Below are 112,188 nucleotides of genomic sequence, written 5' to 3' on the forward strand. Positions count from 1 at the left end.
CGTTGGATAGCCAAGCTGGCGAATGGTCAACCCAACGCGCTTGCCCAACTTGATGTAGAGCTGTACGGCTCGCAGCCGATCCTCGTATGAAAACATGAACTACCTCCAGGTAGTCCAAGAAATCGTCCGCACCCCCTTTCGGGCAGTCTTTGGTTGGCGCGCGCACTTCAGAGGGGATATCGGCGCAGTACCCGATGGAGCCCAAATCGAAGAGCGAATGCGCTTCTGCGCACGAGAAGGCAATGCAGTTCTACCGGGCTGAGCACCGGTTGGGTGAAGCAGGCATCCTTCAACGCAAACAGGTGGAGCGAGAACAGATCGCCGAATGCAGCGCTTTAACCGGCCGAGGGAACAACGCCTACTGGCGATGTGTCGAGCCTTACCAAGACCGAGCCAAGGAACTGCACGCTCAAATTTCTGCTCACTTTGCGGAACGCGACCGCATCAAACGCGAGATCGACGCGGCGGACAGAACTTGTGAAGCGACTGTTCGCAATGGTGAAAAGGCTTTTGCCGACTTGGAAAAGGCGGGCAAGCAGGTCAAAGAGCTGTACGAAGCGAGTGGCTCACCTGCTGGTGCGGTGAAGGGCGTTGCAACACATGCGGCTCAAAAAGCGCTCGACGCCACGGCAGCAGAGGTAATCGAGGGGGCCTATGTCAAGCGCAACGATCATCAGGACCCAGCGGTCAGTCGCTTGTACAAAGACGTTGAAAAAACTCGCTCATCTGATGGCAGTCGAAACCCGGTGGCAAAGGCCGTTGCCGACGAGTCGTTCAGGCAACTCGAATCACAGTCGCATCAGACGATGGGTGACTTGGCGTCGGCCACTGCCCAAATCGACGGGTTCACGGCGAACGGAGCCTCCCCGCCCCAGCGTTCAGCGCCGGACGTTGGCCAGGGTTTGCCTCGCAGAGGTGGTTCGGCCGCAGCAGTCGCCATGAAGGGCGCAATCGATCGCTCCAACGACGCGCAGGCCAGGTCTGAATTCGAGCGGGTGCAAAGAGCCAACGATGCGCGAGATGCGGAGGCGCTGAGTCGTGCTTCTGGCTCCTCTCCAATGGGAAATCTTGTCGCCGTGGGTGCGGCCGTGGTGGCGACGCAAGGCAACGCTTCGTTGGCCCGACAAATGCTGGAGATGGCTGATGTGGGGAAAACGGCTGCTCGCACCGAGCCCTCGATTCCGGCGTCGAACAGCAGGTCCGCTTCGATAGCGGCCCCATCTTCAAGCGGGTGTTCATCAGAACGCGCGGCGCTACAAGCCCACATGTCCTGGGCGACCGTTCCAGAGGACTACATGACGGTCAAGCCCATCTACCCCGCCTTTCAGTTGCGAGAGATGATTGCCAGCATCGAATCATCGCTGGCCAAACTGGACAGTTCGGCCAGCGACGTGAAGCGCTCGCTGGAGTTGAAGCTTCAGTTATGCAGTGCGAAGACGCGTCTGGCCGAACGAGAATCTCGTGAACGAATCCGGGCGAAGGGCGCACTGGCCACGTCCAAGCCATGCACAGCAGAGGTTGATCGCTTGAGCCGCATTGCCGGAAGTGCGAGACAAGACAGCATCACTGAGACTGCGCGCGTCGCACATTCATTGGCCGTCAAGGTGATCGAGGCTGTTCGAAAATGCCCCCAGGATCCATACCTTGATCAACTGGCCCTCGATCTCCAGCAAACCGCGTCGTCGGCAAGGGAAACCTGCGAAATGATAGCCAGTGACCGCAGCGTTTGCACACAACCGTGGCCGGGCCTGTGAGAAGCGAAATCAAAACCCATTGATGGAAGGCAAATCATGAGCAGCAGGATCGTCGAATTCAGAGGCGCAATGCGCCGAGTGGGAGTTGTGTCCGCGATATCGATTGCTGTACTGTTGACGGGGTGCGCAGTCGGTAAACCTCGCGTCGATATGTACAACGGCCTTTTGCCCGACGGCGTGACGCCTGCAGCGACGACCCTGGCACCTCGCACGGGCCAGTTCCGCAACCAGACGGTCTACATCGTCCTGGGTGCCAATTACCTCAGCTACAGCGACACATGGGCGGGCTTTCAGAAGATCGCGGACGAGGGTGGCTTCGCCAACCTCGCTTACACGCGTGAAGAGTTGCAGGCCTTCCAGCGGTTTTGGTCACCCGAACGCACGACCTCTCTCGTCGTGGATACCCTCAAAAAACACTTTTCCGATGTCCGTGTTGCCGACGACTTGGCTCAAGCCAAGGAGTTGGGTGCTCGTTGGATCGTGGTTTATGACCATTCTTATCGTCAACCGACAACTGCGACGGCAACTTGGACCAATCACACCGTCATCGACTTGCTCAGTGCCGACCGGTTGCAGTTGATTGCCCGAGCTGAAGTCAATGAAACCCAGTCGAGAGGGATCGCGATGGGTAGCAGCGACGTCCATCGGCTCACGCGCCAGAGAGGCGAAGATTTGGTGGGATGCATCACGCGCGCCGCGCAGCAGTTCGATCGCAAACTGAGTGCGTTGGATGGGTGAAGTGACGTGCTGATCTCGCCCTAAAGGAGTCACTCATCGCTGAGCCAGCGTCATCGCCAATTGGTTGTGCCGCTCCACCACCGCCCCCATCTCTACGGTCGTGACCCGCCCGTGGTCAGCCACCACCCGCCCATTCACAATCGTCCAAGCCGTCGGCTCCCCATGGCACATCAGCAAGGCCGCCACCGGGTCATGCACCGCCGCCCCGGCCATGCCCAGCGTGCGCGTGTCAAAGATCGCCAAGTCAGCCGCGAACCCGGGCGCAATCTGCCCGATGTCCGTGCGCCCCAGCACCTCGGCCCCACCGCGCGTCGCCACACGCAAAGCCGCGCGCGCACTCATGTCCGCCGGCCCATGGTCACACCCGAAGGGCTCCAGGCTGCGCCCCGCGCGCGCCAGCAGCATCGCTTGCCGCGCTTCGGCCAGCATGTGCGCGGCGTCGTTGCTGGCTGAGCCGTCCACGCCCAGGCCCACGGGCACGCCGGCGTTGAGCATGCGGCGCACGGGCGCGATGCCCGAGGCCAGGCGCATGTTGCTGCAGGGGCAGTGCGCCACGCCCGTGCGGGTGGCGGCAAAGCGGCCGATGCCGTGTTCGTCCAGCTTCACGCAGTGGGCGTGCCACACGTCGTCGCCCAGCCAGCCCAGGCTTTCGGCGTATTCGGTGGGCGTCTGGTTGAACTTCTCGCGGCTGTAGGCAATGTCGTGGTCGTTCTCGGCCAGGTGGGTGTGCAGGCGCACGCCGCGCCGGTAGCTGCGCGCCAGGCTTGCTGATTCGCGCATCAAGTCGGGGCTGACCGAAAACGGTGAGCACGGCGCCAGCGCGATGCGCGTCATGCTGAAGTCGCGCTCGTCGTGCCAGGCCTCGATCAGGCGCTGCGAGTCTTTGAGGATGTCGGCCTCGCGCTCGACCAGGCTGTCGGGCGGCAGGCCGCCGTTCGATTCGCCCACGCTCATGCTGCCGCGGCTGGCGTGAAAGCGCATGCCGATTTGCAGCGCCGCTTCGATGCTGTCGTCCAGCCGGCAGCCGTTGGGGTAGAGGTACAGGTGGTCGCTGCTGGTGGTGCAGCCGCTGACCAGCAGCTCGGCCATGGCCACCTGGGTCGACACCCGCACCATCTCGGGCGTCAGGCCCGCCCAGATGGGGTAGAGCGTGCGCAGCCAGGTGAAGAGTTCGGCGTCCTGCGCGGCCGGGATGGCCCGCGTCAGGCTTTGGTACATGTGGTGGTGCGTGTTGACCAGGCCGGGGATGACGACGTGGCCGCGCGCGTCGATCACGTCGGTGGCCTGGGCGAGCAGGGCGGGGTCGAGCTCGGCCGTGGGGCCGCAGGCCACGATGCGCGGGCCCTGGATGAGCACGCTGGCGTGGCGCCATTCGGTGCCGGCGTCGTCCATGGTGGCGACGCAGTCGGCGTCTTTGATGAGCAGGGTGGGCGTGTGCATGGGGCGGGCGTGGGCGTTGGAGGGGGCAAGGCGGCCACCGCGCGGCGTGGTGCGCGAGCCGGCCTCAGGCGGTGCGCTGCAGCAGCTGCGCCACCACCGAGATGGCGATGACGGCGGGCTCTTTTCCCGGCAGATCGGGCAGGCCGATGGGGCAGGTCAGGCGGGCGATGGCGTTGTCGCTCACGCCCATGGCCTGCAGCCGGTGCAGGAACTTGGCGCGCTTGGTTTGCGAGCCGATCAGACCCGCGAAGGCGAAGTCGCCGCGCTTGAGCACGGCGTGGATGATGCGCAGGTCCAGGTCATGCCGGTGGGTGAGCACGAGGTGGTAGGCCAGTGCGGGCGCGTCGGCCACTTCGGCTTCGGCCTGGGCGGTGCTGACGAACTGGATGTGCGGCGGCAAAGCGGCGATGGCTTCGGGCGAGGGCAGACCGGGGGCGTCGGCGCCACAGGTTTCGGCGGTGTCGGCGCGTTCGTCCAACCAGCGCACGGTGCAGTCGATGTCGGCCAGCAGTTTGACGATGGCCTGGCCGACGTGGCCGGCGCCGTGCAGTTCGAGGTGGAAGCGGGGCGCGGGCAAGGTCCAGGCTTGAAGCGTGGTTTCTGTCAGGGGCTCGAAGGCCAGGTCGACAGAACCGCCGCAGCATTGGCCCAGCGTGGGGCCCAGGGCGAAGGTTTGTTGCCAGGCGGCGAGGGGTTTGCTGGCGGTGCGTGCTTCGGCCAGGGCCTTGCGGGCCAGGTCGATGGCTTGCCATTCGAGGTGGCCGCCGCCGATGGTTCCGAGGACCGTGCCCAGCGCATCACCGCTTTGGCCGCCATGTTCTCCCCCGCCCACCAGCATGCGCACACCCGCCTCGCGCGGCGTGGAGCCGCGGATGGTGTGCACGCGCACCACCAGCGCAGGCCGCTCGGCTGCGAGCCACTGCGCGGCGACGTGGCGCAGGTGGCGGGCACTCAGTGCGGTCATGGCGTTGGGTGTGGTCATGGTGTCAACGCAGCGAAGCCGTGTCGTGCGGTAGGCATCAAGCCGCAGCGGGTGCGGCCGCCTTCACCGCCTCGACCGCATCCAGGATGGCTTCGGCCGTGGCGGGCGCGCGCAGCGGCGGCTGCACCTTGTGCTGGCCCACCGCCGACACCGCGTCGCGGATGGCGAAGAACACCGAGAAGGGCAGCAGCAGCGGCGGCTCGCCCACGGCCTTGGAGCGGTAGATGGTGTCTTCCACGTTGCGGTTGTCGAACAGCTTGACGCGGAAGTCGGCCGGGCAGTCGCTGGCGGTGGGGATCTTGTAGGTGGAGGGCGCGTGCGTCAGCAGCTTGCCGCTTTGCGGGTGCCACACCAGCTCTTCGGTGGTCAGCCAGCCCATGCCCTGGATGAAGGCGCCTTCGACCTGGCCGATGTCCAGCGCCGGGTTGATGGACTGGCCCACGTCGTGCAGCACGTCGGCGCGCAGCAGCTTGAACTCGCCGGTGAGCGTGTCCACCAGCACCTCGCTGACGGCGGCGCCATAGGCGAAGTAGTAGAAGGGGCGGCCCTGCATGGCGTCGCGGTCCCAGTGCAGCTTGGGCGTGGCGTAAAAGCCGTCGGACCACAGTTGCACGCGGGCCATGTAGGCGCTCATGGCCACGTCTTCAAAGGGCAGCACCTGGTCGCCCACTTGCACCTGGCTGTCTGCAAAGCGGATGGCTTCGACGCTGACGCCATGCTTGGCGGCCAGGTGCGAGATCAGGCGCGACTTGATCTGCTGCGCAGCGTCGGCGGCGGCCTTGCCGTTCAAGTCAGAGCCGGTGGACGCGGCCGTGGCCGAGGTGTTGGCCACCTTGGTGGTGTCGGTGGCCGTGACGCGCACGCGCTCTGGCAGCAGGCCCAGGGTGTGCGCCACCATCTGCGCCACCTTGGTGTTGAGGCCCTGGCCCATCTCGGTGCCGCCGTGGTTCACCAGCACGCTGCCGTCGGTGTACACATGCACCAGCGCGCCGGCCTGGTTCAGGTGCACCACGTTGAAGGAGATGCCGAACTTCAGCGGCGTGAGCGCCAGGCCCTTCTTGAGCACGGGGCTGCTGGCGTTGAAGGCGTTGATGGCGTCGCGGCGGGCGCGGTAGTCGCTGGTGGTGGCCAGCTCGCCGATCAGCGCGGGCAGCACGTTGTCTTCGACCTGCTGGCCGTAGGGCGTGACGTCGTTGTGGCCGATGCCGTAGAGGTTGGCCAGGCGCACGTCGAGCGCGTCGCGGCCCAGGCTGCGGGCGATGTCGTCGAGGATGTAGTCGACCGCGAAGGCGCCTTGCGGCCCACCGAAGCCGCGAAACGCCGTGTTGCTTTGCGTGTTGGTGCGCGCGCAGAAGCCGTCGATGTGGACGTTGGGCAGCCAGTAGGCGTTGTCGAAGTGGCACAGCGCGCGCGCCATGACGGGGGCCGACAGGTCGGCCGAAAAGCCGCAGCGCGACACCATCTCGACCTGCGCGCCGAGGATGCGGCCTTCGTCGTCGTGGCCGATGGACCAGTCGTGCGTGAAGCAGTGGCGCCGGCCGGTGACCATGAAGTCGTCGTCGCGGTCGGGGCGCAGCTTGACGGGCTTGCGCAGCTTGGCCGCGGCGATGGCGGCGATGCAGGCGAACACGGCGGACTGCGATTCCTTGCCGCCAAAGCCCCCACCCATGCGGCGGCAGGTGACCTGCACGTGGTGGGCATGCAGGCCCAGCGCGTGGGCCACGGCGTGCTGCATTTCAGACGGGTGCTGCGTGGAGCAGTGCACCAGCATGCCGCCTTCTTGCGGGATGGCGTACGAGATCTGGCCTTCGAGGTAGAACTGCTCTTGCCCGCCGAGCTGGATGTGGCCTTGCAGCGTGTGCGGTGCTTGCGCGATGCCAGTGGCCGCGTCGCCCCGCGCCATGCGCATCGGCGGCACGACGTATTGCTTCGCAGCGTGCGCGGCCTCGGGCGTCAGCAGCGCGGGCAGCTCTTCGATGTCGAGGAAGGCCTTGGCCTGCGCGGCGGCGCGGCGGGCCAGTTCACGGTCGTGCGAGAGCACGGCGAAAACGGGCTGCCCGAGGTAGTGCACGGTGCCATCGGCCAGGATGGGGTCGTCGTGCACGATGGCGCCGCAGTCGTTGCGGCCCGGGATGTCGGCGGCGGTGATGACGTCGACCACGCCGGGCAGGGCGCGCAGGGCGGCCAGGTTGATGCCCTTGAGGCGGCCGTGGGCCACGGGCGAGAGGCCGAGGGCGGCGTGCAGGGTGCCGGCCAGCTCGGGCTGGTCGTCGATGTAGGTGGCTTCACCCGCGACGTGCAGGCGGGCGGATTCGTGCGCCAGGGGCTTGCCGGCGGCGGTGGTTGAGGGCGCGGCCACCGTGTCGGGTGGCAGGTGGGTGGCGGGGATGTCCACGGCTTGGTTCATGGCGGGGCTCCGTGGGTTCGTTCAGCAGGTGGCGGGCCAGACTTGCACCTGATCGGCGCGCAGCGGGGTGCCCGCTCGGGTCTCCAGCCAAAAACGTTCCAACAGGTTCTGCGCCACCTTGAGGCGGTAGCTGGCGCTGGCGCGCAGGTCGGTCATCGGTTGGAAGTCTTGTGCCAGGGCGGCTTGGGCGGCGCGCAGGGTGGCTTCGGTCCAGGGCTGGCCGGTGAGGGCGGCTTCGGTGGCGCTGGCGCGGCGGGCGGTGGCGGCCATGCCCCCCCAGCCCAGGCGCGCCTCGGCGATGCGCTCGCCATCCATGCGGATGAAGAAGCCCGCGCACACGGCGGAGATGTCGCTGTCGCGGCGCTTGGAAAGCTTGTACGCGCGCACCACGTCGCCTTCAGCGGCACTGGGCAGCGGCACGCGGATGGCCTGCACGAACTCGCCGGGCTGCAGGTCGTTCTTCATGTAGTCGAGGTAGAAGGCCGACAGCGGCAGCTCGCGCGTGGCGGCGCCCTTGCGCAGCACCAGGGAGGCGCCGAGCGACAGCAGGATGGGCGCGCTGTCGCCAATGGGCGAGCCGTTGGCGACGTTGCCGCCCATGGTGCCGGCGTGGCGCACGGGTGGCGAGGCGAAGCGCAGCCAGATTTCCTTGAGCGCGGGCACGTGCTGCGCGAGCGCCGACCAGGCCGCTTCGAGCGAGGCGCCGGCGCCGATTTCCAGCACAGGCTGGGCGCCGCCGCTGAGCGTGACGCCCTGGAACTCGGCCACCTTGCCGACGTAGATGATCTCGCCCAGGTCGCGGAACTGCTTGTTGACCCACAGCCCGATGTCGGTGGCGCCAGCCAGCAGGCGCGCGTTGGGCAGGGCTTCGCGCAGCGCGGCCAGCTCGGCCAGCGTGGTGGGCGCGTGGAAGCGTTGGGCCTGCGTGGGCGCGGCGCCGTTGGGGCCTTCGTAGACCAGGCTGTCGGGCGCGGCCGCTTGCAAGGCTTCGAGTTGCGCCAGCACCGGGGCGGTGTCCAGCGTCACGCGTGGGGCGGCGTACATCTGCTCGCCGGCATCGAGGATGGGGCGGTAGCCCGTGCAGCGGCACAGGTTGCCGGCCAGCGCGTCGGCCATGGCAGGGCGGGGCAGGGCTTGTTCGTGCTGTTCGTAGCTGTGCCACAGCGACATCACGAAGCCCGGGGTGCAAAAGCCGCATTGCGAGCCGTGGCAGCTGACCAATGCCTCCTGGCAGGGGTGCAGGGCGTCGGGCGCGGCCTGGCGGCCCAGCGCGGTCACGTCTTCGACCGTGAACAGGGCCTGGCCGTCGAGCGTGGGCAGGAACTGGATGCAGCTGTTGACCGTGCGGCGCTTGAGCTCGCCGGTGGCGGCGTCGCGCTCGGCCACGACCACGGTGCAGGCGCCGCAGTCGCCTTCGGCGCAGCCTTCCTTGGTACCGGTGCAATGGGCGTGTTCGCGCAGCCACTGCAGCACGGTCGTGGTCGGCGCAAGGCCTTCAACCTGCTGCACCTCGCCGCGGTGGACAAAACGGATCGGGCGTGGGGTGGGGGAACTCATGGGGACTCCGGGTGGGTGTGCGTGTCAGGTTAGCGTCTGGTGTTTGAGCCGGTATACAAGATTGCGCATATCGGTGATAAAAAGCAACGCATGAATCAGCGCGCGCTTTTCGACAAGATCGACCTGTCACTCATCCGGGTTCTGCACACCGTGATCACCGAGTCCAGCGTCTCACGCGCCGCCGTCAAGCTGCGCAGCAACCAGCCCGCCGTCAGCGCCCAGCTGCGGCGGCTGCGCGAGCTCACGGGCGACCCTTTGCTGGTGCGCAGCGGTCAGGGCATGGCGCCCACCGACGTGGCGCTGAGCCTGGTCGAGCCGGCCGCCACCATCTTGCAGCAGGCGCAATGGATCTTCGGCGACAAGAGCGCGGCGCGGGGCTTTGACCCCGCCACCGCCGAGGTGACCTTCCGCATCGCGGCGACCGACTACCTCGACCCCTGGTTCCTGCCCGAGCTCACGCTGCGCCTGCGCCGCCTGGCGCCGCATTCGCGCCTGGAGGTGCTGCCGCTGGGCACCCAGCTTGATCACCGGCGCAGCCTTGCGCGCGGCGAGGTGGACCTGGTCATCGGCAACTGGCTGGAGCCCTCTGAAGAGCTGCACCTGGGCCGCCTGGTCAGCGACGAGCTGGTCTGCCTGGTGTCCGAAGACCACCCGGCTGCGCGCCTGCCCAAGGAGGGCAAGCGCTCCTGGTCGGTCGAGCAGTACCTGGCGGCCGAACACATCGCGCCGCTGCCGTTTCACCCCGACGGCCCGGGCATCATCGAGCAGCACCTGCAGGCCAAGGGCCTGGAGCGGCGCATCGTCGTGCGGCATCCGCATTTCGCGCAGATCCCGTACATGGTGGCGGGCTCGCTGCTGGTGCTGACCACGGGGCGGCGCTTTTGCGAGCGCTACGTGCGCGACCTGAAGGTCAAGGTCATCCGCTGCCCGGTGCCGCTGCCGTCTTTGAACTACTACCAGCTTTGGCACGACCTGACCCACAAATCCGCCGCCAGCCGTTGGTTGCGTGAGCAGGTTCGCGACGTGGTCCGAGGCTTGCATCAGGTTCAGCCGCCCGTGCGGCATCATTGAGTTTTGGCCTCCCCACTGCGGCCCCCATCTCCACACCCCCACATGACCCTCAGACTCGAGCTCAGGCGCATCACCAAGCAGTACCCCGGTGTCAGGGCCAACGATGCCGTCAGCCTCAACGTGCGCCCGGGCGAGATCCACGCCGTGCTGGGCGAAAACGGCGCGGGCAAGTCCACCTTGATGAAGATCATCTTTGGCGCGGTCAAGCCTGATTCGGGCGAGGTGCTCTTCAACGGCCAGCCGGTGCAGGTGCGCTCGCCGCAAGAGGCGCGGGCGCTGGGCATCAGCATGGTGTTCCAGCACTTCTCGCTGTTCGACACGTTGACCGCCGCCGAGAACGTGTGGCTGGGCCTGGACAAGTCGCTGAGCCTGGCCGAGGTCACCGCGCGCATCCGCGAAGTCTCGGGCGCTTACGGCCTGGAGGTGGACCCCGATCGACACGTGCATTCGCTGACCGTGGGCGAGCGCCAGCGGGTCGAGATCGTGCGGGCGCTGCTGACCAAGCCTCAGCTGCTGATCCTCGACGAGCCGACCTCGGTGCTCACGCCTCAGGCCGTGGGCAAGCTGTTCGTGACGCTGCGCCAGCTGGCGGCCGAAGGCTGCTCCATCCTCTACATCAGCCACAAGCTCGACGAGATCCGCGCGCTGTGCCAGCGCTGCACGGTGTTGCGCGGTGGCAAGGTCACGGGTGAGGTCGACCCGCGTGAAGAAAGCAACGCCAGCCTGTCGCGCCTGATGATCGGCAGCGAGCCGCCCGAGTTGCACCGCAGCGAGGCCGTGTTGGGCGAGGTGGCGCTGTCTGTCAAGCACCTGTCGGTGCCCAGCCTCGACCCTTTTGGCACCGATCTCAAGGACGTCGGTTTCGAGCTGCGCGCGGGCGAGATCCTCGGCATCGCTGGCGTGTCGGGCAACGGGCAACAGGCTTTGATGGCCGTGCTCAGTGGCGAGGACCCGCGTGCCAAGCCGGGCACCGTCCACCTGTTCGGTCATGACGTGGCGCGCTCGTCGCCACGCGCCCGGCGCCACAAGGGCCTGCACAGCGTGCCCGAAGAGCGCCTGGGCCGTGGCGCTGTGCCCACCCTGTCGCTGGCGCAGAACACCCTGCTCACCCGCGACGACGCCATCGGCCCTGGCGGCTGGTTGCGCACCAAGGGCATCACCGGCATGGCGGTGGAGCTGATCGATCGCTTCAGGGTCAAGGCCGCTGGGCCGCATGCGCTGGCCAAGAGCCTGTCGGGCGGCAACCTGCAGAAGTTCATCATGGGCCGCGAGATCGACGCGGCGCCCAAGGTGCTGCTGGTGTCCCAGCCCACCTGGGGCGTGGACGTGGGGGCCGCGGCGCAGATCCGCGGCGAGTTGTTGAAGCTGCGCGATGCCGGCTGCGCCGTGCTCGTGGTCAGCGAGGAGCTGGACGAATTGTTCGAAGTGAGCGACCGCCTGATGGTGATGGCGCAAGGGCGGCTGTCGCCGTCCATCCCGGCCGCCGAGGCCACCGTGGAGCAGATTGGCGCCTGGATGAGCGGCTTGTGGGACGGTGGCGCTGGCGAGGCTTCGGCAGCGGTGCCCGGCCTGGTGACGCAGCAAGGGGGCGCCCATGTTCAAGCTTGAACCGCGTCCGGCGCCGTCGAAGCTGCTGACCTTCACCTCGCCCCTGATCGCGCTGGCGATCACGGTGCTGGTGGGCGTGGCCTTGTTCGTGGCCCTGGGCAAGGACCCCTTGGCCGGTTTGCGCATGTTCTTCGTCGAGCCGCTCAAGAGCGGCTACGCGCTGTCCGAGCTGAGCCTCAAGGCCACGCCGCTGGTGCTGATCGCGCTGGGCTTGTCGGTGTGTTTCAGGGCCAACCTCTGGAACATCGGCGCCGAAGGGCAGTTCATCCTGGGGGCCATTTGCGCCGGTGGGGTGGCCATGCAGGCCACGCCCGAGAGCGGGCCTTTGCTGATGCCCGCCGTGCTGGCGGCCGGTGCCTTGGGCGGCATGGCCTGGGCCGCCATCGTGGCGCTGCTGCGCGACCGCTTCAACGCCAGCGAGATCCTGGTCAGCCTGATGCTGGTCTACGTGGCCGAGATGCTGCTGAGCTACCTCGTCTACGGACCCTGGAAGGACCCCAACGGCTACAACTTCCCGCAGACCATCACCTTCCTGGAAGCCGCGCGCGTGCCCAAGCTCGTGCAGGGCTGGCGCCTGAACATCGGCGTGTTCATCGCGGCCGTGGCGGTGGTGGGTTTTGCGGTGTTCCTGTACCGCACCTTCGCGGGCTTTCAGCTGCAAGTGGGCGGTCTGGCGCCGGCGGCGGCGCGCTATGCGGGCTTCTCGAGCCGCAAGGCTTTGTGGACGGCGCTGCTGCTCTCGGGCGGCATGGCCGGCCTGGCGGGGGCGCTGGATGTGGCCGGGCCACAAGGTCAGCTCACGCCGTACGTGCCGCTGGGCTACGGCTTCGCGGCCATCATCGTGGCCTTTGTGGGGCGCTTGAACCCGTTCGGCATCGTGTTCTCGGCGGTGCTGATGAGCATGTTCTACATCGGCGGTGAACTCGCCCAGTCGCGCCTGGGCCTGCCCAAGGCCCTCACCGGTGTCTTTCAGGGCTTGCTGCTGTTTGCGCTGCTGGCCTGCGACACCTTCATCCACCAACGCCTGCGCTGGGTGAGCAAGAAATGATGACCGCCGAATCCCTGGCCCTCTTGACAGCGGCCACCCTCAACGCCGGCACGGTGGTGGCGCTCGCCTCCCTGGGCCTGCTGATCAACGAACGCGCTGGCGTGCTCAACCTGGGCGCCGAGGGCATGATGCTGGTGGCCGCCATCGCAGGCTACGCGGCCTGCGTGCACACGGGCAGCGACCTGGTCGGCTTTGCGGCGGCGGCCGGTGCAGGCGCGCTGCTGGCGGCGGCATTTGGTGTGCTGGTCATCTGGCTGGGCACCAACCAGTACGCCACGGGGCTGGCGCTCAGCCTCTTCGGGGCGGGCCTCAGCGCCTTCGTGGGCATCACCTACACGCAGTTGCGCCTGCCCGAGCGGGTCAACCATGCCATTCCTTACCTGTCTGACCTGCCATTCGTCGGGCCGGCCTTTTTCAGGCACCACCCACTGGTCTACATCACCATCTTGCTGGCCTTGGGTCTGACGTGGTTCCTGCTGCGCTCGCGTTCGGGCCTGGTGCTGCGCGCGGTGGGCGAGTCGCCCGAGTCGGCGCACGCGCTGGGCTATGCGGTGCGGCCGATTCGCCTGCTGGCGGTGTGCGTTGGCGGCGCGCTGTGCGGTGTGGCCGGCGCCTACATCTCGCTGGTCTACACCCCGCTGTGGGTCGAAGGCATGGTGGCCGGCAAGGGCTGGATCGCCCTGGCCCTGACGACTTTCGCCACCTGGCGGCCGCTGCGCGTGCTGTTGGGTGCTTACCTGTTCGGTGGCGTGACGATGCTGCAGTTCCAACTGCAGGGGCAAGGCGTGCAGGTGCCTTCGCAACTGCTGACGATGCTGCCCTACCTCGCCACCATCGTCGTGCTGGTGCTGATCTCTCGCAACCCGACGTGGATCCGCATCAACATGCCTGCTTCACTCGGCAAGCCCTTCCATCCGGGAGCCTGAGTGGGCATGATCGTTGCTGTTGCAGTTCGTCCTGTGGATAAGAAGTTCCCAACCCTGGAGATGACATGACCTCTGACCTGTCCAAGCGTTCCGTGCTCAAGCTAGCTGGCTTTGCTGCCCTGACCGCCACCGCCGCCCTCGTGGGCTGCGGCAAGAAAGAAGCTGCGCCTGAAGCCGCATCGGCTGCTTCCGAAGCCCCGGCGTCCGCCGCCGCTGTGGCCGCCGCTCCGCTGAAGATCGCTTTCGCCTACGTCGGCCCTGTGGGCGACGCGGGCTGGACCTACGCGCACAACCAGGGTCGCCTGGCGGTCGAGAAGGAATTCGGCGACAAGGTCGTCACCTCCTTCGTGGAGAAGGTGCCCGAGGGCCCCGAGGCCGAGCGCGTGATCCGCGACCTGGTGGCCCAGGGCAACACCCTGATTTTTGGCACCACCTTCGGCTACATGGAGCCCATGCTCAAGGTCGCGGCCGACAACCCCGCCGTCAAGTTCGAGCACGGCACCGGCTACAAGACGGCCGCCAACATGCGCACCTACGACTCGCGCACCTATGAAGGCGCCTACATGGCTGGCGTCATCGCGGGCAGCATGACCAAGACCAACACCGTCGGCGTCGTGGGCTCGATCCCCATCCCCGAGGTGATCCGCAACATCAACTCCTTCACCCTGGGCGCCCAGAGCGTGAACCCCAAGATCAAGACCAAGGTGGTCTGGGTCAACGCCTGGTTCGACCCCCCGAAGGAAAGCGAAGGCGCGCAAAGCCTGCTGAACCAGGGCGCCGACGTGCTGTTCCAGAACACCGACTCGGCCGCCGTGCTGCAGACGGCCGAGAAGGCTGGCAAGTACGCCTTCGGCTGGGACTCGGACATGAGCGCCTTCGGCCCCAAGGCCCACCTGGCATCGGCTGTCATCAACTGGGGCCCGTACTACATCAAGGCCACCAAGGACGCGCTGGAAGGCACTTGGCAAACCGGTGGCGTGTGGTGGGGCGTCAAGGAAGGCGCCATCGACCTGGTGGCGGTTTCTGACGCCGTGCCGGCCGAGGTCAAGGCCAAGGTCGAGACCATCAAGGCCGGCCTCAAGGACGGCAGCTACGTCATCTGGAAGGGCCCGATCGTGGGTCAGGACGGCAAGGAAGTGCTGGCCAAAGACGCCGTGGCCGACGACAAGTTCCTGGGCGGCGTGAATTTCTACGTCAAGGGCGTGGAAGGCTCGATCCCGTCGTCCAAGTGATGGCGGTTTGAGCCCTGGGCGGTTGGGCCGGTTGGCCCGCAGCCAGGGCTGGGGTGGCCTCAAGGCTGCCTGACAAGGGGCGGGGTGTTGCAGTCCGTGAAGGATTGCGCCCCCGCCCTGTTTCATTGCCGACTCAAGCGCGGAACAGGCCGCTTTCGACCCCGTGAAACCACGGGATGGCGCTGGGGGGCGTCGGCCTAAACTGGGGCTCATCAAAGGGTTCCGGCCGCGCGCCGCACCGACGAGCCACGAGCTTTGCCGCCCAGGTCAGCCTGACCGTGCCGCGCGACCGCCACCAGGAGGTCGTCGATGAACGCGCCACTTCCCCCCGAAGTGCTCCAGGCCCTCGCTTCGTTGTCCCTGGAGGACAAGTACACGCTCGAGCGCGGCAGCGCCTTCATGAGCGGCATCCAGGCCCTGGTGCGGCTGCCCATCCTGCAGCACACGCGCGACGCCATGGCCGGCCTGAACACCGCCGGCTTCATCAGCGGCTACCGGGGCTCGCCCCTGGGCGGCTACGACCAGGCGCTGTGGAAGGCCCGCGAGCACCTGAGCAAGCACCACATCGTCTTCCAGCCCGGCGTCAACGAAGAGCTGGGCGCCACGGCCGTGTGGGGCACGCAGCAGCTCGCGCTCACGCCGGGGCCGCAGCGTTTCGACGGCGTCTTCGGCATCTGGTATGGCAAGGGCCCGGGCGTGGACCGCTGCGGCGACGTCTTCAAGCACGCCAACATGGCGGGCACCTCGCAACATGGCGGCGTGGTGGCGGTGGCGGGTGACGACCACGTGGCCAAGAGCTCTTCGTTGGCCCACCAGAGCGACCACATCTTCAAGGCCTGTGGCCTGCCGGTGTTCTTCCCGAGCAATGTGCAGGAGATCCTCGACCTGGGCCTGCACGCCTTCGCGATGAGCCGCTTCTCGGGCCTGTGGACCTCGCTGAAAACCATCCAGGAGGTGGTGGAGTCGTCGACCACGGTGTCGGTGGACCCGGACCGCGTCAACATCGTGTTGCCGGGCGATTTCGACATGCCAGAAGGCGGTCTGCACATCCGCTGGCCCGACGCACCGCTGGCCCAGGAGGCCAGGTTGATGGACCACAAGTGGTACGCCGCGCTGACCTATGTGCGGGCCAACCGGCTCAACCACACGGTGCTCGACAGCGAAGGCGCACGGCTGGGCATCATGGCCAGTGGCAAGGCCTGGAACGACCTGCGCCAGGCCCTGCATGACCTGGGGCTGGACGAGGAGGCCTGCCGTGCCTTGAAGCTGCGCCTGCACAAGGTGGCCGTGGTCTGGCCCCTGGATGCGATGATCACGCGCGAGTTCGCGCAAGGGCTGCAGGAGATCCTGGTCGTCGAAGAAAAGCGCCAGATGATCGAGTACCAGCTCAAGGAAGAGCTCTACAACTGGCGCGAAGACGTGCGCCCCAACGTGCTGGGCAAGTTCACCGAATCCGATGGCGACCAGACCGGTGGCGAGTGGTCGCACCCGCACCCCGCCAGCCGCTGGTTGCTGCGCGCCCAGGCCGACCTCAACCCTGCGCTGATCGCCAAGGCCGTGGCGCAGCGCCTTGAAAAACTCGGCTTGCTGGCCGATGCCCCATCGCACTTGCGCGAGCGCATCGCCGAGCGCCTGCGCGTGATCGAAGACAAGGAGCGCTCGCTGGCGCACACCACGGCCGGCCCCGAGCGCGCGCCCTGGTTCTGCAGCGGCTGCCCGCACAACACCTCCACCCGCGTGCCCGAGGGCTCGCGCGCCATGGCTGGCATCGGCTGCCACTACATGGCGCAGTGGATGGACCGCAACACGGGCCTGGTCTCGCAGATGGGCGGCGAGGGCGTGGCCTGGGTGGGCCAAGCCCCGTTCACCGACGAGAAACACGTCTTCGTCAACCTGGGCGACGGCACCTACTTCCACTCGGGCGTGCTGGCCATTCGCCAGTCGGTGGCCGCCAAGGTCAACATCACCTACAAGATCCTGTACAACGACGCGGTGGCGATGACCGGTGGGCAGCCGCTGGACGGCAACCTGTCCGTGCCCGCCATGACCCGCGAGCTGCACGCCGAAGGCGTGCGCCGCATCGTGGTGGTGACCGACGACCGCAGCCGCTACGCCGATGTGCACGACCTGGCCCCTGGCGTGGACCTGTTCCACCGCGACGACCTGGACCGTGTGCAAAAGGAGTTGCGAGAAACCGAAGGCTGCACGGCCCTGATCTACGACCAGACCTGCGCCACAGAGAAACGCCGCCGCCGCAAGCGCGGCAGCATGCCGGCCGTCACCACCCGCGTCGTGATCAACGAAGAGGTGTGCGAAGGCTGTGGCGATTGCACCGTGCAGTCCAACTGCCTGAGCGTGGAGCCGGTGGACACGCCGCTGGGCCGCAAGCGGCGCATCAACCAGAGCAGCTGCAACCAGGACCTGTCGTGCCTGAAGGGCTTCTGCCCCAGCCTGGTCACCATCGAGGGCGGACAGCTCAAGGGCGCCAAGCCGCAGCCCGGCACGCCCGACGTGCGCAAGCTGCCACCCGTGCCGGATCCACAGCTGCCTGACGCCACACGGGCCTGGGGCATCGTCGTGGCGGGCATCGGTGGCACGGGCGTGATCACCATCGGGCAGCTGCTCGGCATGGCCGCCCACGTCGAAGGGCGCGGCGTGGTCACCCAGGAGGCCGCAGGGCTGGCCCAAAAAGGTGGCGCCACCTGGAGCCATGTGCAGATCGCCAACCGGCCAGAGGCCATCCACACCACCAAAGTCGGCACGGCAGAGGCCGACCTGGTCATGGCGTGTGACCCGATCGTCGCGTCGCTGCCCACGACACTGAGCGTCATGCGCAAGGGGCGCACCCGCATCGCCCTGAACACCCACCACACGCCCACCGCGTCGGTGGTCTCGTCGCCAGACTGGCATTACCCATCGGGCCAGTGCGACCACGTGCTCGCCGATGCCGTGGGCGCCGAGTCCATCAAGCGTTTCGACAGCGTGGCCCTGGCTGAAAAGCTGCTGGGCGACGCCATTTACGCCAACCCGATGATGCTGGGCTTTGCCTGGCAGATGGGCTGGGTGCCGCTGAGTGGGCAGGCGCTGCGCCGGGCCATCGAGCTCAACGGTGTCCAGGTCGAGCGCAACCTGACGGCCTTCGAGTGGGGGCGGCAGGTGGCGCACGACCCGGTGCGCGTGGCGCGGCTGACGATGCCGGCGCAACCGGTGCAGTGGCTGGGCTCCAAGGCCGGTGCTGGTCAGGGTGGCACGGCAGCGGAGCTCGACGCGCTGGTGGCCCATCGCATGGCCTGGTTGACCGACTACCAGGACGAGGCCTTGGCCCTGCGCTACAAGGGCTGGGTCGATCGCTTTCGTTTGGCTGAGGAGATGCTGGATGCGCGGGTCGGCCAGACCAAGCTGCGCCTGAGCATGGCCGTTGCCCGCCAGCTGTTTCGGATGATGGCCATCAAGGACGAATACGAGGTGGCCCGCCTGTTGACCTCAGAGCGCTTCAAGCAACAGCTGGGGGCGCAGTTCGAGGGTGATTGGCGTTTGGTGTTTCACCTGGCACCTCCTGCACTGGGTGAGGGCGGTGGTGCGGTGCGACGCGTTGCCAAGCGGGCGTTCGGTCAGGCGTGGTTGCCCTTGCTGAGCGGCTTGGCCAAGGCACGCCGCTGGCGCAACACCTGGCTCGACCCATTGCGCTGGAGCGCCACCCGCCGTGACGAGCTGGCGACCTTGCGCGAGTACGAGGCGCTGCTGGGGCAGCTGCTGGAAGGCCTGAGCGCCAGCCAGCATGCGCTTGCCTGCGAGCTGGCCGAGTCGGCCGAGGCCATTCGCGGTTTCGGGCCCGTGCGGGCGGCGAACGCGGCCCCCGTGAGGGCCCGCTGGGCTCAGAGGTTCTTGCTGCAGTCCAGGCCGTAGGATTTCTTGAGCGCCTCGACCTCGGCCGCTGGTGCCTTGGCCAGTTGCACGCAGGTGGTGAAGTTGCCATGCATGCGGCGGGCCTTGATCTCGAAGTAGGTCCAGTCGACGATGTCTTCGCGCTTGAAGCTCACCTGGCCACCCACGACCAGCTTCTTGAGGCGGCTGGGCACGCTGTTGGCCTTGCCCTTGTAGCCGTTGCCGTCCTTCTCGAAGGGGTGGATCCAGACGTACTCGGTCACCTTGCCTTCGCTCAGGCGCACGCGCACGGATTCGACATCGACGTTGGGGTCGTTGGCCGCATGGATTTTGAGGAACTCATCGAGCGAGCCCTGCGCTTTCTTGAAGGCCGCTTTCATGGCGGGGTCCTGGTCGTTGAGCTCGACCACTTCCTGCTTCTCCTCGGCTTTTTTGTCGGCCTTCTTCTGGCTGGCTGCGGGCTTGGTGGCCACAGCAGGTTCGGCCCGAGCCGCTCCCATCGACAGGCACAGCAAGCTGGAGATCAGGGCAATCGACGTGGTGTGAACAAGTTTTGGCATGCGTGCAAAAGGCATCTTCGTGACGGCAGAGTCAGACATGTGCGCACCCGAGCGGCCAAGCGCCTGGGCACCGTCCAAGTGTGCGCGAATTTCAAGCGGTGGCCGAGCGCACTTTGTCCCGAAAACCCAGCGGAGCCCCTGCATGCGCGGCAGGGGAGACCCTGTCATCCGGCCAACCAAGGGTTTTCAGGTAAGGTGACGCGATGTCCCTTGCTGGCCTGACTTCCCCCATGTCCGCGCTGACCCGAGACCGCCGAACGCAGGGCCTGCTCTGTGCCTTGGCAGGCGCGGTGGCGTTTTCCGGCAAGGCCATCGTGGCCAAGCTGATGTACCGCCATGGCGCCGACGCGATCTCCGTGGTGGGCTTGCGCATGGCCATGGCCTTGCCGATGTTCCTGTTGATGGCCTGGTGGGCGGGCCGCAGTTCGGGCCCGGATGGGCGACTGCCACTCAGCCGCCGCCAGGTCTGGCAGGTGATCGGCCTGGGGTTCACGGGCTACTACCTCGCCAGCACGCTCGACTTCCTGGGCTTGCAGTACATCAGCGCCAGCCTGGAGCGCGCGATCCTCTACCTCAACCCCAGCCTGGTGCTGTTGTTGTCGGTGTGCTTCCTGGGCGCGCGTTTGCGTGGGGTGCACGTGCTGGCGCTGATGATCAGCTACGCGGGTGTGCTGATGGTGTTCCTCCACGACTGGGACGTGGCCCACATGGTGTCCGACACGACGCAGGGGCTGGATGCCCGCTCTGCCGTGGCCATTGGCAGCGTGCTGGTGTTTTTCAGTGCCTTGTCCTATGCCATTTACCTGATGGGCAGTGGGCAGCTGGTTCAGCAACTGGGCTCCATGCGCCTGGTGGGGTTGGCGTCTTGCGCTGCTTGCGTGATGTGCCTGGCGCAGTGGTGGTCGGTGCACGCATTCAGCGACGGCAGCCTGGGGCGGGTGACGCACTTGCCCTGGCAGGTCTGGGCGCTGTCGGCGCTCAACGCAACGGCCTGCACGGTGTTGCCGGTGTGGCTGGTGATGCGCGGCGTGCAGTTGCTGGGGGCCTCGGCGGCGGCCCAGGTTGGCATGGTCGGGCCGCTGTCGACCATCTGGCTGGCCTCGTGGTTCCTCGATGAGCCCGTGACCGCTCGCTTGATGCTGGGCACCGGCACCGTGCTGCTGGGCATCCTGGTGCTCACGCGCATGAACCAGCCGCCTGCGCCGCAGGTCAAGACGGTGATCGAGTCCAGCGACACGAAGGACTGAGCCGCGGCAACTCAGCGAGCTGTCCGTGGCGGCCCTGGGGCGACGGTCCGCTGGCGCAGGTGGGCTCAGGCCGCTTGAGCCCGCGAGAGCGCTTGCACCAGGCAATCGGCCTGGGCATCGATGGATGCTGGCAGGCGCTGAGGGTCGTGCCGCACCGCATCGATCCAGCTGGCGGTGACGTCGGCCTCCCGGCCTTCGGGGAGCTCAGGCAGCGACACCAGCACGCCCTCGACGGGTGCCCGGCTGAGCGCGTCTTGTCGCTGCCCGCGCAGGAAGACGTCGAAGCGAGGTTGGCGTCGCGCATCGGCGACCGGTTCGCCTTCGGTGCCACGCATCAGCAGCGCATCGGCGCCGCTCAAGGCGATGAAGCCTGCGAGCGATTCACCGTATTCGGGGTGGGTGTGGTTGATGACGCGCAGGCGTGGCGGCGTGGGCGAGGCGTCGCGGTCCGCGTCAACAGGCATGCCCAGTGCGAACGGGTCCAGCAGCTTGACGATGGTGTGCGCAGGGTTGCGCAGGCCCACCGTCCAGCGCACGTCCAGCAGGCGGGCCACGCTGGGGCAAAGGTCTGCCACGTCGATGAAGGCGGGGTGTCCCGCCTGCCAGCACGTGGTCAGTTGCGCGGCGTCCTTGATTTGCGGCCAGCCCCCAGCGGCGATGACTTGCGCCGATGTGACGCGGGTGGGATCCGTGGCCGGGCCGTGCACCAGCACGCCCACACCGCGCCTGGCCAGTGCCCAGGCCAACAGCGGTGTGAGGTTGGGCAGCTTGCGCGAACCGTTGTAGGAGGGCAGCAGCACGACCCCGCCAGGCGCAGCCGCCAGGGCAGGACGCAGGTCGATGCAGCGCTCGGTGGTGGCCTGCAGGAAGCCGATGAGCTCGTCGGGCGTTTCGCCCTTGATGCGCATGGCCAGGCAGAAAGCGCCGATTTCCAGGTCAGTCACCTGGCCATCAAGCACTTGCGACATCAGGTCGTGCGCCTGCTCGCGAGAAAGCGGTCGGGCGCCTTCCTTGCCCCGGCCGATGACCTTGATGTGTGCGGCGATGCCCATGTTGCCTCGGCGTGGTGTCTGGTGGTGATCCTGCGTCAGGGCAGGATTATCCCGTCAGGCGGTGGCCGAGGCGTTTGTCGGGTTGCCCTCCGAGGTGCTTTCTGCGGTGTTGAACGGGGTTTGCTGCACCAGCTTGCGCAGCGCCGGCAGGCAGGAGCCGCAGTTGGTGCCGCAGCGCAGCTCGCCTTGCAGGTTGGCCAGGCGCTGCTCGGCGCTGCCGTTGCAACGCCCCAGCACCTGGGTGATGGCGATGTCGCTGACGTTGAAGCACGTGCACACCTGCTTGCCCCGGCTGGCAGTGGCCACCGGCGGTGTGTCGCCTGGCGCGAGCAGGGCCGTGCCGAGTTCGTCGATGGCCAGGTCGTCCTGGAGCAGGGGGCGCACCCACTTTTCCGAGGCGAGCTCGCCCACCATCAGGAAGGCGCGCAGGCGGCGGCCTTGCTCGGTTTGCGCCACCTGCATGCGGCGCTGCTGACCTTGTTTGGGGTCGTCATAGCGCATGACGCCGGGCCCGACCATGCCGAACAACGCGGCCAGTTCGTCGAGCGTGGTGGCGTCGATGGGCGAGGGCGATGCCGCACGGAACAGCAGCCCCACACGCCCCTGTTCATCGGGCTCTCGGCCGAAGGGCACGCAGGCCGTGAACGGAAAGCGCCGCATCCAAGCCTTGAGCTGCTCGCGCAGGTCCAAGGCGTGGTCGGCGGGCAGCCAGGCCACGGCCAGCAGTTTCCAGGGCAAGTCGACCGGGGTCAGGCGCACGGCCGCGTGCTTGAGTTCGGGCTGCTTGGATGTCGGGCAGAACGCCGGCTGCGTCAGGGCGTTCACGCCGGTCACGCGGCGGCCGTGTGCATCGAAGCCACCCAAGGCCTCCTCACCCCAGTGCATGGCGATGTAGCCCTGCTGGCGCCCCATGCCTTCGTGCGCCATGGCCGGGATCAGCAGCTGACCACGCCGTGACGTGACTTGCACGAGCTGGCCATCGTTCAGGCCCAGCTCGGCCATGTCTGCCGGATGCAGTTCGATGCTGGGCTCGGCCACGTGTCCGAACAGGCGTCCGAGCGTGCCGGTGCGGCTCATGCCGTGCCACTGGTCGCGCAGGCGGCCGGTGTTGAGTGCAAAGGGGAAGCGCTCGTCGGGCACCTCGCGCACGGGCAAGGGGCGCACGGCGGCGAAGCGGGCGCGGCCATCGGGTGTGGCGAAGCGGCCGTCGGTGTAGAGGCGTTTGCGCCCTTCGGTGGCGCCTTCGGGCATGGGCCATTGCTGGGGGCCTTTGGCGTCCAGGAGGGCGTAGCTCAAGCCGGTGATGTCGAGGTCGCGTCCACGGGTGCTTTCGCGGTGCTCGTTCCAGACGGATTCGGGCGTGGTGTAGGGAAAGAGGGTGTCGGTTCCTGGCAGGTAGCGCGAGGTGCGCTCGGGCAGGCGGGCCTCCAGGCGGCGGCCGATGTCGGTGAAGATGGCCCAGTCGTGGCGGGCTTGGCCTGCTGCGGGCACGGCCGAGCGCACGCGGCTGATGCGGCGCTCGCTGTTGGTGACGGTGCCGTCCTTTTCGCCCCAGGTGCTGGCGGGCAGCAGGATGTCGGCGTAGGCGCAGGTGGCGGTGGTGGCAAACGCTTCCTGCACCACAACGAGCTCGGCTCGCTCCAGCGCCTTGCGCACGGTGTGTTGGTCGGGCAGCGACTGGGCGGGGTTGGTGCAGGCGATCCACAGCGCCTTGATCTCACCGCGAGCGGCCGCTTCGAACATCTCGACCGCCGTCTTGCCGGGTTGCGAAGGCACGTCACGCAGCCCCCACAACGCGGCCACCTCGGCGCGGTCGATCTCGCTGCCCAGGTTGCGGTGGGCACTCAGCAGGTTGGCCATGCCGCCCACCTCGCGGCCGCCCATGGCGTTGGGCTGCCCGGTCAGTGAGAAGGGGCCTGCGCCCGGCTTGCCGATCTGGCCGGTGGCCAGGTGCAGGTTGATGAGCGCGGCGTTCTTGTCCGTGCCCTGGCTGCTCTGGTTCAGGCCCTGGCAGTAGAGAGAAAGCGTGGGCGTTTGCTGACCGAACCAGCGCGCGGCCTGCTCCAGGTCTTCGCGGCGGATGCCGCAGACCTCGCTGACGCGCTCGGGCGTGTGTGACTGCACGACCTCCAGCAAGTCGCTGAAACCGCTGGTGTGGTCGCGGATGTAGGCTTGGTCGAGCAGGCCGTCGCGCGCCAGGATGTGCAGCATGCCGTGGTACAGGGCGACGTCGGTGCCGGGCTGGATGGCCAGGTGCAGGTCGGCCATGTCGGCGGTTTCGGTGCGGCGCGGATCGACCACGATCATCTTCATGCCGGGATTGGCCTGGCGCGCGGCCTCGATGCGGCGGAACAGGATGGGGTGGGCCCAGGCCGTGTTCGAGCCGGTGATGAAGAGCGTGCCGGCGTGGTCGAAGTCTTCGTAGCAGGCGGGTGGGGCGTCGCTGCCCAGCGTGACCTTGTAGCCGGCCACCGCGCTGCTCATGCACAGGCGCGAGTTGGTGTCGAGGTTGTTGGTGCCCAGCAGGCCTTTGACCAGCTTGTTGACGACGTAGTAGTCCTCCGTGAGCAACTGGCCCGAGCCGTAGAAGCCCACGGCCTGTGGGCCGTGCTGGCGCACGATGGCAGCCAGGCGATCGGCGGCCTCGTCCATGGCGGTGTCCCAGCCGATGCGCTCGGGCTCCGCATGGCGACTGGCGCGGCGCATGGGGTGCAGCAGGCGAGTCTGCTTCGTCACAGCTTCGGCGGCGGTCAGGTGAAGCGTGCTGCCCTTGGTGCACAGGCGGCCAAAGTTGGCGGGGTGATCCGGGTCGCCCTGAACCTGCACGATCTGGTCTTCGCGCGACTCGATCAGCACGCCACAGCCGGTGCCGCAGTACGGGCAGGTGGCGCGGGTGACCTGGGTGGCAGCGGCGATGGGGATGGTCTTCATGGTGGGGCGGTGGTTCAGGTCAGTCGCGCGCACAGGCCGGTCACCCGGTCCATGATCTGCAGGATGTTTTCGCTGCTGCGCAGGACTTCGGCGCTGTGGCGCGGGGTGCGTGCCTGGCGGTCGAGGCGGCTGAGCGCATTGTCGAAGAAGGCCCACTGCTGGCGGGCCAGAGACAACTCTTCGCGGATGGTGGTGGTGACCTCCGGTGCCGATTCGAGCAGGCTCAGTGCGCTGAGGAACTCGCGTTTGGCGGTTTCAAGCTCGCGCTGCTGAACGGGGTCGGCGTCGCTCCAGGTGAGGCTGAGGTAGCACTTGGCCGAGCGCTGCGAGAGCATGCGCTGGCGCCCTGCCACATTGACCAGCTTCCCCACGGGCTTGCCCGAGAGTTTCTCGAGTTGCATGGTGCCCTGGTGAGCCAGCGCCAGCACCTGGGCGTCCAGGCTCAGCAGCTTGGCGGCTTGTTCACGCTTGGGGGCGGTGCCAACGAGGGCCAGCTTGTAGTCGGCCCAGACACCCTCGAGTTGCTGGTAAGTGGTGCGGACGGCCGGCTGTGGGGCGTATGCCTTGAGTTCAACCAGTTGCCGGTCGAAGAGCGCCATCGACTCGGCCAGGATGCGCTCGGCTTTGGCGGGCTCGACGCCTTGCCCGATGGCCAGCCAGGCCTTGGCCATGCGCTGCGACAGCATGCGCTGGCGGCCTGCCTTGTTGATGGCATCGTTGAGGTCGATCACCTGTGCACTTGCTGTGGCGGGCGCCATGGACATGGGCACGATGAAGGCGGTGAGGGCCACGCCTGTCAGCCCTTTCAGGCAGGTGCGGCGTTGATCGTTGTACAACTGGTACATGCTGAAACCTGACGCGCAGCAGCCTCATGGCCGCTTGCGCATTGCATGGAAGGCGCTGACTCAGGCCGCAGCCTGGAGCGCAGGATCGTTGACCGCACCAAACATCAGGCGGTCACGGTGAGCAGAGATCGACCGGCCTTCGCGGATCAATTGGAAGTACTGGCTGCCGTCTTCGGTGTCGCCATACAGGCAGGCACCGACCAGCTTGTCGCCACGGATCACCAGCTTCTTGTAGGTGCCAGCCATCGGGTCGGACAGCACGATCTCCTCGGTGTCGTCGCCACCCATGAAGTCACCCGCAGAAAACAGGTTGATGCCGGTGACCTTGAGCTTGGTTGAGACCTGCGAGCCCAGGTAGCGCCCAATGCCCAGGCGTGCGAGGTGGTTGGCCACCACCTTGCCCTGCTCGTACAGGGGGGCGACCAGTCCGTAGGCCACGCCCCGGTGCGATGCGCACTCGCCCACGGCGTAGATGCGCGGGTCGGTGACGGTCTGCATGGTGTCGGTGACACTGATGCCGCCACGGCCATCGTTGGCACAGCCGATGCCGGCGTTGCGCGCCAGTTCGGTGTTGGGGCGGATGCCGGCGGCCATCACCACCAGATCGGCCAGCACTTCCTGGCCGTCCTTGAAGCGCACGGCTCGCACACGACCCGCGCCATCGTCCAGCAAGGCTTCGGTTTGCGCGGGCAGCAGGAAGCGGATGCCTCGATCTTCGAGCGCGCGCTGCAGCAGCTTGCCCGCCACCTCGTCAAGTTGGCGCTCGAGCAGCCAGGGCGCCAGGTGCACCACGGTGACCTCCATGCCCCGCTGCCGCAGGCCGTTGGCCGCTTCGAGGCCCAGCAGGCCGCCGCCAATGACCACCGCGTGGCGGTGCGTGGCGGCGGTGGCGATCATGGTCTGCGTGTCGGCGATGTCGCGGTAGGCGATCACGCCTTCGAGCTCCTTGCCCGGCACAGGCAAGATGAAGGGGTTCGAGCCCGTGGCCAGCAGCAGGCGGTCATAAGGCTCTTCCGAGCCATCGTCGGCGATGACGACCCGACGCGCGCGGTCGATGCGCGTGACCTTGCGGCCCATGCGCAGGCGAATGCCGTGCTCCTCGTACCAGCTCACCGGGTTGAGGATGATCTCGTCGATCGTCTGTTCACCGGCCAGGACCGGTGACAACATGATGCGGTTGTAGTTCGGGTGCGGTTCGGCCCCGAACACGGTGATGTCATGCAGGTCGGGGGCGAGCTTGAGCAGCTCTTCCAGGGCCCGAACGCCAGCCATGCCATTGCCCACCATCACCAATTTCTGTTTGGTCATGTGCGTGCTCCATCAGCGGTATCAATCTTTTTGTGCCGTGGATGCAAGCAATTAAAGGGCCAGGGGCGCGCAGACCCGTTGCACCGAATGCGGGCGCAAATCTTGCGAGCTGCATCGAAAACGGGCGTGGCACCATGAGTGTGCGTGAGCGCCATGGGCAAGACCAAAACACGCTCCTGCTGAGGAAGACATGAGTTTCGACGTGGACATCGGCTGGGCCAGCGAACGCGGGCCCCGCACCGACATGGAAGATTTCGCTGCGGTGCGACGCCCGGCCGCTGGCGAAGCCGCCTGGGGCGTCATCGCGGCCGTGGCCGATGGGGTCTCGCAGGGGGGGCTGGGCAAAGAAGCTGCCCAGACCACCGTGATGGGCCTGCTGCGCGACTGGTACGCCACCCCCGCCACTTGGGACCCGACCGTCGCCCTTGAGCGCCTGATTTCGTCGCAGAACGCCTGGCTGGTCGACCACAATCGCCGCCGCCAGTCGGTGCGCAGCGACGATCGAACGGGCGGCGCCGGCATGAGCACGCTCACGGCACTGGTGCTGCGCGCCCATGGCTACACCCTGGCCCACGTGGGCGACACCCGCGCCTGGCTGATCCGCCATGGCGAGTGCACCTTGCTCACGCAGGACCACACCCTGGGGCAATTGACCTTTCAGAATGGCCTGACGCGTGCCATCGGCCTCGACGAGTCCGTGAAGGTGGATTACTTCAGCGGCGACCTGCAGGTGCACGATGTCTTCGTGCTCACCAGCGATGGTGTGCATGGCGTGCTCTCAGCCCGGCAGATCCAGCAGTTTGCCCAGCAAGGCAGCCCGCAGGAGGCCGCCGATGCGATGGTGGCCAAGGCACTGGCCTCGGGCGGGCGCGACAACGCCACCGCGCTCGTGATCCGCGTCACGGGGCTCGATGCCGCCACCCTGGAAGACCACACCCGACGCAGCCATCAACTGCCGGTGCCTCAGCGCCTGAAAGACGGCGAGGTGATCGACGGCATGCAGGTCGAGGCCCTGGTGTTCAACAACGGCGTGCACCGTGTCTACCGCGTCAAGCACCTGGCCAGCGGCCGCGTGCAGGCCCTCAAGACCTTGCACGAAGCGCGCGCCAGCGACCCCGAAGAGCGCCAGATGCTGGCCCACGAGGCCTGGCTGGGCGCGCGGGTGTCCGAGCGCGAAGCGCGCGGCTTCCTGCACGTGGTCGAGCCCGAGCAGCCCACCTTCTTCTACACGCTCTCCGATTGGCTGGCGGGGCAAACGCTCGGCCACATGCTCAACCAGGGGCAGCGATTCCCGGTGCACGAAATCGTGTCGGGCATCACCTCATTGGTGCGCACCCTCGGGCGCTTGCACCAGCATGGCGTCATTCACCGGGACATCAAGCCCGACAACCTGCACCTGGGTGACGATGGTCAGTGGCGCATCCTCGATTTGGGTGTGGCCTTGTCCGGCAAAGAGCCTGAGTCCCTGCGCGTGCTGCACGCGGGCACCCCCAGCTACATGAACCCCGAGCAGTGGGGGGACGACCCAGCGCTGGCCCGCGCCACCTTCCAGTCCGACCTCTACGCGCTGGGCGTGTCGCTCTACGTGTGGCTGACGGGTCGGCTGCCCCATGGCGAGATCGAACCCTACCAGACGGCCCGCTTCCGACGCGACCCGGTGCCGCCCTCGCGCCTGAGACCTGACGTGCCCATCTGGTTGGACCACATTGTCCTCAAGGCCGTGGCACGCGATCACAAGCAGCGCTTCGAGACCGCTGAAGAAATGCTGCTGGCCCTGGAGAGGGGTGCGTCCAGGCCCTTGAGTGCGCCGCCCGTTTCGCCACTGCTTCAGCGCGATCCTGCCGCGGTTTGGAAGATCGCGTTGGGTGTGTCGGTGTTGTTCAACGTGTTACTGGCTTACTGGCTGGCCTTCCTGCCCAGCGGCCGCTGAGGCGTTGGGCAGCACACGATGCAAGGCGCGCCCACAAACGACAAACCCCGCAGGCGGTGGCCTCGCGGGGTGTCCGACGACAGAAACGGATCAACTGCTTTCGGCGATCGGAAGCGGGCCTCGTGAGCCCGCCCCCGTCGTGACGGTGGCCTCGGGGTGAGGTTCAGCGGCTGGAGCTTGCGGTCTGATTGAACGCGGCCGAAGTGCCACCGGAAGTGCGGGCGCGCCCGCCTTTTTCTGCCCAGGTGCGCGTCCAGCGGATCTGCATGACGCGCATCATGGCCAGCACGGCCACGCCGAGGACGGCGAAGGCCAGGAAACCGTAGAAATAGGTGCCCAGGTGCTGCTTGGACAGGCCCATGGCATTGGGGATGAAGCCGCCGCCCAGCGCGCCGAGTTCGCCGATCATGGATCCGGCCACCGCCGTGGTCAGCGGCCAGCGCAGGGGCACCAATTGGAAGAGGGCGCCATTGCCTGCACCCAGGGAGGCAAAGCACAGCATGAACAGCAAGGTGGTCAAGACCAGGCTCTGACCCATCAGGCCGCAGATCACCAGCGTGACGATCACCATCGAAAGCACCGCGGTGAGCGTGTTGATGCCGCCCCAACGGTCGGACAGCCAACCGCCCAGCACGCGGGTGGCCGATCCCATCAGCGTGGCCAGCATGGTGAGCTGACCCGCTTCGATCTTGGTGACCTTGAACTGATCGTAGAAGTAGGTGGGCAGGAAGTTGGCCAGGCCGATGAAGCCGCCGAAGGTGATCACGTAGATCAGGCTGAAGGCCCAGCCGTCCTTTTCGTACAGGCAGGCGGTGTGTTCGCGGAAGGTTTGTTCTTCGCGATCAGGTGGCTCTTTGGCGCAGATCGCCATCACGATCATGGGCACCAGCATGGTGAACGCAGCCAGGCCGTAAACCGCCTGCCAGCCAAACTTCGTGGCCAGTGGTGGGGCAAACAGAACGGCCAGCACGGTGCCGCTGTTGCCAGCGCCCGCGATGCCCATTGCCAAGCCCTTGTACTTGGGCGGGAACCAGCCTGAGCCCAGCGACAGTGCGATGCCGAAGCTGCCGCCGGCGATGCCCAGCAGCACGCCCATGGCCAGCACCTCGTTGTGCGTGTCGACGAAGAAGTAGCCAAACGCCAGGGCCAGCACGATCAACCCCATCTCGACCATCGCGGCGCTCTTGCGCCCGATGTACTGCGCCAGCAGGCCGAGGGGGAAGCGCATCAGCGCGCCGGCCAGGATGGGCACCGAGATCATGAAACCCTTCTCGGCCGCGCTCAAGTTGAACGTCTCGCTGATGAAGGGGGCCATGGCGCCGTTGAGCACCCAGATGGCGAAGGTGAAATCGAAATAGAGGAATGAAGCGAGCAGGGTCGGCATGTGCCCCGATCGCATGAAGGCTTTGTGGTCAGACATGGTTACCTCAGCGGTTACGTGCACCATCGTGGGTGACGCTTGTGTTTGTGCGGTACGGCATGCAATTCGGGTGCCAGCTTGGTGCGCACGCTTGAGGGGCGTTTCGGATCAAGCACAATGTCGACCGACGTCACAGGAGCACACCCATGAGCATCAAGTCCGACCGCTGGATCCGCCGCATGGCCGAAGAGCACGGCATGATCGAACCGTTCGAACCGGGCCAGGTTCGCTACGCCGCCGATGGTCACAAGATCGTCAGCTATGGCACGAGCAGCTACGGCTACGACATCCGCTGCGCGCCGGAATTCAAGGTCTTCACCAACATCCACAGCACGGTGGTTGACCCCAAGAACTTCGATGAAAAGAGCTTCGTCGACATCGAGAGCGACGTCTGCATCATCCCGCCCAACAGCTTCGCGCTGGCGCGCACCGTCGAGTACTTCCGCATCCCGCGCAACGTGCTGACCATCTGCCTGGGCAAGAGCACTTACGCGCGCTGCGGCATCATCGTCAATGTCACGCCGTTCGAGCCGGAGTGGGAGGGCTACGTGACCCTCGAGTTCAGCAACACCACGCCGCTGCCGGCCAAGATCTACGCAGGCGAGGGTTGCGCGCAGGTGCTGTTCTTCGAAAGCGACGAGGTCTGCGAAACCAGCTACAAAGACCGCGGCGGCAAGTACCAGGGCCAGCGTGGCGTGACCTTGCCCAAGACCTGATGGGAACGCGACGGGAGCGTGATTTTCGTCACGTGAAAAGGCCTGGGCTGCGGGCATCCACAATGCACAGGTTTCATTACGCTCCGTTACAATGAGGGCAGACACGAGGCGCCTGCTGCAAACTGGTGGTCGCCCGACTGCGAACAATGGCGAGCCCCTTTGCTGGGGCGTGCCCGATAAACGGCAGAGAGTGACCCCGTCTGGTCTGCGCAAGCACCAAGGTGCCTGCGCCCGATCCGTGGGAGGGGGTGTGGCGGTGCCCGTGTCTGAAGTTGCACCCCTACCTGGCCCCCGACCTCCATGCGCAGACCCCTTCAATCACCTGCACTGGTCAACGCGTTCTACGACAGCCTGCGGCCCGAGCAGCGCGAGACCGCCCAGATCATGCACCGCGCCATCCTGGCCGCTGCGCCTCATCTTCGCCCCGAGGTCAAATGGGGCAATCTGTGTTTCATGAACGAGCACGACAACGTGCTGGCTCTCGTCTTGTTCAAGGCCAATGCCCACCTGCAGGTCTTCAACGGTGTCATGCTGCTGAGCGAGTTCCCTGAGCTGGAAGGCGCGGGCAAGGGCATGCGCCACGTGAAGTTTCGCTATCGCCAACCCGTCAACGAACAACTCATCCGCGAACTGACGCTGGGCAGCCTTCAGGCGCTGGCGGTTCAGCAAGCCCGCCATGCGCGCTCGGCGAGCCGCTGGGGCTCCGAGCGCCCGCAGTGACCCTTCAGTTGGTCGGGCTGCCTGCCGATTGTTAGCATGTGACAACCATGCACTTGATCAACGCCGACCTGCACTGCCACTCCAACGTCTCCGACGGCACCCTGACCCCGGAGGCGGTGGCCGAGCGCGCCGCTGCCAACGGGGTGGCGCTGTGGTCACTCACCGATCACGATGAGGTCGGTGGTCAGCACCGTGCACACGCTGCTGCGGCGAGTCTGGGCATGGCTTACCTGCCTGGCGCAGAGATCTCGGTGACATTCGCCGGCAAGACGGTGCACATCGTCGGGCTGGGGTTCGATCCCGATGACCCGCATCTGCTGCAGGGCCTGGCTGACACACGCAATGGCCGTGAGCGCCGCGCTCGCGACATCGGGGCCGAGTTGGCCAAAGTCGGCATCCCGGACGCCTTCGAAGGTGCGCTGAAGTTTGTCGGCAACCCTGACTTGATCTCTCGCACGCATTTCGCTCGCTACATCGTCGAAATCGGCGTTTGCGCCGATCCCCACGACGTGTTTCGCCGCTACCTTGCCGAAGGCAAACCCGGGTTCGTGCCGCACAGCTGGGCGCGTCTGAGCGACGCCGTGCGCTGGATCACCGGAGCTGGGGGTGTGGCCGTCATCGCGCACCCCGGGCGATACGACTTCACGCCGAACGAAGAGTTCGCCCTGTTCAGCGAGTTCAAAGCTCACGGTGGACGTGGTGTCGAGGTCGTCACCGGCAGCCACACGGTGGCCGAGTACGCGCGTTACGCCGACATGGCCATCGAGTTCGATTTGCTGGCTTCACGTGGCTCCGACTTCCACGACCCTTCCGAGAGCCACACCGACTTGGGTGCGCTGCCAGACTTGCCAGGCAAGGTCACGCCTGTCTGGGCTGCGTTGCAGGATCGCATCCTTCGGCCTTGAGGCCAGGCCTCGTGGGTCCGCTGGGGCTGCTTTGACATTCGACGGTGCGGCATTCGAGATAGGCTCGGGCCATGGCCCAACTTTTTGAAGTTCACCCGGAACACCCCCAGCCTCGATTGCTCAAGCAGGCGGCAGCGTTCCTGCACCAGGGCGGCGTGGTCGCGGTGCCCACCGATTCCAGCTATGCCCTGGTTTGCCACCTCGACGACAAGTCCGCGGTGGATCAGCTGCGGCGCATCCGTGGCGTTGACGAGCGCCATCACCTGACGCTGTTGTGCCGAGACCTCTCCGAGCTGGCCAGCTACGCGCGGGTCGACAACCAGCAATACCGGCTGCTCAAGCTGGCCACGCCAGGGCCATACACCTTCATCCTGGAGGCCACGAAAGAGGTGCCCAGGCGGGTGTCGCACCCCTCGCGGCGCACGATCGGGCTGAGGGTGCCAGACCACCGCGTCACGCAGTCGCTGCTGACCGAAATGGGCCAACCGCTGCTGGCCACCACCCTGATCCTGCCCGATGAGGTCGAGCCTCTCAACGATGCACAACTCATCCGCGAGGCCCTGCAAAAGCGCATTCAGGCGGTTGTGGATGCTGGGGCGTGTCCCATGGCGCCCACCACCGTCATCGACCTGAGCCAGGGTGGCGCGCAGGTGTTGCGTCAAGGGCGCGGGGAGCTCTCTCGGCTGGGCTTGAGCGACTGAGGCGGATCGCCCTTGTCCTGTGCAGCCAGGGCCTCGGCCAGCCAGGGGGCATGAAAACCCAGGTGCCAGAGTTCTCCGGCGCGCACCAGCGGCACGCCCGGCGCGCCTTGTTCGACGTAGGTCTTCTGGCAAGCGGCATCGGTTTCAACGTTGCATTCCCGCCAGCGCACTTCGTGCTGATTCAGCCATGCGATGGCTTTCGCGCAGTAAGGGCACGTCGAGGTCGTGTAGAGCGTGATGTCCACCCGCTGGCTGTGCTCCCGCACGGCCGCAGCAGATCGGGATGCCTGCCAGCTGTCGAGCCCTCGAGCGCCGCCCCAGAAAACGGCCACCAGCGCCATCAGTCCCAGCAGGGATTTCAGGGTGGGGCGTCCTGCTGAGGGCGGGGTCATGCTGTGTGTGCCCAGTTCGTGCCGACCCGTGTCAGCCCTTGGGAGCTTGCTGGTCGGTCGCTGCGGGCGCCTTCTGGCCGAGTTTGCTTTCCTGGCCGGCCAGCAGCTTGCGGATGTTTGCCTCGTGGCGCCAGATCAGCAGCGCGCTCATGACGACGGTGCCAAACGTGGCGGGCCCGACACCCCAGCCCCAGGCCTGGATGACGGGCGCAGCCAGCGAGGCCGTGAGCGCCGCCAGCGACGAGTAGCGAAAGACGATGGCCATGGTGAGCCAGACCAGCAGCACCAAGCCGCCCAGCGCAGGCGCGAAGCCCAGCAGCACGCCGGCTGCCGTCGCCACACCTTTGCCACCTTCGAACTTGAAGAAGATGGGCCACAGGTGCCCGATGAATGCGCCCAGACCCACCGCCGTGACCACCAGCTCGGGCAGCCCGAGTTGCCAGGCCACCACCACCGGCACGTAGCCCTTGAGTGCATCGAACAGCAGGGTCAAGATGGCTGCTGCTTTGTTGCCAGAACGCAGCACATTGGTGGCGCCCGGGTTGCCGGACCCGTAACTGCGGGGGTCGGCCAGGCCGAACACCCGGCTGACGATGACGGCGAAGGACAGCGAGCCAATGAAATACGCAACGACGGCACCCAGGCCGGCGATCGTCAAGGGGTCTAGGGCGGACAGGTTCATGCGCGGTGACCGGGAATGCGATGGGGAGCGGGGAGAAGAGGGCGCCAGTGTAGTGGAGCCCTGGGGCGCCGCTGCGTCAGGCGGCGCTCGCTCGGGGGAGCTCAGGGGGTTTGTCCCATCATCCGTGGCTCTCAGGCGTGCAGACAATCGCCGCAACCCGAAGCCCTCAACCCGTCCATGATTTCCTACAGCCGTCCTCAGTTCTGGCAGCGAACCTGGTTCACGCTCTTGTGCATGGGCGTTGCCGTGGCCGCTGTTGTGGCCTGGTGGGTCTGGCAGGGGCGTTCGGCCGCTGCGGCCGGGGGAGACGCTGCGACCCTGGCGCGTGGCGCTTCAGGCGTGCCCGAGGCGGCGGCCAGAGCCGGGCTGCAAGAGCCCACGTTGCTCTCTGACGGGCGCCCGGAAGACTTTTCTGCACAGGAATGGGCGGCCCTCAAGGACGCGATGAAGCAGTCGTCGCATCCCGAAGCCGAACTCAAGCGCGTGGTGGCCTACCTGCGTTTTCAAAAGCGCTTCGACCAGTGGCAGGGGCTGCGTGACTCCGCCGATGTCGGCTTGCGCCGGCAGGTGGCGGCCTCGCTGGTCGAGCAGGTGCCGGAACGCCTCAAAGAGGGCGAGGTGACCATGGGCGAGGCGCAATTGCTGCTCAGCGCTTTGTGGTCCGACCTGGAGCCCGACGAGGCGCGCCGACGTCAGCGCATCGACGAGGGCATCAAGATCCTGCAGGCGGCTGCGCCACAACCCGATGCCGACCAGGCCCGGCGCGAGGCCGATCGCCTGAGCGAGTACAAGCGCCGGGAGTCGGCCATCGTGCTGGAGTACCAGTCAAGGCCCGAGACTCAACGCGACCCTGCTTGGCTGGAAGCCCAACTCGACGACGCCCGCCGCGCGGTTTACGGCGGCAACTGAGCCCTGCTGGTTCGCTTGCTCGCTGAGCGTTGCGCGGACGCGCCGCTGGGTAGGCGCCATGTCCTGCCCTCGTGCTCGATAGAATGCGTGCCTGATGGTCGCCTCGTCCTCATCCCTTCCGCAGAACATCGTCCGTTGCCTGGTGCTGGCCTTGGTGGCGGCCGTGCTTTGGTGGCACGCCGGTGTCTTGTTGCCTTTTGTGCTCAGCATGGTGCTGGCCTATGTGCTGCGACCCGGCGTCGACCGGCTGGTCGGGGCGCGCGTGCCCCGCGTGCTGGCCGTCGCGCTGTCTTTGCTGATGGTCTTCCTCACGGCTTCGGTGTTGCTGTTGCTGCTGGTGCCGATCGTGTCGCAACTGGTGCCCATGATCCGTTCCCAGTTGCCCGACTTGTTGACCCAGGCCTGGCAGGCGCTGGCGCCCAGGCTGACTGCCCTGGGGGTGGAGGTGCCCAGCTCCATCGACCAGATGAAGGCACAACTCGTCGAGCTGCTGCAAACCCATGGCAGCGAGTGGGGCAGTGCGCTTTGGCGTTCTGCGGTGGCGGGTGGCAGCGGGCTGTTCGCGCTGCTGGGCTATGCCTTCCTGGTGCCCATGCTGGCTTTTTACTGGTTGCTGGACTGGGACCGCCTGACGCAGGCTGCGCGTGGATTGCTTCCCTGGCGGGTGCGTTCCGCCCTGAACGAATTGCTGGACGAGGTCGACTCTCTCATGGGACAGTACCTGCGTGGGCAGGCGCTGGTCATGCTGATCCTTGCCGTTTATTACAGCGTGGGCCTGAGCCTGTTCGGCTTCAATCTGGCCTTGCCCATCGGCGTGTTCACCGGCCTGGCGGTCTGCATCCCTTACCTGGGCTTTGGCTTGGGCCTGTTGCTGGCCCTGTTGGCTGGTGTGCTGCAGTTCGCCGCAGCAGGCGAAGGCGTGCTGCAACCGCTGGTTGGCGTCGCCGTCGTCTATGGTTTGGGTCAGGTGATCGAAAGCGTGGCGCTGACGCCCCGGCTGGTCGGCGAGCGCATCGGCCTGCATCCCCTGGGGGTCATCCTGGCCCTGATGCTGTTCGGCCAGTGGTTGGGCTTTTGGGGCATCGTCGTGGCTTTGCCCTGTGCGGCCTGCCTGACCGTGATCGGGCGTCGCCTGCTGGAACGCTGGCGCGCCAGCGCTGGCTTCCTGCGCACAGAGTGACAGGGCGGTCATGAGCGATGTCTCCCGAGGGGTGGTTGCCCCTGTGCCCATGCGCCAGCTGTTGCTCGACCTCGGGTCGCCAGCCGTGCCGGGCCTGGATGCCTTTGTCACGGGAGGGCAAGCCCAGAATGAGGCGCTGCTGGCCTGGCTGAGCGCATGGCCTGCGGTGGATGGCCCCCTTTCTCCGGCCTACATATGGGGCGCGCCCGGTTGCGGCAAAACCCACCTGCTGCGCGCGATGGTCGAGAGGGCATTGGGCCTGGGCTTTGGCGTGATCTGGCTGAACGCCCAGACCTGCCAGATGTGGGCCGGTTGCGCGCCAGGCGCTCCGACGCTGGCCCTGCTCGATGACTGCGAGCGGCTCAACGCCGAGAGCCAGCACCTGGCCTTCAAGCTGTTCATCGAGTCTGCGGCGGCGTTGGCTGCGCGCGAAGCGGGCACAACACCTGCCGCAGCCGTTGCGGCGGTTTCGGACTTGTCGGACGCGTCTGCCGAGGCAGGCGAGCTGTTCATCCTGGCCGCTGGCCGCCTGCCGGTGGTGGACCTGCCCGTGCGCGATGACCTGCGCACGCGCCTGGGCTGGGGCTTGTCCTTCGCCCTGCAGCCCCTTGACGAGTCGGGGGTGCGCGAGGTGTTGCAACAGGCAGCCCAACGCCGAGGCATGTTCCTGAGCGAAGAGGTGCTGGCCTACCTGCTCAGTCGCCACGAGCGCGACCTCGGCTCCCTGATGGGCCTGCTCGATCGCCTCGACGTTTATGCCTTGTCCGAGCACAGGCTGGTCACCATCCCCTTGCTCAAACAGATGCTGGCCTCAGAATCCCCCTCACCATGAACCTCTGCCTCTTCGACCTCGATCACACCCTCCTGCCTCTGGATTCAGACCACGAATTCGGCGAGTTCATCATCCGGCAGGGGCTGGTCGATGGCGCCGACTACCGTCGCCGCAACGACGCCTTCTACCAGCAGTACTGCGATGGCACCCTGGTGCTGGACGAGTACATCGAGTTCACCACCAGCATCTGGCGCCAGATGTCGGTGGCCGAGCAGTCGGCGCTGCAGCAGGCGTACATGGGCGAGGTGATCCTGCCGGCGCTCAAACCTCAGGCGGTCGAGCTGGTCGAGCGCCACCGCGCCCAAGGCGACCTGCTGGCCATCGTCACCGCCACCAACGAATTCGTCACCCGCCCGATCGCCGACGCCTTTGGTGTGGACGACCTGATCGCCGTGCGCTTGCAGCGCGACGACCAGGGGCGCGTGAATGGACGCATCGACGGCGTGCCCTCGTTCCGCGAAGGCAAGATCACACGTGTGGAACAATGGCTGTCTGATCAGGGCCGCCACCTCGGCCAGTTTGATCGCGTCAGTTTCTACAGCGACTCCCCCAACGACCTGCCCCTGCTTGAGCGGGCCACCGACCCAGTGGCCACCAACCCCAGCCCCGAGCTGGAAGCCGTGGCGCAGTCTCGAGGCTGGCGCATCCTCCGGTTGTTTGCATGATCAAAAGCCTGATTCACAAGTTCCTCGGCAAGGGCGCGCCCCACAAGCGCCCGCACGCCCACGCCGCCAAAGGCGGGGCCAAACCCGCGCGCATTCCCACGGGCAAGCGCGTTGACGTGCCGGCGTCCGAACACGGCATCGACCCCAAGCTCGTTGACGAGCGCGCCCGCAAAGTCGTCGAAACGCTGCAAGACGCGGGCTACGAGGCCTACATCGTCGGTGGCGCCGTGCGCGACCTGCTGCTGGGCCTGCGCCCCAAAGACTTCGACGTGGCCACCAACGCCACCCCCGAGCAGGTCAAGGGCCTGTTCCGCCGAGCCTTCATCATCGGCCGGCGCTTTCGCATCGTGCACGTGGTCTATGGCCGTGGTCGCGAGCACGAGGTGATCGAGGTCTCGACCTTCCGCGCCTACCTCGACAACGACGCCGCCGAGCAGGTCTCCGGCAACGAAAAGACCTCCAAGCGCGAGCTGGCCGACAAGTCCCACGTCGTGGACGCCAGCGGCCGCGTCTTGCGAGACAACGTCTGGGGCCCGCAGGACCAGGACGCCGCCCGCCGCGACTTCACCATCAACGCCATGTACTACGACCCGCGCACGCAGGTCGTGGTCGACTACCACGGCGGTATCCAGGACGCCAAAAAGCGCGTGCTGCGCATGATCGGCCACCCAGAGACCCGCTACCGCGAAGACCCGGTGCGCATCATCCGCGTGGTGCGGTTTGCCGCCAAGCTGGGCTTCGAGATCGAACCCAAGACGCGCGAGCCCATCCGCGAGATGTCCGAGCTGCTTGCCAACGTGCCGCAGTCGCGCCTGTTCGATGAAATGATCAAACTGCTGCAGACCGGGCACGCGCGTGCCTCCATCGAGCAGTTGCGCAAGCAGGGCCTCGATCGAGGCGTCTTCCCCATCCTCGATGCGGTGTTTGACGAGGCTCGTCGGCACCCTGGGCGCGAGCAATTCGTGCAACTGGCGCTGGCCGACACCGACCGGCGCGTGTCCGAAGGCAAGCCCGTGGCGCCCAGCTTCCTGCTGGCCTGCCTGCTCTGGCATGACGTGCTGGACCACTGGCAGCGCAACCAGGCGCAGGGCGAGCCGGTGTTCCCGGCCCTGCAGTCGGCCACCGACGCCGTTTTTGATGCCCGCATCGGCGACATCTCGGGTCGAGGCAAGCTCGCCACCGACATGCGCGAAATCTGGACCATGCAACCCCGTTTCGATCGGCGCACGGGCAATGGCCCGCTGTCGCTGGTCGAGCAGCCCCGTTTCCGCGCCGGCTTCGACTTCCTGCGCTTGCGTGGGCAGTGTGGCGAAGTGGCCGCCGACCTGGCGACCTGGTGGGAGGACTTCTCCCTGGCCGATGATGTCGAGCGCCGCCGCTTGATGGACGCCGCTCGCCAGCAGGCCGGGCAGGGCGGCCCGCGTCGGGTGCCTCGCAACAAGGCCTCGGTGGCATCCGCATCCCAGTCAGTGGAGCCGGATGACAACCAAAGCGATGACGAGGCCGATGAGCTCACCCACGTGGCAGGCGACGGCGGTGCTCCCGCCCGCAAGCGCCGCCGCCGCCGTCGCAAGCCCGCAGGTGGTGCCCAGGTCGGCGCTGCGGAATGACACGTCGGTGAGGCGAACATGATGGCCCCGACGAGCGCCCCGGTGGTGGCTTACGCGGGAGCCGAGGCGTTTTCGCTGGCACCTCGGTTCCGGGCATTCGTGGCAATGGGGGGCAACCTCGGAGATGTGCACCTGCGCCTGCAGGCGGCTGTGACGGCGCTGCGCAAGCTGCCGGGCACGCGGGTGGAGGGTGTTTCGTCCCTTTACCGCACCCGTCCCGTGGATGCTGGCGGCCCAGATTTCCTGAACGCCGTGGTGGCGTTGGACACCGTGCTGGCGCCACACGAGTTGCTGCGGTCCTTGCTCCGAATCGAGCTGGATCACGACCGCGAGCGCCCGCACGTCAACGCGCCTCGCACGCTCGATCTGGATCTTTTGCACCATGGTGGTGCCGTCCTGCAAACGGCGACCCTGACCCTGCCGCATCCCCGCCAACTTTGTCGAGCCTTCGTCATGGTTCCGCTGGCCGAGTTGGTCGAACGCTTGCCAGCCCGCTCGGACAGCCCAGCGCCCGATGTCCTTGACTCGGAAAAGAGGGCCCAGCTGGCCGCAGAGCAGGGCATTGAGGCCATTTCCGGGCCAAACTGCTTGGGTTGAGAAAATTTCCAGGCTATAATCGCAGGCTCTATTGGTGGGCTTGGTAGCATGTTTGCAATGTCAAGTCCTCCTGGCGAGCGCCAAGGGCGTCTGGCAAATGGTTCAAAAGTGCATGGCACCGTTGAATTTTCAGCCGGATCAAAATCAGTGAGTCGTGCATCCGGCCGGCTTGTGCTGGTTCACTGACCGAAGCGCGAAGCAGGGGGCCATGCCGCCAGCCTTTGAATGCATTCAATCTGAAAGCGAATCTCTGATGACGACCATCCGTGTCAAGGAAAACGAGCCGTTCGACGTGGCCCTGCGCCGCTTCAAGCGCACCATCGAAAAGCTGGGTCTGCTGACCGAATTGCGCGCCCGCGAGTTCTACGAAAAGCCCACCTCCGAGCGCAAGCGCAAGAAGGCCGCCGCCGTCAAGCGCCACTACAAGCGCGTGCGCAGCATGCAGCTGCCCAAGAAGCTGTACTGATCAGTTTCTTGCTCGAGGCAAGCCTGTCCGCAGGCTGCCCGAAGGCAAACCAGGCCCGCGCGGGGACGCCCATGCGGGCCTTTGTCTTTTCAACTTCCCTTTGATGATTCACGACCATGAGCCTCAAGCAACGCATCTCCGATGACATGAAAGCCGCCATGCGCGCCAAGGAAGCCGATCGCCTCGGCACCATCCGCATGTTGCTGGCCGCGATGAAGCAAAAGGAAGTCGATGAGCGCATCGAGCTCGACGACACCCTGGTGGTGGTCATCGTCGACAAGCTGATCAAGCAGCGCAAGGATGCCGCCCAGCAGTACGAGGCTGGCAACCGCCAGGACCTGGCCGACAAGGAAAAGTTCGAAATCACCGTGCTGGAGGCCTACCTGCCGCAGCGCCTGAGTGCCGAGGAAGTGGCCTCTGCCGTCAAGGCCATCGTGGTGGAGTTGGGCGCTTCGGGCCCGGGCGACATGGGCAAAGTCATGGGCGTGGTCAAACAGCGCCTGGCTGGCCAGGCCGACATGGGTCAGGTATCCGCAGCGGTCAAGGCTGCGCTGGCAGGCTGATCCTGCCTCCCGTTCAACGAGGCCGTCTGGCTTTACCATCTGGCGTTCCGAACACCGAGGTCCACCATGAGCGATTCCGTGTCCCTGCAGCCCATCGCGCAAGACGTCTACGCCGCGCCCCAGCTGACCCCTGAGGCCATGGCCGCAGCAGCACAAGCCGGCTTCAAGGCCGTGATCAACAACCGCCCCGACATGGAGGGCGGCCCTGATCAGCCCACCAGCGCTGCCATCGAAGCTGCAGCCAAGGCGGCGGGCCTCGAGTACGCCTACCTGCCGGTCAACGGCGGCTACCAGTCGCCCGAAGAAATCGCGCGTTGCGCCGAGCTGCTCAAAAGCCTGCCGCGCCCGTTGCTGATGTTCTGCCGCAGCGGCGCTCGCTCGACCAAGCTGTACATGCAGGCTCAGGCCCTCGACGACTGAGCCTTTTGCCCCCCTGACGCATGCAGACCTACATCCGCTGGATGGACGCCATCTCCCGCGTGGGAGGGTGGCTGGCCGCCGTGGCCTTGTTCGCCGCCTGCCTGATCAGCGCAGGCAACGCCCTCGTGCGCTACTCCTTCAGCATGGGCTCCAACGCCTGGCTGGAGGCGCAGTGGTACCTCTTTGGCATGGCGGTGTTCCTGGGCGCGCCGATGCTGCTCAAGCTCAACGAGCACGTTCGCGTGGATGTGATCTACGGTGGTCGCTCTCCGCGCACGCAGGCCTGGATCGACCTGATCGGCCTGCTGCTGGTGCTGCTGCCTTTGTGCGCCATCGTGGCTTGGTTGTCGTGGCCCTTCGTGGTGCTGTCATGGCAGCAGCAAGAGGTCTCGGCCAGCGCTGGCGGTCTTTTGCGCTGGCCAATCAAGGCGGCCATCCCCTTGGGTTTCGCCTTCCTGGGGCTGCAGGCGGTGGCAGAAGCGTTCCGCCGTGTTGCCTTCCTGCGCGGTGACATTCAGCTCGACACCCACTACGAAAGGCCGCTGCAGTGATCGAGATGTCTCACCTCGCACCGGTCATGTTCGGCTCCTTGGTGGTGGCCATGCTGGCGGGCTTTCCGGTGGCGTTCACGCTGGGGGGGCTGGGCCTGGCTTTCGGCTACTTCGCGATGTCGCAGGGCTTCGTGAACCCGGAGTTCATGGGCAACTTGCCACTGCGGCTTTACGGCATCGTCTCCAACGAGTTGCTGCTGTCGATCCCGTTCTTCACTTTCATGGGGGCCATCCTGGAGCGCTGCGGCCTGGCCGAAGACCTGCTTGAAGGCACGGGCCAGTTGTTCGGCAGCCGGCCAGGCGGCCTGGGTTTTGCCGTCATCATCGTGGGGGCCATCCTGGGCGCCATCACGGGCACGGTGGCCGCCAGCGTGATCGCCATGGGCGTGATCTCGCTGCCCATCATGGTCCGTTACGGCTACGACATGCGTTACGCCACGGGCGTGATCGCGGCCTCGGGCACGATCACGCAGCTGATCCCGCCCTCGCTGGTGCTGGTGGTGCTGGCCGACCAGCTCGGTCGTTCGGTCGGCGACATGTACCTGGGTGCCATCGGCCCCTCGCTGCTGCAAACGGCCATCTTCCTGCTCTACACGGCGGCCATCGTCATGTTCAAGCCGCAGTGGGTGCCACCGCTGCCGCCCGAGGCCCGCACCATGCGGGGCGCCGCGCTGGTCAAGCGGGTGCTGTGGGGCATGCTGCCCTCCGTCGTGCTGATCTTCCTGGTGCTGGGCACGCTGTTCATGGGCCTGGCCACGCCGACCGAGGCCGGTGCGCTCGGTGCCTTTGGTGGCATGCTGCTGGCAGCCATGCACAAGCGCCTGTCGATCAGCCTGATCTGGCAGGCCATGGACACGACCATGCGCGTGACGTCCATGGTGATCTTCATCCTGCTGGGCTCGACGGTGTTCTCGCTGGTCTTCCAGGGCGTCGATGGCCACATCTGGATCGAGGAGATGCTCAGCAACCTGCCGGGTGGTCCGGTGGGCTTCCTCATTGCCGTCAACATCTTCATCTTCTTCCTGGCGTTCTTCCTCGACTTTTTCGAGATCGCCTTCATCGTGGTGCCCCTGCTGGCACCTGTGGCCGAGAAGCTGGGCATCGACCTGATCTGGTTTGGCGTGCTGCTGTGCGTGAACATGCAGACCAGCTTCATGCACCCGCCATTCGGTTTCGCGCTGTTCTACCTGCGTGGGGTGGCAGACCAGATCCACAAGAGCGGGGCGATCAGCAAACCCATTCTTTCGCGTGACATCTACCTGGGTGCGATCCCCTGGGTGGCGATGCAGCTGGTGCTGGTGGCGGTGGTGATCTTCTGGCCGGAGTCGGTGACGGCGTTCCTGGACAAGGAGACGGCGGTCAACACCGATGACGTGCACATCGAGATGCAGATCGAAGACCTGGGCAGCGACCCGGTCACCCCGCCTGCGGCACAAGAGCCAACGGGCTCGGTGTCCGATGTGGTGGGTGGCGAGCCTGACGTGTCGGTGCCGCCTCCCCAAGTGGAAATCGACCCCACTCAGGCGGTCAAGGACGCCCTTTGAGCAGCGGGGCGAGGGGGCAGGTTTTCAACCGGCTTCCACGCGTTGAACGCGCCTTGCAGGCCAGGGCGCGGTGCGGCCGGTGAGCGGAGCGGCCTTGCACTGAGCCCACCAGCCGACCAGGCCAAAGGCGATGCCTGGCAAGGGGTGCAACCAGGCCAGGATCAGGCCGGTGCTCCAGCACAGGATGCTGAACGAGCGCCAGGTCCGCTCCAGGGGCGCCTGGCTCCAGTCGGGTGACGATGGCAGGTCTGTGGGCTTGGAAGGTGGCATGGTGCATGACGCCCGGGGCCAAATCCCGCTGGCGCCTGATTGGCTTCGGAAAAAGCCATGCACATCTTGAGCCTGTCGGCCGCGTTTTGCGTGCGGCCAGACCGAGCAGGTGCGCATTCCGCGCGGAAATGCGATGAAACATGAAAAAAGCGCGACCCTGTGGCCGCGCTTGGAGCTTGTTGACGTCAGGCTCAGAGTTTGACGGACTGCATGTAACGGTCGAATGTCGCCTCGGTGAAGCGGAACCACAGGTTCTGGTCGGCTCGGAACTTGGCGTAGTCGGCGTAGACCTTGCGCCAACTCGGGTTCTTCTCGTTGAGCTCGCTGTAGATGTCCATCGAGTGCTTGAAGGCCGCGTCCATCACCGGCTTGGGGAACTGCACGAGCTCGGTCTTGGCGGCCACCAGTTGCTTGAGCGCCAGCGGATTGCGGGCGTCGTAGCGGGCCTGCATCTCGGTGTGGGCGTGCGCGGCAGCGGCTTCGACCATGGCTTTGTACTCAGGGTTGAGCGCGTCCCAGGCCTTCTGGTTGATGAAGAAGTCGAGCTGCGGGCCGCCTTCCCACCAGCCGGGGAAGTGGTAGTAGGGCGCGACCTTGTAGAAGCCCAGCTTCTGGTCGTCGTACGGGCCGACCCACTCGGCGGCGTCGAGCACGCCTTTTTCAAGCGCCTGGTAGATCTCCCCGCCGGGCAGGGCCTGGGGCACCACGCCCATTCGCTCCATCACCTTGCCGGCGAAGCCTGCGGTGCGCATTTTCAGGCCCTTGAGGTCGGCCAGCGACTTGATCGGCTTGCGGTACCAACCGCCCATTTGCGCGCCGGTGTTGCCGCCAGGGAAGTTGACGATGTTGTACTTGGCGTAGAACTCGCGCATCAGCTTGAGGCCGTTGCCTTCGTACATCCAGGCCGACATCTGGCGGGAATTCAGGCCGAAGGGGATGGAGCAGCCCAGCGCGAAGGTTTCGTCCTTGCCGACGAAGTAATAAGGCGCTGTGTGGGCCATCTCGACCGTGCCGCTTTGCACGCCGTCGACCACGCCGAACGGGGGCATGAGCTCGCCACCGGCGTGCACCGAGATCTGGAACTTGCCGCCAGACATCTCGTGGATCTTCTTGGTGAAGACGTCGGCGGCGCCGAAGATGGTGTCCAGCGACTTGGGGAAGCTGGAGGCCAGGCGCCAGCGCAACTGCGTCTGAGCGTGGACGATGGCGGGGGCGGCACCGGCGGCCAGCACGCCGGCCAGGCCAGCGTGGTTGATGAAGGCACGACGCTCCATGGCGGTCTCCTCGTGGTGGGGTTGTGTTGCCAAATTCTAGGAGCGCTGTTTGTCCGGCAAGGCCATGCCAGGAGAGGGCTTACCCGTGGGTGTCGCGGGCGCGCCTCTGCCGATTGGCCGTGGTCGGTCAGCCGCCGTGGCCGGCGATCTTCATGCGCTCGATCAGCACCGAGCCCACGGTCTTGCTGCCGTAGGTGTAGGCGTCGGCACCGATGCCCACGATCTGCTGGAACATCTCGCCCAGGTGGCCGGCGATGGTGATCTCGTGCACGGGGTGCTGGATGACGCCCTTTTCGACCCAGTAACCGGCTGCGCCACGCGAGTAGTCGCCCGTCACGTAGTTCACGCCCTGGCCCATGAGCTCGGTCACGAACAGGCCGGTGCCCAGCTTCTTGAGCATGGCCTTGAGGTTGTCCTTTGGGTCGGTGAGCTTGCTGCTCATCACCAGGTTCTGCGAGCCGCCGGCGTGGCCGGTGGTCTTCATGCCCAGCTTGCGCGCCGAATAGCTCGAGAGGAAGTAACCCTGCACGACGCCGTTCTTGACGACCTGGCGCTTGCGGGTGAGCACGCCTTCGTCGTCGAAGGGGGCGCTGCCCTTGCCCTTGAGGATGTGCGGATCCTCGTGGACCTGGATGTGCTTGGGGAAGATGGGCTTGCCCAGGCTGTCGAGCAGGAAGGTGGCGCGGCGGTAAAGCGCACCACCGCTGGTGGCCTGAACGTAGGCACCCAGCAGGCCGGCGGCCAGGGTGTTCTCGAACAGCACCGGCACCTCGCAGGTCGCGATCTTGCGCGACTTCAGGCGCGAGAGCGCGCGCTCGGCGGCGTAGCGCCCAATGGCCTCGGGCTTGGCCATGTCTCGGGCGTCGCGTTCGGAGGTGTACCAGAAGTCGCGCTGCATGTCGTTGCCCCGGCCCGCGATGGGCGAGACCGATAGCGAGTGGCGCGACGAGGCGTAGCCACCCCGGAAGCCACGCGAGTTGCCGGCCCAGAAGTGCGATTGCTGCGCCGACACGCCCGCGCCTTCGGAGTTGGTGATGCGGGGGTCGACCACGAGGGCGGCGTCTTCGCAGCGGCGTGCCAGCTCGGCCGCGCCTTCGGCGTCGAAGGCCCAGGGGTGGAAGAGGTCGAGGTCGCGGCGGGCGGCTTTGCCCGTGGCGATGTCGGCTTCGTCCGGCAGGCCGGCGGCCGGGTCTTCGGCGGTGTGGCGGGCGATGTCATACGCCGCCTGCACGGTGCGCTCGAGCGCTTCGGGCGAGAAGTCGGAGGTGGTGGCGTTGCCCCGGCGCTGGCCCAGGTAGACGGTGATGCCGACCGTCTTGTCGCGGTTGCGCTCGACGTTCTCCAGCTTGCCCTTGCGCACCGAGACCGACAGGCCGGCGCCTTCGGAGACTTCTGCGGCGGCGTCGGAGGCGCCTTTCTTGCGCGCCAGGCTCAAGGCGTCTTCGATCAGTTGCTGGAATTGCTCGCGGCTGTAGGCGAACCCGGTCGAGGGGGCGGTCGAGGACGCAAGCGAGGCAGCTTTGTTCTTGGGCATGGAGGGTTTTGTGCTGATGAACGGCAGCCCGCAAGCAGCGGGCCACCCGTATCATAGCGAGGACATGAATCCGAACCATTTTGATCAAGACGATGCTGACGACGACGGCTTTTCCGGCCGTCCCAGCAAGAGCGCGCTCAAGCGCGAGAGCCACGAACTCCAGGAGCTGGGCAAGCAGTTGCTGGAAATGCCCGATTCGCGCCTGGAGAGCATCGAGATGCCCGAGCGCTTGCGCGATGCCCTGGACGCCTACAAGCGCACTCGCTCCTTCGAGGGCAAGCGCCGGCAGATCCAGTTCATTGGCAAGGTGATGCGCGGGGTCGATGCCGAGCCCTTGCGCGAAGCCGTGGCCCAGTTCCAGCTGGGCCACGCCCGCAATGCGCTGGCCCTGCACCAGGCAGAGCGCTGGCGCGCCGAGCTCCTGTCCGACGAGAAAAGCGCGCTCACCAACTGGGCGGCTGACTTCCCGCTGTCTGACCTGCAGCAGTTGCGCAACCTGGTACGCAGCGCCCGCAAGGACGCCGCCGAAGTGCCTGAAAAGCGCAGTGGTCGGGCCTTCCGCGAGCTGTTCCAGTTCATCAAGCAAGCGATGGAGGCACAGGAAGAGGCCGACAAGGACGCCCCAGCAGGGTCTCCGACATGAGCTCCAGCACGAGCGCCGTCGTGTCGGCTCCGCTGCGCACTGTGCGCATCGGCGTGGTCTCGGTCAGCGACCGCGCCAGCACCGGGGTCTACGAAGACAAAGGTCTGCCGGGCTTGAAGGATTGGTTGGGCCGTGCGGTGCGCAACCCGATCGAATGGGTGCCCAGGCTCATCCCCGATGAGCGCGACGTCATCTCTGCTGCGTTGCGCGAGCTGGTCGATGCCGAGCGCTGCGACCTGGTGTTGACCACCGGCGGCACCGGCCCATCGCCCAGAGATGTCACCCCGGAGGCCACGCTCGATGTCGCGGACAAGGAGTTGCCTGGCTTCGGTGAGCAGATGCGTCAGATCAGCCTGCGCTTTGTGCCCACTGCCATCCTGTCGCGTCAGACGGCGGTGGTGCGTGGCCAGGCGCTGGTGATGAACCTGCCTGGTCAGCCCAAGTCGATCGCCGAGACCCTGGAGGGCTTGCGAGACGCAGATGGCAAATCGTTGGTGCCAGGCATTTTTGCGGCGGTGCCGTATTGCGTCGACCTGATCGGCGGTCCCTGGATCGAGACCGATCCGGCGATGTGCGTGGTGTTTCGGCCGAAAACGGCGGTGCGCCGCGAAGGCGCCTGATTTCACATCGGCCGGTAACTGCTTTCGGGTGCCTGTCTGGTGCCGACCGGTCGGCCGAGTGAGCCATTGACCTATTCGTCGGGCTAATGGGTTCGGATTCAAATAATTCATTTGATTCATTGGCTGGCGCTTCCTAAACTGGTGCGGTTTCACGGTGTGCGAACGACCGAGGCGCTCGGCGTCGCGGCACCCCCGACCACGACAAGAGGAGACCGCCGCCCATGAGCGACGCCAAAAACGAACAACTGATCGACCAGGCCGGGCAAGTCCGTGCCGGTGAAGAAGTGGACGTGGCCCAGGTCACGGCTTACCTGCAGGCACAAGGCCTGAAGCTGGAAGGCACGCCCGTGCTCAAGCAGTTCCCTGGCGGGGCCTCCAACCTGACTTACCAGCTCAGCTACGCCAACGTCGACCTGATCCTGCGTCGCCCGCCCTTCGGCCACATCGCCAAGTCGGCCCACGACGTGGTGCGCGAGGCCGAAATCATGCGCAAGCTCAAGCCGGTCTACCCCAAGGTGCCGGTCATCCACGCCATCTGCGAGGACACCAGCGTCATCGGCGCGCCCTTCTACGTGATGGAGCGCCTGGTGGGCAACATCCCGCGTCAGAACCTCTCGCCCGAGCTGGGCCTGGACGAGGCCAAGACCCGTCAGCTGTGCCTGAACGTGCTCGACACCCTGGTCGATCTGCACAAGCTCGACCCCAAGGCCGCCGGTCTGGACACCCTGGGCAAGGGCGAAGGCTACGTGGCCCGCCAGGTCGAGGGCTGGACAAAGCGCTACCGAGCCGCCCGCACCGACGACGTCGGCGACTTCGAGCAGGTCATGGCCTGGCTGGCCGAGAAGATGCCCAAGCAGGAAGTGGCCATCCGCCTCATCCACAACGACTTCCGCTTCGACAACGTCGTGCTGGACGTGAACGACCCGCTCAAAGTCATTGGCGTACTTGACTGGGAAATGGCCACGCTGGGCGACCCGCTGATGGACCTGGGCAGCTCGCTGGCCTACTGGGTGCAGGCCGATGACGACATGTTCATGAAGGGCTCGCGCCGCCAGCCGACCAATGCCAAAGGCATGCTCACGCGCGAAGAGGTGATCCGCTACTACGCCGAGAAAACCGGTTTCAGTGTCGAGAACTTCGACTTCTACACGGTGTACGGCCTGTTCCGCCTGGCCGGCATCGCGCAGCAGATCTACAAGCGCTTCAAGGAAGGCAACGCCCGCAACCCGGCGTTCGCCACCTTCGGCCCGTTTGTGAGCTACCTGGAGCAGCGCTGCCTGGGCATCATCGCCCAGTCCAAGCTGTGACGCGGGCCGCTGCGCGTGCTAGTCCTGTGAGCCGCCATCGCCTGCCTTTTCACCCCTGACACGCCTGCGAACCCATGAGCACTCCCCTGAACCTGAAGAACCCCTTCGACCTGACCGGCAAGGTCGCCCTCGTGACCGGCTCCAGTCGCGGTATTGGCGAGGCCATCGCGCGCCTGCTGGCCGCGCATGGCGCGCACGTCATCGTCTCCAGCCGCAAGGCCGAGCCCTGTGAAGCTGTGGCCGCGTCCATCCGCGAAGCCGGTGGCAAGGCCTCGGTGCTGGCCTGCCACATCGGCGAGATGGAGCAGATCGACGCCACGTTCGCAGCCATCGAGAAAGAGTTCGGCCGCCTCGACATCCTGGTCAACAACGCGGCCACCAATCCGTACTTCGGTCACATCACCGACACCGACCTGGGCGCGTTCCAGAAGACCGTGGACGTCAACATCCGCGGCTACTTCTTCATGTGCTCGCGCGGCGCCAAGATGATGACCAAGCAAGGTGGCGGCTCGATCGTCAACATCGCCTCGGTCAACGGCGTGATCCCCGGCATGGCCCAGGGCATCTACTCCATCACCAAGGCCGCCGTGATCTCGATGACGCACGCCTTCGCCAAGGAGTGTGCGACGCAGAAGGTGCGCGTCAACGCCATCCTGCCGGGCGCAACCGACACCAAGTTCGCCTCGGCACTGACCAGCAACGAGATGATCCTCAAGTCGGTGCTGGCCCACGTGCCCATGAATCGCGTGGCCGACCCGTCGGAGATGGCGGGTGCTGCGCTGTACCTGGCGTCCGACGCGGCCAGCTACACCACGGGCACTTGCCTGAACGTGGACGGCGGCTACCTGCTGGCCTGACGGGCTCGAGGCGCCTGAGCTGAGTGGCTCAGTCAGGCGCCGCCCATCGCGCTCACTTGACGAGGCGGTTGAGCTCGTCGGCGTCGAAGGCCTCGGTCTTCTTGGCGTCCTCGGGCATGCAGTCGCGGCCCAGCTGGCTCTGGGCGCAGGCCGCGAGCTTCTCGACCGCCTGCCACAGCAGCGCGATCTGGTGCTCGTGGCCGGATGCGTGGTCAATGAGGCCGCGCAGCGCCTGCGACAGCGGGTCGTCGCCTTCGGTCACGCCGTAGGCCGAGAAACCCATGCGGGCGGCCACGGCCTCGCGCTCGGCCTGCTTTTCGTCGAGCACCTGCTGCTTGGCCACGATGATGCGAGCCGGGTTGCCCACGGCGGTGGCACCGTTCGGCACGGGCTTGGTGACGACGGCGTTCGAGCCCACGCGGGCACCGTCGCCCACGGTGAAACCGCCCAGCACCTGGGCGTTGGCCCCCACGATCACGCCACGGCCCAGTGTCGGGTGGCGCTTGGCCCCGCGGGACAGCGATGTGCCACCCAGGGTCACGCCCTGGTAGATGGTGCAGTCGTCGCCGATCTCGGCGGTTTCGCCCACCACCACGCCCATGCCGTGGTCGATGAAGACGCGGCGGCCCACGCGGGCACCCGGGTGGATCTCGATGCCCGTGAAGAAGCGAGCCCAGTGCGAAATCCAGCGTCCCAGCCATTTCAGGCCGTGTGTCCAGCACCAGTGCGCACAGCGGTGCATGGCCAGGGCGTGGAGACCGGGGTAACAGGTCAGGACCTCCCAGGCCGTTCGGGCGGCGGGGTCACGCTCCAGGATGCAGGCGATGTCTTCGCGCAGGCGGGCAAACAACATGAAAGGAATGAGCTTTTGCGTTTTTTGGACTTGAGCCGGGAAGTGTAGCGGCCGGGTCAAACCCCGGCACGGTGTCGGGGTGGAGGTGGCGGGCTCGCGCGCAGGCTGCGTGTGCGCGTGGGCGAGCAACCAGTTGCCTGGTGATCAGCGCTGACAGCGCTCGATGATGGCTTTGGCGATGCCTCGAAGGATGTGAATGTCTTCCTGGCGCAGTTCGGCCCGGTTGAAAAGCTGGTTCAGTCGGGGCATGAGCTTTTTGGGGGCGGCCGGGTCAAGGAAACCCAGCTGCACCAGCGCACGCTCGAAGTGCCCCAGCATGCCTTGCACCGCCTCGCCACTGGCCAGGTCGGCATCGGGTGTGCGGGCCTCTACGGGGAAGCATCCCAGCGCCATGCGCCACTCGTAGCTCAGCAGTTGCACGGCTTGCGACAGGTTGAGCGAGCCGTAGTCGGGGTTGGTGGGGATGCTGATCACGGCGTGGCAGCGGTAGACATCTTCATTGGACATGCCGTGCCGCTCGCACCCGAAAACGAATCCGACCTTGTGACCGATGGCGATGTGTCTGCGGGCCAGGTTCGCCAGGCCCTCGCGGGGCGTGATGGTGGGCGGGCCGAAGTCACGGGGCGTCATGGCTGTGCCGATGGCGAAGGTGACGCCTTCGAGTGCATCGGCCAGGGTGTCGACGACGCGGGCACGCACAAGGATGTCTGCCGCGCCACTCGCCATGGCCACGGTCTCCTCCTGGATCAGCACGTCTGCAAACCGTGGCTGCACCAGCACCAGCTCGGAAAAGCCCATGACCTTCATCGCCCGCGCTGTGGCCCCGACGTTGCCGGGGTGGCTGGTGCCGATCAGGATGAAGCGGGTGGGATCGGTGGGCTGTGACGCAGTGGACATGTGGATGCCTGGAAAGGCCGGGGTGGCGAGGGCGGGGGGTGCAAAAAACGGCGCACTTCGATAGAATCGCAGATTCTCTTCGTTCTTTGATCATCGCTGCGCCCATTTTGTCGACCGGGCCCTCGCCATGTGGCGGGGGATCGTTGCCGGTCGTCTTTGACTTTTTCAGACGGTCCAATCCATGTCTCAAGCCCTGCATCCCATGCTCAACATCGCCATCAAAGCTGCGCGCGCAGCCGGGGCGATCATCAACCGGGCGTCGCTCGACATCGAGCGCTTGCAGGTGACCGCAAAGTCTCACAACGACTTCGTCACCGAGGTCGACCAGGCAGCAGAACAGGCGATCATCGACATCATCCGCGAGGCGTACCCCGGCCACGGCATCTTGGCCGAAGAGTCCGGCCGCACGCAGGGCGCCAAGCACTCCGACTTCGTCTGGATCATCGATCCGCTGGACGGCACCACCAACTTCATCCACGGCTTTCCGGTCTACGCGGTCTCCATCGCGCTGGCCTGGCGCGGCCAGGTGCAACAGGCCGTGGTCTACGACCCGACCCGCAACGACCTGTTCTACGCTTCGCGCGGCAAGGGCGCCTACCTCAATGACCGCCGCATCCGCGTCTCCAAGCGCACGCGCATGCTCGACGCCCTCATCGGCACGGGCTTTCCTTTCCGCAAGGGCGACAACTTCCAGCGCTACATGAAGATGTTCGAGGACGTCATGGTGCAGTGCGCTGGCCTGCGCCGCCCGGGCGCCGCCTCGCTCGACCTGTGCTACGTGGCCGCTGGCTACTACGACGGTTTCTTCGAGACCGGTCTGAGCCCCTGGGATGTGGCCGCAGGCTCTTTGATGATCACCGAGGCCGGCGGCCTGGTGGGCAACTTCACGGGTGAGCCCGACTTCCTGTACCAGCGCGAGATCGTGGCCGGCACGCCTCGCATCTATGGCCAACTGGTCAAGACCCTGGCGCCTTACACCCGCGTGATCACCGAGCCAGCTGCCGAAGAAGGCGCGGACGGTGAAGCCGCCCCGGCCGACGAGGTGCTCGGTGCGCTGCAGGCTGCGCAAGCCGCTGATGGCGCTGAGCCAGAAGCCCAGGCGGCCGAGGCGCCCAAGCGCCGTCGCATCACCGCTGCCGTCAAAGCAGCCGAGGACCGTGGCGATCGCCCAGTGGGTCGCGACGACGCGCCCTTCTGATTCAACAACGAAATTCGCCTTGGGGTGCGGTGTCAGGCCCCTTTGAACGGTGCCCTCGCCATGACCCATGCTCGCGCTTGTCTCGCCTCCTGGTTTGCCTTGGTCGCTGGGGGGGCTCCTGCCATCTCGCTGGCGCAATCGGCGATGACGCCCGTTGCAACGGTGCAGTCGACCTTGCCTCGCGTGGTGCGTGAGGCTGCGGCCTGTGCCCGCATCGCCGATGCCACCGAGCGATTGGCTTGCTACGACGATTGGGCGGCTTCCCAGCCTGCTGCAGCCGCGGTGGCCGTCAAGCCTGACGACGCGAGCAACGTGCCTGCCCTGCCTGCAACGCCCAACGACAGCACGCCAGCAGGGCAGGGGCTCAAGTTGGCCAAAGAGGTGCAGGCCGAATCGGTTGATGGCTGCCACAACCCCGCTCGCACGGAGTTGTCCCGCTTCTGGGAGTTGGAGGACGGCAGCGACTGCGGCACCTTTCGCATGCGTGGCTATCGCCCTTTGACCGCCTCGTTCGCGATGGCCGATTACGTGAATCGACAGCCCACTTCGAGCTCGGAGGGGCGCTCGGCGTCTTCCCCCACGGCCTACCGTCAGGCCGAGAACCGCATCCAGCTCTCGGTGCGCACCAAGCTGGCGCAAGGGCTGCTGGTGCACGGTGAGGGCGAGCGGCGTGACTCGCTCTGGTTCGCCTATTCCCAACAGTCCTACTGGCAGCTGTTCACGGGGCGCATCTCCAGGCCATTTCGCACGACCGACCACGAACCCGAGGTCATCTACGTCTACCCCAATGACATCCGGCTGCCCGGTGGCTGGCGCTGGCGCATGACGGGTGTGGGCCTGGTGCACCAGTCCAACGGGCAGTCCTTGCCACTCTCCCGCAGCTGGAACCGGATTTACGCCTTGGCCGCCATCGAGTTGGGCAACCGCTGGCAGTTGCAGGCCAAGGTCTGGCGCCGCGTGCGCGAGTCGCACGAGAACGACGACAACCCGGGCATCGCCAACCACATCGGACGGGCCGAGTTCAAGGCTGCGTGGAACGTGAATTCCGATCACACGCTTGCGCTCACCGTTCGTCACAGCCTGACAGACACCGCACGGGGGTCGTACCGGCTGGAGTGGCTGCGGACCTTGGGCGACTACCGCTTTGGCCACAAAAGCAACTTGCGCCTGCACACCCAGGTCTTCAGCGGCTATGGCGACAGCCTGATCGATTTCAACCGTCGGCGCACGGTGTTCAGCGTCGGTTTCTCGCTGCTCGATTTCTGACGGACTCGCCAGCGCGTGTCAACGCACGGTTTTGACCCGCTGACCGGCCGTCGGCGCGGAGCTCACACCGCCTGAGCCCTTCTCGCCATAAGCGCTGTTCATCAGCTTGAGCCGGGCTTCTGCCTGCGGGTCCATGCCCTCGAGGGCAGATTGGCGGACCAGTTCGGCGAAGCCACCCTTGGGCATGGCCACGGTGCGGATCACCCAGGGTTGGGCGGCTTTGCGATCGGCCGGGGTGAGCTCGCGAAAGCTGTTCTCGGCCTCCTGCAGGCCGGGCAGGGCGCGCTGCAGCGCCTGGGCGCTCTGGCCAGCGTAGCGCAGCAGGTAGCGTTTGCCGGCGGGGCCATCGGCCACGGTCAGCATCACGTTGGCGGACTGGCCCTGGGCGTTGCGCAGGGTGCCGGCGAAATGCGTGGCCTGCAGACCGTGCAACTGGCGTTTTTCGGTGCGCCCCTCGATGCGGTTCTGGTCGGCCTTGAGCAACTGGCGGATCAGCGTTTCGTGGCCCATGCCCTTGGCCTGCTCGGGCAGCAGTTTGACGATCAGCCCGGCGTCACCCGCCTCGTTGATCACGCTGATGGCGTCCGATCCGTTGGCGATGCGCCAACCCTGTGGGGCGCTCAGGGCCAGGCCCAGGGGCTCGTGGTAGAAGTTGCGGCCTCGCACCACGCCTTGCTCGCGGCTATCGCCGAAGGTCATGCCGTCGATGGCCTGCAGGTAGCGCTCGCGGCCGTCGTCGACGTAGCGGCCCTGATAGAGCGTCGCGTTGGCGCGGATCTCGGCCAGGCGCTGCTCGTTGCTGGGGTGCGAGGCCAGCCAATTGCCACCGCTTTGCACGGGCTTGCCGGCCGCGCGCGCGGCCTCTGCGGCCAGTTGCTCCTGATTCTTGAGCAGAGCGATCACGTCGATCATGTTGCGCGGGTCGTACTGTGTGCGCGAGAGGTACTCGGCGCCCAGGCGGTCGGCTTGCGACTCCTGCTCGCGGCTGTAGGACGCCACGTAGCCCGCCGCCGCCGTTTGCGACATTTGGCCCGCGATGTCGGTGGCGCCACGCAGCCCCTGGCTTTCGAGCACCGCCCCCAATATGGTGGCAGCCAGCACCCCGAAGCCGGCGTTTTGCTGTCGGGTGGCGCGCTGGGCGCCATGGCGGGCCGTCACGTGGCCGATCTCGTGCCCGATGACGCCCGCGAGTTCGGCCTCGCTGTCGAGGTAGGCCATGATGCCGCGCGTGACGTAGATGTAGCCTCCTGGCAGCGCGAAGGCATTGATCTCGGGGCTGTCGAGCACGGTGAAGGTCCACTGCAGGTGGGCGCGGTGAGACTCGGCCGCCAGCTTTTGCCCCACGCCGTTGACGTAGGCCTGCAACTTGGGGTTGTCGTAGATGCCTTCGTCCTGGATCACCTGCTTGTGCGCCTTGGCGCCTTCGGCGATCTCGGTGGGCTCGTCCATCACGGAGCGCTCGGCTTCACCCGTGACGGGGTTGACGACGGTGGTGCCGCAGGCGCTCAGGCCCAGCAGGGCGGCGATCGCGAGGCCGCCGAGCAGGTGGCGGGCAAGGGTGTGGGTGGTTGGTGTCATGTCTGGTCGGGGCTGCCAGGGTGATTTTGCCTGGGTCTGGCCGGCGCACGTGGTCCCGGCGGTGGTCGAGCCCGACCGGTACACTCTCGCCCCTGGGCTGCCCAGGCGCCCCCGCAACACCCATGGACACCGCACGCACCCCATCCGCTCCGAGTGACTACGCCGGCCACACGCCGATGATGCAGCAGTACCTGCGCATCAAAGCGGAGCACCCTGAAACGCTCGTCTTCTACCGGATGGGCGATTTTTACGAGCTCTTTTTCGACGACGCCCGCAAGGCCAACCGCCTCATCGACATCACCCTGACCGTGCGTGGTCAGTCCAACGGCGAGCCCGTGGTGATGGCCGGGGTGCCGGTGCACGCGGTCGAGACCTACCTGGCCAAGCTGATCCGCCTGGGCGAGTCGGTTGCCATCTGCGAACAGGTCGGAGAGGTTGGCGCCAGCAAGGGGCCGGTCGAGCGCAAGGTGGTGCGCGTGGTCACCCCGGGCACGCTGATCGACACCGAGCTGCTGTCCGAGCGCGCCGACGCGCTGCTGCTGGCCGTGGTCATGGACAAGCGTGGCCGCCATGCCGAAGACAAGGTGCCTTGCGCCCTGGCCTGGCTGGGCCTGTCCAGCGGCAAGCTGGGCCTGACCGAGTGCAGCACGGCAGAACTCGCTGGCTGGCTGGCCCGCCTGCAGCCCGCCGAGATCCTCTACGACCGCGAACGCGTGCCGCCGGCCATCGCCGCCATGCTGAGCGCTTCGCAACGCGGCATCGCCCTGACCAGCCGCCCGACCTGGCAGTTCGACCCCGGCCTGGGCCTGCGCAAGCTGTGCGAGCAGCTGAAGGTGCAGCACCTGCAGAGCTGGGACGCGCAAGAGATGTCGCTGGCGCACGCGGCTGGCGCCGCGCTGCTGAGCTACGCCGAGCACACGCAGGGCAGGGCGCTGGCCCACGTGGCCTCGCTGGAGGTGCCGCGCAGCTCCGAGCTGCTCGACCTGCCGCCCGCCACCTTGCGCAACCTGGAGTTGGTGCAGACCCTGCGTGGCGAAGACTCGCCCACGCTGCTCTCGCTGATCGACACCTGCCGCACCGGCATGGGCAGCCGCGGCCTGCGCCAGTGGCTGACCCAGCCGCTGCGAGATCGCGCCGTCGCCCGCGCCCGCCACGACGCCATCGCCACGCTGCTGTCGCCTGCCGAAACCTCGCAAGGCTTCGACGCCATCCGCGAGGCGCTGCGCCAGATGAGCGATGTCGAGCGCATCAACGCCCGCATCGCGCTGCGCCAGGTGCGCCCGCGTGAACTCGCCGGCCTGCGCGACACCCTTCTGGGCCTGCCCGCGCTGCTGAGCAACGTGCCCGATGAAGGCGTGCTGCTGCAACAGGTGCGCTCGGCCCTGTCGCCCGATGCGGCCGTGGCCCGGCGCCTGCAGGCCACGCTGCTGGAAACACCGGCCGTGCTGCTGCGCGACGGCGGTGTCATCGCGGATGGCTTCGACGCCGACCTGGACGAGTTGCGCGCCATCTCGCTGAACTGCGACGCCTTCCTGCTCGACCTCGAAGCCCGCGAGCGCGCCCGCACCAACATCTCGAACCTGCGCGTGCAGTTCAACAAGGTGCATGGCTTCTACATCGAGGTCACCCAATCGCACGCCGACAAGGTGCCGCTTGATTACCAGCGCCGTCAGACGCTGAAAAACGCCGAGCGCTACATCACGCCCGAGCTCAAAGCCTTCGAGGACAAGGCCCTGTCGGCGCAAGAGCGCGCCCTGGCCCGTGAAAAAGCCATCTTCGAAGGCCTGATCGACTTCCTGCAGGACCACATCGCCACGCTCGGCGCCCTGGCCCGCGCCCTGTCCACGCTGGACGCCCTGGCCGCGCTGGCCGAGCGCGCGTCCACGCTGCGCTGGAGCCGTCCTGAGTTCGTGCCCCACCCGTGCATCGAGATCGAGCAGGGGCGCCACCCGGTGGTCGAGGCCCGCCTGATGGAGACCAGCGGCGCTGCCTTCATCCCCAACGATTGCCGGCTGGACACCAAGCGCCGCATGATGGTCGTCACCGGCCCGAACATGGGCGGTAAATCGACCTTCATGCGCCAGGTGGCGCTGATCGCCTTGCTGGCGGCCATGGGCTCCTACGTGCCGGCCACCGCCTGCCGCCTGGGCCCGATGGACGCCATCCACACCCGCATCGGCGCGGCCGACGACCTGGCCAACGCCCAGTCGACCTTCATGCTGGAGATGACCGAGGCCGCCGCCATCATCCACGCCGCCACCGAGCATTCGCTGGTGCTGATGGACGAGATCGGGCGGGGCACTTCCACCTTCGACGGCCTGGCCCTGGCCGGCGCCATCGCCGGGCACCTGCACGACCGCAACCAGGCTTTCACGCTGTTCGCCACCCACTACTTCGAGCTGACCCGCCTGCCCGAGCGCCACCCGCGCGCGCTCAATGTGCACGTGGGCGTGGCCGAATCGGGCGACGACATCGTCTTCCTGCACGAGTTGCAGCACGGCCCGGCCAGCCGCAGCTATGGGGTGCAGGTGGCGCGGCTTGCGGGCATGCCCCATTCGCTGATTCGCCAGGCCCGTGCCACACTGGAATCGTTGGAGGCCCAGCAGCGCGACTCTGAACAGCAGATCGATCTCTTTGCCGACGTGGGTGCCCCGGCCGGTGGCGTTGACCTCGAGCAGTTGGCCGAAGGTGCCCGCCAGTCTGCCGGGGCCACCTGCGTCGAAGCCCTGACCCCGACCGAAGCCCAGGCACTGAACCTGCTTGCCGCCATCGACCCCGACGCGCTCACCCCGCGCGAGGCCCTGGACGCCCTGTACAAACTCAAATCGGTGATTTCGTCATGACCTACTGCGTTGCCATGCGCCTGGAAGCGGGCCTGGTTTTTCTGTCCGACTCCCGCACCAACGCGGGCATGGACCAGATCAGCACCTTCCGCAAGATGACCGTCTACGAGAAGGCTGGCGATCGCGTCATCGTCATGCTCTCGGCTGGCAACTTGGCCATCACGCAGGCGGTCAAGCAGCTGGTGGCCAACGAGACCATCGAAGGCTCGGACGGCGAGCCCTGCACCATCTGGACAGCGACGTGCCTGTTCGACGTGGCCCGCATCGTCGGCAGTTGCGTGCGCAAGGTGCATGCGCGTGACGCAGCCGCGCTCAAGCAGCATGGCATCGACTTCAACTGCAGCCTCATCGTCGGTGGCCAGATCGGCAACGAGACCATGCGCCTGTTCAACGTCTACGCTGCCGGCAACTTCGTCGAAGCTGGCATCGATGGCGTGTGCTATTTCCAGATCGGCGAGTCCAAGTACGGCAAGCCCGTGATCGACCGTGTCATCACGCCTCAGACACCGCTGGAAGAAGCTGCCAAGTGCGCCTTGATCTCGATGGACTCGACGCTCAAGTCCAACCTGTCGGTCGGACTGCCTTTGGACATGCTGGTGTACGAAGCTGGCGCGCTCAAGGTGGACAAGCTCATCCACATCGACGAGTCGAATCCGTACTTCCGCATGATTCGCTCGACCTGGGGACAGCGCCTTCGCCAGGTGTTCGACTCCATCCCGGAGCCCAGCTGGAACGCCGACCAGGCCGATCTGCACCTGCCGTCTGCGGCCAGTCAGGCTCAGGCCATGAACCCCTTGAGCAAGATCAGCGCGCCGAACGGCTGATGGCGGCTGGCTGAGTGCGGGCGCGCTGGTGCGTTCTGACGCGCAGCCCGGCGCTCAACCTTGCTTTAGCAGCGCCTCGGCTTCGCGGTCGAGCTGCTCGATGCACTCGGCCATGGCGGCGTGGCAACGCTGCATGAGTTCAGGCACGTCGTCGGCCGTCATGCCCGTGGTCGGGATCGGGGGCAAGGTGCGCATCACCACGGCGCCGCCCACCCAGCGGTTCAGGTTCATGGTGCGGGTGTAGTTGTTGGCACACACCGGCACGACGGGCACCCCGGCGTTGATCGCCATCAAGAAGGCCCCCTTCTTGAACGGGCCCAGGCCCTTGCCGTGGCCGCGCGTGCCTTCGGCAAACACCCACAGCGACATGTCCTTGTGCTGAAGCGTGTCGGTGGTGGTTTCCATGGCGCGGCGGGCCTGCACGGCGTTGCCGCGGTCAACCAGCACGTTGCCGGCCAGCCAGTACAGTTGGCCGAACAGAGGCAGCCACTTCAGGCTGGTCTTGCCCAGGCTCACCGTGCGAACGGGCACCACCTGGCCGAAGACGAACAGGTCGTGGTTGGAGATGTGGTTGGCGACAATGATGGCTGGGCGCTGGTGGTTCAGCACGCCGTCGGCTTCGATGCGCTGGCGCAATCCCATGATGCGCAAGGCCGGTATACCGTAGACCCGCGCACACAGGCGGCTGTTGTCCGGGTTGAAGGGGCGACACAGGCCGATCAGCAGGCCGATCACGCTGGCGATCACGAAGTGCACGGCCAGCAGGAGAATGCGCAGCAGGGACAGCAAGGGGGCTCCCGGGCAGGTCAGGGCGCTCTCGCGCCCGTCAACGGTGACAAAGCGCCGGATCATACGCCCGCATGAGGGTTGGCTCGCGCAAAACCTGAGGCGGCCAGAGCCCGGTCCGCCTATAATGCCGCTTTACCACCGCAGCGATCCCATCAGAGGATCGCACCTGCGCAAATGACCAAGTTTGTCTTCGTCACCGGCGGTGTGGTGTCCTCGCTTGGCAAGGGCATCGCCGCTGCGTCTTTGGCTGCCATCCTCGAATCCCGAGGACTCAAAGTCACCCTCATCAAGCTCGACCCGTACATCAACGTGGACCCGGGCACGATGTCGCCCTTCCAGCATGGCGAGGTCTTCGTGACCGACGACGGTGCCGAGACCGACCTCGACCTGGGTCACTACGAGCGCTTCATCACCACGCGGATGAAGAAGGCCAACAACTTCACCACCGGCCAGATCTACAAGTCGGTGCTGGAGAAGGAACGCCGTGGCGACTACCTGGGCAAGACCGTCCAGGTCATCCCCCACATCACCAACGAGATCCAGGACTATGTGCGCCGTGGTGCCGGCGTCGGCACGCCCGATGCGGTCGACGTGGCCATCGTTGAAATCGGTGGCACCGTGGGCGACATCGAGTCGCTGCCCTTCATGGAAGCCGCGCGTCAGCTGTGCCTCAAGGCCGGCCCGACCAACGCCGCCTTCGTGCACCTGACCTACGTGCCCTTCATCGCGGCTGCGGGTGAGCTGAAAACCAAGCCCACCCAGCACACCGTGCAGAAGCTGCGCGAAATCGGCATCCAGCCTGACGCGCTGCTGTGCCGCGCCGACCGCGCCATCCCGGCCGACGAGCGCGAGAAGATTTCGCTGTTCACCAACGTGCCCGAGTCCGGCGTGATCTCGGTCTGGGACGCCGACACCATCTACAAGGTGCCGCGCATGCTGCACGAGCAGCACCTCGACGACCTCATCTGCAACAAGCTGCAGCTGAGCACCAAGCCGGCCGATCTGTCGCGCTGGGACAAGCTGGTCCACGAGGTCGAGAACCCCAAGGGCGCGGTCACCATCGCCATGTGCGGCAAGTACACCGAGCTGTCGGATTCGTACAAGTCGCTCAACGAGGCCCTGCGCCACGCCGGTATCCACAACCACGCCCGCGTCAACATCGAGTACGTCGACTCCGAGTCGCTCACGCCTGATACGGCGGGCACGCTCTCGAAGTTCGACGCCATCCTCGTGCCTGGCGGCTTCGGCAAGCGCGGTGTGGAAGGCAAGATCATCGCGGCGCAATACGCCCGTGAGCACGGCATTCCCTACCTGGGCATCTGCCTGGGCATGCAGGTCGCCACCATCGAATACGCCCGCCACAAGGCAGGTCTGGAAGGCGCCAACTCCACCGAGTTCGAGCCGCAAGGCCCGCATCCCGTCATCGCCCTGATCGACGAGTGGCTGGATGCCGACGGCACCGTGCAAAAGCGCGACGCCTCGTCCGACCTTGGCGGCACCATGCGCCTGGGCGCCCAGAGCTCCGACGTCAAGCCCGGCACCATCGCCCACGAGATCTACGGCGACGTGGTCACCGAGCGCCACCGTCACCGCTACGAAGCCAACGAGCGCTACCTCGACAAGCTGCAAGCCGCTGGCCTGGTTATCTCGGCCATCACGCAGCGCGAAAAGCTCACCGAGATGGTCGAACTGCCCAAGGCCGTGCACCCCTGGTACGTCGGCGTGCAGTTCCACCCCGAGTTCAAGTCCACCCCCTGGGATGGCCACCCGCTGTTCAAGGCCTACATCAAGGCCGCCCTGGACCACCAGGCCGCGGCCAAGAAGTGACCTGATCGAGAACCAAGGATTGAAGCCATGAAGCTCTGCGGATTCGACGTCGGCCTTGAGCACCCCTTCTTCCTGATCGCCGGCACCTGCTCCATCGAGAGCCTGGAGTTGTCGCTCGAGGTGGCGGGGCGCCTTCAGGAGGCTTGCAAGCCCCTGGGCATCCCGCTGATCTACAAGGGCTCCTTCGACAAGGCCAACCGGTCCTCGGGCACCACCGCCCGTGGCCTGGGGCTCGACAAGGGCCTGCAGATCCTCGACGAGGTGCGCCGCCAGACCGGCCTGCCGGTGCTGACCGATGTGCACGACGAATCGCAGGTGGCCGAGGTCTCCAGCGTGGTCGACGTGCTGCAGACCCCGGCCTTCCTGTGCCGCCAGACCGACTTCATCCGTGCGGTGGCCAAGTCGGGCAAGCCGGTCAACATCAAGAAGGGCCAGTTCCTCGCGCCCTGGGACATGAAGAACGTCATCGACAAGGCCCGCGCTGCCGCGCAGGAGGCCGGCCTGTCGCCTGACCGATTCCTGGCCTGCGAGCGCGGTGTGAGCTTCGGCTACAACAACCTCGTGGCCGACATGACCAGCCTGGCCGAGATGCGCAAGTCCGGCGCGCCGGTGGTCTTTGACGTGACCCACTCGGTGCAAAAGCCCGGTGGCCTGGGCGGCGCCAGCGGTGGTGCCCGCGAGATGGTGCCGGTGCTGGCGCGTGCCGGCGTGGCAGCCGGCGTGGCCGGCCTCTTCATGGAGACCCACCCCGACCCGGCCAAGGCCTGGAGCGATGGCCCCAACGCCGTGCCGCTCAAGCACATGAAGGCCTTGCTCGAAACCCTGGTCGAACTCGACCGCATCACCAAGAAGAACGGTTTCCTGGAAACCGACTTCAACTGAAGTCCTAAAATCCACGGTTTGCCTGCAGCCCAGGCAGGCCGTTTTTGCTTTCCAACCATCCATCCATTTGAGGAACCCCTGATGAGCGCCATCGTTGACATCATCGGCCGCGAAGTGATCGACAGCCGCGGCAACCCCACCGTCGAATGCGACGTCCTGCTGGAAAGCGGCGTCATGGGCCGTGCGGCCGTGCCGTCGGGCGCTTCGACCGGTTCGCGCGAAGCCATCGAGCTGCGCGATGGCGACAAGTCGCGTTACCTGGGCAAGGGCGTTCTGAAGGCCGTCGAGCACATCAACACCGAAATCGCCGAAGCCGTTCTGGGCCTGGACGCTTCCGAGCAAGCCTTCCTGGACAAGACCCTGATCGACCTGGACGGCACCGAGAACAAGGGCCGCCTGGGCGCCAACGCCATGCTGGCCGTGTCGATGGCCGTGGCCCGCGCCGCCGCCGAAGAAGCCGGCCTGCCCCTGTACCGCTACTTCGGCGGCATGGGCGCCGTGCAACTGCCCGTGCCGATGATGAACGTCATCAACGGCGGCGCGCACGCCAACAACAACCTCGACCTGCAGGAGTTCATGATCCTGCCGGTGGGCGCCCCGACCTTCCGCGAAGCCCTGCGCTACGGCGCCGAGGTCTTCCACGCCCTCAAGAAGATCCTGCACGACAAGCACATCAGCACCGCCGTGGGCGACGAAGGTGGTTTCGCGCCTTCCGTGGCCAGCCACGAAGAAGCCATCCAGCTGATCCTGCAAGCCATCGAAGCCGCAGGCTACACCGCTGGCGAGCAGATTGCCCTGGGCCTGGACTGCGCTGCCTCCGAGTTCTACAAGGACGGCAAGTACCACCTGGAAGGTGAAGGCCTCGTGCTGACCGCTCAGCAATGGACCGACATGCTGGCCACCTGGTGCGACAAGTACCCGATCATCTCGATCGAAGACGGCATGCACGAAGGCGACTGGGAAGGCTGGAAGATCCTGACCGAACGCCTGGGCAAGAAGGTGCAGTTGGTGGGCGACGACCTGTACGTCACCAACACCAAGATCCTCAAGGAAGGCATCGAGAAGGGCATCGCCAACTCCATCCTCATCAAGATCAACCAGATCGGCACCCTGACCGAAACGTTTGCCGCCATCGAGATGGCCAAGCGCGCCGGCTACACCGCCGTGATCTCGCACCGCTCGGGCGAGACCGAAGACAACACCATCGCCGACATCGCCGTGGGCCTGAATGCTGGCCAGATCAAGACCGGTTCGATGAGCCGCTCGGACCGCATGAGCAAGTACAACCAGCTCCTGCGCATCGAAGAAGACCTGGGCAACGTGGCCGTCTACCCTGGCCGCAGCGCTTTCTACAACCTGCGCTGATCGCGGGAGCCCTGAGCCAGGCGTCTGATGCCAGGACAGGGTGAAACACAGCGGGGCCTGGTGTTGAACCAGGCCCCGTTTTTCATGGTCGCTCGTGGATAATCTGCGCATGCGCGTGGCTTTTTTCGTCCTCATCGCCTTGCTGGCGGCCATCCACGCCGAACTCTGGTTCGGCAAGGGGGGCGTCCCCCGCGTCATGACCCTGCGTGCCGAGGTCGATGCGCAGCAAAAAGCCAATGCACAAGCCCAGGCCCGCAACGACCAGCTTGCGGCCGAAGTGCGAGACCTCCAGGAAGGCCTGGAGATGGTCGAGGAAAAGGCCCGCACCGAACTGGGCATGGTCAAGCCCGACGAGATTTACGTGCAGCTCACCACCAAGGCTCCGCCAGTTTTGAGTGCGCCGTCTTCTTCGGCCTCTTCTGGCGGCTCTCCTGCCGTGCCCGTCACGCGTTGACCCAAGGTCCATGAGCGCCTCCTGGAGTGGCCTGGCGGAACACCTGGCCTGGCTCGATCCTTGGCTTTTGCCGCTGGTGGCGGACTGGGCATTGCCCATCAGCCGTCTCGAAGCCGTCGCGTCGCTCCTGGCCCTGGCCATGGTGGGTTTCAACCTTCGCGTCAATCCGCTGGGCTGGCCGCTGGCCATCGCCAGTTCGGCCTTGTATGCGCTGCTGTTTGCGCGCAGCCGCCTGTACGGTGAGGCCGCCTTGCAACTTGTTTTCATTGCCTTGTCCGCATGGGGCTGGGCTCAGTGGGTGCGTGGGCGAGATGGCTCGGGCCAAGCGCTGCAGGTGCGCCAGCTCAAGCCCGTCAAGCGCTGGCAATTGCTGGGCGTCACAGCCCTGTTGTGGGGTGTGATCGGTGCCTTGCTCGATGCCTGGACCGATTCAGACGTGCCTTATGGCGATGCCTTGCCCACCGCAGGCAGCCTGGTCGGGCAATGGCTGTTGGCCCGCAAGTGGGTCGACAACTGGCCCTGCTGGCTGGCGGTGAACCTGCTGAGCATGGCGTTGTTCGCGCACAAGGGGCTTTGGCTCACGGTGGGGCTTTATGGGGTCTTTGCCGTGCTGTCTTGCGTGGGCTGGGTCGCGTGGACCCGGCGCGTTGGCGCAGAGCGGTGGAGGGGCCTGCCTTGAGTGCGGCGATCGGTGAAGACAAGCATGAGTCCACCCGGGCGCTGGTGATCGGCATCGTCGGAGCCGAGAGCACCGGCAAGACCTTGCTGGTCAAGGAATTGGGCCGCACCTTGCGTGAACGTGGGCTGCAGGTGGTCACGGTGCCCGAAGCCCTGCGTCTGTTTTGTGATCGCGAGGGTCGCACACCTCGGGTCGATGAGCAGCGAGCCATCGCCGAGGAGCAAACGCGTTGCATCGCTGCCGCTGCGCAGCGTGGGGCCATCGTGCTGGCAGACACGACCGCGCTCATGACGGCGGTCTACAGCGAGGTGATGTTTTCAGACACCAGCCTGCACGATCAAGCGCTTGCCCAGCACGCGCGCTGCGACCTCACGCTGTTGACCGCGCTCGACCTGCCCTGGGTGCCGGACGGCATCCACCGCGATGGCCCCAAGGTGCGCGAGGCGGTGGACGCCTGCCTGCGCCGCCTGCTGCAACAAGGTGGCGTGCCGCACGCGCTGGTCATGGGCAAGGGACTGCGTCGCCAAGCCAATGCGTTGAGCAGCATCGAGCACCTGCTCAGCGCGCCGACTCGCAGCCAGCGGCAGGCGGGGGGCTCGCGCTGGCGCTGGTTCTGCGACAACTGCGATGACGGCGAATGCGAGCAGCACTGGCTGACGCGCGCGGTGGCAAGCGGGACGCGAGATCCTTCGGCCCCTGATGACACGCAAGGTGGAGCCGATGTCGGCTGACGTGCCGGCGATGCCGGTGCTGCCCGTGCTCTGGCACGAGGGCGACTGCATCGCCATCCACAAGCCGGCAGGCTGGCTGGTGCACCGCACCGGCCTGGACGCAGGAGAGACGCGCTTCGTGGTCCAGACGCTGCGGGATCAGCTGGGTGTGCCCGTGCACCCGATCCATCGCCTGGACAAGGGCACCTCGGGCGTGCTGCTGATGGCGCTGTCGCCCGATTCGGCCCGGCGCCTGTCGGCTTGTTTCGAGCGTCGGGAGGTTCACAAACGTTATGTGGCCATGGTGCGCGGCTGGCCGCCGCTCGAGGCTCACGTGGACCACGCCTTGCGTCCGGATGACGCGCCGCCCGATGCGCCGCCACAAAGCGCCATCACCGATTTCCGCCTGTTGGCGCGATGCAGCCTGGACGTGCCGGTGGATCGCTACCCGCAGACCCGCGTGGCGCTGGTCGAAGCGATGCCGATCACCGGTCGCCGACACCAGATTCGGCGCCACCTCAAGCACCTGGCGCATCCCATCATCGGCGATGCCACCCACGGCAAGGGAGCGCACAACCGCTGGTGGGCAGAGCACCTTGGCATTCAGCGCTTGTGGTTGCACGCGGCCTCGCTGAGCCTGCCGCACCCGCATCGACCGGGAGAGAGCCTCCACATCGTTTCACCGCCTTCATCGGCGACGTTGAACGCAGACTGGCAGCGACTGCTCGGTCAGCCTTGGCAATGGGCCCAAGCCGATGCCCGCGATCGGTTTCTGGCCGGTCTCGTGCCCGCCCACTGAGCCGCAGGTCACTGTCGGCTCACTGCCGTCTCACTGGAGGCTGCTCGAGCCTGGCGGCGTGTTGGCCTCACCGGTGAACAGCCCCGCCGCATCGACGGGGTCAAAGTGGTAGTGCTCGCCACAGAAGTCACAGCCGATCTCGACCTGGCCCTGTTCGGCGATGATGCTGTCGATCTCTTGCTGACCCAGGCTGCGCAGCATATCGGCCACTCGCTCGCGTGAGCACGTGCAGACGAAGCGCGGGCCGGTGGGCCCAACCTTGGGCTCGAAGTAGCGCAGGTCTTCTTCCCAGAACAGGCGACGAAGGATGGTCTCGGCATCCAGCGTCAGCAGCTCTTCGCGCTTGAGGCTGGCCGCCAGCGTGGCAATGCGGTTGTAGGCCTCTTCGAGCTCTTCTTCCGTGGTGGCCACGCGGTCGGTGCCAGCCAGGTTGGCCTCGCCTTCGATGGGCATGCGCTGGATCAGCAGGCCTGCGGCAATCTCGTCGTTCGCCGCGAGGATCAGCTTCGCATCAAGCTGCTCCGACTTGCGCATGTACTGCTCCAGCACCTCGCCGAGGTCGTTGAGCAAGCCGCCATCGACGTGGTTGAGCGAGACCACGCCCTGGTAAGGCTGCTGGCCGGGCTGGCGGTCTTTCGGGTCGAGCGTGATCGCGCAGCGGCCCTTGCCATGGTTGTTGACCAGCACCTCCAGCGGCAGGCTGCCACTGTCTGTTGACGGGATGTCACCGACCACCTTGGCCGTGCTGCGGAAAGACAGGTCGGGCTGAGCCTCCGTGACGGCGAGCTTGACGGGCCCGTCGCCGAAGATCTGCAGCACCACCGCGCCGTTGAACTTGATGTTGGACTGCAGCAGCACCGTGGCCGCGCTCATCTCGCCCAGCAGGCGGCGCACCGGCTCTTCGAAGCCGCCACCGGCTTCGCGTCGGCGCAGCAGCTCCTGCCAGGACTCGGTCAGTCGCACCAGGACGCCACGCACGGGCAGGCCCTCGAACAGGAATGTGTGCAGTTCGCTCATGAAAGCTCGATTCAACTCAGTTGGATGGCGCGTCGATGCGCACCATCGCGGTCTTGTATTCGGCCGATTTGGCCACGTAGAGGCCCGTGCCCAGGCGCATGCGCAGCAGGTCGGCCTCGGTCAGCGGGCGCACGGCCTTGGCGGGCGAGCCCATGATCAGCATGCCGTCTTCAAAAACCTTGCCTTCGGTGACCAGCGCACCCGCGGCGACCAGGCAGTTCTTGCCGATCACGGCGCCATTGAGCACCACGGCCTGGATGCCGATCAGCGAACCGGCACCGATGGTGCAGCCGTGCAGCATGGCCTGGTGGCCCACCGTCACGTCTTCGGCGATGTTCAAGGGAAAGCCGATGTCCGTGTGCAGCACCGACGATTCCTGGACGTTGGAGCGCGCACCGATGACGATGGGTTCGTTGTCGCCGCGCAGCGTCACGTGTGACCACACGCTGGCGCCCTCTGACAGGGTCACGTCGCCGATGACATCAGCCGATTCGGCCACGTAGGCGCTCGGGTGCACGGTCGGGGCCTTGTCGTGAATGCGGTAAAGCGCCATGGTGGTCTCGTTGGGAGTGGGATGGTGATTCTAAAAGCCCGAGCGATGGTGTGCATGCCACCGCCTCAGGGCAAAATCAGGGGCATCCGAACCACCGAAACCGTTCACCGCGCCCCTGGGCGCAGGGAGTCCCCATGAAAACCGTTGGCGACAAACTGACATCGTTCAAAGTTGTGGGCGTCAAGCCCGGTTTCAAGCACCCCGAAGAGCACGGCCAGTCTGCGTTCGAGGAGCTGACCGAGCAGAGCTTTCCCGGCAAGTGGAAGGTCATTTACTTCTACCCGAAAGATTTCACCTCGGTGTGCGGCAGTGAGGTCGAGGCCTTTGCCCGCCTGGCCAAGGATTTTGCCGATCGCAACGCGGTGCTGATGGGCGGCTCGACCGACAACGAGCATGCCAAGCTGGGCTGGCGCCGCGAGGCTCCCCAGATCGATCAGCCTGGCCACCACGCCTTCGCAGACGAGTCCGGCCAACTGGTCGACCAACTGGGCGTGCGCGACCGAGCCGCGGGCATCGCCCTGCGCGCCACCTTCATCGTGGACCCCGACAACGTCATCCGCCACGTATCGGTCAACAGCCTGATGGTGGGACGCAACCCCGACGAGGTGCTGCGTGTCCTCGATGCCCTGCAAACCGATGCCGCCTGCGCCTGCAACCGCCCTGTGGGTGGCGTCACGCTCTGACGGATTGCCCAAGTCGCACTGAGCCCATCGCCTGCCCTTGCCAGACCTTGCCAGACCTTGCTGTCGCCCCCCGAAGATGCTGATCCTGCTGTCCCCGGCCAAGAGCCTCGATTACGACACGGCCCCCACCACCGATCGACACACCCTGCCGCAGTTCGTGGCCGAGTCGTCGGCGCTCATCGAGGTGCTGCGCCCCTACACACCCGCACAACTGTCGTCCCTCATGGACCTCAGCGACGCGCTGGCCACGCTCAACGTGGCCCGCTACGCCGCCTGGTCACCTCGCTTTTCCGCGCGCAACAGCAAGCAGGCGGTGCTGGCGTTCAATGGCGATGTCTACGAAGGCCTGGACGCCGGCAGCCTCAAGCAAAAAGACCTGGACTGGGCCCAGGAGCACGTTGCGATCCTCAGCGGCCTGTACGGCATCTTGCGGCCGCTGGACTGGATGCAGCCCTACCGGCTCGAGATGGGCACCAAGCTCGCCAACCCACGTGGCAAGGACCTCTACGCCTGGTGGGGTGATCAGCTCGCCGAGCACCTCAACCAGCAACTTGCCGAGCAGGGCAGCGATGTGGTCATCAACCTGGCCTCGCAGGAATACTTCAAGTCGGTCAAGCGCAAGGCCCTGAAGGCGAGGGTGATCGAGTGCGTTTTCGAAGACTGGAAAGCCGGGCAATGGAAGGTCATCAGCTTCCATGCCAAACGCGCTCGCGGCCTGATGGCCCGCCACGCCATCCTTCATCGCGCCAAGGGTCCCAAAGACCTGCTGAGCTTCGATGCCGAGGGCTATGCACACGACGCCGCAACGTCCACACCTGAGCGCCTGGTTTTTCGGCGCCGCATCGAGGGCTGACAGGGCGAGACATGAACAGCCGCCAGACCATCACCCCTGAGTTGCGAGAGTGGCTCCTCGCACAGGTGGCGGCCGGCCACAGCGCGGACAGGGTGCTCGCCTCCATGCAGGCCAGTGGCTGGGACAGCAGCGTCGCCATGGAGGCCATTCGCGAAGTCATGCCCGATGCGCTGCATGACCTGGCTTCGGTCGCGCTCGAGATGCCCGACTTGCCAAACGGCGCTGGGCACCGTGTTCAGGCGCACGATCGATGGGTGGATGTCCTGGTCTGCATGCGCCAGCCGCGCATCGTGGTGTTTCGTGGCCTGCTTGCCGACGCCGAATGCGACGCACTGATCGAGCTGGCTCGCCCGAGGCTCTCGCGCTCCGAAACCGTGGTCAACCGCACCGGCGGCAGCGAGGTCAACGCCGCGCGCACCAGCCAGGGCATGTTTTTCTCGCGAGGCGAGGGCGCGCTGGTAGGTGCCGTCGAGGCCCGCATCGCAGCCTTGCTGAACTGGCCTGTGGACAGGGGCGAAGGCCTGCAGGTGCTGCGCTACGGCGTGGGGGCCGAGTACCGGCCCCACTTTGATTACTTTGATCCTGCGCAGCCGGGCAGCCCGGCCATCCTCAAACGGGGAGGGCAGCGTGTGGGCACGGTGCTGATGTACCTGAACACGCCCGAATCAGGTGGCGCCACCACCTTTCCGGATGCGGGCATCGAGGTGCATGCGCAGCGTGGCAGCGCCGTGTTCTTCTCGTACGAGCAACCCAGCCCACTCACGCGCACCCTGCACGGCGGAGCGCCCGTGCTGGCAGGTGAAAAATGGGTGGCCACCAAGTGGCTGCGGGCTGGCCGTTTCGACTGACTCGGCGAGCAGGTGCCCGCCATCACCCCAGGCTGAAGTCAGGCGCTTCGGCGGCGGCGAACCATCACGGCTGCGCCACCATCGCCAGCGTCTTGCCGACCACCACCCTGGCGAGACGAAGCTTGTTGGCGTCCACCGCCGCCTTGTCCACCGCGCGAGCCAGCGCCTTGGCCGGACCCCGATGAACCGCGGTTGCCGCCGCCGCCACCTGACCGCTGACCACCGCCGCCGCCAGCCCCACCGTGAAGCACCCGTCGACCCAGCTGAATGGGCTCAGGCCGAGCATTCGGGTCGGGTGCAAAACCGGGGATCACTTCGCGCGGAATCTGCCGCTTGATGAGTTTCTCGATCGAGGCCAGGAAGCCATCCTCGTCAACGCAGACCAGGGACACGGCTTCGCCCTCGGCCCCTGCGCGGCCCGTGCGGCCAATGCGGTGCACGTAGTCTTCAGGCACGTTGGGCAGTTCGTAGTTCACGACGTGTGGCAGCTGATCGATGTCGATGCCACGCGCGGCGATGTCTGTGGCGACCAGCACGCGCAGGTCGCCCGTCTTGAAGTCGGCCAGTGCCCGGGTGCGGGCGCTCTGGCTCTTGTTGCCGTGGATCGCCATGGCCGTGATGCCCTGCTTGTCGAGGTACTCGACCAAGCGGTTGGCGCCGTGCTTCATGCGCGTGAACACCAGCACCTGGTGCCAGTCCTGGCTGAGGATCAGGTGGCTCAGGAGCTCCTTTTTGCGATCGCGGTCCACCGGGTGCACCTTCTGCGCGATGGTGTCGGCGGTGGCGTTGCGGCGGGCCACTTCGATCACACGAGGCGAGTTGAGCAGGCGCTCGGCCAGCGCCTTGATTTCGTCGGAAAAAGTGGCGGAAAAAAGCAGGCTCTGTTTTTTCGGCGGGAGGATATTCAGCACACGACGGATATCGTGGATGAAACCCATGTCCAACATGCGATCCGCTTCATCAAGGACGAAAATCTCGACGTCATCGAGTTTCAGGTTTCCTTGCTGGTGGTGATCGAGCAAACGACCGGGTGTGGCAACCAGGATATCGACGCCTTGGCGCAAGGCGTCAATCTGGGGATTCATGCCGACCCCACCAAACATGACCATCGATTTCAGAGACAGGTATTTGCCATAATTTCGGACGCTTTCCTCGACCTGAGCTGCCAACTCACGCGTCGGGGTCAGGACCAGCGCTCGGATGGTGCGCTTGCGGGCACCCTCTGGCGCGGACGCAGACAGCTTTTGCAGCATGGGCAGCGTGAAGCCTGCCGTTTTGCCGGTTCCGGTTTGTGCGCCAGCCAACAAATCTCCGCCAGCGAGCACGGCCGGAATGGCTTGCGACTGGATGGGTGTGGGGTGGTCATAACCCGATTCTTGGATGGCACGCAAAATCGGTGCAGACAAACCCAGGTTTTCAAAAGACATACAGCGAGCCCGCTTGGTGCGACGCGGCGACTGCACTCACGTCGGCCGGGCTCGGTCTGCATGAGTCAACCGGCGTCCGCCAGTTAAATGGAATCATCGAACCTGACGGAAGTGTCCGGTCGATCCCTCGTCAAATTGTATGGGTGCCCCCACATCCGGGTGGGGATGATTTGACGAAATGAGGGGTGACTTTCTGAATATGAATGTTACCAGATGTGGCGAATGTTGTGGGCGCCACATCAAGCTTTTGACTTCCATTGCGACCCGGGGGCCAGGCGCGGCAGCCCCTAGAATCCGTGCATGACATCGACGGTTCTCGCGCGCAAGCACCGGCCAGGCAGCTTTGAGGCCATGGTCGGCCAGGGGCATGTGGTCCAGGCCCTCTCCAATGCGCTGACGCAGCAGCGACTGCATCACGCCTACCTTTTCACGGGCACCCGCGGTGTCGGCAAGACCACGGTTTCGCGCATCCTGGCGAAATCGCTCAATTGCATCGGCGCAGACGGCTTGGGGGGCATCACCGCTCACCCCTGCGGTCAGTGCCAACCTTGCCGCGACATCGACAGCGGTCGCTTTGTCGACTACGTCGAGCTGGATGCTGCTTCGAACCGTGGCGTCGAAGAGATTTCCCAGTTGCTGGAGCAAGCGGTCTACAAGCCGGTGGTCGGGCGCTTCAAGGTCTACATGATCGACGAAGTGCACATGCTGTCCACGCACGCCTTCAACGCCATGCTCAAGACGCTGGAGGAGCCGCCCGACTACCTGAAATTCGTGCTGGCCACGACCGACCCACAGAAAGTGCCGGTCACGGTGCTGTCGCGCTGCCTCCAGTTCAACCTTCGCCCGATGGCGGCGCAAACGGTGCAGAGTCACCTGGCAGAGGTGCTGGACAAGGAAGCCGTACCCCACGACGCCGCCTCATTGCGTCTGATCTCGCGTGCGGCCCGTGGCTCGATGCGTGACGCCATGTCCCTGACCGACCAGGCCATTGCCTTTGGCGGCGGTGGCCTGCAGGAAGACGTGGTGCGGCAGATGTTGGGTGCGGTCGATCGCAGCCATGTGCAACGCCTGATCGAGGCCGTTGCCGACGGCGATGGAGCGGCGCTGGTGGCCGCGGTGGATGCCTTGCGCGATAGAGGTCTGTCTGCTGCGGGCACGCTGGAAGAGATGGCGGCTGCTTTGCAGCGCATGGCGGTGGTGCAGGCGGTTCCGTCGCTGTCCAGCGACGCGGACGACCCCGATGCAGAAACCTGGGCCAGCCTGGCGCCAAGGCTGGCACCTGACGAAACCCAGCTGTTCTACAGCCTTTGCCTGCAGGGGCGAGCCGAGCTGGCTTTGGCGCCTGACGAACACAGCGGGCTGCTCATGCTGATGTTGAGGCTGCTGGCCTTCAAGCCAGGCGGCGCTCACAACCGGGGGCCCGGCGACCCAAAAGCTGAGGGCTCGGCGGTCGCTCAGTCCGCCGAGCCGGTCTCTCGCGCCACCAGCACCGCTGCCCCGGCTGCGCCGTTGGCGCCTTCGCGCCAGCCTCAGTCCCAGCCCCATGCACGGCTCGCTCCGCGGCCAGGCCCGGCGGCTCCGCAGCCAGGTGCGCAGTCGCCTGTCCGAGCCGGCGTTGACCCTGGGGGCCTGGCCACATCGGCATCTCAGGTCGGCAGCGCGCCCACGCCTTCGCCTGCAGGGCCGCCTTGGGATGACGAGCCTCCGCTGGCCGAGCCTGACGCCGCGCTAGCTTCAGACTGGTCGGACGATGGGGCGCCGCCTGAGTTGAGCACTGAGGCCCTGGGTGCCGAGCAGACGCCCGCCCCATCGCTGGGGGCGCAGTCCGCTGACCCCGATCCCTTGGCCGACACCTGGGCCGATGTGGTGGCCCAGTTGCAAAGCCGAGGCCTGATCACGGCCCTGGTGCGCGAGCTGGCAGTTCAATCCCAATGCCTGGCGCACCGGGTCGAGGGCAATTCGGAGCACTGGAAGCTGCGTGTGGAGCGTGTCAGCCTGATGGGCGAGATGCACCAGGAGCGACTGAATCAGGCTTTGGCTGCGCTGTCGGGACGCGAGGTGCGCATCGAGCTGGAGCAGGGCGCCGCCTCCAACACACCGGCTCAGCGCGACCTGGCCGCCAGGGAGGCGCGTCAGCGTGCGGCCGAGGCCTTGATCGCGGCCGACCCGCTGGTTCGCCGCTTGATGACCGAGCACGCTGGCGCACGCATCCTGCCCGGCTCGGTGCGCCCTTTGTGAGCTCAGTGGCCTTGGCCTTGAGCGACAATCCCATCCGTTTTCTCTCCACCGATCGAAAGGACGAGCCATGCTCAAAGGACAACTCGCCGGGCTGATGAAGCAAGCCCAGCAGATGCAGGACAACCTCAAGAAGGCCCAGGATGAACTGGCGCTGGTCGAGGTCGAAGGGCAGTCTGGCTCAGGCTTGGTCAAGGTCCTCATGACCTGCAAGAACGAGGTCAAGCGCGTCACGATCGACCCCAGCTTGCTGGCGGAAGACAAAGACATGCTGGAAGACCTGGTGGCCGCAGCGTTCAACGACGCCGCCCGTCGTGCCGAGGCAACCAGTTCTGAAAAAATGTCTCGCCTGACGGCTGGCATGCCCATGCCCCCCGGCATGAAGCTGCCGTTCTGAGCGCACCCGTTCCCCGCATCCATCCATGGCCGATTCCGCCCTCGAGGCCCTGATCGAAGGCTTGCGCTGTTTGCCGGGTGTCGGACAGAAGTCGGCCCAGCGGATGGCCTATCACCTGCTTCAGCACGATCGCTCAGGCGCGGTGAGGTTGGCGCGAGCCCTGGACGTGGCGGTCTCCGAGATCGGGCATTGCACGCGTTGCCACACCTTCAGCCGCGAGCCGGTCTGCGAGGTTTGTCAGGACGAGACGCGAGACCGCTTGTCCCTGTGTGTGGTCGAGACGCCTGCCGACCAGGCTGCGATGGAGCGCACCGGCAGCTACAAAGGCCTTTACTTCGTGTTGATGGGGCGCCTGAGCCCATTGGATGGCTTGGGTGTGCGGGACATCGGCGTGGGCCCTTTGCTTGAGCGCGCCAGCGACGGGGTGGTGCAGGAGGTGATCCTGGCCACGAACTTCACTGCCGAGGGCGAAGCAACGGCCCACATCCTGGCCGATCAGCTGCGCAGCCGTGGCTTGAGGGTCACCCGCCTGGCCCGTGGCGTGCCGGTTGGCAGCGAGTTGGAGTACGTTGACCTGGGCACCATCGCCCATGCGTTCATGGACCGCCGCTGAGTCTGCTGGCTCAGCGCGCGCTGGCCATGCGAACCTTGCTGTTGGCGCGACCGTTGGCCTTGCCTTTTGCAGAGCTGGCTCGCGCGCTGCTCGCCACCTTGACCTTGCGAGCGTTGGCTTGTTTGCTGGCTTGTTTGCCTGACGACCTGCTCGCGGAAGCGAGCTGACGCTTCGAGGTCGATGGCACGTACACCACGATGCTTTGACCGCGAGCGAACGTGGCCCGAGTCTGGGTGCGATTCCATTGCGCGACTTGCTCGGCCGAGACCTTGTAGCGTCGAGCGATGCTGGCGACCGTGTCCCGCTTGCCGGCCTTGATGACGGTGCGCCGCAGCGGTGGCACATCCGGGGCCAGGGCCATCATGGCGTTGTCGGCCAGGCGCTCGGAGACATCCTGCTCGCGGTGCTCTGAGCGCGGCACCAGCAAGGTCGAGCCGGCTTTGACGAGCATCTTGGGCGGGATGTGATTGACCTCGCGAAGCGAGGCCTCGCTCATGCCCACCGACTTGGCGGCTTCGGCCGGTCGCATGGTGCGCGGCACTTGCCAGGCCGTCCAGGTGGCCAAAGGCCCTTTGTGTCGCGACAGGTTGTGAACGAACAGGTTGGCGTTGTCGTAGGGCAGCAGCAACTGCGGTGTGCCGGCAGCCAGGATGACGGGCTTGTTCTGTGAGGGGTTCAGGGCCTTGAACTCGTCGGCAGAAAGGCCGGCCAACCTCGTGGCGAGTGCCACGTCCATGTCCCGCTGGATGGGCACGCTCACGAAGTAGGGGTGGTTCTCGATGGGCGGCAAGGCCAGGCCGAAACGCTCGGGCTGCATCACGATGTTGCGCACGGCGTGCAGCTTGGGCACGTAGTGGCGCGTCTCGGCCGGCATGTTCAGGCTGAGGTAGTCGGTTGGCAGGCCCTGGCGCTGGTTGCGCTGGATGGCTTTTTGCACGTTGCCTTCGCCCCAGTTGTAGGCAGCCAGCGCGAGGTGCCAGTCGCCGAACATGCGGTGCAGGCGCTGCAGGTAGTCAAGCGCTGCGCGGGTCGAGGCCAGCACGTCGCGGCGGTCGTCGCGAAAGAGGTTCTGCTTGAGTTCGAAGTCCTTGCCGGTGGCGGGCATGAACTGCCACATGCCTGAAGCCCGAGCCGATGACATGGCCTGCGGGTTGAAAGCGCTTTCGATGAAGGGCAGCAGCGCCAGCTCGGTGGGCATCTTGCGGCGGTTGATTTCCTCGACCACGTGGTAGAGGTAGCGGCTGCCGCGCGAGGTCATGCGCTGAACGTAATCTGGCCGGCTGGTGTACCAGCGCTCGTGGTCGCTCACCAGCGACGTCTCCAGCGCGGGCAGGGCATAGCCACGGCGGATGCGGCCCCAGAGGTCTTGGGTGGCGCTGGCATCGTCGAGGTTGACCGTGGCATCCGGCTCGAGCGGATCGGTCGGCTTGCCGATGGCCTCCAGGCTGTCCGGGCGCGCCTCGGGGCTGTCGCTGCGCAAGGCGCCTGGACCCAGGTCGACCCTCAGGCCCGATGTGGGGTCTTGGCGGGTGCCGGCTGCAACACGCTGGTCACCCCAGTTCGACAGGGCCGATGCGGCCTGACGTTGGCGACTCAGCCCTTCGGATTGACGCGTCGAGGCGTCGTTGTAAAGCGTTCCGCAAGCCGAGAGCAGCAAGGTGGCGATGGCGGCAAACGGCAGGGTGAGGGCTCTTGAGAGACTCATCGGGAAGGTCTTGGCAGACATCGTCAGAACTGGTTTTTCCATTGGCGCAGGGCGACGAAGACGGACCGCGGGTCGGCATCCTGGGCGCCGTGTGCGAGGGCACTGGCCACCACGTCGGATTGGGTGCAGCGCAGGAACGGGTTGATGAGCCGCTCTGTGCGCAAGGTGCTGGGCAGCGTGGGCAAATGCTGGGCCCTGAGGGCTTCGCAGTGTGCCTGGTGCCGACCCATGTCGGGGTTGCGGGGTTCGACCGCCTGCGCAAATCGCAGGTTCGAGAGGGTGTATTCGTGGGTCGCGCAGATGCGCGTGTCGTCCGGCAGCGAGGCCAGCCGCATCAGGCTATCGTACAGCTGATCCAGGGTGCCATCGAAGACGCGGCCGCACCCGGCCGAAAAAAGCGTGTCACCGCAGAACAGATGGGGGTGATGAGGCGCTTGGCCTGTGCCCTGAGGCAGCAGGTAGGCAATGTGCTCTCGCGTGTGCCCCGGGGTGTCCAGCACGGAGAACTCGAGCCCGCCCCAATGCACGCGATCACCCTCTGCCACAACGCGTGTCAGACCCTGGATGCGCTCGTGTGCTGGGCCGTGGATGGGGATGCCGCTGTCACGCCACGCGGACAGACCCCCGATGTGATCCGCGTGGTGGTGGGTCACTAGAATGGCGGTCAGCTCCAGGCCGAGTGCCTCCAAAGCCTGTTTCACGGGCGCGGCTTCGCCTGGATCCACCACGAGGGCTTGATGGCCGTCGTGCAGCATCCAGATGTAGTTGTCGGTGAAGGCGGGCAGGGCAATCAGTTTCATGACCAAAGTCGACCCGATTATAGATTTGCACCCCTGGCTGGCCCTGGCGCCAGGCCAGTCCCTGCTCGAATGGGAGCAGCAGCAGATGGATCGGCTGGTGGCCGACGTGTTCGGCTTTCACGCGCTGCAGTTGGGCCTGCCCGAGCTCGATGCTTTGCGCGCCAACCGCATGCAGCATCGGTGGCTGGCCGTGGACGCGGCCTACCAGCGCTGGTCGCCCCCTGCTGACCTGGCGCCCCTGGTGCACGAGCCGGTGCAGGCCGAGACGGGTTTGCTCACCGGCGCCCCGCTGAGCCTGCGGTGCGATTTCGAGGCTTTGCCTTTTCCTTCGTCGAGCCTGGACCTGGTGGTGCTGCCGCACGCACTCGAGTTGGCTCGCGACCCGCACCACACGCTCAGAGAGGTCGAGCGGGTGCTGGTGCCCGAAGGCAGGGTGGTGATCGCTGGCTTCAACCCGGCCAGCCTTTGGGGTCTGTGGCAGCGCATGGGGCGCTGGGGTGCGGCATCTGCGCCCGTGTTGCCCCAAGGTGAGTTCATCGCCTACTGGCGTCTGCGCGACTGGCTGCGTCTGTTGGACCTTGAGGTCGAGGCGGGGTGCTTTGGTTGCTACCGACCCATGTTGCGTCAGCAGCGCAGCTGGGATCGCCTCGCCTGGATGGAAAATGCAGGTGACCGCTGGTGGCCGGTATTGGGCGCTGTCTATTTTGTGGTGGCCGTCAAGCGAGCGCGCGGCATGCACCTGGTGGGCAAGGTGCGTCGCACACGCATGAGCCCTGCAGCGGCGCCTGCTGTCGTGGCTCAACGCAACCAGCGCAACGAAACCTGATCAACAAACCGCGTGACTGCTAACAAGCGAGATTCGATGAGCGAGAACAACAACCCTGCGGTGGTCGTCTACACCGACGGGGCCTGCAAGGGCAACCCTGGCCGAGGTGGCTGGGGCGTCTGGATGGTCAGTGGTCAGCATCAGAAAGAGATGTGGGGCGGCGAGCGCCTGACCACCAACAACCGCATGGAGCTGACTGCCGTCATCCAGGCCCTGACCGCGCTCAAGAAGCGCTGCAAGGTCGATGTCTACACAGACAGCGAATACGTCCGCAAGGGCATCACGGAGTGGATCACCGGCTGGAAACGCCGTGGATGGAAGACCGCAGACAACAAACCCGTCAAGAACGCCGAGTTGTGGGTGGAGCTTGAAACCCAGACCCACCGGCACGACGTGGCCTGGCATTGGGTCAAGGGGCACGCGGGTGACCCTGGCAACGAAAAGGCCGATGCGCTGGCCAACCGCGGTGCAGCCGAAGCCTGAGGCCAGGGCCTGGTTTCGGGCCTCAGAGGATGAGGACCATGGTCAGCTTGTCGTGGTAGCGGACCTGGCCAGGCCCCTCGACCAGCTTGATGGCATGCGGCAACACGCCGCAGCCTTGAAAGCCCACTCGCTCGTAGAGGCGGATGGCTGAGTTGCTGGACGTGCTCACGCGCAAGGTGATCTGCTCCAGGCCGATGGCTTGCCTGGCTTCGGCGATGGCCGCCTGCACAAGCCGGATGCCAATGCCGCGCCCGGTGTGGCTCGGGTGCACCATCATGCTGTTGAACTCGGCGCTGTGGCGCAGCTTGGCCTGGGTTTGCCGCTCCAGGCCGATCATGCCGATCAGCTCCCTGCCGTCCCAGGCGCCCAGCAGGAAGGTGCCGCCCAGCGTTTCACCCATGCCGAGCCGCCACAAGTAGCTCTCCGGTGGGCGAGACTGTTCGCTGTCGATGTCGGCGTCGAAAGCATCTGGGTGCAGGCGCAAGGCTTCGTCCCTCAAGCGCTTGTAGGCGCCGAGGTCCGCCGCGGTGATGCGGCCAACGCGCACCTGGGCGTCAGCGTCGCTCATCTGCAGCCTCCAGTGTCTCCAGGGTGTTCATGTTCTCGAAGTCGCATGCTGGCGCGAAGGATACCGCCACCCAGCGCTGAGAGCGGATCCATTGTCCGACTTTGCGTTCACCCTTCACGAAGGCCGCCGCCAGATCAGGGGTCACCCTCTTGTGGATGAGGGCGCAGGTCCAGTGGAGTCTTTCTTCCAGCGCGTCCTCTCCGGGCTCCTCCGTGCGTGGGACTGCGATGTCGGCCCCCGCATGGCGGGCGGCCGCCAGCAAGCGTTCAACCAGGTGAACGGGCAGGTTCGGGGTGTCGCAGGCGGCCAGTTGCAGCCAATCGCTCGGGCAGTGTTGCAGGGCGGTCAAGATGCCGGCCAGGGGGCCGCTGCGGGGGGGCAGCTCGGGTGAGTCAGGATGGACGCCTGCGTTGCCTGGGCCGCTTGCACTGGGCTCGAGAGATTTGACGCTGGCTTGGCAGGCGCGCTGAAGCAGCTGCGCGTAGTTGGCTTGGTTGCGGTTGGCGCCCACCCCCAGCTTGTCTGCCTGTGTCCGCAAGGCCTCCAGCACCCACTGAGCCAACGGTTGTCCTCGCCAGGGCTGCAGTCCTTTGTCGACGCCGCCCATGCGCAGACCTTCCCCGCCCGCCAACACCCATGCGGTCACCTGGACCTTGGGTTCTGGCGCGGCTGCATCCGCGCATGGAGTGGGCAATCGCTCAGCCACCGATGTAGCTCATTTCCACCCGGTCCCCGAGCCCTGTGGGTGGGCTGGACTGGCGCAGTTCGGAGTAGCGGTCATCGCGGGCCTGCCACAGGGCGGCGATGCGGCGCCTGAGTTCGTCGTCGCCGATGTGGGGGTTGCGCAGCAGGGCGCGCAAGTCATGGCCACGTGTGCCGAACAGGCAGGTGTAGAGGCGACCATCGGTGGACAAACGCAGTCTGGTGCAGTCGCCGCAGAAGGCCTGGGTGACGCTGGAGATGAAGCCGACGCCTCCAGCGCCGTCGGCATAGAGCCATCGCTCGGCGGTGTCGGCGGCATGGACCGGGCTGGCGGGCAAGAGTGGCCACTGTGCTGCGATGCGCTGACGCACCTCGCTGGAGGGCACCACCTGGTCAAGTTGCCATCGGTTGGTCTTGCCCACGTCCATGTATTCGATGAAGCGCAGCTCGACCCCAGTGCCTCGGAAGTGGCGAGCCAGCGGCAGGATCTGGTCGTCATTGGCGCCTCTTTGCACCACCATGTTGACCTTGATGGGGCCCAGTCCCGCATGCTGGGCTGCCTCGATGCCGGCCAGCACGTCGTCCACGTGCAGGCCGCTGTCGCTCATGCGAGCGAAAACAGCCTGGTCCAGGCCGTCGAGGCTGATGGTCACTCGCTGCAGGCCGGCCTCTTTCAAGGCACGTGCTTGCCGCGTGAGCAAAACGCCATTGGTCGTCAGCGCGATTTCGGGCGCGACCCCTTGGGGTGTTTTCAAGGCGGCGAGTTGGCTCACGAGCGCCGGCAGGTCTTTGCGCAGCAGGGGTTCGCCGCCCGTCAGTCGCAGTTTGCGAACCCCCAGTGCCAGGGCGGCGCGGGCCGTGCGGGTGATCTCTTCGAAGCTCAGCAGGTCTTTGTGGGGCAGGAAGCGGTGTTGCGTGCCGAAGGTGGCGCGCGGCATGCAATACGGGCAGCGGAAGTTGCACCGGTCGGTGACCGAGATGCGCAGGTCCTGCAATGCGCGCTGCCGCTGGTCTCGAAGGGTTGCGGGCAGTTCATCCAGCGCAGGCGGCATGGCGCGAAGCTGGCTGAGTTTTTCTGCTGCGATGGGGATGATGGCTACCCGCGGGGCGGCGTCTGGCGTCATGGCGTCATTGTGCCGCCAATGTCGGCACCCCATCGCGCCTGGGGGCTCCCGAGGGGTCAGTTGTTGGTGCCTGCCGCAGGGGTTGCCTGGGCCGAAACCGATGGGGCTCGGCGCGCACCGTTGTAGCGTTGCTGCCAGTAGGCCTGGCGCATGTCTTCGACGCGAACGTGACCACCGGCGCGTGGCGAGTGGATGAACTTGTTGTCGCCGATGTAGATGCCGACGTGGGAGAAGGTTTGGCGCAAGGTGTTGAAGAACACCAGGTCACCCGGCTTGAGTTCGGCCTGTTGCTGGACCGGGATCAGCTGGGGCGAACGGGCTTGTTCCGACGCGCGACGCGGCAGGATGAGGCCGACGCTGTTCTCGAACACATGGCGGGTGAACCCGCTGCAGTCGAAACCTGTTTCTTCGGAGTTGCCCCCTCGGCGGTAGGGCACGCCCAGGAAGTTCATCGCCGACAGCACCAGTTCGGAGGCGAGGTCGGTCGCGGTGTTGCGAACCTGCTGTGCCAGTTCGGCGACCGGTCGTGTGGAGGGGATCAGGCCCTTGTCTGAGAGGAACCTTGCCACCGGGTCTTCGCTGGACGTGGCGGCGGAAGCGCCCACGGCAGGCGGCACGCTGGCTTGCTGCGCCAGCGCGGTGTGTGGCAGGAGATGGCAACTCAGCAGCAAGGCACCAGCGAGAACAGCTCGATGGGCTCTCAGCAGGCGGCTGGGTTGCGATCCGTGCCCGGCAGGGAAGACGGTGGCTCGGGGCCGCCGGCTGGCGTGTCGGGTCGTCAAAGGCATGGGTCGCAAGGGTAGGCGGCGCAAGCCGCCCCGTCAACCTCGGTATCTAATGGATTACGTGAGGTTAACACCCTTTCTTGGGCCTATTGCGGAGGCCGTCGGTTGCGGCTCCGCGCCCCTGGAAGCTCCGTCAGACCAGCTCGAGGTTGACGGTGATGTTGCCCCGCGTGGCGTTGGAGTAGGGGCAGACCTGGTGGGCGGCATCGACAAGTGCCTGGGCTGCCTCACGTTGCATGCCTGGCAGCGTGATCCGCAGTGTCACGGTGATGCCGAACCCCTGCGGGATGGGGCCGATGCCGACGTCTGAAGAAATCTGGGTGCCGGCGGGCAGGAATTGCTTGTTCTGGGCCGCAACAAAACCCATGGCGCCGAGGAAACAGGCGCTGTAGCCAGCTGCGAAAAGTTGTTCCGGGTTGGTGCCGGCGCCGTTGCCGCCCATCTCCTTGGGGCGGGCCAGGGCCACGTCCAGCTTGCCGTCGTCGCTGGTCGCGCGACCGTCTCGGCCACCGGTGGCTGTGGCATGGGCTGTGTAGACGATTTGGGTGGGAGATGCCATGTCGGGGTCCTCTTGAGAAAGATTGCGTGCAATCGATTTGTGGATTTTGCGCCCGGGCAGCTGAAAAGGCGGAGTCGACCGCCAAAGACCTCAGTTGGATCGAGGTTGTCCTTGCAGGCGTTGACGCAGGTCGTGCAAGCGCAGGCGAAGCTCGACCACGGCGTCCAGCTCGCCCCCAACCTGGCACATCACCGAGGCAGGGATGCTGCTGGCCGCGAGTTTGAGCTGGCTGCCAGCGTCGGTCAGGCGGATGCGCACGCGTCGCTCATCCGTGTGGTCGCGCTGACGCGAGACCAGCCCAGAGCCCTCAAGGCGCTTGAGCAGCGGGGTCAGGGTGCCGGAGTCCAGTTGCAACAGCTCTCCGAGTTCATGCACGGCGCGGTCGTCGCGCTCCCAGAGCACGAGCATCACCAGGTACTGAGGATAGGTCAGCCCCAATGGCGCCAGCAGAGGCTTGTACAGCTTGGTCATGGCCAGCGAACTGGCGTACAGGGCGAAGCACAGTTGCTGGTCGAGCCTGAGCAACTGGTCCGGGCCTGGTGGCGAGGGCGCGTGGTTGGGATCGGACATGGCGTGATGTTAGGCCCATGGCGCCGCAGCGGGTGCTTGATGCGGAGCAAGGCCCTGATTCTGGCTGGCTCCTAAGCTTGACCCGTGAACAAATGCGCATTGAGCGCGAGCAGGAGCATCGATGTCGGCCATCCTCCGTCCCGGGTCAGTCCCGGTTGATCCGGGAGTCATCCAACTTGATGGCCTCAAAGCCAGGCTGGAAGAACGAGCCCTTGAGTTGTCTGCCCAGGACGTGGCCCTGCGCGAGCGCCTGGCCAGCGAGCAGGCTGTGACGGCCAACACGTTCGTTGCTGGCACCGAAGCCGCTTGCGCGGCGGAGGCCGACGACGAGGTGATCGCGATGCTGCACCATGAGCAGGAAGAGCTGAGGGCCATCCAGGGGGCCTTGGCGCGGATGGCGGAGGGCAGTTATGGCTTGTGCCTTGAATGCGGCGAACCCATCGGGGCTTTGCGCTTGAGCGTGTTGCCCGAAGCTGCCCTATGCGTGGGTTGTCAGGCCATGGCTGAGCACCGAGCGGCGCACCAAGCGGTGCGCTGAGCTTGGTCGGTGCTCAGCTCCCGAGTTGCTCGATCTCTTCGGTGAGTTCCAGCCACCGGGACTCGAGCGCCTCGATTTCGTCGCCCAGGGCCTTGAGGCGTTTGCCCAGTTCGGCCCGTTCGGCTCCGTTCAGGGCGCCTTGACCCAGTTGGGCCGTGATCTGCTCCGACTCGGCCTGTGCGGCCGCCAGTCGGGTGTCGATGCGCTTGAGTTCCGCTTTGAGGGGCTTGGCTTGCTCGGTGGCACGTTGGCGAGCTTGGGCGTTCGCCTTGCGGTCTTCCTTGCGGTTGCCAGCCGATGCATCTGTTGCAGTCGCTTGGGTGGGCGATGGCGCGGGTGAGGGGACGGGGGCTTCGTTCGTCCCCCGCTGATCTCGTGCGGCGCGGGCCGCAGCCGCCACCGCGCGGGACTGATCCTGCAACCACTTCTGGTAATCGTCGAGGTCGCCGTCAAAGGTGCTGACGCCGCCTCGCGTGACCAGCCAGAATTCGTCGCAGACCTCGCGCAGCAAGGCCCGGTCGTGGCTGACCAGCATGACCGTGCCTTCGAACTCGTTGAGCGCGATGCTGAGCGCTTCGCGGGTGGTGAGGTCGAGGTGGTTGGTGGGCTCGTCGAGCAGCAGCAGGTTGGGGCGTTGCCACACGACCAGCGCCAGCACCAGGCGGGCCTTTTCGCCGCCGCTGAACTGGCCGACGGGTTGCGAGACCATGTCGCCAGTGAAGCGAAAGCGCCCCAGGAAATCGCGCAGTTCCTGCTCGCGTGCCTGCGGGCCCACTTCCCTGGCCAGGCGGATCATGTGCGCCAGCGGGCCTTCGTCGGTGCGCAGCACGTCGAGCTCTTGCTGAGCGAAGTAGCCGATGCTCAGGCCCTTGCCTTCGGTGACGTCGCCAGCGATGGCGGGCAGCATGTGGGCCAGGGTCTTGACCAGGGTGGATTTGCCCTGGCCGTTGGCGCCCAGGATGCCGATGCGCTGGCCTGGCAGCACCGAGCGGTTGACGCCGCGCACGATGGTGATCGGCTCGGCATCTTCGCTGGCGGGCAGGTAGCCGCATTGCAGGTCTTGCATGACCAGCATGGGGTTGGGCAGGCTGGCGGGCTCGGGGAAGCTGAATTCGAAGTCGCTGGCCGTGAGCACGGGTGCGAGCTTTTCCATGCGCTCCAGGGCCTTGACGCGGCTTTGGGCCTGGCGGGCCTTGCTGGCCTTGGCCTTGAAGCGGTCGATGAACTTTTGCAGGTGGGCGATGCGCTCTTGCTGCTTGCCGTAAGCGGCCTGGTGCTGGCTCAGGCGTTCGGCGCGCATGGCCTCAAAAGCCGTGTAGCCACCGGTGTAACGCGTCAGCTTGCCTTCGTCGAGGTGCAGGGTGACACGGGTGATGGCGTCGAGGAACTCGCGGTCGTGGCTGATGATGATCAGCGTGCCCTCGTAGCGTTGCAGCCAGCTTTCCAGCCAGACCAGGGCATCGAGGTCCAGGTGGTTGGTGGGCTCGTCGAGCAGGAGCAGTTGAGCCGGGCACATCAGGGCGCGGGCGAGCTGCAGGCGCATGCGCCAGCCACCCGAGAAGCTGTTGACGGGTGCGGTGGTCTGCTCAAGCTGGAAGCCCAGGCCGAGCAGCAGGGCCTGCGCGCGGGCGTGGGCGTCGAAGTCGCCGGCATCGGCCAGGGACATGTAGGCCTCTGCGATGGCGTTGCCGTCGTCTGCGGCCTCGGCGTTGGCGAGCGCCTGGCGGGCTGCCATCAGGCGCGTGTCACCTTGCAGCACGAACTCGGTGGCGGGCTCGTCGGTTTCAGGCATGTTCTGCGCGACCTCGGCCATGCCGCCGGGTTGCAGCCAGCTGGGCGGGATCTCGACGTCGCCTGCGTCGGCTTGCAGGCGGCCGGCCAGCAGCGAGAACAGCGAAGACTTGCCGGCGCCGTTGCGGCCGATCAGGCCGACCTTCTCACCGGGGTGCAGGGTGGCGCTGGCGCCGGCGAGCACGGGCTTCGTGCCCCGCAACAGGGAAACGTTCTTGAGGTTGATCATGGGAGGCTCAGGCCAGGTGCGTGCCGGGGGTGTCGCCCAGCAGCAGCGCGTCGCGCGTGACGAGCAGCAGTTGGTCGTCGCCCGCAGAAGTGGGCAGCCAGGTCACTGCAAGGTCGGGAAAGGCGCGCTCGAAGTTCGCCCTCTCGTTGCCGATTTCCAGCACCAGCACGGCGTCTTCGCTCATGAATTGGTCGGGCTCGGCGCGCAGGGCAGCGAACAGGGCGCGCGTGAAGTCCATGCCGTCGGTGCCGGAGGCCAGGGCCAGCTCGGGTTCGGCGCGGTACTCGGCAGGCAGCTTGGCCATCGAGTCGGCGTTGACGTAGGGCGGGTTGCAGAGGATCAGGTCGTAGGGGCCGTTGACCTGACTCAGGGCATCGCTTTGCAGCAGGGTGATGCGGTCTTGCAGGCCGTGCTGCTCGACGTTGATGCGGGCCACGGCCAGTGCGTCGGGGCTGATGTCTGCGCCATCGACGCTGACGTCGGGGTAGGCCATGGCGGCGAGCACGGCCAGGCTGCCGTTGCCGGTGCACAAATCGAGCACGCGCTGGGTGTGGTCGCTCAGCCAGGCGTCGATGCTGCCGTCGGCGAGCACCTCGGCGATGAAGGAGCGCGGCACGATGGCGCGTTCATCGACGTAGAAGGGCACGCCTTGCAGCCAGGCCTGCTTGGTGAGGTAAGCGGCGGGCTTGCGGGTGGCGATGCGCTCTTCGATCAGGGCGTCGGCCTGCTGGCGTTCTTCGTTGCTCACGGCGCGCTGCTCGTTCTCATCGAGCGCGTCGAGGGGCAGCCCCAGGCGCCACATCACCAGCCAGGCGGCCTCGTCGAACGCATTGGTGGTGCCGTGGCCGTAGCCGACTTGCGCGGCGTCCAGGCGAGCGGCGGCTTGTTCGATCAATTCGACGAGGGTCACGCCAGCAGCCTTTCCAGGGTGCCGAGGTAGATGTCCTTCAAAGGCTCGATGTCGGCGACGCGCACGTGTTCGTCGATTTGGTGGATGCTGGCGTTGACAGGCCCGAACTCGACGACTTGCGGGCAGATCTGAGCGATGAAACGACCGTCGGAAGTGCCGCCGGTGGTGGACAGCTCGGTGGTGACGCCTGTGACCTGCTTGATGGCGGCCGAAATGGCGTCAACGAGTGGTCCTTTGCGGGTCAGGAAGGGGCGTCCGCCCAGCGTCCAGTCGATGTGGAAGTCCAGGCCATGCTGGCGCAGCACGTCTTCAAGGCGCTGCTGCAGCGATTCGGGCGTGGACTCGGTCGAGAAGCGGAAGTTGAAATCAACGACCACCTCGCCGGGGATGACGTTGTTGGCGCCCGTGCCTGCATGGACGTTGGAGCACTGCCAGGTTGTGGGCGGGAAGTGGTCGTTGCCCTGGTCCCAGGCGATGGTGACCAGCTCGGCCAGGGCGGGGGCGAGCTGGTGGATCGGGTTTTTGGCCAGGTGCGGGTAGGCGATGTGGCCCTGCACGCCCTTGACGCGCAGCTTGCCCGAGAGCGAGCCGCGGCGGCCATTCTTGATCATGTCGCCCACCTGCTTGACCGAGGTGGGCTCGCCGACGATGCAGGCGTCCAGGCGCTGGCCTTGTTGCTGCAGCCATTCGCAGACCTTGACCGTGCCGTCCACAGACGGGCCTTCTTCGTCACTGGTGATGAGGAAGGCGACGCTGCCGGCGTGATCAGGGTGGCGGGCCACAAAGGCCTCGGTGGCCACGACCATGGCGGCCAGCGAGGTCTTCATGTCGGCGGCGCCACGGCCGAAGAGCAGGCCATCGCGATGCGTGGGCACGAAGGGTGGCGAGGACCATTGATCGAGCGGGCCGGTGGGCACGACGTCGGTGTGGCCGGCAAAAGCCAACACCGGTGCGGAGGCATCGCGGCCGCGTTTGATCGCCCACAGGTTGGTCACCGGCGCGTTGGGCGGGCCGAAGACCAGGGTGTGGCACTCGAAACCCAGGGGCCTCAGGCGCTCGACCATCAGTTGCTGGCAGTCGAGGTCTTCGGGGGTGACGGAAGGGCGGGCGATCAGCGCCTCGGTCAGGCGCAGGGTGTCGGTCATGATGCTTGGTGTCGGCGCCTTGGGCGTCTCAGTGTCGGATGCCGCCGAAGTTGGAGGCGGGGTCTTCGGCGTGCACGTCCAGGGTGATTTCGGTGAACGAGGGGCCGTGTTCTTCTTCGGCCGGCTTGGCGATCAGCTTGGACTGGGTGGCCGTGCTGTTTTGCAGGCGCCACATCAGGTTGGTCGGCGAGTCGGAGTTGATCAGGCCTTCGTCGCGGCTGACGATGCCTTCGTTGATCAGTCGGGCGATGTCTTGCTCGTAAGTCTGCGAGCCTTCTGCCATCGACTTCTCCATCGCTTCCTTGACGCCATTGAAGTCGCCTCGGTCGATCATCTCGGAGACCAGCGTGGTGTTGAGCAGGACCTCGACCGCTGGCACCCGGCCGCCGGCGCTGGGGCCGGCTTCGGCTTTGAGCAAGCGCTGAGAGATGATGGCTTTGAGGCCCGAAGCCAGGTCGGAGAGCAAGGCTGGCCGGGCTTCCGGCGTGTAGAAGGACAGGATCCGGCCGAGCGCGTGGTAGCTGTTGTTGGCGTGCAGGGTCGACAGCACCAGGTGGCCCGACAGCGCGTACGAGATGGCGGCCGTCATGGTCTCCCGGTCGCGGATTTCGCCGATCAGGATGCAGTCAGGGGCCTGGCGCAAGGCGTTCTTCAAGCCGACTTGCAGCGATTGCGTGTCGCGGCCGACCTCGCGCTGGTTGACGATGGACTTCTTGTTTGAAAACAGGAACTCGAGCGGGTCTTCGATGGTGAGGATGTGGCCAGTCATGCGCTGGTTGCGATGCTCCAGCATCGAGGCCAGCGTGGTGCTTTTGCCAGTGCCGGTGGCCCCGGCCAGGATGATCAGACCGCGCTTTTGCAGCACCAGTTCGCTGAGCACGGGCGGCACGTTGAGCGTGTCCAGCGCCGGGATGTCGGAGGGGATGTAGCGGAACACCGCAGCCACCGAGCCGCGCTGCTTGAACGCGCTCAAGCGGAAGATGGCCACACCAGGGATGGTGATGCCCATGTTGAGCTCGCCGGTCTCGTCGAGCTCTTCCATCTGTGTGGGAGAGATCATCTCAGCCAGCAGTTGCCGAGGCTGAGAGGGCGTGAGGACCTGGTCGGTCAGCTGCATGATCTGACCGTTGATCTTGATGAGGATCGGCGTCTTGGCCGACAGGAAGACGTCCGACGCCTTCTTCTCGGCCATCAGACGCAGCACGCGTTCGAGGTTGCCTCCACTCATCGATCTCTCCTCAGCTGTTTTTGCAAGGGTTCAGACAAGAAGGGCCTGCATGCTGCAGGCCCGGGTCCAGCGCATCAGGCGCCGCGCAGCAGGTCGTTGATGCTGGTCTTCGAGCGCGTCTGGGCGTCCACGCGCTTGACGATGACCGCGCAGTACAGCGAGTACTTGCCGTCGGCCGAAGGCAGGTTGCCCGAGACCACCACCGAGCCAGCGGGGATGCGGCCGTAGCTGACTTCGCCCGTGGCGCGGTCGTAGATCTTGGTCGACTGGCCGATGTACACGCCCATCGAGATCACCGAGTTCTCTTCCACGATCACGCCTTCGACCACTTCGGAGCGCGCGCCGATGAAGCAGTTGTCTTCGATGATGGTGGGGTTGGCTTGCAGGGGCTCCAGCACGCCACCGATGCCGACACCACCCGACAGGTGGACGTTCTTGCCGATCTGGGCGCAAGAGCCGACGGTGGCCCAGGTGTCGACCATGGTGCCTTCGTCGACGTAGGCGCCGATGTTCACGTAGGACGGCATCAGGATCACGTTCTTGGCCTGGAAGGAGCCGCGACGGGCCACGGCCGGCGGCACCACGCGCACGCCGGTGGCCTTGAGTTGCTCGGCCGACATGCCGGCGTACTTGGTGGGCACCTTGTCGTAGAACTGCAGGGCGCCGTCGCCCATGGGCACGTTGTCGTTGAGGCGGAAGCTCAGCAGCACGGCCTTCTTGACCCACTGGTGGGTTTCCCAGGCGCCGTTGATTTTCTCGGCCACGCGCAGCTTGCCGGTGTCCAGGGCGTCGATGATGTGGTTGACTGCGTCACGAACTTCGGCGGGGGCGCTGGCAGCGGACAGCTCGGCGCGGTTTTCCCAGGCCTGGTCGATGGTGTTTTGCAGGGCTTGGCTCATGTTTTGGCTTTCTATCGGAGAGCGTATCGGAGGGGGTGTCCGCGAGCGGCTGGGGGCTGCTCGAGGGAGATGAGGGGTTTGTGTGCCCGCTTGCGATCAACGCGGGAATGAGCGGATGAAGGCGCGGATGCGCTCGGCGGCTTCCACACATTCGTCGACGCCGGCCACCAGCGCCATGCGCACCCGACCGCGACCGGGGTTGATCCCATGGGCTTCGCGGGCGAGGTAGCTGCCGGGCAGCACCGCCACATTGTATTGAGCCAGCAGCTCGCGCGTGAAAACCTCGTCGCTGCCGCCACAGACGTGGGCGGGCACCTCGGCCCAGAGGTAGAAGCCGGCGTCGGGCAAGGCCACGTGCATGACCTCGGCCAGCAGGGGCGTGACGCGCTCGAACTTCTGGCGGTAGAGGGCGCGATTTTCGACCACGTGGCCCTCGTCGTTCCAGGCGGCGATGCTGGCCTTCTGCACGGAGGGGCTCATGGCGCTGCCGTGGTAGGTGCGGTAGAGCAGGAAGGCCTTCATCAGGGTGGCGTCACCCATGACAAATCCAGAGCGCAGGCCGGGCACGTTGGAGCGCTTGGACAAGCTGGTCAGCGCGATCAGGTTCTTGAAATCGACACGGCCCAGTTGAGCGGCGGCCTCAAGCCCACCCAGAGGGGCGGCGCCTTCGCCTTCGCGGAAGTAGATTTCCGAGTAGCACTCGTCCGAGGCGATGACAAAGCCGAAGCGGTCGCTCAGCTCGAAGAGCTTGCGCCATTCGTCGAGCGGCATGACCGCACCTGTCGGGTTGCCAGGGGAGCAAACGTAGAGCAACTGCGTGGTGGCCCAGGTCGATTCGGGGATGCTGCCCCAGTCGGCGGCGAAGTTGCGCGCCGGGTCGGAGTTGGCAAAGACCACGCGAGCCCCCGCCAGCAGGGCCGCGCCTTCGTAGATTTGGTAGAAAGGGTTGGGGCAGACCACGGCCGGGCCACCGACATCGCGGTGCTGCGTCGGGTCGATGACGGCTTGGGCCAGGGCAAACAGCGCTTCGCGCGAGCCGTTGACGGGCAGGATCTGCGTGGCAGCATTGAGCTTGAGGCCGTAACGGCGTTGCACCCAGGCGGCGCAGGCTTCGCGCAGGGCGGGCTCACCGGCGGTGGCGGGGTAGGCGGCCAGGCCGTCCAGCGCGTCGGTCAAGGCCTGCTTGATGAAGGCGGGCGTGGGGTGCTTGGGCTCGCCGATGCCCAGGCTGATGGCGCGCAGGGCAGGGTTCGGGGTCACGCCGGCGGTCAGGCCGCGCAGGCGCTCGAAGGGGTAGGGCTGAAGACGCTGCAGCAGGGGGTTCATGCGCGGCATTATCCCAGGGCTGGCATGGCCCTGACGCGACATGGCCGCGGGGTCTGTGCGCGGGCGAGCAGATCCGTGCAGTGCTGCCCGGCTTCAGCGGGGGTCGCTGGGCGACACCAGGCTGCGGTTGCGCCCGGCCGTCTTGGCCTGGTAGAGCGCGTGGTCGGCTCGCTCCAGGGTGCGGTGGACCGGTGCGGCCACGTCGTGCTGGGCGATCCCCGCCGAGAAGGCGACCCTCAGGCCAGGCACGCGAGACGAGATGCTGCAGTGCTGCAGTGCGGCACGCAAGCGATCCAGGGCCACGAGGGCCTTGGTCGGGCTGGTGTTGGGCAAGATGAAAAGGAACTCTTCGCCGCCCCATCGGCCCACGGTGTCCGACTCTCGCAGGGCCAGGGTGGCCGCCGATGCAAAGGCCATCAGCGCTTCGTCGCCCACGCGGTGGCCGTGCACGTCGTTGATGCGTTTGAAGTGATCCAGGTCCACCAGCACGACGGTGAAGCGCTCGCCGTAGCGTTCGTGGCGTTTGGCGCTGTCGACCAGGCGATCCTGCATGTGACGGCGGTTGTACAGGCCCGTCAGCGCGTCGCGGCTGGCCAGCGTTTGCACCTTCTCCAACGTGTCGCGAAGCTCGCGGCGTTGCTGAGCCAGGCGGTTGCGCCAGGCCGAGATCTGGTAGGCCGCCAGGATCAGCGGCGGCAGCGTGCCGATCATCAATTCGAAGCGCAGCAGCTCCAGCGTGGGCGGGTAATACACGGGGTCGATGTGCGACAGCACGCCCATGCACATGGCCAGCAGCACCATCGCCAGCACGCCGGCAAAGGCGGCCTGTCGTGGCTGGTGCGTGTACATGCCGAACACCATCACCAGGGCGATCAGCACCAGCACCAGTCCCCGGTCGTGGGGGCCGATGGCGGTGTAGGCGAAGGCGATGGCCAGCAGCGAGAAACTCTGCTGCGGGATCATCAGGTTCGGGTCGCGCAAGGTGCGCGTGCGACCGGTGCGCACCAGCACGTAGAAGGCCGTGTAGCAGGGGATGGTGGTGAGCAGCAGCAGCTTGGGCGCGAAGTCGCGCATCATGCCGACCTCGGCGGCGTAGAAGGCCGCGCTGCAGCAGATGGCGTACATCAGCGCGCACAACAAGATGACGCCAGTGCGTGCTCGCGTGGCCCGGTCCGGCCCAAAGATGAGTTTGACCAGCCGCCCCATCGAATCGATGATGGGGTCGTGCTGCGGCATGTTGCTCAGGGTCTCGCTCATGCGTGGCCCCCCGTCAGCGGTGCAAGGCCCACCGCCACGTCGGCTTCGGCCTCTTCATCGGCCACGTGGCTTCGGTTGCGACCTTGGCGTTTGGCCAGGTAGAGCGCCTGGTCTGCCCGCTCGATCAGGTGTTCGAGGCTTTCGCCCTGGCGGGCCTGCGCCAGGCCCACGGAGAAGGTGGCGTTCACGCTTGGGTGCCCTGGGAACGTCAGGCTGCCCATCGACAGGCGCAGCCGCTCCAGTGCGGTGAAGGCTTCGCTGGCCTTGACTTGAGGCAGCATGATGAGGAACTCCTCGCCGCCCCAGCGGGCCACCTTGTCGACCTGCCTGAGCTGGGTCTGGGCCAGGTTGGCGAAGCCGATCAACACCGCGTCACCCGCCTGGTGGCCGAATCGGTCGTTGATCGATTTGAAGTGGTCCAGGTCGACCAGGGCCACGGTCATGGGGTGCCCGTGGCGCTCGACCAGCTTGAGCTCGGTCTCGACCAGGTCGACCATGATGCGGCGATTGAGCAGCCCTGTCAGGCTGTCCTGGGTGGCCATGTGCTGCAAGGTGTTGAGCGCTTGCGAGAGCTCCTTGGACTGCAGGCCGATGCGAACCCGGATGTCGGTGACCCACTTGGCCACCAGCGACAGGATCAGCAGCGTCGAGCCCCCGATGACGAAGTGCATCAGTCCGGTGGAGGCCGGGTAGCGAACGGGGTCTGCCCAGGTCAGGGCGATCACGCACATCAGCAACATGCCCACCGAGCTCATGCCCAGCACCACCATCTGCGTGGGGCGAAGCCGGAACATGCACATCACGATGGCTTCGGCCACCAGGATGAGGACGCTGGCACGGTGCTCGCCCACCCGCAGGTAAGCCATGAAGCACAGTGCGATGCTGATCAAGGCATGCGGCAGGGTGACCACGGGGTCGCTCAGGCGCTGACTCCACCCGCTGCGCACGAGAAGGAACACGATCGACAGGGTCAGGATGCTGCCCCAGGTCAGGTCGCGGGCGATCTGCGGCTGCAGCAGGCCCAGGTGGACCGAGTGCCAGATGATGCCCAGGTTCACGATGTACAGCTGCGTGGACGCAAGGACAAAAAGCACGTGCCTGGCCCGCTGGGGATCGGATCCCCCCAGAGGGCGGGCGACGGCGTTCAACCAAGGTGGCAGGTTCATCGGCTCGGGCGAAGTGTTGCAACGGTTATCGGCGCCGTGGGGGGGCACCTTTAACCACCGGAGCAGTCAGGCCCTTGCGCTTGAGCGGCGCAGGGGCGATCTGCTGACGAACCAGGCTTTCGCGTCAGGCGTCTTGCCGGTTGGGGCGCCTGGGCAGGTAACGCTCGTCCGAGTAGGTCAGGACCCATTCGGGTTTGAATGCCACGAAGATGGCAATCAGCATGCCGGTGCTGAAGCCTTCGCCCCAGGCCACCAGGGTGTAGCCGAGCATCCATTCCAGCGTGCTGAACACCTCCGGCTTGCGACCGGCCAGCCAGGCGAGCGCGCCGGTCAGCACCACGGCGGCGATGCTGGTCATGAAGGCGCGCCCCAGGATGAAAACGAAGATGTGGTGCGGCAGCAAGCGCCGCACGGCCAGCCCGATCAGCAGGCCGAGTGTGCCGGGCACCAGACCCAGCCACGCCAGGTGAGACGCCACCTCGCCGAGGGGCGGCAGCTGGCCGTGCCCGAACCAGCCTGCCAAAAAAGCGACAGGCACCAGGCTCCACATGGCCAGTGGCCAGCCAAACATCAGCGTCATCAGGCAGGCCGACGAGACGTGCATGGTCATGCCGGACGGCAGCAGGCGATCGGTGCACCAGAGCAGGGGCAGCAAGACCATGGCGCCCAGCCAGGGGTGCACGAGGGGTCCGTGGCGCAGTGGCAGCCACGGACGAAAAGGCAATGCTGCAGCCAGGATGACTGCACACAAAGCCCAGTCCAGCATGGGAGCGTCAGCCCAGCAGGCCGGTTTCTGCGTTGTGCTGGGGCAGCTCGACCTTGGGGGCGGGCTTCCAGCCCTTCTTGCGGTGCTCGACGACGACGTTGGTGTAGATGCCGCCGCGCACATACCACTTGGCCGTGATGCGCAGGAAACGCGGGTTGATGGCCTTGACCATGTCCGACAGGATGTCGTTGGTGACCTTCTCGTGGAAGGCGCCCTGGTCGCGGTAGCTCCACATGTACATCTTCAGGCTCTTGAGCTCGATGCACAGCTTGTCGGCGATGCAGTCGATGGTGAAGTGCGCGAAGTCCGGCTGCTTGGTCAGCGGGCAAAAGCAGGTGAACTCGGGCACCTGGAACTGGATGACGTAGTCGCGCTCGGGGGCGGGGTTGGGGAAGACGTCCAGGTGACGCGAAGGCGTCGAGGGCGCGACGGCGGGTTTGGCGCGCGTGCCGACCTCCAGCTTGGCCGCGGCCGACTTCCTGGCTGCACGGGGTTGGCTTGCCGGCTTGGCGGCGGGGGTCTTGGTGTTCTTGGCCATGGTCTTCACAACGTGGGATGAGCAGGAATTCGTCGAATCCCGGATGGTATCATCCTGAGCTTGAAAAGGCCAGGGATTTCCTGAAATTCATCAGGAAAATCAACGACTTAGATGCGTCTTAACTCAATCAAGCTCTCAGGGTTCAAGTCCTTTGCCGAGCCGACCCATTTCCAGCTGCCTGGCCAGCTGGTCGGCGTGGTGGGGCCCAATGGCTGCGGCAAGTCCAACATCATGGACGCCGTGCGCTGGGTGCTGGGCGAGTCCAAGGCGTCCGAGTTGCGTGGCGAGTCCATGCAGGACGTCATCTTCAATGGTTCGGGCAACCGCAAGCCGGCCAGCCGAGCCAGCGTCGAACTCGTTTTCAGCAACGAGTCGGGACGGGCCGGCGGGCAGTGGAACCAGTTCTCCGAGATCGCGGTCAAGCGCGTGCTCACGCGTGACGGCACCTCCAGCTACTTCATCAACAACCAGCCGGTGCGCCGCCGCGACGTGCAGGACGTCTTCCTGGGCACGGGCCTGGGGCCGCGCGCTTACGCCATCATCGGCCAGGGCACCATCAGTCGGATCATCGAGTCCAAGCCTGAAGAGCTGCGCTTGTTCCTGGAAGAGGCCGCAGGTGTCTCCAAGTACAAGGAGCGCCGCCGCGAGACCGAGAGTCGCCTGAAGGACACGCGTGAAAACCTCACGCGGGTGGAGGACATCCTGCGCGAGCTCAACAGCAACCTCGACAAGCTGGAAAAGCAGGCCGAGGTGGCTTCTCGGTATCACACGCTGCAGGAACAGGGCGCCACCAAACTGCACCAGCTGTGGTTCCTCAAGCACCGCGATGCCTCGTCTGAAGAGACGCGCATCCACGCTGCGGTCAGTGAAGCGACCAATGCGCTGGAAGCCCGCATGGCCGAGCTGCGATCGGTCGAGGCCGAGCTGGAACACGTGCGGCAAGACCACTACGCCGCCAGCGATTCACTGCACGAGGCCCAGGGCGCCCTGGCCGAGGCCAGCCTAGAGGTCAGCCGCCTGGAAGAGCGCATCCGCTACGTGGTCGAAGGCCGCCAGAAGGTCGAGCAGCGCCTGGCTGAAATCAAGGCCCAGAACGAGCAATGGGGCATGCGCGCCGAGTCGGCGCAGGTCGAGCTCGAAGAGCTGGCCGAGAAGATGGCCGCCTGCGAAGAGCAGGCCGAGATTCTGGCTGCTCAGGCCGAGGAGCTGGCGGGCAACGTGCCGTCTCTGGAGGACGCCGTGCGTGCCGCCACGCAGCGCGCCAACGACCAGCGCCAGGTGGCTGGCCAGGTGCAGCAGCAGATCCAGCTGCTGGCTGCCGAATCGCGCAACTTGGACGAACAATCGCGCCAGATTCAGCAACGCCGCGAACGCCTGCGTGTGGAAGTGCAGGGCCTGGCCGCGCCCGACGAGCTGCGCCTGAGCGACCTGCGTCGCCAGCACGAGGCGGGTCAGGAAGAGCAGGGCGTCATCGAGGCCCGGCTGGAGGAGCTGTCCGAGTCGGTGCCCGCGCTCGATGAAGGCCGCAAAGCCGTGCAGTCAGACAGCCAGTTCCAGTCGGCCAAGCTGGCCGAACTCAGCGCCCGCCTCGAAGCCCTTCGCGCGCTCCAAGACAAGGTGCAGACCGAAGGCAAGCTCAAGCCCTGGCTGGCCAAGCACGGTCTGGACAGCCTGCAAGGCCTGTGGACCCGCGTTCACATCGAATCGGGTTGGGAGAACGCGCTCGAATCGGCCCTGCGCGAACGTCTGGCAGCGCTCGAGGTGGGGCGCGTCGAAACCGTGCGCGCCTTTGAACTCGACGCCCCGCCCGCCAAGCTGGCCTTCTACAGCTTGCCGCAGCCCGGCATCCAGAACACGCACCAGACCCTGCCGCGCCTGAGCGACCTGCTGCGCCTGAGCGATGGTGGGCTCAAGGCCCTGATGAACGACTGGCTGGAAGGCGTCTACACCGCCGCCCACCTGGAAGAGGCTCTGGCAAACCGAGGCAAGCTCACGCATGGTGAGGTCATCATGACCCCTGCCGGGCACGCGGTCAGCCAGTTCGCCGTCACCTTTTATGCACCCGATTCCGAGCAGGCTGGCATGCTGGCCCGCGCCCAGGAAATCGAGAACCTGGAAAAGCAGGTGAGGGCGCAGAGCCTGATCGCGGACGACGCCCGTGCAGCCTTGATCCGCGCAGAAGCTGCCTACACCGACGCCTCCCAGCGCCTGGGCGCCGTTCGGCGCGAAGCCAGCGAGGTGCAGCAGCGTGTGCACCAGTGGCAGGTGGAGCTGTTGCGCCTGAGCCAGCAGGCCGAGCAGGCCAACAGCCGCCGCGGCCAGATCGACGAGGAGCTGGCCGAACTCGACGCGCAGCTCGAGGGCCTGCAGGAGCGCCGCGCAGAAGGCGAGGCCCGATTCGAAGAGCTCGACATCCACCTGGGTGAAACACAAGAGAAGCACGCCGAACTCGAAGAGCATGTCATCGAGGCCGAACGCAAACTCAACCAAGCCCGCGAACAATCTCGTGCGCTGGAGCGCCAAGCCCAGGAGGCCACCTTCAGTGTGCGCAGCATGGGCGCGCGGCGCGGTGAGCTGCAACGCAGCATCGAGACCGCCTCGCAGCAGATCCAGGCCAATGAATCGTCGGTGGCGCAGTTGCTGGAAGAGCAGGCCCGCCTGAACGACGCCTCGGCGCAGACGGGCCTTGACGAAGCGCTGGCCGTGCGCCTGCAGCGCGAAGGCGCGCTCAGCCAGGCCCGCCAGCGCTACGACGACCTGTCAGCCCAACTGCGCCGCTTCGACGAGCAGCGCATGCAGTTCGAGCACAGCCTGCAGCCCCTGCGTGACCAGATCACCAAGCTGCAACTGGAACTGCAGGCTGCCTCCTTGGGCGGTGCGCAGTTCATGGAGCAGCTCACCGCCGCGGGCGTTGACCTGGTGGCCCTGGCCGAGGTCATCGAGCGCGACGGCGTCAAGCTCTTCGGCCTGCAGGCCGAGATCGACCGCATCCAGCGCGAGATCAACGCCCTGGGCGCCGTCAACCTGGCCGCACTCGACGAGCTCACCGCCGCGCGCGAACGCAAAGGCTTCCTCGATTCGCAGATGGCAGACCTGCTCGACGCCATCGGCACCCTGGAGGACGCCATCCACAAGATCGACCTCGAAACCCGAGACCTGCTGGGCGCCACCTTCAACACCGTCAACGAGCACTTCGGGCGCATGTTCCCCAGCCTCTTTGGTGGCGGCAGCGCCAAGCTGGTCATGACCGGCGACGAGATCCTCGACGCGGGCGTGCAGGTCATGGCCCACCCGCCCGGCAAGAAGAACAGCACCATCCACCTGCTCTCGGGCGGCGAGAAGGCGCTCACCGCCATCGCCTTGGTGTTCGCCATCTTCCAGCTCAACCCGGCGCCGTTCTGCCTGCTCGACGAGGTCGACGCGCCGCTGGACGACGCCAACACCGAACGCTACGCCCGCCTGGTCAAGAACATGTCCAGCGGCACCCAGTTCCTCTTCATCTCGCACAACAAGATCGCGATGGAGATGGCCGAACAGCTTGTCGGCGTGACCATGCAGGAGCAAGGCGTCTCTCGCATCGTTGCGGTCGACATGGAAGCCGCGCTCGGCATGGCCCATGCAGCCTGAGGCCCGCCGTCTCGCCCCACAGATTCCCCATGAACCACTCCCTGACCCTTTACCTCGCCATCCTCGGCGGCATCGTTCTGGCGGCCGTCGTGGCCCACGGTGCCTGGACGGCGCGCCGTGCTGCAGCCAACCAACCTCGGCGGGCCACACTCGAGCCTGTTGACAGCAGCGTCCAGTCGGGCTTGTCGCTCGACAGCGTGCCCACCGAGCCGATGGTGGATGCAGGCGGTCCTGTTTCGCTGGAGTTTGCCCCCAACGCCGTCGCCACAAGCCTGCCGCCAGTTCGCCGAGGTGGGCCTCGCCTCGATGCCCTGGTCGACGCCATCGCCACCTTGACGATCGAGTCGCCGCTCAGCGGTGACCACATCCTGCTGCACCTGCCGCCCACCAGGCGTGCGGGCAGCAAGCCTGTGTTGGTCGAGGCCCTGCGTGCCGATTGCGGCGAGTGGGAGTTGCCCCAAGCAGGCGTGCTCTACACCGAGCTGCAAGGCGGCGTGCTGCTGGCCAACCGCACGGGCAGCCTCAACGAAATCGAGTACTCCGAGTTCGTGCAGAAGCTGCAGACGATGGCCGATGTGCTGGGCGCAGCCGTGGAGTTCCCAGACATGCTGGACGTCGTCGCCCGCGCCCGCGAGCTCGACGCCTTCGCCAGCGCCCACGACGCGCAACTGGCGATGCGCCTGGCGGCCAAGGGCAGTGCCTGGTCACTGGGTTACGTGCAGCAGCAGGCAGCGCGGCACGGCTTCGTTCCCGGCGTGCTGCCTGGCCGGTTCGTTTTGCCCGGAGCGGAAGACGGAGCTCCGCCCGTGCTGACCCTGCAGTTCGACGCCCAAGCCGCTTTCGCGGAAGACGCCGACCAGGCCACGCTGCGCGAGTTGCTGCTGTGCTTCGACGTGCCTCAAACGGCCTCTGAGCTTGCGCCGTTCAAAGCCTGGTGCGCCGCTGGTGAGGCCCTTTGCCTGACCATGGACGCGGTCATGCTCGATGACCAGGGACAGCCTTTCTCGCCGGCAGCCTTCGCGATGATCGAGGGCGAGCTGGACAAGCTGTACGTGGCCTTGGCCGCGCGAGACCTGGCCGCCGGGGCTCCCTCCACCCGCCGCCTGTTCAGCTGATGTCTCAGAACGACCTGTTTGCTCCCACCGAGCCTCGGGGTCCGGCGGCATCCGAGCCCCTGCCGGCGGCCACTGAAGCAGCGCGCCTGCGGGCCTTGCTCAATGAGCACGCCCACCGCTACTACGTGCTCGACGAGCCCACCATCCCCGACGCCGAGTACGACCGCCTGTTCCAGGCCCTGCAAGCCCTCGAGGCTGAACACCCAGAGCTGCGCACGCCCGATTCGCCCACGCAGCGGGTCATTGGCCAGGTGCTGGATGGCTTCGAGCCCGTTCGTCATGCCGTGCCCATGCTCTCGATCCGCACCGAGACCGACACCGAAGCGAGTGGCGCTGAGGCCTTTGATGCCCGTGTTCGACGCGAGCTTGCGCTGGGTGACGAGGCCCCATTGGTGGAATACGCCGCCGAGCTCAAGTTCGACGGGCTCGCCATCAACCTGCGATACGAACATGGCGTGCTGGTTCAGGCCGCCACACGCGGCGACGGTGAAACCGGCGAGAACGTGACCCAGAACATTCGCACCATCGGTCAGATCCCGCTGCGGCTGCAAGGCGTGCAAGCGCCAGTGATCGAGGTGCGCGGTGAGGTGTTCATGCGCCGCGATTCGTTCGAGGCCCTCAACGAACGCCAGCGCGAGCAGGGCGCCAAGACCTTTGTCAACCCGCGCAACGCCGCCGCAGGTGCCGTGCGCCAGCTCGACCCAGCCATCGCCGCCCAAAGGCCTTTGAGCTTTTTTGCCTACGGCCTGGGTGAGGTGCAAGGCTGGGACACGCCTGAGACGCACAGCGGTGTGCTCGACGCGCTGGCCGCTTTTGGCTTGCCTGTGTGCGCAGAGCGCTGTGTCACCGAGGGGGCAGCCGGTTTGGTTGCATTTCACCGTGAGATGGGTGCGCGCCGCGACCAGCTGCCATTCGACATCGATGGCATCGTCTACAAGGTCAACCGCCGCGACCTGCAAGAGCGACTGGGCTTCGTCACACGCGAGCCCCGTTGGGCCGTGGCACACAAGTACCCCGCGCAAGAGCAGCTCACGCAGGTCGAAGGCATCGACATCCAGGTGGGCCGCACCGGCAAGCTCACGCCTGTGGCGCGCCTCAAGCCGGTGTTCGTGGGCGGTGTGACCGTCACCAACGCCACGCTGCACAACCTGTTCGAGTTGCGTCGCAAGCGCGTGCGCGTCGGCGACACCGTGATCGTGCGCCGTGCGGGCGATGTGATCCCCGAAGTCGTCGGCGTGGTGCCAGGCGAGCGGCCTGCCTACGTGCCCAACTTCCGCATGCCCTCGCAATGCCCGGTCTGCGGCAGCACCGTGGTGCGCGAGCCGGGCGAGGTCAACCACCGTTGCTCCGGCGGCCTGTTCTGCGCCGCGCAGCGCAAGCAGGCGCTGCTGCACTTCGCCCAGCGCCGCGCCATGGACATCGAAGGCCTGGGTGAAAAGCTGGTCGACCAGTTGGTGGAAGGCGGCATCGTTCGCACGCTGCCTGAGTTGTACAAACTGGGCCTGGCCAAGTTGGCCGGGCTCGACCGCATGGCCGAGAAGAGCGCGCAGAACCTGATCGACGCGCTGGAGCAGAGCAAGCAAAAGGCCACGCTGCCGCGCTTCCTCTTCGGTCTGGGCATCCGCCACGTTGGCGAAACAACCGCCAAGGACCTGGCCCGCCACTTCGGCAAGATGGGTCACAAGGACGACGAGAACAAGGAAGGCATCATGAACGCCAGCTTCGAGCAGTTGCTGGCCGTGCGAGATGTCGGCCCGATCGTGGCGCAAAGCATCCGCACCTTTTTCGACCAGCCGCACAACTGCGAGGTGGTCGAGCAACTCCGGGCGGCCGGCGTGAACTGGCCCGAGCACGAGCCTTCGGCCGAGGCCGATGCCGCCACATTGCCGCTGTTCGGCAAGACCGTGGTGCTCACCGGCACGCTGCCCACGTTGGGTCGCGAGGAGGCCAAGGCCATGCTGGAAGCCGCCGGTGCCAAGGTGGCCGGGTCGGTCTCCAAGAAGACGCACTACGTGGTGGCCGGTGCCGAAGCGGGCAGCAAGCTCGACAAGGCCCAGGACCTGGGCATCACCATCCTGGACGAGCAGGGGCTTCGTGACCTGCTGGCCGCACCGCCTTCCTCAGGCCTCGCCTGAGCCTTCGATTCGCCCCGCCTGGATGGCGTGCGCCTGCAGCAGCGCCAGCGGGATCACCTCCAGCGCCGATTCATGCGTGGCCTCAAGCGAGACAGGTGGTGCCACGCCAGCGCGCTCTGCTTGCAGCCAGCGCTCGGCGCACACGCACCAGCGGTCCCCCGGCTTGAGCCCTGGAAAGCGCCACTCCGGGCGCGGCGTGATGAGGTCGTTGCCGCGTTCGAGCGAGTCGTTGAGGAAGGCCGCCGTCATGCGGGCGCAGACCACGTGCCTGCCGCTGTCGTCTGCTCGGGTGCGGCAGCAGCCGTCGCGAAAATAGCCCGTCACAGGCGCATACGAGCAGGCAAGCAGCGGCCCACCCAGCACGTTGCGACCGGGCGTCAGCAGCACGCTCATGGCTTGCCCGTCGGCGTGGACTTGATCAGGGCCATGGCCGTGCCGATGAGCGATGAGACTTCGCTCATGTTGCCGGGCACGATCATGGTGTTGTTCTTCTGGGCCAGCTGCGCATAGGCCTCAACTGCCTTTTCCGCGACCTTCAATTGCACGGCCTGTTGCCCGCCTGGCTCGTTGATCGCGGCCGCGATCTTGCGGATGGCATCGGCCGTGGCATCGGCCACCGACGCAATGGCAGCAGCCTCGCCCTCAGCGCGGTTGATCTCGGCCTGCTTTTCGCCCTCGGATTTGGCGATGTGCGATTCGCGCTCACCCGTGGCCAGGTTGATCTGCTCGAGCTTGCGGCCCTCGGATTCGGCGATGCGCGCGCGCTTGTCTCGCTCGGCCGTGATCTGCTGCTGCATCGAGCGCAGGATCTCTGCGGGCGGTGTCAGGTCCTTGATTTCGTATCGCAGAACCTTCACGCCCCAGTTCAGCGCTGCTTCGTCCAGCGAAGTGACCACCGAGGCATTGATCGCGTCGCGCTCTTCGAAGGTCTTGTCCAGCTCCATGCGGCCGATGACCGAGCGCAGGGTCGTTTGCGCCAGCTGCGTGATGGCGATGATGTAGTTGGACGAGCCGTAGCTGGCGCGCATCGGGTCGGTCACCTGAAAGTACAGGATGCCGTCGACGTGCAGCTGGGTGTTGTCTTTGGTGATGCAGACCTGGCTGGGCACGTCCAGCGGGATCTCTTTGAGCGAGTGCTCGTAGGCCACCTTGTCGATGAAGGGCATCAGCACGTTCAAACCCGGTTTGAGCGTGGTGTGGAACTTGCCCAGCCGCTCGACCACCCACGCGCTTTGCTGGGGCACGACCTTGACCGACTTGGCGATGAAGATGACGGCGATGACGAGCAGGACGACGGCAAATTCCATGGTGGGTCAGGCCTTTTCGAGGACGAGGTAGTTGCTTTCGATGGCGCGGATGCGGTGCAGGCCTGCGGCGGGAACGTGAGCACCGTGGTACCTGGCCTTCCATTCGCTGCCACGGTAGTGGACGTGCGTGGTGCCGTCGGGGCCCCACTGGGAGACGGAAACCTGTTCACCGACGTCCAGGCTTCCCAGCCCGGTGGTCGTGTAGTCCTCAACGCCCAGCATGCCGCGCTGCAGCAGCCGCCTGTGCCAAAGGTAAACGGCCCCGCTGCCCACAACAGCCGCACAGACCAACTGGGCGGACTGGCTCGCTCCCCCCATCGCAGCCAAGGCTGCTGCACTCGCGCCCAGCGCCAGCATCAACAGGTAAAACGAGCCCGTCAGCAACTCCAGGCTGACGAAAAAACCCGCCACGATCCACCACAGCGTCGAGTCACTCATGTGTCCGACATCCCCATATCTGATTCACGGATGTGGGCAACAGTTTATGCCGGCGCCAGACGTTTTCCCCAGGCGGGCTTGCCTGTCGGCGGTATTTGAAGCGAGTGGACGCAAAAACCCGGCTTCGTCAAACAAATCCGGGGCTTGAGACCCTACACTTCGCCATTTTTCCGACCCGTCACCTTTGATTCAGGAATGGCCATGCTGCGCTTCCGTTTCCCCATCGTCATCATCGACGAAGACTTCCGCTCCGAGAACACCTCGGGCCTGGGCATCCGTGCGCTGGCCGACGCCATCCAGAAGGAAGGCTTCGAGGTGCTGGGTGTGACGAGTTACGGTGACCTGGCGCAGTTCGCGCAGCAGCAAAGCCGCGCCAGCGCCTTCATCCTGTCGATCGACGACGAGGAGTTCACCCCCGGCCCCGAGCTCGACCCGGCCGTGCTGAACCTGCGCAAGTTCATCGAAGAAATCCGTTTCAAGAACGCCGACATCCCCATCTACCTGTACGGCGAGACGCGCACGTCCGAGCACATCCCCAACGACATCCTGCGTGAGCTGCATGGCTTCATCCACATGTTCGAGGACACGCCGGAGTTCGTGGCGCGTCACATCATCCGCGAAGCCAAGGGCTACCTCGATGGGCTGGCGCCACCGTTCTTCAAGGCGCTGATGGACTACGCCCAGGACGGCTCGTACTCCTGGCACTGCCCGGGTCACTCAGGTGGCGTGGCGTTCCTGAAGAGCCCGGTGGGCCAGATGTTCCACCAGTTCTTCGGCGAGAACATGCTGCGCGCCGACGTGTGCAATGCCGTGGAAGAGCTGGGCCAGCTGCTCGACCACACCGGCCCCGTGGCCGAGTCGGAGAAGAACGCCGCGCGCATCTTCAACGCCGACCACTGCTTCTTCGTCACCAACGGCACGTCCACCTCCAACAAGATGGTGTGGCACCACACCGTGGCGCCGGGCGACGTGGTGGTGGTGGACCGCAACTGCCACAAGTCGATCCTGCACAGCATCATCATGACCGGGGCCATCCCCGTGTTCCTGACGCCCACGCGCAACCACTTCGGCATCATCGGCCCGATCCCGCAAAGCGAGTTCGAGCCGGCCAACATCCGCAAGAAGATCGCCAAGCACCCGCTGCTGCAGGGCGTCGATGTCAAGAAGGTCAAGCCGCGCATCCTGACGATCACGCAGAGCACCTACGACGGCGTGCTCTACAACACCGAGACCATCAAGGGCATGCTCGACGGCTGGATCGACAACCTGCACTTCGACGAGGCCTGGCTGCCGCATGCCGCCTTCCACAAGTTCTACGGCATGTACCACGCCATGGGCAAGGGCCGCGCGCGCCCCAAGAAGGCGGTGGTGTACGCCACGCAGTCCACGCACAAGCTGCTGGCCGGCATCTCGCAGGCCTCGCACGTGCTGGTTCAGGACTCGCAGACCGTGCCGCTGGACCGCCACCTCTTCAACGAGGCCTACCTGATGCACACCTCCACCTCGCCGCAGTACGCGATCATCGCGTCGTGCGACGTGGCCGCGGCCATGATGGAGCCGCCGGGTGGCACCGCCCTGGTCGAGGAGTCGATCAAGGAAGCGCTCGACTTCCGCCGCGCCATGCGCAAGGTCTCCAAGGAGTACGACAAGGACTGGTGGTTCAAGGTCTGGGGCCCTGAAAAGCTCGTGGCCGACGACATCGGCAAGCCCACCGACTGGGTGCTCAAGGCCAACGAGAAGTGGCACGGCTTCGGCAACCTGGCCGACGGCTTCAACATGCTCGACCCGATCAAGTCGACCATCATCACCCCGGGCATGGACGTCTCGGGCAAGTTCGCCAAGACCGGCATCCCGGCGTCCATCGTCACCAAGTACCTGGCCGAACACGGCGTGGTGGTCGAGAAGACGGGTCTCTACAGCTTCTTCATCATGTTCACCATCGGCATCACCAAGGGCCGCTGGAACACCATGCTGACGGCGCTGCAGCAGTTCAAGGACGACTACGACAAGAACCAGCCTCTGTGGCGTGTGGTGCCCGAGTTCTGCCAGAAGTACCCGATGTACGAGCGCATGGGCCTGCGTGACTTGTGCCAGTCGGTGCACGAGGCCTACGCCAAGGGCGACATCGCGCGCCTGACGACCGAGGTCTACCTGTCGGGCCTGGAGCCGGCCATGAAGCCGTCGGATGCGTACGCGTACATCGCCCGCCGCCAGACCGAGCGCGTCGAGATCGACCAGCTCGAAGGCCGCATCACCACCGCGCTGCTGACGCCTTACCCGCCCGGCATCCCGCTGCTGATCCCGGGGGAGCGTTTCAACAAGAAGATCGTCGACTTCCTGAAGTTCACGCGCGACTTCAACGACGCCTTCCCGGGCTTTGCCACCGACGTGCACGGCCTGGTGGCCGAAGAGCTGCCCAACAAGGGCGGCAAGCGCTACTACGTCGACTGCGTCAAGTCAGCGTGACGCCTTGATGGGGGCAGGCTTGCGAACGTAGCGGGCCTGCAGTTCCTCGAGCTTTTGCAGCAGGTCGGCGTCCAGGCCTTGCTCTTGGTAGCGCTGACGCAGCATGTCGGCCAGCTCGATCATGCGGGTGTTGCCCGTGGTGGTGCCCTGGCTGACCAGCTCGGCGATGGCGCCATTGGCCTGGCCGGCCTTGGCCTTGGACAGCGAGGTCTCTGCCAGCGTCACCAGTCGCTTGTAGCTTTCGCGAACCAGTGCTTCATAAGGTTCATGGGCGTGCACCATCATGGCCAGCATGTCCGTCATGCCCTTGTTGATGCAGAAGCGGCGCGCCAGCTTTTCGATCCACAACTCGGCATCGGGCAACTCCAGCTCGCTGGCGCGAAGCTTGAGCAACAGGCTCATCATGTTGCCGGCGGTCTCGAAGTCGTAGTCGGGCTGGGCGAACTCCCTCGTCATGTTTTTCACGCGGCGCACCACGTCGGCCACCTGGCGCTGCAGCATCAGGCTCAGGACGTTCACCATCTCGTGCATGCGGCGCAAGCGCGCGCTGCGAGGTGCCTTTTCGTGGGCCTGCATGATCTGGTTGAGCGACTTCTGAAGAGACTTGCCGTCCTGCTTCTCGAAGTAGCTCAGCGACAGCATCACCAGGGTCTGAAAGTCGAACATGCGCGAGGTCACGCCCAGGGCCGTGGCACGCTCGAGCACTTGCGTTGCCTCATCGGTCTTGCCCAGGTGAAAGGCCAGCAGGCCCATTTTCTGCAGGCGTGACAGGGAAGATGGCGTCAAGGAGACAGCGTGGCGATAGGTCTCGTAAGCCGCATCGAAGTCGCCACTCTGGAAGTTGGCGCGCCCCATCACGTCGTAAGCATCGGCGTACGTCGGGTTGTCAACGATGAGGCTTTCAAGGATGCGTTTGGCGGGCGCCATCTGACCGGAGTCGAGCTGAGCCCGGGCCACACCCAGCCGCGCCCAGGGCATGGCTTTGGTGGCGTCGATGGCTTCGAAAAGCTCTTTGGCCTCGTCGTGCCTGTTCAGCCGAAGCAGCAGTTCACCGCCGATGCGGGCGGCGTAGATCCAGTACTCAACCTTGGCTTCAAAGCGAGCCTGGCACAGGCCTGCTGCGAGCTGAAAATCCTCTTCCTGCATGGCCTGGAAGATGTCCGCCAAAGACTGCTTTCGATGCCTGGCGACCCTCAGGCGAGCGGCGAGGTCGTTGTGCGTGTGGGGCTTGAGCAGGTAGCAGTCGAGGGCCGACTCGGCCGCTTCGGCCACGCGTGAGTAGCTCGCCTCGGAGGTCACCATGATGAACACGGTGGCGTAAGGCAGGTTGTTGCCCTGCCTGAGCTCTTCGATGAGGTCTGCGCCCGTTTGCTGGGTGTCGTTGAAGTGGTAGTCGCACAGCACCACGTCGTACTGGGTGGTTTCCAGCTCGCTGCGGGCCTCGTTGTAGCGGCCCACTTGCTTGACGCGATCGCTGGGCACGCCCAGGTCAACCAGCATGCCTTTGAGGATGCTGCGCGATGTTGGGTTGACGTCGATCACCAGGGCGCGTGCGTTGCGCAGGTCGTGCAGCGGCGAGTTCTCCGCATCGTCGTTCTTGTCTCGGGCCTTGAGGACTTCGTGCATGGCCTTCTCGTTGTGGGGTGAGGGGGGCTGACCCGTTGATCAGGGCAGCTGCAAGGTGAACCGAACGCCTCCGGCAGGGCCAGTGTCGAGCGTGACGCTGCCTCGGCGGTTGGCATGGCGGTGGGCCTGTGCCACGGCTTCTGCCAGGGCGTGTCCAAGTCCGGTGGCACTTTCTTGTCCTGGGTCGTCGGCGCCCAGGCCAGCACCGTCGTCGTCGACGGTCCAGCACAGCTGGCCATCCTGCTCGTGCACCCCGATCCACACGTGTCCGTTGGCGAACCGGGTGGCGTTGTGGATGGCGGAGTCGAGTGCCAGTTGAACCAGCCGACGGTCGAAATACCAGAACGGCGGTGGCGAAGATGTCTGCCTGAGGTGGATGGAGATGGGGTGGTCGTCCAGTTTGAGCTTCAAGGTCCATTGCCGAAGCAGTGCTTCGAGCAGCTCAATGGGGGACTCGTCCTCGCAAAGCACACGCAGGCCATCTTGCCCGGCGCTGTAGAGCGTCAGGAACTGCACGAATTGCCGCCGCAGGTCGGTGCAATGCAGGTGTGCCCGCTGCGCCAGCACCGGGGCTGGGTCATCGATCAGTTGCGACAACTCCGTCTCGAGGTCGCCCAGCGCGTTCTTCAAGTCGTGCGCGATGAGGGCGAGGGCGGCGCTGTGGTCCATGGCTCAGTGTTGCAGGCTGTGGGCATCCAGCGTGCCCAGTGTTTCCCTGAAGTAGCGACGCATCATCACCACCCGGTCTTGACCGGGCATCAGGCGTTCGAGCTCTCCCAGATAGCCCTGGATCTTTTCGATCCGTTCGGCGTTGGCTTCCTTCTTCAAGCGCAGTGCCATGCAGTTGATCTGGCAAGCCTGCAGCAACACACCGGTGTTCTCGGGGTATTCGTGCGCCGCCGCCTCGATCAGGCCGACTGCTTCGTCGATGCGGCTGTCGCGCAGCAGCTTGCGGGCGTCCGAGACCTTGCTCTGCAAGCCAGCCGTGGCCGACTCGATGACGGCGTCGAGCTTGTCTTCGTGACCGGTGTCGCTGAGCGTGCGCGTGATCATCTGCTTGATGCGCAGGTTCTCGTGGTCCGCGCTGATGGCGTCTTTGAGCAAAGCCATGCCGGCTTCCTCGTGCCCGCAGACGATCTCTGCCTTGGCCAGCGCCACGGTCGCGAAGTCGGCCTTGCCTTTGCTCTGGCCGGCGCGCGCCAGCTCCAGCGTCGCTTGAGCCTTGTCGGCCTCTCCCGCTGCCAACTCCGCCTGCGCCTTGATCGCCAAAGAAACCTGGCTGAAGGTGGGGTGCGTGCGGTAGGACTTGTTGCCGTCCCGGATGAGGTTCATGGCCTCAGCGGGTTGGCCCAGGTCCACCAAGGTCTGAGCCAGCAAGAGGGTGTCTTGTGGGTTGTCCACCACCGAGCCGCGGCTGGCCTTGGTGGCTTTCATCAGCGAGGCCTTGGCCATGTCCAGGTCGCCATTGCGGTAGGCGCATTCGCCAGAGATGCGGTGCCGTTTGGCCGATGGCACCACCAGCGCCGCATCGCGCAGCGCCCACATGGCGCCCTCGGCGTCACCCGCAGCCTCCATCGACTCGGCGATCACGTCGTAGGCGGCGACGTTGCGCGAGCCTTCTTCGGAGTCGACGATGTCCTGCGCCAGCTGTCGAGCTTGTTCGAACTGCCCGGCGGCTTTGTGCGCGCGCGCCAGGCCCAGTCGAGCCCAGATCAGCTCGGGCCTGACCTCCAGGGCCTGTTGGTAGACCTGTTTGGCTTCTTCGTGGCGACCGAGCTTGAGCAGGGTCTGCCCCTTGATCTGCAGCACGGGCATGAACCAGCGGTTGCGCACCTGCAGCAGCTGGTCACATTGGGTCACCGCACCGGCCAGGTCACCTTTGGCCAACAGCGAATTCACCGGCAACAGGGCGTGACGCTTTTCGAGCAGGCTTTTGAGCCGGTCTTCGATGTCCGATGCGGTGATGGGTTTGAGCAGGTAGGCGTCCGGGTGGTGCTCGGTGGCCGATGCCACGGAAATGTAAGAGCTCTCGGCCGTGACCATGAAAAACAGGCAGTCGGCGGGCAGCAGACCCTGTTCACGGATGAGCTCGAAGAACTGTTGCCCGTCCGTGCGCTGGTTCAGGTTGAAGTCGCAGATGATCAAACCATAGCGCCTGGACTTGACCAGTCGGTAGGCATCGTCGGCGTTGGCCGTGGCGTCGACCCGGGTGATGCCCAACAGCGCAAGCTGGCCGCGCAGCGTGGTCTGCTGGACGGCCATGTCTTCGACGATCAGTGCCTGAATCTGGGGCAGGGAGCTCAGGTAGGTCATGGGTCGACGCAATCGAAACGAGAGGTGCGTCGCCAGGACGGGGTCCAGGGCGACCGCGACGTGTGAACACGCGCTGTGGGATTTTCGGCATGTGGGCTGGCTTCTTGAGTCGCGGTGGCGCGGGCATGAAAAAAGCGCCCCGCAGGGCGCTTGGTGTACATCCTGGTGTGACGAATGTCACTTGAAGATGTTCTTGACGCGGTCGGTCCAGCTCTTGGAGTTGGGCGAATGCTTCTCGCCACCCTTCTTGAAGGACTCGTCGAGCTCCTTGAGCAGCTTGCGCTGGTGCTCGGTGAGCTTGACCGGCGTTTCCACGTTGATGTGGCAGTACAGGTCACCCGGGTAGCTCGAGCGAATGCCCTTGATCCCCTTGCCGCGCAGACGGAAGGTTTTGCCGTGCTGCGTGCCTTCGGGGATGTCGATCTCGGCCTTGCCGCCCAGCGTTGGCACCTCGATGCTGCCGCCCAGGGCCGCGGCCGTCAGGGGCACGGGCACCGAGCAGTGCAGGTCGTCGCCATCGCGCTCGAAGATGTCGTGCGGCTTGATCCGGATCTCGATGTAGAGGTCGCCCGCGGGGCCGCCATTGGTGCCTGGCTCGCCGTTGCCGGCCGAGCGGATGCGCATGCCTTCGTTGATGCCAGCCGGGATTTTGACTTCCAGCGTCTTGGTCTTCTTGACCTTGCCCTGGCCATGGCAGGCGGTGCAGGGCTCGGGGATGACCTTGCCGGTGCCGTGACAGTGGGGGCAGCTTTGCTGCACGCTGAAGAAGCCCTGGCGCATGTGGACGGTGCCCGAGCCGTTGCAGGTCGGGCAGGTCTTGGCGCTGGTGCCAGGCTTGGCGCCGGTGCCGCTGCACACGCCGCACTCGTCCCAGGCGGGGATGCGGATTTGCGTGTCCTTGCCGGCGGCGGCTTCTTCCAGCGTGATCTCCATGGCGTACGACAGGTCGCTGCCACGGTAAACCTGCGGGCCACCGCCGCGACGACCGCCACCACCGCCTTGGCCGAAGATGTCGCCAAAGATGTCGCCGAAGGCGTCGGCGAAGCCGCCAAAGCCTTCGGGGCCGCCCCGGCCGCCGCCCATGTTGGGGTCGACACCCGCGTGGCCGAACTGGTCGTAAGCCGCGCGCTTCTTGGCGTCCGAAAGCATTTCGTAGGCCTCTTTGACCTCCTTGAACTGCTCTTCGGCTTCCTTGGCCTTCTCTCCCTGGTTGCGGTCAGGGTGGTACTTCATGGCCAGCTTGCGGTAGGCCTTCTTGATCTCGTCCTCGGAGGCCCCTTTGGAGAGCCCCAGGACTTCGTAGTAATCGCGTTTTGCCATGATGGTGGTGTTCAGATCCGACAAAGGCACAGGGCGTGAGCGCGATGCTCACACGGCCTGTGCCCTGGGCGGACGGGGGTGAGCCCGATCAGTCCTTCTTGACTTCCTTGAACTCGGCGTCGACCACGTTGTCGTCGGCGGGCTTGGCATCAGCGCCCGGGGCAGCACCAGCGCCTTCGGCACCAGCGGCGCCTTGAGCGGCCTGCATGTCGGCGTACATCTTCTCACCCAGCTTCTGCGAGGCGGTCATCAGGGCGTTGGTCTTGGCCTCGATGTCGTCCTTCGATTCACCCTTGAGGGCTTCTTCGACGTCCTTGATCGCGGCTTCGATCTTGTCCTTCTCGCCAGCGTCGAGCTTGTCGCCGTACTCGGTCAGCGACTTGCGCACGCTGTGAACCAGGGCGTCGCCTTGGTTCTTGGCCTGCACCAGCTCGAGC

At 66.0% G+C, this 112,188-nt stretch carries 100 protein-coding genes and 1 pseudogene (1 of these 101 only partly in view); 53 read left to right on the forward strand and 48 right to left on the reverse strand.

What is annotated here, in order from left to right; translation table 11 throughout:
* The first annotated feature begins 242 nt into the window (after positions 1 to 242).
* On the forward strand, positions 243 to 1,754 hold the full coding sequence (locus ABG80_RS00780) for a hypothetical protein (RefSeq protein ID WP_160322395.1): 1,512 nt from the start codon (positions 243 to 245) through the stop codon (positions 1,752 to 1,754).
* A gap of 36 nt (positions 1,755 to 1,790) precedes the next feature.
* Positions 1,791 to 2,492 (forward strand): hypothetical protein, encoded by a 702-nt coding sequence (locus ABG80_RS00785; protein ID WP_152987396.1) that lies wholly within the window; start codon positions 1,791 to 1,793, stop codon positions 2,490 to 2,492.
* A gap of 33 nt (positions 2,493 to 2,525) precedes the next feature.
* Here the strand turns inward: ABG80_RS00785 and ABG80_RS00790 are convergent, their stop codons facing one another.
* The 4 genes from ABG80_RS00790 to xdhA form a co-directional block, all read right to left on the reverse strand.
* Positions 2,526 to 3,932, reverse strand: coding sequence for an 8-oxoguanine deaminase (locus ABG80_RS00790; RefSeq protein WP_058085897.1), 1,407 nt, complete (start codon positions 3,930 to 3,932; stop codon positions 2,526 to 2,528).
* Between the two features lie 64 nt (positions 3,933 to 3,996).
* Entirely contained in the window at positions 3,997 to 4,914 is a 918-nt protein-coding gene (gene xdhC, locus ABG80_RS00795) for a xanthine dehydrogenase accessory protein XdhC (RefSeq protein WP_235513702.1), read from the reverse strand.
* Between the two features lie 37 nt (positions 4,915 to 4,951).
* Complete coding sequence (gene xdhB, locus ABG80_RS00800) at positions 4,952 to 7,321, reverse strand: xanthine dehydrogenase molybdopterin binding subunit (RefSeq protein ID WP_058085898.1); 2,370 nt, start codon at positions 7,319 to 7,321, stop codon at positions 4,952 to 4,954.
* Between the two features lie 21 nt (positions 7,322 to 7,342).
* Positions 7,343 to 8,878, reverse strand: coding sequence for a xanthine dehydrogenase small subunit (gene xdhA / locus ABG80_RS00805; protein ID WP_058085899.1), 1,536 nt, complete (start codon positions 8,876 to 8,878; stop codon positions 7,343 to 7,345).
* Between the two features lie 90 nt (positions 8,879 to 8,968).
* Here xdhA and ABG80_RS00810 point away from each other — a divergent pair, with 90 nt between their 5' ends.
* From ABG80_RS00810 to ABG80_RS00835, 6 genes are all read left to right on the forward strand, one after another.
* Entirely contained in the window at positions 8,969 to 9,949 is a 981-nt protein-coding gene (locus ABG80_RS00810) for a LysR family transcriptional regulator (protein WP_058085900.1), read from the forward strand.
* A 42-nt stretch (positions 9,950 to 9,991) separates the two neighbouring features.
* Positions 9,992 to 11,557: an ABC transporter ATP-binding protein gene (locus ABG80_RS00815; RefSeq protein ID WP_058085901.1), complete on the forward strand. Its 1,566-nt coding sequence runs from the start codon at positions 9,992 to 9,994 to the stop codon at positions 11,555 to 11,557.
* A complete protein-coding gene (locus ABG80_RS00820; RefSeq protein WP_058085902.1) occupies positions 11,544 to 12,605 on the forward strand; it encodes an ABC transporter permease in 1,062 nt (353 codons plus the stop codon). Before ABG80_RS00815 ends, ABG80_RS00820 begins: the two co-directional genes overlap by 14 nt.
* Positions 12,605 to 13,531, forward strand: a complete 927-nt coding sequence (locus tag ABG80_RS00825) for an ABC transporter permease (protein ID WP_058086028.1) — start codon at positions 12,605 to 12,607, stop codon at positions 13,529 to 13,531. The genes ABG80_RS00820 and ABG80_RS00825 overlap by 1 nt, the downstream gene beginning before the upstream one ends.
* A gap of 65 nt (positions 13,532 to 13,596) precedes the next feature.
* Entirely contained in the window at positions 13,597 to 14,763 is a 1,167-nt protein-coding gene (locus ABG80_RS00830; RefSeq protein WP_058085903.1) for a BMP family ABC transporter substrate-binding protein, read from the forward strand.
* Between the two features lie 309 nt (positions 14,764 to 15,072).
* The gene (locus tag ABG80_RS00835) at positions 15,073 to 18,669 is read left to right on the forward strand and encodes an indolepyruvate ferredoxin oxidoreductase family protein (protein ID WP_058085904.1); all 3,597 of its coding nucleotides are present in this window, start codon (positions 15,073 to 15,075) and stop codon (positions 18,667 to 18,669) included.
* Here ABG80_RS00835 and ABG80_RS00840 read toward each other — a convergent pair.
* Positions 18,639 to 19,208 carry a DUF2314 domain-containing protein gene (locus tag ABG80_RS00840; protein WP_160322396.1) on the reverse strand — a complete coding sequence of 190 codons (570 nt, stop codon included), beginning with the start codon at positions 19,206 to 19,208 and terminating at the stop codon, positions 18,639 to 18,641. The two genes, ABG80_RS00835 and ABG80_RS00840, sit on opposite strands and share 31 nt — an antisense overlap.
* A 230-nt stretch (positions 19,209 to 19,438) precedes the next feature.
* On the opposite strand from ABG80_RS00840, the gene ABG80_RS00845 reads away from it, so the two are divergent.
* Entirely contained in the window at positions 19,439 to 20,455 is a 1,017-nt protein-coding gene (locus tag ABG80_RS00845; RefSeq protein WP_058085906.1) for a DMT family transporter, read from the forward strand.
* Between the two features lie 65 nt (positions 20,456 to 20,520).
* Here the strand turns inward: ABG80_RS00845 and ybiB are convergent, their stop codons facing one another.
* From ybiB to ABG80_RS00865, 4 genes and pseudogenes are all read right to left on the reverse strand, one after another.
* Positions 20,521 to 21,507, reverse strand: a complete 987-nt coding sequence (ybiB, locus tag ABG80_RS00850) for a DNA-binding protein YbiB (protein WP_058085907.1) — start codon at positions 21,505 to 21,507, stop codon at positions 20,521 to 20,523.
* Between the two features lie 54 nt (positions 21,508 to 21,561).
* Complete coding sequence (locus ABG80_RS00855) at positions 21,562 to 24,438, reverse strand: nitrate reductase (protein WP_058086029.1); 2,877 nt, start codon at positions 24,436 to 24,438, stop codon at positions 21,562 to 21,564.
* 14 nt (positions 24,439 to 24,452) lie between these two features.
* On the reverse strand, positions 24,453 to 25,283 hold the full coding sequence (locus tag ABG80_RS00860) for a type IV pili methyl-accepting chemotaxis transducer N-terminal domain-containing protein (protein WP_058085908.1): 831 nt from the start codon (positions 25,281 to 25,283) through the stop codon (positions 24,453 to 24,455).
* Between the two features lie 87 nt (positions 25,284 to 25,370).
* Positions 25,371 to 26,591, reverse strand: a pseudogene (locus ABG80_RS00865) (NAD(P)/FAD-dependent oxidoreductase); the annotation flags it as partial.
* Positions 26,592 to 26,781: 190 nt separating this feature from the next.
* Here ABG80_RS00865 and ABG80_RS00870 point away from each other — a divergent pair.
* On the forward strand, positions 26,782 to 28,521 hold the full coding sequence (locus tag ABG80_RS00870; RefSeq protein WP_058085909.1) for a bifunctional protein-serine/threonine kinase/phosphatase: 1,740 nt from the start codon (positions 26,782 to 26,784) through the stop codon (positions 28,519 to 28,521).
* Positions 28,522 to 28,684: 163 nt separating this feature from the next.
* On the opposite strand, the gene ABG80_RS00875 is transcribed toward ABG80_RS00870, so the two are convergent.
* The gene (locus tag ABG80_RS00875) at positions 28,685 to 29,941 is read right to left on the reverse strand and encodes an MFS transporter (protein WP_058085910.1); all 1,257 of its coding nucleotides are present in this window, start codon (positions 29,939 to 29,941) and stop codon (positions 28,685 to 28,687) included.
* Positions 29,942 to 30,087: 146 nt separating this feature from the next.
* On the opposite strand from ABG80_RS00875, the gene dcd reads away from it, so the two are divergent.
* The 4 genes from dcd to ABG80_RS00895 all read left to right on the forward strand — a co-directional run bounded on the left by dcd (position 30,088) and on the right by ABG80_RS00895 (position 32,983).
* Positions 30,088 to 30,657, forward strand: a complete 570-nt coding sequence (gene dcd / locus ABG80_RS00880) for a dCTP deaminase (protein WP_058085911.1) — start codon at positions 30,088 to 30,090, stop codon at positions 30,655 to 30,657.
* Between the two features lie 300 nt (positions 30,658 to 30,957).
* Positions 30,958 to 31,377, forward strand: coding sequence for a DUF1801 domain-containing protein (locus ABG80_RS00885; protein ID WP_058085912.1), 420 nt, complete (start codon positions 30,958 to 30,960; stop codon positions 31,375 to 31,377).
* 47 nt (positions 31,378 to 31,424) lie between these two features.
* Complete coding sequence (locus ABG80_RS00890) at positions 31,425 to 32,282, forward strand: 3',5'-nucleoside bisphosphate phosphatase (protein ID WP_058085913.1); 858 nt, start codon at positions 31,425 to 31,427, stop codon at positions 32,280 to 32,282.
* A 71-nt stretch (positions 32,283 to 32,353) separates the two neighbouring features.
* Positions 32,354 to 32,983 carry an L-threonylcarbamoyladenylate synthase gene (locus ABG80_RS00895; RefSeq protein WP_058085914.1) on the forward strand — a complete coding sequence of 210 codons (630 nt, stop codon included), beginning with the start codon at positions 32,354 to 32,356 and terminating at the stop codon, positions 32,981 to 32,983.
* On the opposite strand, the gene ABG80_RS00900 is transcribed toward ABG80_RS00895, so the two are convergent.
* Together ABG80_RS00900 and plsY are read right to left on the reverse strand one after the other, a co-directional pair.
* The gene (locus tag ABG80_RS00900; protein ID WP_083505693.1) at positions 32,941 to 33,375 is read right to left on the reverse strand and encodes a glutaredoxin family protein; all 435 of its coding nucleotides are present in this window, start codon (positions 33,373 to 33,375) and stop codon (positions 32,941 to 32,943) included. The two genes, ABG80_RS00895 and ABG80_RS00900, sit on opposite strands and share 43 nt — an antisense overlap.
* A gap of 31 nt (positions 33,376 to 33,406) precedes the next feature.
* Positions 33,407 to 34,057: a glycerol-3-phosphate 1-O-acyltransferase PlsY gene (gene plsY, locus ABG80_RS00905; RefSeq protein ID WP_152987397.1), complete on the reverse strand. Its 651-nt coding sequence runs from the start codon at positions 34,055 to 34,057 to the stop codon at positions 33,407 to 33,409.
* Positions 34,058 to 34,234: 177 nt separating this feature from the next.
* Between plsY and ABG80_RS00910 the strand changes: the two genes are divergently transcribed.
* The 11 genes from ABG80_RS00910 to ABG80_RS00960 all read left to right on the forward strand — a co-directional run bounded on the left by ABG80_RS00910 (position 34,235) and on the right by ABG80_RS00960 (position 43,394).
* On the forward strand, positions 34,235 to 34,966 hold the full coding sequence (locus tag ABG80_RS00910; protein WP_058085916.1) for a hypothetical protein: 732 nt from the start codon (positions 34,235 to 34,237) through the stop codon (positions 34,964 to 34,966).
* Positions 34,967 to 35,060: 94 nt separating this feature from the next.
* Entirely contained in the window at positions 35,061 to 36,146 is a 1,086-nt protein-coding gene (locus tag ABG80_RS00915) for an AI-2E family transporter (RefSeq protein ID WP_058085917.1), read from the forward strand.
* A 10-nt stretch (positions 36,147 to 36,156) separates the two neighbouring features.
* Positions 36,157 to 36,978, forward strand: a complete 822-nt coding sequence (locus ABG80_RS00920) for an HdaA/DnaA family protein (RefSeq protein ID WP_235513703.1) — start codon at positions 36,157 to 36,159, stop codon at positions 36,976 to 36,978.
* Positions 36,975 to 37,643 (forward strand): histidinol-phosphatase, encoded by a 669-nt coding sequence (locus ABG80_RS00925; RefSeq protein WP_058085919.1) that lies wholly within the window; start codon positions 36,975 to 36,977, stop codon positions 37,641 to 37,643. Before ABG80_RS00920 ends, ABG80_RS00925 begins: the two co-directional genes overlap by 4 nt.
* Positions 37,640 to 39,253: a polynucleotide adenylyltransferase PcnB gene (gene pcnB / locus ABG80_RS00930; protein WP_058085920.1), complete on the forward strand. Its 1,614-nt coding sequence runs from the start codon at positions 37,640 to 37,642 to the stop codon at positions 39,251 to 39,253. Before ABG80_RS00925 ends, pcnB begins: the two co-directional genes overlap by 4 nt.
* 18 nt (positions 39,254 to 39,271) lie before the next feature.
* Complete coding sequence (gene folK, locus ABG80_RS00935; RefSeq protein ID WP_235513704.1) at positions 39,272 to 39,850, forward strand: 2-amino-4-hydroxy-6-hydroxymethyldihydropteridine diphosphokinase; 579 nt, start codon at positions 39,272 to 39,274, stop codon at positions 39,848 to 39,850.
* Between the two features lie 253 nt (positions 39,851 to 40,103).
* The gene (gene rpsU / locus ABG80_RS00940) at positions 40,104 to 40,316 is read left to right on the forward strand and encodes a 30S ribosomal protein S21 (protein ID WP_009551973.1); all 213 of its coding nucleotides are present in this window, start codon (positions 40,104 to 40,106) and stop codon (positions 40,314 to 40,316) included.
* Between the two features lie 116 nt (positions 40,317 to 40,432).
* Positions 40,433 to 40,879 carry a GatB/YqeY domain-containing protein gene (locus ABG80_RS00945; protein WP_058085921.1) on the forward strand — a complete coding sequence of 149 codons (447 nt, stop codon included), beginning with the start codon at positions 40,433 to 40,435 and terminating at the stop codon, positions 40,877 to 40,879.
* A 66-nt stretch (positions 40,880 to 40,945) separates the two neighbouring features.
* Entirely contained in the window at positions 40,946 to 41,299 is a 354-nt protein-coding gene (locus tag ABG80_RS00950) for a TIGR01244 family sulfur transferase (RefSeq protein WP_058085922.1), read from the forward strand.
* 20 nt (positions 41,300 to 41,319) lie between these two features.
* A complete protein-coding gene (locus ABG80_RS00955; RefSeq protein ID WP_058085923.1) occupies positions 41,320 to 41,850 on the forward strand; it encodes a TRAP transporter small permease subunit in 531 nt (176 codons plus the stop codon).
* Positions 41,850 to 43,394 (forward strand): TRAP transporter large permease, encoded by a 1,545-nt coding sequence (locus ABG80_RS00960; RefSeq protein ID WP_200964232.1) that lies wholly within the window; start codon positions 41,850 to 41,852, stop codon positions 43,392 to 43,394. Before ABG80_RS00955 ends, ABG80_RS00960 begins: the two co-directional genes overlap by 1 nt.
* Before the next feature lie 24 nt (positions 43,395 to 43,418).
* Here the strand turns inward: ABG80_RS00960 and ABG80_RS00965 are convergent, their stop codons facing one another.
* The 3 genes from ABG80_RS00965 to pmbA all read right to left on the reverse strand — a co-directional run bounded on the left by ABG80_RS00965 (position 43,419) and on the right by pmbA (position 46,472).
* Positions 43,419 to 43,664 carry a hypothetical protein gene (locus ABG80_RS00965; RefSeq protein WP_058085924.1) on the reverse strand — a complete coding sequence of 82 codons (246 nt, stop codon included), beginning with the start codon at positions 43,662 to 43,664 and terminating at the stop codon, positions 43,419 to 43,421.
* 191 nt (positions 43,665 to 43,855) lie between these two features.
* Entirely contained in the window at positions 43,856 to 44,938 is a 1,083-nt protein-coding gene (locus ABG80_RS00970) for a TRAP transporter substrate-binding protein (protein WP_058085925.1), read from the reverse strand.
* Between the two features lie 127 nt (positions 44,939 to 45,065).
* Positions 45,066 to 46,472, reverse strand: coding sequence for a metalloprotease PmbA (pmbA, locus tag ABG80_RS00975; protein WP_058085926.1), 1,407 nt, complete (start codon positions 46,470 to 46,472; stop codon positions 45,066 to 45,068).
* 64 nt (positions 46,473 to 46,536) lie between these two features.
* Here pmbA and yjgA point away from each other — a divergent pair, with 64 nt between their 5' ends.
* From yjgA to ABG80_RS00995, 4 genes are all read left to right on the forward strand, one after another.
* Positions 46,537 to 47,115 carry a ribosome biogenesis factor YjgA gene (yjgA, locus tag ABG80_RS00980; RefSeq protein WP_058085927.1) on the forward strand — a complete coding sequence of 193 codons (579 nt, stop codon included), beginning with the start codon at positions 46,537 to 46,539 and terminating at the stop codon, positions 47,113 to 47,115.
* Positions 47,112 to 47,735, forward strand: coding sequence for a molybdopterin adenylyltransferase (gene mog / locus ABG80_RS00985; RefSeq protein WP_083505694.1), 624 nt, complete (start codon positions 47,112 to 47,114; stop codon positions 47,733 to 47,735). Before yjgA ends, mog begins: the two co-directional genes overlap by 4 nt.
* A 221-nt stretch (positions 47,736 to 47,956) precedes the next feature.
* Positions 47,957 to 49,042, forward strand: a complete 1,086-nt coding sequence (locus ABG80_RS00990; RefSeq protein WP_058085928.1) for a phosphotransferase family protein — start codon at positions 47,957 to 47,959, stop codon at positions 49,040 to 49,042.
* Positions 49,043 to 49,116: 74 nt separating this feature from the next.
* A complete protein-coding gene (locus tag ABG80_RS00995; RefSeq protein WP_200964230.1) occupies positions 49,117 to 49,899 on the forward strand; it encodes an SDR family oxidoreductase in 783 nt (260 codons plus the stop codon).
* A gap of 52 nt (positions 49,900 to 49,951) precedes the next feature.
* Here the strand turns inward: ABG80_RS00995 and cysE are convergent, their stop codons facing one another.
* Positions 49,952 to 50,749, reverse strand: coding sequence for a serine O-acetyltransferase (cysE, locus tag ABG80_RS01000; RefSeq protein WP_058086034.1), 798 nt, complete (start codon positions 50,747 to 50,749; stop codon positions 49,952 to 49,954).
* A gap of 147 nt (positions 50,750 to 50,896) precedes the next feature.
* Entirely contained in the window at positions 50,897 to 51,649 is a 753-nt protein-coding gene (locus ABG80_RS01005) for an RNA methyltransferase (RefSeq protein WP_058085929.1), read from the reverse strand.
* Between the two features lie 181 nt (positions 51,650 to 51,830).
* On the opposite strand from ABG80_RS01005, the gene ABG80_RS01010 reads away from it, so the two are divergent.
* Both ABG80_RS01010 and ABG80_RS01015 read left to right on the forward strand, forming a co-directional pair.
* Positions 51,831 to 52,847, forward strand: a complete 1,017-nt coding sequence (locus ABG80_RS01010) for an inositol monophosphatase family protein (RefSeq protein WP_058085930.1) — start codon at positions 51,831 to 51,833, stop codon at positions 52,845 to 52,847.
* Positions 52,848 to 52,907: 60 nt separating this feature from the next.
* Positions 52,908 to 54,113: a phospholipase A gene (locus tag ABG80_RS01015; protein ID WP_058085931.1), complete on the forward strand. Its 1,206-nt coding sequence runs from the start codon at positions 52,908 to 52,910 to the stop codon at positions 54,111 to 54,113.
* Positions 54,114 to 54,131: 18 nt separating this feature from the next.
* On the opposite strand, the gene ABG80_RS01020 is transcribed toward ABG80_RS01015, so the two are convergent.
* Entirely contained in the window at positions 54,132 to 55,691 is a 1,560-nt protein-coding gene (locus ABG80_RS01020; protein WP_058085932.1) for a M48 family metalloprotease, read from the reverse strand.
* 122 nt (positions 55,692 to 55,813) lie between these two features.
* Here ABG80_RS01020 and mutS point away from each other — a divergent pair, with 122 nt between their 5' ends.
* Together mutS and ABG80_RS01030 are read left to right on the forward strand one after the other, a co-directional pair.
* Entirely contained in the window at positions 55,814 to 58,534 is a 2,721-nt protein-coding gene (gene mutS, locus ABG80_RS01025) for a DNA mismatch repair protein MutS (protein WP_058085933.1), read from the forward strand.
* Entirely contained in the window at positions 58,531 to 59,358 is an 828-nt protein-coding gene (locus ABG80_RS01030) for a proteasome-type protease (protein ID WP_058085934.1), read from the forward strand. Before mutS ends, ABG80_RS01030 begins: the two co-directional genes overlap by 4 nt.
* Before the next feature lie 54 nt (positions 59,359 to 59,412).
* Here ABG80_RS01030 and ABG80_RS01035 read toward each other — a convergent pair whose 3' ends face one another.
* Positions 59,413 to 60,210 (reverse strand): lysophospholipid acyltransferase family protein, encoded by a 798-nt coding sequence (locus ABG80_RS01035; protein ID WP_235513705.1) that lies wholly within the window; start codon positions 60,208 to 60,210, stop codon positions 59,413 to 59,415.
* Between the two features lie 111 nt (positions 60,211 to 60,321).
* On the opposite strand from ABG80_RS01035, the gene ABG80_RS01040 reads away from it, so the two are divergent.
* From ABG80_RS01040 to ABG80_RS01070, 7 genes are all read left to right on the forward strand, one after another.
* On the forward strand, positions 60,322 to 61,974 hold the full coding sequence (locus tag ABG80_RS01040; protein WP_058085935.1) for a CTP synthase: 1,653 nt from the start codon (positions 60,322 to 60,324) through the stop codon (positions 61,972 to 61,974).
* A 27-nt stretch (positions 61,975 to 62,001) separates the two neighbouring features.
* A complete protein-coding gene (kdsA, locus tag ABG80_RS01045; protein ID WP_058085936.1) occupies positions 62,002 to 62,856 on the forward strand; it encodes a 3-deoxy-8-phosphooctulonate synthase in 855 nt (284 codons plus the stop codon).
* Positions 62,857 to 62,937: 81 nt separating this feature from the next.
* Entirely contained in the window at positions 62,938 to 64,221 is a 1,284-nt protein-coding gene (gene eno / locus ABG80_RS01050; protein WP_058085937.1) for a phosphopyruvate hydratase, read from the forward strand.
* Between the two features lie 109 nt (positions 64,222 to 64,330).
* Positions 64,331 to 64,675 carry a cell division protein FtsB gene (gene ftsB, locus ABG80_RS01055; RefSeq protein ID WP_083505696.1) on the forward strand — a complete coding sequence of 115 codons (345 nt, stop codon included), beginning with the start codon at positions 64,331 to 64,333 and terminating at the stop codon, positions 64,673 to 64,675.
* A gap of 10 nt (positions 64,676 to 64,685) precedes the next feature.
* Positions 64,686 to 65,354 carry a nicotinamide riboside transporter PnuC gene (gene pnuC, locus ABG80_RS01060; protein ID WP_083505697.1) on the forward strand — a complete coding sequence of 223 codons (669 nt, stop codon included), beginning with the start codon at positions 64,686 to 64,688 and terminating at the stop codon, positions 65,352 to 65,354.
* Positions 65,351 to 66,085 (forward strand): AAA family ATPase, encoded by a 735-nt coding sequence (locus tag ABG80_RS01065; protein ID WP_235513706.1) that lies wholly within the window; start codon positions 65,351 to 65,353, stop codon positions 66,083 to 66,085. Before pnuC ends, ABG80_RS01065 begins: the two co-directional genes overlap by 4 nt.
* Positions 66,054 to 66,863 carry a pseudouridine synthase gene (locus tag ABG80_RS01070; protein ID WP_058085938.1) on the forward strand — a complete coding sequence of 270 codons (810 nt, stop codon included), beginning with the start codon at positions 66,054 to 66,056 and terminating at the stop codon, positions 66,861 to 66,863. Before ABG80_RS01065 ends, ABG80_RS01070 begins: the two co-directional genes overlap by 32 nt.
* A 30-nt stretch (positions 66,864 to 66,893) precedes the next feature.
* Here the strand turns inward: ABG80_RS01070 and hslO are convergent, their stop codons facing one another.
* Both hslO and ABG80_RS01080 read right to left on the reverse strand, forming a co-directional pair.
* The gene (gene hslO, locus ABG80_RS01075) at positions 66,894 to 67,880 is read right to left on the reverse strand and encodes an Hsp33 family molecular chaperone HslO (protein ID WP_058085939.1); all 987 of its coding nucleotides are present in this window, start codon (positions 67,878 to 67,880) and stop codon (positions 66,894 to 66,896) included.
* A 16-nt stretch (positions 67,881 to 67,896) separates the two neighbouring features.
* A complete protein-coding gene (locus ABG80_RS01080; protein ID WP_058085940.1) occupies positions 67,897 to 68,433 on the reverse strand; it encodes a gamma carbonic anhydrase family protein in 537 nt (178 codons plus the stop codon).
* A gap of 134 nt (positions 68,434 to 68,567) precedes the next feature.
* On the opposite strand from ABG80_RS01080, the gene ABG80_RS01085 reads away from it, so the two are divergent.
* From ABG80_RS01085 to ABG80_RS01095, 3 genes are all read left to right on the forward strand, one after another.
* The gene (locus ABG80_RS01085) at positions 68,568 to 69,116 is read left to right on the forward strand and encodes a peroxiredoxin (protein WP_058085941.1); all 549 of its coding nucleotides are present in this window, start codon (positions 68,568 to 68,570) and stop codon (positions 69,114 to 69,116) included.
* Positions 69,117 to 69,192: 76 nt separating this feature from the next.
* Entirely contained in the window at positions 69,193 to 69,969 is a 777-nt protein-coding gene (gene yaaA / locus ABG80_RS01090; protein WP_058085942.1) for a peroxide stress protein YaaA, read from the forward strand.
* An 11-nt stretch (positions 69,970 to 69,980) separates the two neighbouring features.
* On the forward strand, positions 69,981 to 70,817 hold the full coding sequence (locus ABG80_RS01095) for a 2OG-Fe(II) oxygenase (protein ID WP_058085943.1): 837 nt from the start codon (positions 69,981 to 69,983) through the stop codon (positions 70,815 to 70,817).
* 38 nt (positions 70,818 to 70,855) lie between these two features.
* Here ABG80_RS01095 and ABG80_RS01100 read toward each other — a convergent pair whose 3' ends face one another.
* Positions 70,856 to 72,244 carry a DEAD/DEAH box helicase gene (locus ABG80_RS01100; protein ID WP_058085944.1) on the reverse strand — a complete coding sequence of 463 codons (1,389 nt, stop codon included), beginning with the start codon at positions 72,242 to 72,244 and terminating at the stop codon, positions 70,856 to 70,858.
* Positions 72,245 to 72,544: 300 nt separating this feature from the next.
* On the opposite strand from ABG80_RS01100, the gene dnaX reads away from it, so the two are divergent.
* The 3 genes from dnaX to recR all read left to right on the forward strand — a co-directional run bounded on the left by dnaX (position 72,545) and on the right by recR (position 75,489).
* Positions 72,545 to 74,482 carry a DNA polymerase III subunit gamma/tau gene (gene dnaX / locus ABG80_RS01105; RefSeq protein WP_058085945.1) on the forward strand — a complete coding sequence of 646 codons (1,938 nt, stop codon included), beginning with the start codon at positions 72,545 to 72,547 and terminating at the stop codon, positions 74,480 to 74,482.
* 67 nt (positions 74,483 to 74,549) lie between these two features.
* Positions 74,550 to 74,876: a YbaB/EbfC family nucleoid-associated protein gene (locus tag ABG80_RS01110; RefSeq protein ID WP_058085946.1), complete on the forward strand. Its 327-nt coding sequence runs from the start codon at positions 74,550 to 74,552 to the stop codon at positions 74,874 to 74,876.
* A gap of 25 nt (positions 74,877 to 74,901) precedes the next feature.
* Complete coding sequence (gene recR / locus ABG80_RS01115; RefSeq protein ID WP_058085947.1) at positions 74,902 to 75,489, forward strand: recombination mediator RecR; 588 nt, start codon at positions 74,902 to 74,904, stop codon at positions 75,487 to 75,489.
* Positions 75,490 to 75,499: 10 nt separating this feature from the next.
* Here the strand turns inward: recR and ABG80_RS01120 are convergent, their stop codons facing one another.
* Together ABG80_RS01120 and gloB are read right to left on the reverse strand one after the other, a co-directional pair.
* A complete protein-coding gene (locus tag ABG80_RS01120) occupies positions 75,500 to 77,194 on the reverse strand; it encodes a transglycosylase SLT domain-containing protein (RefSeq protein ID WP_083505714.1) in 1,695 nt (564 codons plus the stop codon).
* Between the two features lie 23 nt (positions 77,195 to 77,217).
* Positions 77,218 to 77,994: a hydroxyacylglutathione hydrolase gene (gene gloB, locus ABG80_RS01125; RefSeq protein WP_058085948.1), complete on the reverse strand. Its 777-nt coding sequence runs from the start codon at positions 77,992 to 77,994 to the stop codon at positions 77,218 to 77,220.
* Here gloB and ABG80_RS01130 point away from each other — a divergent pair.
* Both ABG80_RS01130 and rnhA read left to right on the forward strand, forming a co-directional pair.
* Positions 77,993 to 78,820: a class I SAM-dependent methyltransferase gene (locus ABG80_RS01130; protein ID WP_058085949.1), complete on the forward strand. Its 828-nt coding sequence runs from the start codon at positions 77,993 to 77,995 to the stop codon at positions 78,818 to 78,820. The two genes, gloB and ABG80_RS01130, sit on opposite strands and share 2 nt — an antisense overlap.
* A gap of 36 nt (positions 78,821 to 78,856) precedes the next feature.
* Entirely contained in the window at positions 78,857 to 79,303 is a 447-nt protein-coding gene (gene rnhA / locus ABG80_RS01135; protein WP_058085950.1) for a ribonuclease HI, read from the forward strand.
* Between the two features lie 22 nt (positions 79,304 to 79,325).
* Here the strand turns inward: rnhA and ABG80_RS01140 are convergent, their stop codons facing one another.
* The 6 genes from ABG80_RS01140 to ABG80_RS01165 form a co-directional block, all read right to left on the reverse strand.
* Positions 79,326 to 79,871 carry a GNAT family N-acetyltransferase gene (locus tag ABG80_RS01140; protein WP_058085951.1) on the reverse strand — a complete coding sequence of 182 codons (546 nt, stop codon included), beginning with the start codon at positions 79,869 to 79,871 and terminating at the stop codon, positions 79,326 to 79,328.
* Entirely contained in the window at positions 79,858 to 80,577 is a 720-nt protein-coding gene (mobA, locus tag ABG80_RS01145) for a molybdenum cofactor guanylyltransferase (protein ID WP_321166023.1), read from the reverse strand. Before mobA ends, ABG80_RS01140 begins: the two co-directional genes overlap by 14 nt.
* Complete coding sequence (gene moaA, locus ABG80_RS01150) at positions 80,570 to 81,697, reverse strand: GTP 3',8-cyclase MoaA (protein ID WP_058085952.1); 1,128 nt, start codon at positions 81,695 to 81,697, stop codon at positions 80,570 to 80,572. Before moaA ends, mobA begins: the two co-directional genes overlap by 8 nt.
* Positions 81,698 to 81,753: 56 nt before the next feature.
* Positions 81,754 to 82,485 carry a C40 family peptidase gene (locus tag ABG80_RS01155; protein ID WP_083505699.1) on the reverse strand — a complete coding sequence of 244 codons (732 nt, stop codon included), beginning with the start codon at positions 82,483 to 82,485 and terminating at the stop codon, positions 81,754 to 81,756.
* 130 nt (positions 82,486 to 82,615) lie between these two features.
* Positions 82,616 to 83,041 (reverse strand): organic hydroperoxide resistance protein, encoded by a 426-nt coding sequence (locus ABG80_RS01160; protein WP_058085953.1) that lies wholly within the window; start codon positions 83,039 to 83,041, stop codon positions 82,616 to 82,618.
* Between the two features lie 90 nt (positions 83,042 to 83,131).
* Complete coding sequence (locus ABG80_RS01165; protein WP_058085954.1) at positions 83,132 to 83,611, reverse strand: MarR family winged helix-turn-helix transcriptional regulator; 480 nt, start codon at positions 83,609 to 83,611, stop codon at positions 83,132 to 83,134.
* A 121-nt stretch (positions 83,612 to 83,732) separates the two neighbouring features.
* Here ABG80_RS01165 and ABG80_RS23335 point away from each other — a divergent pair, with 121 nt between their 5' ends.
* Positions 83,733 to 84,149: a TraR/DksA family transcriptional regulator gene (locus tag ABG80_RS23335; protein ID WP_058085955.1), complete on the forward strand. Its 417-nt coding sequence runs from the start codon at positions 83,733 to 83,735 to the stop codon at positions 84,147 to 84,149.
* A 13-nt stretch (positions 84,150 to 84,162) separates the two neighbouring features.
* Here ABG80_RS23335 and ABG80_RS01175 read toward each other — a convergent pair whose 3' ends face one another.
* From ABG80_RS01175 to queF, 10 genes are all read right to left on the reverse strand, one after another.
* Positions 84,163 to 86,169, reverse strand: coding sequence for an ABC-F family ATP-binding cassette domain-containing protein (locus tag ABG80_RS01175; RefSeq protein WP_058085956.1), 2,007 nt, complete (start codon positions 86,167 to 86,169; stop codon positions 84,163 to 84,165).
* Positions 86,170 to 86,176: 7 nt separating this feature from the next.
* Complete coding sequence (gene prmB / locus ABG80_RS01180; RefSeq protein ID WP_058085957.1) at positions 86,177 to 87,079, reverse strand: 50S ribosomal protein L3 N(5)-glutamine methyltransferase; 903 nt, start codon at positions 87,077 to 87,079, stop codon at positions 86,177 to 86,179.
* Positions 87,076 to 88,224, reverse strand: coding sequence for a succinyl-diaminopimelate desuccinylase (dapE, locus tag ABG80_RS01185; protein ID WP_058085958.1), 1,149 nt, complete (start codon positions 88,222 to 88,224; stop codon positions 87,076 to 87,078). The genes prmB and dapE overlap by 4 nt, the downstream gene beginning before the upstream one ends.
* A gap of 28 nt (positions 88,225 to 88,252) precedes the next feature.
* Positions 88,253 to 89,452, reverse strand: coding sequence for a PilT/PilU family type 4a pilus ATPase (locus ABG80_RS01190; RefSeq protein WP_058085959.1), 1,200 nt, complete (start codon positions 89,450 to 89,452; stop codon positions 88,253 to 88,255).
* 74 nt (positions 89,453 to 89,526) lie between these two features.
* A complete protein-coding gene (gene dapD / locus ABG80_RS01195; protein WP_058085960.1) occupies positions 89,527 to 90,351 on the reverse strand; it encodes a 2,3,4,5-tetrahydropyridine-2,6-dicarboxylate N-succinyltransferase in 825 nt (274 codons plus the stop codon).
* Between the two features lie 96 nt (positions 90,352 to 90,447).
* On the reverse strand, positions 90,448 to 91,677 hold the full coding sequence (gene dapC / locus ABG80_RS01200) for a succinyldiaminopimelate transaminase (RefSeq protein ID WP_058086039.1): 1,230 nt from the start codon (positions 91,675 to 91,677) through the stop codon (positions 90,448 to 90,450).
* 93 nt (positions 91,678 to 91,770) lie between these two features.
* Entirely contained in the window at positions 91,771 to 92,934 is a 1,164-nt protein-coding gene (locus tag ABG80_RS01205) for a GGDEF domain-containing protein (RefSeq protein ID WP_058085961.1), read from the reverse strand.
* Positions 92,931 to 94,028 carry a GGDEF domain-containing protein gene (locus tag ABG80_RS01210; RefSeq protein ID WP_160322398.1) on the reverse strand — a complete coding sequence of 366 codons (1,098 nt, stop codon included), beginning with the start codon at positions 94,026 to 94,028 and terminating at the stop codon, positions 92,931 to 92,933. The genes ABG80_RS01205 and ABG80_RS01210 overlap by 4 nt, the downstream gene beginning before the upstream one ends.
* Before the next feature lie 196 nt (positions 94,029 to 94,224).
* Positions 94,225 to 94,866 carry an energy-coupling factor ABC transporter permease gene (locus ABG80_RS01215; RefSeq protein WP_058085963.1) on the reverse strand — a complete coding sequence of 214 codons (642 nt, stop codon included), beginning with the start codon at positions 94,864 to 94,866 and terminating at the stop codon, positions 94,225 to 94,227.
* A gap of 7 nt (positions 94,867 to 94,873) precedes the next feature.
* Positions 94,874 to 95,326 carry a preQ(1) synthase gene (queF, locus tag ABG80_RS01220; protein WP_058086040.1) on the reverse strand — a complete coding sequence of 151 codons (453 nt, stop codon included), beginning with the start codon at positions 95,324 to 95,326 and terminating at the stop codon, positions 94,874 to 94,876.
* A 189-nt stretch (positions 95,327 to 95,515) separates the two neighbouring features.
* Between queF and smc the strand changes: the two genes are divergently transcribed.
* From smc to ligA, 3 genes are read left to right on the forward strand one after another with little or no spacing between them, the layout of a single operon-like run.
* Positions 95,516 to 99,031 carry a chromosome segregation protein SMC gene (gene smc, locus ABG80_RS01225; protein WP_058085964.1) on the forward strand — a complete coding sequence of 1,172 codons (3,516 nt, stop codon included), beginning with the start codon at positions 95,516 to 95,518 and terminating at the stop codon, positions 99,029 to 99,031.
* Between the two features lie 29 nt (positions 99,032 to 99,060).
* Positions 99,061 to 100,146 (forward strand): hypothetical protein, encoded by a 1,086-nt coding sequence (locus ABG80_RS01230; RefSeq protein ID WP_058085965.1) that lies wholly within the window; start codon positions 99,061 to 99,063, stop codon positions 100,144 to 100,146.
* Positions 100,146 to 102,281, forward strand: coding sequence for an NAD-dependent DNA ligase LigA (ligA, locus tag ABG80_RS01235; RefSeq protein WP_058085966.1), 2,136 nt, complete (start codon positions 100,146 to 100,148; stop codon positions 102,279 to 102,281). The genes ABG80_RS01230 and ligA overlap by 1 nt, the downstream gene beginning before the upstream one ends.
* Here the strand turns inward: ligA and ABG80_RS01240 are convergent.
* Genes ABG80_RS01240 through ABG80_RS01250 form a run of 3 tightly spaced genes read right to left on the reverse strand, consistent with a single transcriptional unit; the run spans position 102,267 to position 104,026 of the window.
* The gene (locus tag ABG80_RS01240; RefSeq protein WP_058085967.1) at positions 102,267 to 102,674 is read right to left on the reverse strand and encodes a DUF2237 family protein; all 408 of its coding nucleotides are present in this window, start codon (positions 102,672 to 102,674) and stop codon (positions 102,267 to 102,269) included. The two genes, ligA and ABG80_RS01240, sit on opposite strands and share 15 nt — an antisense overlap.
* Positions 102,671 to 103,588, reverse strand: a complete 918-nt coding sequence (locus ABG80_RS01245; protein ID WP_058085968.1) for an SPFH domain-containing protein — start codon at positions 103,586 to 103,588, stop codon at positions 102,671 to 102,673. The genes ABG80_RS01240 and ABG80_RS01245 overlap by 4 nt, the downstream gene beginning before the upstream one ends.
* A gap of 6 nt (positions 103,589 to 103,594) precedes the next feature.
* Positions 103,595 to 104,026 (reverse strand): NfeD family protein, encoded by a 432-nt coding sequence (locus tag ABG80_RS01250; protein ID WP_058085969.1) that lies wholly within the window; start codon positions 104,024 to 104,026, stop codon positions 103,595 to 103,597.
* Between the two features lie 201 nt (positions 104,027 to 104,227).
* Here ABG80_RS01250 and ABG80_RS01255 point away from each other — a divergent pair, with 201 nt between their 5' ends.
* Entirely contained in the window at positions 104,228 to 106,492 is a 2,265-nt protein-coding gene (locus ABG80_RS01255) for an arginine/lysine/ornithine decarboxylase (protein ID WP_058086041.1), read from the forward strand.
* Here the strand turns inward: ABG80_RS01255 and ABG80_RS01260 are convergent.
* From ABG80_RS01260 to dnaK, 5 genes are all read right to left on the reverse strand, one after another.
* Positions 106,484 to 108,118 (reverse strand): tetratricopeptide repeat protein, encoded by a 1,635-nt coding sequence (locus tag ABG80_RS01260; protein WP_058085970.1) that lies wholly within the window; start codon positions 108,116 to 108,118, stop codon positions 106,484 to 106,486. The genes ABG80_RS01255 and ABG80_RS01260 overlap by 9 nt on opposite strands.
* A gap of 39 nt (positions 108,119 to 108,157) precedes the next feature.
* Positions 108,158 to 108,787: a sensor histidine kinase gene (locus ABG80_RS01265; protein ID WP_058085971.1), complete on the reverse strand. Its 630-nt coding sequence runs from the start codon at positions 108,785 to 108,787 to the stop codon at positions 108,158 to 108,160.
* A gap of 3 nt (positions 108,788 to 108,790) precedes the next feature.
* Positions 108,791 to 110,431 carry a tetratricopeptide repeat protein gene (locus ABG80_RS01270; RefSeq protein WP_058085972.1) on the reverse strand — a complete coding sequence of 547 codons (1,641 nt, stop codon included), beginning with the start codon at positions 110,429 to 110,431 and terminating at the stop codon, positions 108,791 to 108,793.
* Between the two features lie 177 nt (positions 110,432 to 110,608).
* Complete coding sequence (gene dnaJ / locus ABG80_RS01275) at positions 110,609 to 111,751, reverse strand: molecular chaperone DnaJ (RefSeq protein WP_058086042.1); 1,143 nt, start codon at positions 111,749 to 111,751, stop codon at positions 110,609 to 110,611.
* An 88-nt stretch (positions 111,752 to 111,839) separates the two neighbouring features.
* Positions 111,840 to 112,188 carry the 3' end of a molecular chaperone DnaK gene (dnaK, locus tag ABG80_RS01280; RefSeq protein WP_058085973.1) on the reverse strand. It continues 1,589 nt past the right edge of the window, so only the last 349 of its 1,938 coding nucleotides appear in the window; its start codon lies off the right edge, out of view; the stop codon is at positions 111,840 to 111,842.

The organism is Aquabacterium parvum, from assembly GCF_001447195.1.
Lineage (GTDB): Bacteria > Pseudomonadota > Gammaproteobacteria > Burkholderiales > Burkholderiaceae_C > Aquabacterium > Aquabacterium parvum.

Excerpts from the sequence above, each read along its gene's own strand:
- ABG80_RS00855 (WP_058086029.1), bottom strand. The coding sequence starts at position 24,438 with ATGAAGACCATCCCCATCGCCGCTGCCACCCAGGTCACCCGCGCCACC.
- ABG80_RS01190 (WP_058085959.1), bottom strand. The coding sequence starts at position 89,452 with ATGAGTGGAGGCAACCTCGAACGCGTGCTGCGTCTGATGGCCGAGAAG.
- ABG80_RS01215 (WP_058085963.1), bottom strand. The coding sequence starts at position 94,866 with ATGCTGGACTGGGCTTTGTGTGCAGTCATCCTGGCTGCAGCATTGCCT.
- ABG80_RS00955 (WP_058085923.1), top strand. The coding sequence starts at position 41,320 with ATGCAGACCTACATCCGCTGGATGGACGCCATCTCCCGCGTGGGAGGG.
- yaaA (WP_058085942.1), top strand. The coding sequence starts at position 69,193 with ATGCTGATCCTGCTGTCCCCGGCCAAGAGCCTCGATTACGACACGGCC.
- ABG80_RS00835 (WP_058085904.1), top strand. The coding sequence starts at position 15,073 with ATGAACGCGCCACTTCCCCCCGAAGTGCTCCAGGCCCTCGCTTCGTTG.
- ABG80_RS00950 (WP_058085922.1), top strand. The coding sequence starts at position 40,946 with ATGAGCGATTCCGTGTCCCTGCAGCCCATCGCGCAAGACGTCTACGCC.
- mutS (WP_058085933.1), top strand. The coding sequence starts at position 55,814 with ATGGACACCGCACGCACCCCATCCGCTCCGAGTGACTACGCCGGCCAC.
- ABG80_RS00785 (WP_152987396.1), top strand. The coding sequence starts at position 1,791 with ATGAGCAGCAGGATCGTCGAATTCAGAGGCGCAATGCGCCGAGTGGGA.
- ABG80_RS01110 (WP_058085946.1), top strand. The coding sequence starts at position 74,550 with ATGCTCAAAGGACAACTCGCCGGGCTGATGAAGCAAGCCCAGCAGATG.
- ABG80_RS00910 (WP_058085916.1), top strand. The coding sequence starts at position 34,235 with ATGATTTCCTACAGCCGTCCTCAGTTCTGGCAGCGAACCTGGTTCACG.
- ABG80_RS01270 (WP_058085972.1), bottom strand. The coding sequence starts at position 110,431 with ATGACCTACCTGAGCTCCCTGCCCCAGATTCAGGCACTGATCGTCGAA.
- ABG80_RS00885 (WP_058085912.1), top strand. The coding sequence starts at position 30,958 with ATGCGCAGACCCCTTCAATCACCTGCACTGGTCAACGCGTTCTACGAC.
- ABG80_RS00900 (WP_083505693.1), bottom strand. The coding sequence starts at position 33,375 with ATGACCCCGCCCTCAGCAGGACGCCCCACCCTGAAATCCCTGCTGGGA.
- ABG80_RS00915 (WP_058085917.1), top strand. The coding sequence starts at position 35,061 with ATGGTCGCCTCGTCCTCATCCCTTCCGCAGAACATCGTCCGTTGCCTG.
- ABG80_RS01230 (WP_058085965.1), top strand. The coding sequence starts at position 99,061 with ATGAACCACTCCCTGACCCTTTACCTCGCCATCCTCGGCGGCATCGTT.
- ABG80_RS01095 (WP_058085943.1), top strand. The coding sequence starts at position 69,981 with ATGAACAGCCGCCAGACCATCACCCCTGAGTTGCGAGAGTGGCTCCTC.
- ABG80_RS23335 (WP_058085955.1), top strand. The coding sequence starts at position 83,733 with ATGTCGGCCATCCTCCGTCCCGGGTCAGTCCCGGTTGATCCGGGAGTC.
- ABG80_RS01005 (WP_058085929.1), bottom strand. The coding sequence starts at position 51,649 with ATGTCCACTGCGTCACAGCCCACCGATCCCACCCGCTTCATCCTGATC.
- ABG80_RS01205 (WP_058085961.1), bottom strand. The coding sequence starts at position 92,934 with ATGAGCGAGACCCTGAGCAACATGCCGCAGCACGACCCCATCATCGAT.
- rpsU (WP_009551973.1), top strand. The coding sequence starts at position 40,104 with ATGACGACCATCCGTGTCAAGGAAAACGAGCCGTTCGACGTGGCCCTG.
- ABG80_RS01155 (WP_083505699.1), bottom strand. The coding sequence starts at position 82,485 with ATGCCTTTGACGACCCGACACGCCAGCCGGCGGCCCCGAGCCACCGTC.
- ABG80_RS01120 (WP_083505714.1), bottom strand. The coding sequence starts at position 77,194 with ATGAGTCTCTCAAGAGCCCTCACCCTGCCGTTTGCCGCCATCGCCACC.
- dcd (WP_058085911.1), top strand. The coding sequence starts at position 30,088 with ATGAGCATCAAGTCCGACCGCTGGATCCGCCGCATGGCCGAAGAGCAC.
- recR (WP_058085947.1), top strand. The coding sequence starts at position 74,902 with ATGGCCGATTCCGCCCTCGAGGCCCTGATCGAAGGCTTGCGCTGTTTG.
- ABG80_RS00815 (WP_058085901.1), top strand. The coding sequence starts at position 9,992 with ATGACCCTCAGACTCGAGCTCAGGCGCATCACCAAGCAGTACCCCGGT.
- ABG80_RS01255 (WP_058086041.1), top strand. The coding sequence starts at position 104,228 with ATGCTGCGCTTCCGTTTCCCCATCGTCATCATCGACGAAGACTTCCGC.
- ABG80_RS00825 (WP_058086028.1), top strand. The coding sequence starts at position 12,605 with ATGACCGCCGAATCCCTGGCCCTCTTGACAGCGGCCACCCTCAACGCC.
- ABG80_RS01100 (WP_058085944.1), bottom strand. The coding sequence starts at position 72,244 with ATGTCTTTTGAAAACCTGGGTTTGTCTGCACCGATTTTGCGTGCCATC.
- ABG80_RS01140 (WP_058085951.1), bottom strand. The coding sequence starts at position 79,871 with ATGAGCGACGCTGACGCCCAGGTGCGCGTTGGCCGCATCACCGCGGCG.
- ABG80_RS01175 (WP_058085956.1), bottom strand. The coding sequence starts at position 86,169 with ATGATCAACCTCAAGAACGTTTCCCTGTTGCGGGGCACGAAGCCCGTG.
- ABG80_RS01260 (WP_058085970.1), bottom strand. The coding sequence starts at position 108,118 with ATGCACGAAGTCCTCAAGGCCCGAGACAAGAACGACGATGCGGAGAAC.
- dapC (WP_058086039.1), bottom strand. The coding sequence starts at position 91,677 with ATGAACCCCCTGCTGCAGCGTCTTCAGCCCTACCCCTTCGAGCGCCTG.
- ABG80_RS00875 (WP_058085910.1), bottom strand. The coding sequence starts at position 29,941 with ATGTCTGACCACAAAGCCTTCATGCGATCGGGGCACATGCCGACCCTG.
- eno (WP_058085937.1), top strand. The coding sequence starts at position 62,938 with ATGAGCGCCATCGTTGACATCATCGGCCGCGAAGTGATCGACAGCCGC.
- ABG80_RS01245 (WP_058085968.1), bottom strand. The coding sequence starts at position 103,588 with ATGGAATTTGCCGTCGTCCTGCTCGTCATCGCCGTCATCTTCATCGCC.
- ABG80_RS01015 (WP_058085931.1), top strand. The coding sequence starts at position 52,908 with ATGACCCATGCTCGCGCTTGTCTCGCCTCCTGGTTTGCCTTGGTCGCT.
- ABG80_RS00890 (WP_058085913.1), top strand. The coding sequence starts at position 31,425 with ATGCACTTGATCAACGCCGACCTGCACTGCCACTCCAACGTCTCCGAC.
- ABG80_RS00845 (WP_058085906.1), top strand. The coding sequence starts at position 19,439 with ATGTCCGCGCTGACCCGAGACCGCCGAACGCAGGGCCTGCTCTGTGCC.
- ftsB (WP_083505696.1), top strand. The coding sequence starts at position 64,331 with ATGCGCGTGGCTTTTTTCGTCCTCATCGCCTTGCTGGCGGCCATCCAC.
- rnhA (WP_058085950.1), top strand. The coding sequence starts at position 78,857 with ATGAGCGAGAACAACAACCCTGCGGTGGTCGTCTACACCGACGGGGCC.
- hslO (WP_058085939.1), bottom strand. The coding sequence starts at position 67,880 with ATGAGCGAACTGCACACATTCCTGTTCGAGGGCCTGCCCGTGCGTGGC.
- dnaX (WP_058085945.1), top strand. The coding sequence starts at position 72,545 with ATGACATCGACGGTTCTCGCGCGCAAGCACCGGCCAGGCAGCTTTGAG.
- ABG80_RS00810 (WP_058085900.1), top strand. The coding sequence starts at position 8,969 with ATGAATCAGCGCGCGCTTTTCGACAAGATCGACCTGTCACTCATCCGG.
- ABG80_RS01020 (WP_058085932.1), bottom strand. The coding sequence starts at position 55,691 with ATGACACCAACCACCCACACCCTTGCCCGCCACCTGCTCGGCGGCCTC.
- pnuC (WP_083505697.1), top strand. The coding sequence starts at position 64,686 with ATGAGCGCCTCCTGGAGTGGCCTGGCGGAACACCTGGCCTGGCTCGAT.
- yjgA (WP_058085927.1), top strand. The coding sequence starts at position 46,537 with ATGAATCCGAACCATTTTGATCAAGACGATGCTGACGACGACGGCTTT.
- dapD (WP_058085960.1), bottom strand. The coding sequence starts at position 90,351 with ATGAGCCAAGCCCTGCAAAACACCATCGACCAGGCCTGGGAAAACCGC.
- dnaJ (WP_058086042.1), bottom strand. The coding sequence starts at position 111,751 with ATGGCAAAACGCGATTACTACGAAGTCCTGGGGCTCTCCAAAGGGGCC.
- smc (WP_058085964.1), top strand. The coding sequence starts at position 95,516 with ATGCGTCTTAACTCAATCAAGCTCTCAGGGTTCAAGTCCTTTGCCGAG.
- dapE (WP_058085958.1), bottom strand. The coding sequence starts at position 88,224 with ATGACCGACACCCTGCGCCTGACCGAGGCGCTGATCGCCCGCCCTTCC.
- ABG80_RS01130 (WP_058085949.1), top strand. The coding sequence starts at position 77,993 with ATGACCAAAGTCGACCCGATTATAGATTTGCACCCCTGGCTGGCCCTG.
- ABG80_RS00830 (WP_058085903.1), top strand. The coding sequence starts at position 13,597 with ATGACCTCTGACCTGTCCAAGCGTTCCGTGCTCAAGCTAGCTGGCTTT.
- ABG80_RS00990 (WP_058085928.1), top strand. The coding sequence starts at position 47,957 with ATGAGCGACGCCAAAAACGAACAACTGATCGACCAGGCCGGGCAAGTC.
- pmbA (WP_058085926.1), bottom strand. The coding sequence starts at position 46,472 with ATGCCCAAGAACAAAGCTGCCTCGCTTGCGTCCTCGACCGCCCCCTCG.
- ABG80_RS00965 (WP_058085924.1), bottom strand. The coding sequence starts at position 43,664 with ATGCCACCTTCCAAGCCCACAGACCTGCCATCGTCACCCGACTGGAGC.
- plsY (WP_152987397.1), bottom strand. The coding sequence starts at position 34,057 with ATGAACCTGTCCGCCCTAGACCCCTTGACGATCGCCGGCCTGGGTGCC.
- ybiB (WP_058085907.1), bottom strand. The coding sequence starts at position 21,507 with ATGGGCATCGCCGCACACATCAAGGTCATCGGCCGGGGCAAGGAAGGC.
- kdsA (WP_058085936.1), top strand. The coding sequence starts at position 62,002 with ATGAAGCTCTGCGGATTCGACGTCGGCCTTGAGCACCCCTTCTTCCTG.
- ABG80_RS00820 (WP_058085902.1), top strand. The coding sequence starts at position 11,544 with ATGTTCAAGCTTGAACCGCGTCCGGCGCCGTCGAAGCTGCTGACCTTC.
- xdhA (WP_058085899.1), bottom strand. The coding sequence starts at position 8,878 with ATGAGTTCCCCCACCCCACGCCCGATCCGTTTTGTCCACCGCGGCGAG.
- ABG80_RS00995 (WP_200964230.1), top strand. The coding sequence starts at position 49,117 with ATGAGCACTCCCCTGAACCTGAAGAACCCCTTCGACCTGACCGGCAAG.
- ABG80_RS01035 (WP_235513705.1), bottom strand. The coding sequence starts at position 60,210 with ATGATCCGGCGCTTTGTCACCGTTGACGGGCGCGAGAGCGCCCTGACC.
- ABG80_RS01070 (WP_058085938.1), top strand. The coding sequence starts at position 66,054 with ATGACACGCAAGGTGGAGCCGATGTCGGCTGACGTGCCGGCGATGCCG.
- mog (WP_083505694.1), top strand. The coding sequence starts at position 47,112 with ATGAGCTCCAGCACGAGCGCCGTCGTGTCGGCTCCGCTGCGCACTGTG.
- ABG80_RS01265 (WP_058085971.1), bottom strand. The coding sequence starts at position 108,787 with ATGGACCACAGCGCCGCCCTCGCCCTCATCGCGCACGACTTGAAGAAC.
- ABG80_RS01240 (WP_058085967.1), bottom strand. The coding sequence starts at position 102,674 with ATGAGCGTGCTGCTGACGCCCGGTCGCAACGTGCTGGGTGGGCCGCTG.
- ABG80_RS01085 (WP_058085941.1), top strand. The coding sequence starts at position 68,568 with ATGAAAACCGTTGGCGACAAACTGACATCGTTCAAAGTTGTGGGCGTC.
- ABG80_RS00790 (WP_058085897.1), bottom strand. The coding sequence starts at position 3,932 with ATGCACACGCCCACCCTGCTCATCAAAGACGCCGACTGCGTCGCCACC.
- ABG80_RS01010 (WP_058085930.1), top strand. The coding sequence starts at position 51,831 with ATGTCTCAAGCCCTGCATCCCATGCTCAACATCGCCATCAAAGCTGCG.
- ABG80_RS00860 (WP_058085908.1), bottom strand. The coding sequence starts at position 25,283 with ATGTACCAGTTGTACAACGATCAACGCCGCACCTGCCTGAAAGGGCTG.
- ABG80_RS00945 (WP_058085921.1), top strand. The coding sequence starts at position 40,433 with ATGAGCCTCAAGCAACGCATCTCCGATGACATGAAAGCCGCCATGCGC.
- xdhC (WP_235513702.1), bottom strand. The coding sequence starts at position 4,914 with ATGACCACACCCAACGCCATGACCGCACTGAGTGCCCGCCACCTGCGC.
- ABG80_RS01250 (WP_058085969.1), bottom strand. The coding sequence starts at position 104,026 with ATGAGTGACTCGACGCTGTGGTGGATCGTGGCGGGTTTTTTCGTCAGC.
- folK (WP_235513704.1), top strand. The coding sequence starts at position 39,272 with ATGATGGCCCCGACGAGCGCCCCGGTGGTGGCTTACGCGGGAGCCGAG.
- moaA (WP_058085952.1), bottom strand. The coding sequence starts at position 81,697 with ATGACGCCAGACGCCGCCCCGCGGGTAGCCATCATCCCCATCGCAGCA.
- ABG80_RS00870 (WP_058085909.1), top strand. The coding sequence starts at position 26,782 with ATGAGTTTCGACGTGGACATCGGCTGGGCCAGCGAACGCGGGCCCCGC.
- ABG80_RS00840 (WP_160322396.1), bottom strand. The coding sequence starts at position 19,208 with ATGCCAAAACTTGTTCACACCACGTCGATTGCCCTGATCTCCAGCTTG.
- pcnB (WP_058085920.1), top strand. The coding sequence starts at position 37,640 with ATGATCAAAAGCCTGATTCACAAGTTCCTCGGCAAGGGCGCGCCCCAC.
- ABG80_RS00895 (WP_058085914.1), top strand. The coding sequence starts at position 32,354 with ATGGCCCAACTTTTTGAAGTTCACCCGGAACACCCCCAGCCTCGATTG.
- ABG80_RS01165 (WP_058085954.1), bottom strand. The coding sequence starts at position 83,611 with ATGTCCGATCCCAACCACGCGCCCTCGCCACCAGGCCCGGACCAGTTG.
- ABG80_RS01080 (WP_058085940.1), bottom strand. The coding sequence starts at position 68,433 with ATGGCGCTTTACCGCATTCACGACAAGGCCCCGACCGTGCACCCGAGC.
- gloB (WP_058085948.1), bottom strand. The coding sequence starts at position 77,994 with ATGAAACTGATTGCCCTGCCCGCCTTCACCGACAACTACATCTGGATG.
- ABG80_RS01040 (WP_058085935.1), top strand. The coding sequence starts at position 60,322 with ATGACCAAGTTTGTCTTCGTCACCGGCGGTGTGGTGTCCTCGCTTGGC.
- ABG80_RS00780 (WP_160322395.1), top strand. The coding sequence starts at position 243 with ATGCAGTTCTACCGGGCTGAGCACCGGTTGGGTGAAGCAGGCATCCTT.
- ABG80_RS00920 (WP_235513703.1), top strand. The coding sequence starts at position 36,157 with ATGAGCGATGTCTCCCGAGGGGTGGTTGCCCCTGTGCCCATGCGCCAG.
- ligA (WP_058085966.1), top strand. The coding sequence starts at position 100,146 with ATGTCTCAGAACGACCTGTTTGCTCCCACCGAGCCTCGGGGTCCGGCG.
- xdhB (WP_058085898.1), bottom strand. The coding sequence starts at position 7,321 with ATGAACCAAGCCGTGGACATCCCCGCCACCCACCTGCCACCCGACACG.
- ABG80_RS01160 (WP_058085953.1), bottom strand. The coding sequence starts at position 83,041 with ATGGCATCTCCCACCCAAATCGTCTACACAGCCCATGCCACAGCCACC.
- ABG80_RS00925 (WP_058085919.1), top strand. The coding sequence starts at position 36,975 with ATGAACCTCTGCCTCTTCGACCTCGATCACACCCTCCTGCCTCTGGAT.
- ABG80_RS01030 (WP_058085934.1), top strand. The coding sequence starts at position 58,531 with ATGACCTACTGCGTTGCCATGCGCCTGGAAGCGGGCCTGGTTTTTCTG.
- ABG80_RS00970 (WP_058085925.1), bottom strand. The coding sequence starts at position 44,938 with ATGGAGCGTCGTGCCTTCATCAACCACGCTGGCCTGGCCGGCGTGCTG.